The sequence below is a fragment of the Mesorhizobium sp. B2-7-3 genome (genome assembly GCF_006440715.1).
Taxonomy (GTDB): Bacteria; Pseudomonadota; Alphaproteobacteria; order Rhizobiales; family Rhizobiaceae; genus Mesorhizobium; species Mesorhizobium australicum.
The window spans coordinates 109864-221208 of the sequence record NZ_VFTY01000009.1 but is presented as its reverse complement, the minus strand read 5'-3'; the positions used below and the strand labels follow the sequence as shown (position 1 = coordinate 221208).

General features: G+C 64.3%; 111 protein-coding genes and 1 pseudogene. 62 read left to right on the top strand and 50 right to left on the bottom strand.

Annotated features, from left to right (window positions below; genetic code table 11):
* Window positions 1–224: 224 nt before the first annotated feature.
* Window positions 225–863, top strand: coding sequence for a GcrA cell cycle regulator (locus FJW04_RS21265; protein ID WP_140716491.1), 639 nt, complete (start codon window positions 225–227; stop codon window positions 861–863).
* A gap of 117 nt (window positions 864–980) precedes the next feature.
* On the opposite strand, the gene FJW04_RS21260 is transcribed toward FJW04_RS21265, so the two are convergent.
* The gene (locus tag FJW04_RS21260) at window positions 981–1337 is read right to left on the bottom strand and encodes a DUF982 domain-containing protein (protein ID WP_140716489.1); all 357 of its coding nucleotides are present in this window, start codon (window positions 1335–1337) and stop codon (window positions 981–983) included.
* Between the two features lie 39 nt (window positions 1338–1376).
* Window positions 1377–1658 carry a DUF982 domain-containing protein gene (locus FJW04_RS21255; protein WP_140716487.1) on the bottom strand — a complete coding sequence of 94 codons (282 nt, stop codon included), beginning with the start codon at window positions 1656–1658 and terminating at the stop codon, window positions 1377–1379.
* A 93-nt stretch (window positions 1659–1751) separates the two neighbouring features.
* On the opposite strand from FJW04_RS21255, the gene FJW04_RS21250 reads away from it, so the two are divergent.
* Genes FJW04_RS21250 through FJW04_RS21240 form a run of 3 tightly spaced genes read left to right on the top strand, consistent with a single transcriptional unit; the run spans window position 1752 to window position 3290 of the window.
* The gene (locus FJW04_RS21250) at window positions 1752–2366 is read left to right on the top strand and encodes a DUF1376 domain-containing protein (RefSeq protein WP_140716485.1); all 615 of its coding nucleotides are present in this window, start codon (window positions 1752–1754) and stop codon (window positions 2364–2366) included.
* Window positions 2287–2658, top strand: coding sequence for a hypothetical protein (locus FJW04_RS21245; RefSeq protein WP_140663511.1), 372 nt, complete (start codon window positions 2287–2289; stop codon window positions 2656–2658). The genes FJW04_RS21250 and FJW04_RS21245 overlap by 80 nt, the downstream gene beginning before the upstream one ends.
* 38 nt (window positions 2659–2696) lie before the next feature.
* Complete coding sequence (locus FJW04_RS21240; protein ID WP_140716483.1) at window positions 2697–3290, top strand: DUF6456 domain-containing protein; 594 nt, start codon at window positions 2697–2699, stop codon at window positions 3288–3290.
* A 110-nt stretch (window positions 3291–3400) separates the two neighbouring features.
* On the opposite strand, the gene FJW04_RS21235 is transcribed toward FJW04_RS21240, so the two are convergent.
* From FJW04_RS21235 to FJW04_RS21220, 4 genes are all read right to left on the bottom strand, one after another.
* Complete coding sequence (locus tag FJW04_RS21235) at window positions 3401–3754, bottom strand: hypothetical protein (RefSeq protein ID WP_015316823.1); 354 nt, start codon at window positions 3752–3754, stop codon at window positions 3401–3403.
* Between the two features lie 252 nt (window positions 3755–4006).
* Entirely contained in the window at window positions 4007–6034 is a 2028-nt protein-coding gene (locus tag FJW04_RS21230; protein WP_140716481.1) for an acyltransferase family protein, read from the bottom strand.
* 268 nt (window positions 6035–6302) lie between these two features.
* A complete protein-coding gene (locus FJW04_RS21225) occupies window positions 6303–6605 on the bottom strand; it encodes a hypothetical protein (protein ID WP_015316825.1) in 303 nt (100 codons plus the stop codon).
* A gap of 514 nt (window positions 6606–7119) precedes the next feature.
* Entirely contained in the window at window positions 7120–7704 is a 585-nt protein-coding gene (locus FJW04_RS21220; RefSeq protein WP_140716479.1) for a TetR/AcrR family transcriptional regulator, read from the bottom strand.
* 103 nt (window positions 7705–7807) lie between these two features.
* On the opposite strand from FJW04_RS21220, the gene FJW04_RS21215 reads away from it, so the two are divergent.
* Together FJW04_RS21215 and FJW04_RS21210 are read left to right on the top strand one after the other, a co-directional pair.
* A complete protein-coding gene (locus tag FJW04_RS21215; RefSeq protein WP_140716477.1) occupies window positions 7808–8623 on the top strand; it encodes an oxidoreductase in 816 nt (271 codons plus the stop codon).
* A 27-nt stretch (window positions 8624–8650) separates the two neighbouring features.
* Window positions 8651–9652: an NADP-dependent oxidoreductase gene (locus FJW04_RS21210; protein ID WP_140716594.1), complete on the top strand. Its 1002-nt coding sequence runs from the start codon at window positions 8651–8653 to the stop codon at window positions 9650–9652.
* Window positions 9653–9698: 46 nt separating this feature from the next.
* Here the strand turns inward: FJW04_RS21210 and FJW04_RS21205 are convergent, their stop codons facing one another.
* The 8 genes from FJW04_RS21205 to FJW04_RS21170 all read right to left on the bottom strand — a co-directional run bounded on the left by FJW04_RS21205 (window position 9699) and on the right by FJW04_RS21170 (window position 16195).
* Complete coding sequence (locus FJW04_RS21205) at window positions 9699–10382, bottom strand: GntR family transcriptional regulator (protein ID WP_140716475.1); 684 nt, start codon at window positions 10380–10382, stop codon at window positions 9699–9701.
* A gap of 48 nt (window positions 10383–10430) precedes the next feature.
* Window positions 10431–10625 carry a hypothetical protein gene (locus tag FJW04_RS21200; protein WP_224596980.1) on the bottom strand — a complete coding sequence of 65 codons (195 nt, stop codon included), beginning with the start codon at window positions 10623–10625 and terminating at the stop codon, window positions 10431–10433.
* A gap of 190 nt (window positions 10626–10815) precedes the next feature.
* A complete protein-coding gene (locus tag FJW04_RS21195; RefSeq protein ID WP_140716473.1) occupies window positions 10816–11199 on the bottom strand; it encodes a hypothetical protein in 384 nt (127 codons plus the stop codon).
* A gap of 121 nt (window positions 11200–11320) precedes the next feature.
* On the bottom strand, window positions 11321–12352 hold the full coding sequence (locus FJW04_RS21190) for a hydroxyacid dehydrogenase (protein ID WP_140716471.1): 1032 nt from the start codon (window positions 12350–12352) through the stop codon (window positions 11321–11323).
* Window positions 12353–12707: 355 nt separating this feature from the next.
* Complete coding sequence (locus FJW04_RS21185) at window positions 12708–12935, bottom strand: hypothetical protein (RefSeq protein ID WP_246673941.1); 228 nt, start codon at window positions 12933–12935, stop codon at window positions 12708–12710.
* 31 nt (window positions 12936–12966) lie between these two features.
* Entirely contained in the window at window positions 12967–13170 is a 204-nt protein-coding gene (locus FJW04_RS21180) for a hypothetical protein (protein WP_140617918.1), read from the bottom strand.
* Between the two features lie 197 nt (window positions 13171–13367).
* On the bottom strand, window positions 13368–14576 hold the full coding sequence (locus tag FJW04_RS21175) for an NAD(P)/FAD-dependent oxidoreductase (RefSeq protein ID WP_181173017.1): 1209 nt from the start codon (window positions 14574–14576) through the stop codon (window positions 13368–13370).
* 95 nt (window positions 14577–14671) lie between these two features.
* Window positions 14672–16195, bottom strand: a complete 1524-nt coding sequence (locus tag FJW04_RS21170; protein ID WP_140716469.1) for a formyl transferase — start codon at window positions 16193–16195, stop codon at window positions 14672–14674.
* Window positions 16196–16478: 283 nt separating this feature from the next.
* Between FJW04_RS21170 and FJW04_RS21165 the strand changes: the two genes are divergently transcribed.
* Both FJW04_RS21165 and FJW04_RS21160 read left to right on the top strand, forming a co-directional pair.
* Entirely contained in the window at window positions 16479–18611 is a 2133-nt protein-coding gene (locus FJW04_RS21165) for a Wzz/FepE/Etk N-terminal domain-containing protein (RefSeq protein WP_140716467.1), read from the top strand.
* A gap of 1 nt (window position 18612) precedes the next feature.
* Window positions 18613–19959 carry a VpsF family polysaccharide biosynthesis protein gene (locus FJW04_RS21160; RefSeq protein WP_181173016.1) on the top strand — a complete coding sequence of 449 codons (1347 nt, stop codon included), beginning with the start codon at window positions 18613–18615 and terminating at the stop codon, window positions 19957–19959.
* A 45-nt stretch (window positions 19960–20004) separates the two neighbouring features.
* On the opposite strand, the gene FJW04_RS21155 is transcribed toward FJW04_RS21160, so the two are convergent.
* On the bottom strand, window positions 20005–21273 hold the full coding sequence (locus FJW04_RS21155; protein ID WP_140716465.1) for a cellulase family glycosylhydrolase: 1269 nt from the start codon (window positions 21271–21273) through the stop codon (window positions 20005–20007).
* Window positions 21270–22439: a DUF1972 domain-containing protein gene (locus FJW04_RS21150; protein WP_140716463.1), complete on the bottom strand. Its 1170-nt coding sequence runs from the start codon at window positions 22437–22439 to the stop codon at window positions 21270–21272. The genes FJW04_RS21155 and FJW04_RS21150 overlap by 4 nt, the downstream gene beginning before the upstream one ends.
* A gap of 440 nt (window positions 22440–22879) precedes the next feature.
* On the opposite strand from FJW04_RS21150, the gene FJW04_RS21145 reads away from it, so the two are divergent.
* The 11 genes from FJW04_RS21145 (at window position 22880) to FJW04_RS21095 (ending at window position 35042) form a co-directional block, all read left to right on the top strand.
* Entirely contained in the window at window positions 22880–24049 is a 1170-nt protein-coding gene (locus FJW04_RS21145; protein ID WP_140716461.1) for a glycosyltransferase family 4 protein, read from the top strand.
* Window positions 24046–25347, top strand: a complete 1302-nt coding sequence (locus tag FJW04_RS21140; protein ID WP_015316841.1) for a hypothetical protein — start codon at window positions 24046–24048, stop codon at window positions 25345–25347. Before FJW04_RS21145 ends, FJW04_RS21140 begins: the two co-directional genes overlap by 4 nt.
* Before the next feature lie 9 nt (window positions 25348–25356).
* Window positions 25357–26577: a GNAT family N-acetyltransferase gene (locus FJW04_RS21135; RefSeq protein ID WP_140716459.1), complete on the top strand. Its 1221-nt coding sequence runs from the start codon at window positions 25357–25359 to the stop codon at window positions 26575–26577.
* Between the two features lie 109 nt (window positions 26578–26686).
* Window positions 26687–27835, top strand: a complete 1149-nt coding sequence (locus tag FJW04_RS21130; RefSeq protein ID WP_246673940.1) for a GNAT family N-acetyltransferase — start codon at window positions 26687–26689, stop codon at window positions 27833–27835.
* 112 nt (window positions 27836–27947) lie between these two features.
* Window positions 27948–28172: a hypothetical protein gene (locus FJW04_RS21125; protein WP_015316844.1), complete on the top strand. Its 225-nt coding sequence runs from the start codon at window positions 27948–27950 to the stop codon at window positions 28170–28172.
* A gap of 94 nt (window positions 28173–28266) precedes the next feature.
* Window positions 28267–30774 carry a DNA ligase D gene (ligD, locus tag FJW04_RS21120; RefSeq protein WP_140716455.1) on the top strand — a complete coding sequence of 836 codons (2508 nt, stop codon included), beginning with the start codon at window positions 28267–28269 and terminating at the stop codon, window positions 30772–30774.
* 122 nt (window positions 30775–30896) lie between these two features.
* Window positions 30897–31184 (top strand): GIY-YIG nuclease family protein, encoded by a 288-nt coding sequence (locus FJW04_RS21115; RefSeq protein ID WP_140716453.1) that lies wholly within the window; start codon window positions 30897–30899, stop codon window positions 31182–31184.
* A gap of 322 nt (window positions 31185–31506) precedes the next feature.
* On the top strand, window positions 31507–32412 hold the full coding sequence (locus FJW04_RS21110) for a Ku protein (protein WP_015316846.1): 906 nt from the start codon (window positions 31507–31509) through the stop codon (window positions 32410–32412).
* Complete coding sequence (locus tag FJW04_RS21105; protein WP_140716451.1) at window positions 32409–33545, top strand: tetratricopeptide repeat protein; 1137 nt, start codon at window positions 32409–32411, stop codon at window positions 33543–33545. The genes FJW04_RS21110 and FJW04_RS21105 overlap by 4 nt, the downstream gene beginning before the upstream one ends.
* A gap of 50 nt (window positions 33546–33595) precedes the next feature.
* The gene (locus tag FJW04_RS21100; RefSeq protein WP_140716449.1) at window positions 33596–34240 is read left to right on the top strand and encodes an alpha/beta family hydrolase; all 645 of its coding nucleotides are present in this window, start codon (window positions 33596–33598) and stop codon (window positions 34238–34240) included.
* Between the two features lie 4 nt (window positions 34241–34244).
* Window positions 34245–35042 carry an exodeoxyribonuclease III gene (locus FJW04_RS21095; protein ID WP_140716447.1) on the top strand — a complete coding sequence of 266 codons (798 nt, stop codon included), beginning with the start codon at window positions 34245–34247 and terminating at the stop codon, window positions 35040–35042.
* A gap of 108 nt (window positions 35043–35150) precedes the next feature.
* Here the strand turns inward: FJW04_RS21095 and FJW04_RS21090 are convergent, their stop codons facing one another.
* Window positions 35151–35243, bottom strand: coding sequence for a lasso RiPP family leader peptide-containing protein (locus tag FJW04_RS21090; RefSeq protein ID WP_140617931.1), 93 nt, complete (start codon window positions 35241–35243; stop codon window positions 35151–35153).
* Window positions 35244–35486: 243 nt separating this feature from the next.
* On the opposite strand from FJW04_RS21090, the gene FJW04_RS21085 reads away from it, so the two are divergent.
* The gene (locus FJW04_RS21085; protein WP_140716445.1) at window positions 35487–37043 is read left to right on the top strand and encodes a WD40 repeat domain-containing protein; all 1557 of its coding nucleotides are present in this window, start codon (window positions 35487–35489) and stop codon (window positions 37041–37043) included.
* A 685-nt stretch (window positions 37044–37728) separates the two neighbouring features.
* On the opposite strand, the gene FJW04_RS21080 is transcribed toward FJW04_RS21085, so the two are convergent.
* Window positions 37729–38469: a sulfotransferase family protein gene (locus FJW04_RS21080; protein ID WP_140716443.1), complete on the bottom strand. Its 741-nt coding sequence runs from the start codon at window positions 38467–38469 to the stop codon at window positions 37729–37731.
* Between the two features lie 211 nt (window positions 38470–38680).
* Here FJW04_RS21080 and FJW04_RS21075 point away from each other — a divergent pair, with 211 nt between their 5' ends.
* Window positions 38681–38926 (top strand): hypothetical protein, encoded by a 246-nt coding sequence (locus tag FJW04_RS21075; RefSeq protein WP_015316854.1) that lies wholly within the window; start codon window positions 38681–38683, stop codon window positions 38924–38926.
* Window positions 38927–39403: 477 nt separating this feature from the next.
* Window positions 39404–39703: a DUF1236 domain-containing protein gene (locus FJW04_RS21070; protein WP_015316855.1), complete on the top strand. Its 300-nt coding sequence runs from the start codon at window positions 39404–39406 to the stop codon at window positions 39701–39703.
* Window positions 39704–39788: 85 nt separating this feature from the next.
* Here FJW04_RS21070 and yghU read toward each other — a convergent pair whose 3' ends face one another.
* Window positions 39789–40655 (bottom strand): glutathione-dependent disulfide-bond oxidoreductase, encoded by an 867-nt coding sequence (gene yghU, locus FJW04_RS21065; RefSeq protein WP_140617934.1) that lies wholly within the window; start codon window positions 40653–40655, stop codon window positions 39789–39791.
* Between the two features lie 247 nt (window positions 40656–40902).
* On the opposite strand from yghU, the gene FJW04_RS21060 reads away from it, so the two are divergent.
* Together FJW04_RS21060 and FJW04_RS21055 are read left to right on the top strand one after the other, a co-directional pair.
* The gene (locus FJW04_RS21060; RefSeq protein ID WP_023775064.1) at window positions 40903–41808 is read left to right on the top strand and encodes a S1C family serine protease; all 906 of its coding nucleotides are present in this window, start codon (window positions 40903–40905) and stop codon (window positions 41806–41808) included.
* A 22-nt stretch (window positions 41809–41830) separates the two neighbouring features.
* Window positions 41831–42787, top strand: a complete 957-nt coding sequence (locus FJW04_RS21055) for a LysR family transcriptional regulator (protein ID WP_140716441.1) — start codon at window positions 41831–41833, stop codon at window positions 42785–42787.
* Window positions 42788–42812: 25 nt separating this feature from the next.
* On the opposite strand, the gene FJW04_RS21050 is transcribed toward FJW04_RS21055, so the two are convergent.
* On the bottom strand, window positions 42813–43541 hold the full coding sequence (locus FJW04_RS21050) for an SDR family oxidoreductase (RefSeq protein ID WP_140716439.1): 729 nt from the start codon (window positions 43539–43541) through the stop codon (window positions 42813–42815).
* Between the two features lie 153 nt (window positions 43542–43694).
* A complete protein-coding gene (locus FJW04_RS21045) occupies window positions 43695–44150 on the bottom strand; it encodes a MarR family winged helix-turn-helix transcriptional regulator (protein WP_015316860.1) in 456 nt (151 codons plus the stop codon).
* 65 nt (window positions 44151–44215) lie between these two features.
* Between FJW04_RS21045 and FJW04_RS21040 the strand changes: the two genes are divergently transcribed.
* Window positions 44216–44689: a cupin domain-containing protein gene (locus tag FJW04_RS21040; protein ID WP_140716437.1), complete on the top strand. Its 474-nt coding sequence runs from the start codon at window positions 44216–44218 to the stop codon at window positions 44687–44689.
* 24 nt (window positions 44690–44713) lie between these two features.
* On the opposite strand, the gene FJW04_RS21035 is transcribed toward FJW04_RS21040, so the two are convergent.
* Entirely contained in the window at window positions 44714–45325 is a 612-nt protein-coding gene (locus tag FJW04_RS21035; RefSeq protein ID WP_140716435.1) for a hypothetical protein, read from the bottom strand.
* A gap of 244 nt (window positions 45326–45569) precedes the next feature.
* Between FJW04_RS21035 and FJW04_RS21030 the strand changes: the two genes are divergently transcribed.
* Entirely contained in the window at window positions 45570–46169 is a 600-nt protein-coding gene (locus FJW04_RS21030) for a YdeI/OmpD-associated family protein (protein ID WP_140617939.1), read from the top strand.
* Here FJW04_RS21030 and FJW04_RS21025 read toward each other — a convergent pair.
* Window positions 46148–47125: a LysR family transcriptional regulator gene (locus FJW04_RS21025; protein ID WP_140716433.1), complete on the bottom strand. Its 978-nt coding sequence runs from the start codon at window positions 47123–47125 to the stop codon at window positions 46148–46150. The genes FJW04_RS21030 and FJW04_RS21025 overlap by 22 nt on opposite strands.
* A gap of 125 nt (window positions 47126–47250) precedes the next feature.
* Between FJW04_RS21025 and FJW04_RS21020 the strand changes: the two genes are divergently transcribed.
* From FJW04_RS21020 to FJW04_RS30440, 4 genes and pseudogenes are all read left to right on the top strand, one after another.
* Window positions 47251–47730 (top strand): carboxymuconolactone decarboxylase family protein, encoded by a 480-nt coding sequence (locus FJW04_RS21020; protein ID WP_015316865.1) that lies wholly within the window; start codon window positions 47251–47253, stop codon window positions 47728–47730.
* Window positions 47731–47790: 60 nt separating this feature from the next.
* Window positions 47791–48543, top strand: coding sequence for an SDR family oxidoreductase (locus tag FJW04_RS21015; protein ID WP_140716431.1), 753 nt, complete (start codon window positions 47791–47793; stop codon window positions 48541–48543).
* Window positions 48544–48586: 43 nt separating this feature from the next.
* The gene (locus tag FJW04_RS21010) at window positions 48587–49015 is read left to right on the top strand and encodes a cupin domain-containing protein (protein WP_140663463.1); all 429 of its coding nucleotides are present in this window, start codon (window positions 48587–48589) and stop codon (window positions 49013–49015) included.
* Window positions 49016–49083: 68 nt separating this feature from the next.
* A pseudogene (locus tag FJW04_RS30440) lies at window positions 49084–49268 on the top strand (hypothetical protein); the annotation flags it as partial.
* 82 nt (window positions 49269–49350) lie between these two features.
* Here FJW04_RS30440 and FJW04_RS21000 read toward each other — a convergent pair.
* Together FJW04_RS21000 and FJW04_RS20995 are read right to left on the bottom strand one after the other, a co-directional pair.
* Window positions 49351–49839, bottom strand: a complete 489-nt coding sequence (locus FJW04_RS21000; RefSeq protein WP_015316869.1) for an Rrf2 family transcriptional regulator — start codon at window positions 49837–49839, stop codon at window positions 49351–49353.
* A 116-nt stretch (window positions 49840–49955) separates the two neighbouring features.
* Window positions 49956–50585, bottom strand: a complete 630-nt coding sequence (locus FJW04_RS20995) for a glutathione S-transferase family protein (RefSeq protein WP_140716429.1) — start codon at window positions 50583–50585, stop codon at window positions 49956–49958.
* Between the two features lie 176 nt (window positions 50586–50761).
* Here FJW04_RS20995 and FJW04_RS20990 point away from each other — a divergent pair, with 176 nt between their 5' ends.
* Both FJW04_RS20990 and FJW04_RS30020 read left to right on the top strand, forming a co-directional pair.
* Complete coding sequence (locus tag FJW04_RS20990; RefSeq protein WP_140716427.1) at window positions 50762–51460, top strand: SDR family NAD(P)-dependent oxidoreductase; 699 nt, start codon at window positions 50762–50764, stop codon at window positions 51458–51460.
* A gap of 24 nt (window positions 51461–51484) precedes the next feature.
* Window positions 51485–51628: a hypothetical protein gene (locus tag FJW04_RS30020; RefSeq protein WP_181173014.1), complete on the top strand. Its 144-nt coding sequence runs from the start codon at window positions 51485–51487 to the stop codon at window positions 51626–51628.
* Between the two features lie 26 nt (window positions 51629–51654).
* On the opposite strand, the gene FJW04_RS20985 is transcribed toward FJW04_RS30020, so the two are convergent.
* Together FJW04_RS20985 and FJW04_RS20980 are read right to left on the bottom strand one after the other, a co-directional pair.
* On the bottom strand, window positions 51655–51942 hold the full coding sequence (locus tag FJW04_RS20985; protein WP_140716425.1) for a hypothetical protein: 288 nt from the start codon (window positions 51940–51942) through the stop codon (window positions 51655–51657).
* Between the two features lie 155 nt (window positions 51943–52097).
* Entirely contained in the window at window positions 52098–52412 is a 315-nt protein-coding gene (locus tag FJW04_RS20980; protein WP_140663456.1) for an EthD family reductase, read from the bottom strand.
* 276 nt (window positions 52413–52688) lie between these two features.
* On the opposite strand from FJW04_RS20980, the gene FJW04_RS20975 reads away from it, so the two are divergent.
* Window positions 52689–54311: an ABC-F family ATP-binding cassette domain-containing protein gene (locus FJW04_RS20975; RefSeq protein WP_140716423.1), complete on the top strand. Its 1623-nt coding sequence runs from the start codon at window positions 52689–52691 to the stop codon at window positions 54309–54311.
* Window positions 54312–54379: 68 nt separating this feature from the next.
* Here the strand turns inward: FJW04_RS20975 and FJW04_RS20970 are convergent, their stop codons facing one another.
* Window positions 54380–54820, bottom strand: coding sequence for a hypothetical protein (locus FJW04_RS20970; RefSeq protein WP_140663452.1), 441 nt, complete (start codon window positions 54818–54820; stop codon window positions 54380–54382).
* Window positions 54821–55044: 224 nt separating this feature from the next.
* Here FJW04_RS20970 and FJW04_RS20965 point away from each other — a divergent pair, with 224 nt between their 5' ends.
* Complete coding sequence (locus FJW04_RS20965) at window positions 55045–55410, top strand: hypothetical protein (protein ID WP_140716421.1); 366 nt, start codon at window positions 55045–55047, stop codon at window positions 55408–55410.
* Window positions 55411–55466: 56 nt separating this feature from the next.
* On the opposite strand, the gene FJW04_RS20960 is transcribed toward FJW04_RS20965, so the two are convergent.
* Complete coding sequence (locus FJW04_RS20960) at window positions 55467–56177, bottom strand: hypothetical protein (RefSeq protein ID WP_140716419.1); 711 nt, start codon at window positions 56175–56177, stop codon at window positions 55467–55469.
* 615 nt (window positions 56178–56792) lie between these two features.
* On the opposite strand from FJW04_RS20960, the gene FJW04_RS20955 reads away from it, so the two are divergent.
* From FJW04_RS20955 to FJW04_RS20945, 3 genes are all read left to right on the top strand, one after another.
* The gene (locus FJW04_RS20955; protein WP_140716417.1) at window positions 56793–57767 is read left to right on the top strand and encodes a GlxA family transcriptional regulator; all 975 of its coding nucleotides are present in this window, start codon (window positions 56793–56795) and stop codon (window positions 57765–57767) included.
* A 131-nt stretch (window positions 57768–57898) separates the two neighbouring features.
* Window positions 57899–59227: an aspartate aminotransferase family protein gene (locus FJW04_RS20950; RefSeq protein ID WP_140716415.1), complete on the top strand. Its 1329-nt coding sequence runs from the start codon at window positions 57899–57901 to the stop codon at window positions 59225–59227.
* Between the two features lie 120 nt (window positions 59228–59347).
* Window positions 59348–60505 carry an FAD-dependent oxidoreductase gene (locus FJW04_RS20945; protein ID WP_140716413.1) on the top strand — a complete coding sequence of 386 codons (1158 nt, stop codon included), beginning with the start codon at window positions 59348–59350 and terminating at the stop codon, window positions 60503–60505.
* 173 nt (window positions 60506–60678) lie between these two features.
* On the opposite strand, the gene FJW04_RS20940 is transcribed toward FJW04_RS20945, so the two are convergent.
* The 6 genes from FJW04_RS20940 to FJW04_RS20915 all read right to left on the bottom strand — a co-directional run bounded on the left by FJW04_RS20940 (window position 60679) and on the right by FJW04_RS20915 (window position 67919).
* Window positions 60679–61842: an ABC transporter ATP-binding protein gene (locus FJW04_RS20940; RefSeq protein WP_140716411.1), complete on the bottom strand. Its 1164-nt coding sequence runs from the start codon at window positions 61840–61842 to the stop codon at window positions 60679–60681.
* Complete coding sequence (locus FJW04_RS20935) at window positions 61835–62977, bottom strand: ABC transporter substrate-binding protein (RefSeq protein WP_140617953.1); 1143 nt, start codon at window positions 62975–62977, stop codon at window positions 61835–61837. Before FJW04_RS20935 ends, FJW04_RS20940 begins: the two co-directional genes overlap by 8 nt.
* On the bottom strand, window positions 62974–63816 hold the full coding sequence (locus FJW04_RS20930) for an ABC transporter permease (RefSeq protein WP_140617954.1): 843 nt from the start codon (window positions 63814–63816) through the stop codon (window positions 62974–62976). The genes FJW04_RS20935 and FJW04_RS20930 overlap by 4 nt, the downstream gene beginning before the upstream one ends.
* A 13-nt stretch (window positions 63817–63829) precedes the next feature.
* Entirely contained in the window at window positions 63830–64708 is an 879-nt protein-coding gene (locus FJW04_RS20925; RefSeq protein WP_140617955.1) for an ABC transporter permease, read from the bottom strand.
* A gap of 203 nt (window positions 64709–64911) precedes the next feature.
* Entirely contained in the window at window positions 64912–66804 is a 1893-nt protein-coding gene (gene htpG, locus FJW04_RS20920; RefSeq protein WP_140716409.1) for a molecular chaperone HtpG, read from the bottom strand.
* A gap of 230 nt (window positions 66805–67034) precedes the next feature.
* Complete coding sequence (locus tag FJW04_RS20915) at window positions 67035–67919, bottom strand: hypothetical protein (RefSeq protein WP_140716407.1); 885 nt, start codon at window positions 67917–67919, stop codon at window positions 67035–67037.
* A gap of 163 nt (window positions 67920–68082) precedes the next feature.
* On the opposite strand from FJW04_RS20915, the gene FJW04_RS20910 reads away from it, so the two are divergent.
* Entirely contained in the window at window positions 68083–70092 is a 2010-nt protein-coding gene (locus tag FJW04_RS20910) for an ABC transporter ATP-binding protein/permease (RefSeq protein WP_041163784.1), read from the top strand.
* Window positions 70093–70138: 46 nt separating this feature from the next.
* Here the strand turns inward: FJW04_RS20910 and FJW04_RS20905 are convergent, their stop codons facing one another.
* Both FJW04_RS20905 and FJW04_RS20900 read right to left on the bottom strand, forming a co-directional pair.
* Window positions 70139–70861: a haloacid dehalogenase type II gene (locus FJW04_RS20905; protein WP_140716405.1), complete on the bottom strand. Its 723-nt coding sequence runs from the start codon at window positions 70859–70861 to the stop codon at window positions 70139–70141.
* 50 nt (window positions 70862–70911) lie between these two features.
* A complete protein-coding gene (locus FJW04_RS20900; RefSeq protein WP_140716403.1) occupies window positions 70912–71847 on the bottom strand; it encodes a DMT family transporter in 936 nt (311 codons plus the stop codon).
* 205 nt (window positions 71848–72052) lie between these two features.
* Here FJW04_RS20900 and FJW04_RS20895 point away from each other — a divergent pair, with 205 nt between their 5' ends.
* Window positions 72053–72943 carry a LysR family transcriptional regulator gene (locus FJW04_RS20895; protein ID WP_140716400.1) on the top strand — a complete coding sequence of 297 codons (891 nt, stop codon included), beginning with the start codon at window positions 72053–72055 and terminating at the stop codon, window positions 72941–72943.
* Between the two features lie 66 nt (window positions 72944–73009).
* Here FJW04_RS20895 and FJW04_RS20890 read toward each other — a convergent pair whose 3' ends face one another.
* The 3 genes from FJW04_RS20890 to FJW04_RS20880 form a co-directional block, all read right to left on the bottom strand.
* On the bottom strand, window positions 73010–73360 hold the full coding sequence (locus tag FJW04_RS20890) for a DUF2200 domain-containing protein (RefSeq protein ID WP_140716398.1): 351 nt from the start codon (window positions 73358–73360) through the stop codon (window positions 73010–73012).
* Between the two features lie 104 nt (window positions 73361–73464).
* Window positions 73465–75123: an acyl-CoA synthetase gene (locus FJW04_RS20885; RefSeq protein WP_140716396.1), complete on the bottom strand. Its 1659-nt coding sequence runs from the start codon at window positions 75121–75123 to the stop codon at window positions 73465–73467.
* Between the two features lie 157 nt (window positions 75124–75280).
* Entirely contained in the window at window positions 75281–76174 is an 894-nt protein-coding gene (locus FJW04_RS20880) for a LysR family transcriptional regulator (RefSeq protein ID WP_140716394.1), read from the bottom strand.
* Between the two features lie 103 nt (window positions 76175–76277).
* On the opposite strand from FJW04_RS20880, the gene FJW04_RS20875 reads away from it, so the two are divergent.
* Window positions 76278–77033, top strand: coding sequence for an SDR family oxidoreductase (locus FJW04_RS20875; protein ID WP_140716392.1), 756 nt, complete (start codon window positions 76278–76280; stop codon window positions 77031–77033).
* An 87-nt stretch (window positions 77034–77120) separates the two neighbouring features.
* Window positions 77121–77333, top strand: a complete 213-nt coding sequence (locus FJW04_RS20870) for a 4-oxalocrotonate tautomerase family protein (protein ID WP_140716390.1) — start codon at window positions 77121–77123, stop codon at window positions 77331–77333.
* A gap of 77 nt (window positions 77334–77410) precedes the next feature.
* Here FJW04_RS20870 and FJW04_RS20865 read toward each other — a convergent pair whose 3' ends face one another.
* Window positions 77411–77878 carry a DUF6428 family protein gene (locus FJW04_RS20865; protein WP_224622535.1) on the bottom strand — a complete coding sequence of 156 codons (468 nt, stop codon included), beginning with the start codon at window positions 77876–77878 and terminating at the stop codon, window positions 77411–77413.
* A 105-nt stretch (window positions 77879–77983) separates the two neighbouring features.
* Here FJW04_RS20865 and FJW04_RS20860 point away from each other — a divergent pair, with 105 nt between their 5' ends.
* Genes FJW04_RS20860 through arsK form a run of 4 tightly spaced genes read left to right on the top strand, consistent with a single transcriptional unit; the run spans window position 77984 to window position 80688 of the window.
* The gene (locus tag FJW04_RS20860; RefSeq protein WP_140716386.1) at window positions 77984–78337 is read left to right on the top strand and encodes a metalloregulator ArsR/SmtB family transcription factor; all 354 of its coding nucleotides are present in this window, start codon (window positions 77984–77986) and stop codon (window positions 78335–78337) included.
* Complete coding sequence (locus FJW04_RS20855; RefSeq protein ID WP_140716384.1) at window positions 78334–79071, top strand: MIP/aquaporin family protein; 738 nt, start codon at window positions 78334–78336, stop codon at window positions 79069–79071. Before FJW04_RS20860 ends, FJW04_RS20855 begins: the two co-directional genes overlap by 4 nt.
* Window positions 79068–79481, top strand: coding sequence for an arsenate reductase (glutaredoxin) (arsC, locus tag FJW04_RS20850; protein ID WP_140617965.1), 414 nt, complete (start codon window positions 79068–79070; stop codon window positions 79479–79481). Before FJW04_RS20855 ends, arsC begins: the two co-directional genes overlap by 4 nt.
* Entirely contained in the window at window positions 79462–80688 is a 1227-nt protein-coding gene (arsK, locus tag FJW04_RS20845) for an arsenite efflux MFS transporter ArsK (RefSeq protein WP_140716382.1), read from the top strand. The genes arsC and arsK overlap by 20 nt, the downstream gene beginning before the upstream one ends.
* Before the next feature lie 161 nt (window positions 80689–80849).
* Here the strand turns inward: arsK and FJW04_RS20840 are convergent, their stop codons facing one another.
* Both FJW04_RS20840 and FJW04_RS20835 read right to left on the bottom strand, forming a co-directional pair.
* Complete coding sequence (locus FJW04_RS20840) at window positions 80850–81665, bottom strand: oxidoreductase (protein ID WP_140716380.1); 816 nt, start codon at window positions 81663–81665, stop codon at window positions 80850–80852.
* Window positions 81666–81716: 51 nt separating this feature from the next.
* Window positions 81717–82013, bottom strand: coding sequence for a YciI family protein (locus FJW04_RS20835; protein ID WP_140716377.1), 297 nt, complete (start codon window positions 82011–82013; stop codon window positions 81717–81719).
* Window positions 82014–82127: 114 nt separating this feature from the next.
* Between FJW04_RS20835 and FJW04_RS20830 the strand changes: the two genes are divergently transcribed.
* The gene (locus FJW04_RS20830; protein WP_015316902.1) at window positions 82128–82580 is read left to right on the top strand and encodes a helix-turn-helix domain-containing protein; all 453 of its coding nucleotides are present in this window, start codon (window positions 82128–82130) and stop codon (window positions 82578–82580) included.
* A 69-nt stretch (window positions 82581–82649) separates the two neighbouring features.
* Here the strand turns inward: FJW04_RS20830 and FJW04_RS20825 are convergent, their stop codons facing one another.
* Complete coding sequence (locus FJW04_RS20825) at window positions 82650–83561, bottom strand: transcriptional regulator GcvA (RefSeq protein WP_015316903.1); 912 nt, start codon at window positions 83559–83561, stop codon at window positions 82650–82652.
* A gap of 216 nt (window positions 83562–83777) precedes the next feature.
* Between FJW04_RS20825 and FJW04_RS20820 the strand changes: the two genes are divergently transcribed.
* From FJW04_RS20820 to FJW04_RS20810, 3 genes are all read left to right on the top strand, one after another.
* A complete protein-coding gene (locus FJW04_RS20820; protein ID WP_140663408.1) occupies window positions 83778–83975 on the top strand; it encodes a DUF1127 domain-containing protein in 198 nt (65 codons plus the stop codon).
* Complete coding sequence (locus tag FJW04_RS20815) at window positions 83972–84868, top strand: NmrA family NAD(P)-binding protein (RefSeq protein ID WP_140716375.1); 897 nt, start codon at window positions 83972–83974, stop codon at window positions 84866–84868. Before FJW04_RS20820 ends, FJW04_RS20815 begins: the two co-directional genes overlap by 4 nt.
* Before the next feature lie 86 nt (window positions 84869–84954).
* The gene (locus tag FJW04_RS20810) at window positions 84955–86055 is read left to right on the top strand and encodes a KamA family radical SAM protein (RefSeq protein ID WP_181173012.1); all 1101 of its coding nucleotides are present in this window, start codon (window positions 84955–84957) and stop codon (window positions 86053–86055) included.
* Window positions 86056–86063: 8 nt separating this feature from the next.
* Here FJW04_RS20810 and FJW04_RS20805 read toward each other — a convergent pair whose 3' ends face one another.
* The 3 genes from FJW04_RS20805 to FJW04_RS20795 are packed head-to-tail and all read right to left on the bottom strand — an operon-like array spanning window position 86064 to window position 91329.
* Window positions 86064–86708, bottom strand: a complete 645-nt coding sequence (locus FJW04_RS20805) for a 4'-phosphopantetheinyl transferase superfamily protein (protein WP_140716371.1) — start codon at window positions 86706–86708, stop codon at window positions 86064–86066.
* On the bottom strand, window positions 86705–87181 hold the full coding sequence (locus FJW04_RS20800; protein WP_140663404.1) for a GNAT family N-acetyltransferase: 477 nt from the start codon (window positions 87179–87181) through the stop codon (window positions 86705–86707). The genes FJW04_RS20805 and FJW04_RS20800 overlap by 4 nt, the downstream gene beginning before the upstream one ends.
* A gap of 29 nt (window positions 87182–87210) precedes the next feature.
* Entirely contained in the window at window positions 87211–91329 is a 4119-nt protein-coding gene (locus tag FJW04_RS20795) for a Pls/PosA family non-ribosomal peptide synthetase (RefSeq protein WP_181173011.1), read from the bottom strand.
* 643 nt (window positions 91330–91972) lie between these two features.
* Here FJW04_RS20795 and FJW04_RS20790 point away from each other — a divergent pair.
* From FJW04_RS20790 to minE, 12 genes are all read left to right on the top strand, one after another.
* Complete coding sequence (locus tag FJW04_RS20790; protein ID WP_140716367.1) at window positions 91973–92218, top strand: DUF680 domain-containing protein; 246 nt, start codon at window positions 91973–91975, stop codon at window positions 92216–92218.
* Window positions 92219–92348: 130 nt separating this feature from the next.
* Window positions 92349–93320 (top strand): MBL fold metallo-hydrolase, encoded by a 972-nt coding sequence (locus tag FJW04_RS20785; RefSeq protein WP_140716365.1) that lies wholly within the window; start codon window positions 92349–92351, stop codon window positions 93318–93320.
* 31 nt (window positions 93321–93351) lie between these two features.
* On the top strand, window positions 93352–93831 hold the full coding sequence (locus tag FJW04_RS20780) for a tetratricopeptide repeat protein (protein WP_140716363.1): 480 nt from the start codon (window positions 93352–93354) through the stop codon (window positions 93829–93831).
* Window positions 93832–94097: 266 nt separating this feature from the next.
* A complete protein-coding gene (locus FJW04_RS20775; protein WP_140716361.1) occupies window positions 94098–94619 on the top strand; it encodes a DoxX family protein in 522 nt (173 codons plus the stop codon).
* 106 nt (window positions 94620–94725) lie between these two features.
* Window positions 94726–95325: a BA14K family protein gene (locus FJW04_RS20770; protein WP_140716359.1), complete on the top strand. Its 600-nt coding sequence runs from the start codon at window positions 94726–94728 to the stop codon at window positions 95323–95325.
* A gap of 120 nt (window positions 95326–95445) precedes the next feature.
* Window positions 95446–95769: a DUF2934 domain-containing protein gene (locus FJW04_RS20765; RefSeq protein WP_140716357.1), complete on the top strand. Its 324-nt coding sequence runs from the start codon at window positions 95446–95448 to the stop codon at window positions 95767–95769.
* Window positions 95770–95965: 196 nt separating this feature from the next.
* Window positions 95966–96253 (top strand): hypothetical protein, encoded by a 288-nt coding sequence (locus FJW04_RS20760; protein WP_015316916.1) that lies wholly within the window; start codon window positions 95966–95968, stop codon window positions 96251–96253.
* Window positions 96254–96628: 375 nt separating this feature from the next.
* Window positions 96629–102379, top strand: coding sequence for a HAMP domain-containing protein (locus tag FJW04_RS20750; protein ID WP_246671925.1), 5751 nt, complete (start codon window positions 96629–96631; stop codon window positions 102377–102379).
* Window positions 102380–102381: 2 nt separating this feature from the next.
* Window positions 102382–104439, top strand: a complete 2058-nt coding sequence (locus FJW04_RS20745) for a response regulator (RefSeq protein ID WP_140716353.1) — start codon at window positions 102382–102384, stop codon at window positions 104437–104439.
* Window positions 104440–104600: 161 nt separating this feature from the next.
* On the top strand, window positions 104601–105464 hold the full coding sequence (gene minC, locus FJW04_RS20740; RefSeq protein WP_140716351.1) for a septum site-determining protein MinC: 864 nt from the start codon (window positions 104601–104603) through the stop codon (window positions 105462–105464).
* A 167-nt stretch (window positions 105465–105631) separates the two neighbouring features.
* Entirely contained in the window at window positions 105632–106447 is an 816-nt protein-coding gene (gene minD / locus FJW04_RS20735; protein WP_015316922.1) for a septum site-determining protein MinD, read from the top strand.
* A complete protein-coding gene (minE, locus tag FJW04_RS20730) occupies window positions 106444–106716 on the top strand; it encodes a cell division topological specificity factor MinE (protein ID WP_023774842.1) in 273 nt (90 codons plus the stop codon). The genes minD and minE overlap by 4 nt, the downstream gene beginning before the upstream one ends.
* Window positions 106717–106800: 84 nt before the next feature.
* On the opposite strand, the gene FJW04_RS20725 is transcribed toward minE, so the two are convergent.
* Window positions 106801–107469 (bottom strand): sulfotransferase family protein, encoded by a 669-nt coding sequence (locus FJW04_RS20725; RefSeq protein WP_246673938.1) that lies wholly within the window; start codon window positions 107467–107469, stop codon window positions 106801–106803.
* A gap of 205 nt (window positions 107470–107674) precedes the next feature.
* Between FJW04_RS20725 and FJW04_RS20720 the strand changes: the two genes are divergently transcribed.
* Entirely contained in the window at window positions 107675–109135 is a 1461-nt protein-coding gene (locus FJW04_RS20720) for a hypothetical protein (protein ID WP_140663385.1), read from the top strand.
* A gap of 75 nt (window positions 109136–109210) precedes the next feature.
* Here the strand turns inward: FJW04_RS20720 and FJW04_RS20715 are convergent, their stop codons facing one another.
* Together FJW04_RS20715 and FJW04_RS20710 are read right to left on the bottom strand one after the other, a co-directional pair.
* Complete coding sequence (locus FJW04_RS20715; protein ID WP_140617984.1) at window positions 109211–110452, bottom strand: ATP-binding protein; 1242 nt, start codon at window positions 110450–110452, stop codon at window positions 109211–109213.
* Window positions 110449–111177 carry a response regulator transcription factor gene (locus FJW04_RS20710; RefSeq protein ID WP_140617985.1) on the bottom strand — a complete coding sequence of 243 codons (729 nt, stop codon included), beginning with the start codon at window positions 111175–111177 and terminating at the stop codon, window positions 110449–110451. Before FJW04_RS20710 ends, FJW04_RS20715 begins: the two co-directional genes overlap by 4 nt.
* Window positions 111178–111345: the final 168 nt, after the last annotated feature.

Below are 111345 nucleotides of genomic sequence, written 5' to 3'. Positions count from 1 at the left end.
ACGGGCAGGGCTGGTTCGGCCCCCCGATAGCGACCTGGCGCGGGCGCGGCTTGCGCGCCTCGCCGCAGGTCGCCCGGCGAGGCTGAGAGCCGGCTCGTCCACAGCAATCCCAGCGGCCGACAGGCCGACCAGGCCCGACAGCGCCCATGACGGCCGCGGGCAAACCCCACGCTTGCCTGACGGCGCCGTCCACGGCGGCCGCTGGCCGCGCAATGGAGACGGACATGGCAAGCTACAGTGACAGCGAATTGCAGGCGATTGCCGCCTGGCTCGGGGATGGGCTTTCGGCCTCCAGGATCGCGGCGGCGTTCAGCGCACAGCGCGGCAGCCCAGTATCGCGCAACGCCATTATCGGCATCGTCCATCGCAACGCCATGCTAGGCGCGATCGGCTTCGCCAAAGGCAAGGGCCCGCCGGCGGCCGGCACGGCGATGGCGAAGGCGGCGAGCCGACCCGCCAAGGCGAAACCCCCGGCGAGCCGTGCCGGCGCCATCCCGCAGCCGGGGAGCACACCGGCCGTGCGGCCGAAGCAGGCCCCTTCGCCCGTCCGGCCACGGCTTTTCCGACGCGAGGCGGGCGTGCTGATCGCTGATGGGCAAACCTACCGCTTCAAGGTGCCGGCGTCGCCGCGCGGTCCTATCGCCCGGCAGCCGCATGGCGTGGCCATGCGCTTCATCGATTGCCTGTTCACCCGCTGCCGTGCTCCGCTCGACCTAGCGCCGGAGGAAGATGCTAAAAATGGTCAGCCCGGCGGACGGCCCAGCCAGGACATGCTGTGCTGCGGCATGCGCACCACGGCGTTGAAAAGCTACTGCGGCTACCATCAGGCGCGCTTTCACCGCCCTGTTTGCGAAGCCGGGTGAAGCTCGGTCCCTTCTCCCCGTTGAATGGAGGAAAAGGCGCTTCTCACGCCGCCGTCACCAGTTTCGATCGCCGCCAATATCGGGAGAATTACCGTGAACGCCTATCGCGCCGCACCGCTATTTCGGCATCTGGCGCCCTTGTCTAGGCGGCTGCGCCGCCCGTCGCTCCAGCATCGTCGCCGGGCCGCCGCCGGCAACCAGAATGCCGGCAACCCGGGCAAAGCCGGTGAACACTTTCATCGCATCGGATTGCGAGATCTGCGCCGCGATGGCGGCGCTGCAGGCGTTGAGGGCGCTGCGATAGACGTGGCCCCGCCGCTCGATCGGCCAGCGCTGCAGGAAATCGGCGGCCTCGCTGACAGTCTCGATCTCCTCGACGTGGCCGTCCAGGGAGACTTTGAGCGGCACTCCGGTCTTCATCGTACCCACGGCATTCACCTTCGGTGCGGGCGCGGCTTCCGAGCCGACGCTCATAAACGCACAAGGCCTGCCGCCGGTTGCATCGCGGCCGTCTCAGGGGCTCGCCGCCGCGTCGAGCCACTCATGCGCGCGGCTTCTTGGCTTGGCCACCAATATGCCTTGTTGCCTGGCCGCCTCGCGGAAGGTCTCGAAGGCGGGGCGCGGACAGCAAGTGCCCTCGACCGCGAGCCGGACGAGCCGCGCCGCCTCGAGATAGCCCGGCGCGGTTTTGTCGGGCCATTGGTGACGAAGCGCTGTCGCCGCATCGGCCACCGAGCCGACCAGCATGGTCTTGTTGTCGCAGAAACGCAGGGTCACCGGCATGAAAGCCGTCATGGGCAATCCTCCCCTTGGGCATGGACGCGTCACAACGTCCGGACCGGCGGCGGGTTCCATTAGCGCGGCTGTAAGAACGAGGTGGTGCACGGCATGAGCGAACGGCCCTTCATGCAGCTCTACGTCTCCGATTTCGTCGGCGACACGCTGCAACTCTCGACCGAGCAGATCGGCGCCTACATGCTGCTGCTGATGGCGATGTGGAATGCCGGGGGAAGCCTGCCCGATGATGACGCCAGGCTGGCGCGCGTGGCGCGCCTGCCGTTGAAGCGATGGCGCGCGATCAGTGCCGAACTGCTCGCCTTCTTCGAGCGCGAGGGCGACGAGATCGGACACAAGAGACTGACGAAGGAGCTGCGCAAGGCGCGGCTCAAGAGCGAGGCGAGAGCGGCCGCCGGCGCGCGCGGCGGAGCCGCCACCGCCTTGAAAACAAAGGCGCATACCCAAGCAAATGCCGATGTTTTGACGCGGCATTCTCCAGAGTCCAGAAACCAGATGGAAAAAGCTTCGGCTTTTTCAGCGCGCGAAGGGCGCGAAAGACCGGGCCGGCTCAAAAAGCCGCCGGGCTGGACCAGGCCGAAAACCCACGGGGACGCCGCCAACGCCATCATCGAGGAGATCCGCGGATATGACCACGGTCGAACTGCAGCAGGCAACGAAGGCGCTGGCGGCAATGTTCTCCTGCTTCCCGCAATCCGCCCTGACTGACGTCGAGATGCAACTGCGCGGCTACCTCGGCGCGATCAGGGATGCCGAGCTGGGCGACCTGCAGGCCGCCATCCAGCGCTTCGTGCGCGGCGAGGTGAGGAGCGGCAACGCGCAGTTCTGCCCTTCGAGCGCGCAGCTCTGCATCGAAGTGCGCGAGCGGCGGGTGATGCGGGAGTTGCTGGCGCGGAGGGGCGCCGGCCTGGTTTCCTCGCCTGTGCGAAGCGGCGGGCAGGTGGCCCGGCGAAGCCCGGACGGAGAGGGGGACGCCCTCGGCCATGCCAGAGCCGACTGAGAATTGGCCACCACTCGAACACAACCAAGGAGCCACCCATGCCCAAAAAAACCAAGGCCGCCAGGCCGCAAGCGCCGAAACTGCCGAGAGGCGAGGCCGAGCAGGTGCGCATCCGTCGCGAGGTCGGCCATGATTTCGCGCTGAAGGACGATGCCTTCGGCCGCAAGCGGCTGACACCGGGCACGGCCGAGGCGCGGCGCGTCTACGAGGTGTCGAATGACGGCCACACTTCCACCGGCGGCATCGTGCGGGTGCGCAATGTCGACCCGCTGCTGGGCATCACCTCGCTGACCCGCCAACAGCGCGAGGCCGGCATGCGCTACCGCGAGCACTTCCGGTGCAGCCAGCAGGCCGATATCAAGCCGATGCGCTGGACGGAGCGCGTCGACGGCGGCCGCATCGGCGGCGGCATCGCCGACAGCGTGCTCAACGCCGGCCGCGCGCACGCCGCCGCAACACGGGCCCTCGGGCATTGGGATGTGGCGGCAATCGTGCATAAGGTCGTGTGCCTGGAACAGCCGGTGAAGACCGTGGCCGAACAGGATGGCGAAGGCCGCGACGTGGTGACGAAGCTGTTGAAGGTAGGGCTCGACCTGCTGGCCGTGCACTATGGGATGATGATGGGGCGTTAGGGTTGTTCAACCCCGACGATGCGGGCGCGCCGGCAGATGCTGGTGTTTTACGCAAGCCGGACGGTAATATTGATCCGGCCGGCTAACGCCGGCCGGATAAAATCCCAAGGTCAGTAGCCGCAGACCCGCACTCTCTCGATTACACGGTGGTGATGGCGCCAATGCTTCACCAACTCGGTGTGGCAGCGCCGATGGTACATGCCGTAATAGCGCGGCCGGTAGCCGTCGTCGTACACGCCATAACGATAGTGGTGACGGCGGTAATAGGCACCATCGTCGGAGTAGCCACCGTAATAGTCGCTATCGTCGGAGTAGTGACGGTAATAGTCGCGATGTCTGGGAACGTAGTAGTCGTCATCATAGCCGTTCCCGATGCCGAGCGTGATACTGGCGGCATTTGCCGGAGCGATCACCGCCATCGCCGAAGCGGCCGCGATCACGGATGCAAGCAAGAGCTTTTTCATGACAACCTCCTTCTTAAGGTGCGCCTAATAAACGCTGCAGCCGCGGCCCTGTTCCCATAAATCGGTGGATCGATCGTTCGAGCTGTTTGCCGGGGCGCGAAAGGACCTGTCCGGCGATGCCGCCCTGGCCGTACCTGTCAGCATGCTGGGGGGCGTTTTGAACCTTGGCCGCCGCTGTCCATTTCCCCTGGATGCAACGGGGGCCGAGTAAGCGGGCGCCTCTTCTTTCTTCCGCAGGAGAAAGGAAACCCTCTAGAACAGCGCCTTTTCCAGCGGTCCTGCCAATGTCTCGGCAAAGGCCGTCGCCAGATGATGCCTGTCGCGGAAGGCGAGCTTGCCGTCGATGAAGACGTGGCATTCGGTCGGGCCGCAGAAGCGGTCGGTGAGGTCGACATAGAGCGTGTCGGGGATGCTTTTCACCACCGCGCGCTCGGCGGCGGCCACGTCGTCATTGGCGGCCTCGGCCCTCGGCGTGTCGCACAGCGACGGCGCCTCGCGCCACCACAGCGCGCGGGCGACGCAGGCGTTCGCGAAGCTGTCGCCGATCGGCGTGTCGCGGATGACGGCGGCCTCGACGCCGGCCTGGCTGAAGGCCTCCAAGGTGGAGCGCAGGCCAGCCTGCCAGCGAGCTATCTCGGCCTTGCGGCTGGCGGCGGACATGTCGCGTGTCAGATTGCCGATCGAGAACTCCGAGATCACCACCAGGCGCGGCTTGCTGCGGATAATGTCTGAAATCGCCTGTTCGCGCCAGGCGTCGCATTCGGTGTAGTCGCGCTTGAGCACGGCGTTGAAGGTCGACAGCCGTGAAGCGCGGCACGAGGATTTGAGGTAGGTGATCACTTTGGTGTCGTTGCGTTTTGCTGCCTCGACCAGCGGCGTCGACCAGTGGTCGGCATGCGAATCGCCGAACAGCACGATGGTGTGGGCGGCGTCGGCCGGCCCGAAGGTGCAAGGTTTCGGCTCCACCTTGTGAAAATCGAGCAGGCAGTCCTTGTCGACGGCGCGCGCGATGGACGGCTGTTCGGCGGCCTCTTCGATGCCGCGCTGGGTGGGGTCGATGTTGCGCGTGGCCAGATGCGCGTTGGCGTAGGCCGCAGCCACGCCGGCGGCGGTCAGCACGAGGGCCGGGGCGAGGGCAAGCCCGGGGAAAAGCCGAAGCAGTCCTGCGGCCGGGCTGGCGTCGAAGCGAAAGGCTCTGGCTGTCGCCGCCAGCCAGTCGCCGCGCCGCGCGGGGTTTTCGATCAGCCGGTAGGTGGCCGCCGACAGCGCCAGCGCCAGCACGGCGCAGCCGATGCGCTGCGGCACGCCGAGGTCGGGCTGCAACATGGTGGCATAGACGATGACGGGCCAATGCCAGAGATAGAGCGAATAGGAGAGCGTGCCGACCCACTGCAAGGGCGGCAGCGAGAGCATGGCGGCGGGCGCCAAGGCCCGCCAGCGAGTCCTGGCCGGGGCATCGCCCTGCTCGCCGGCGCCGTTCAACAGCACCAGCACGGAGCCGGCAACCGGCAGCAGCGCGTACCAGCCGGGGAAGGGCAGGTCTTCGCTCAAACAGAGATAGGCGACGGCGATCAGCGCCAAGCCCAGCCATCCCTGTGCCGCCCGCAGCCAGGACTGATGCCGCCACAAGATTGGCGCGGCAAAGGTCGCCAGGCCGCCGGCGGCGAATTCCCAGGCCCGCAGCGGCGAGAAATAGAAAGCCCAGGCCGGCGAGAGACTGGTGAGCCAGAGACAAGCCGCGAAGGAGGCGAGGCCGACGGTACCGATCACGAGCACCGTCATGCGCCGGCCCCGATGCAGCCAGGCGGCGAAGACAAGCAGTGCCGGCCAGACGAGATAGAACTGCTCCTCCACCGACAGCGACCAGAAGTGGATGAAGGGGTTGCTCAAGGCATCGGCGGCGAAATAGTCGAACGACCAGCGCAGCAGCCACAGATTGATGGTGTAGGCCGCGGCATACATGGCGCCGCGCGAATAGAGCGCCTGTTCCTGCGGCGCCATGATGAAGGTGCCGACGGCGAGCGTGACCAGGATGACGAAGATGGCGGCCGGCAGAAGGCGCCGTGCGCGCCTGGCATAGAAGCGCCAGAGGTCGAGCCGGCCGGTCTCGGTGATCTCCTGCATCAGATGCGTGGTGATCAGCCAGCCGGAAATGACAAAGAAGATGTCGACCCCGGCAAAGCCGCCAGGCAGCGCCGTGAGGCCGAAATGGTAGGCGACGACGCCGCCAACCGCCAGCGCGCGCAAGCCCTGTATGTCAGGCCGAAACGATGCCGCCACGACAGCTCCTTCGTTTGCGCCCAGCCGTCACCTGTCCGGCCGGGTAGCCGATATTGCAATGCAGCATATATTTCGCAGTGCAACATGGCCAGAGCAAGGACGCTGTTTTTTCCTCTTCTTGAAAAAAGCGGGAAATGTGTTGATCGAGGCAAAAACTCGTGGGGTCAGGCACTTGGAGTGGGGGCCGAATGAGTAGCGGCAGGGCAAAGCACGGCGGTCACGAAAACAGCCCCGCGAACGGGGCTGTTTTCACGGCTGCGGCGCGTTATCAACTGCCGCCGTTCAATTTCACGCTGCTGCAGAACTCCGGATGCGTGTTGGTCGGGTTGGCGTTCTTGGCCTCGTCGGCGCAGGCGGTCTTCATGGCGGTCTGGTCCTCGGGCGTGAGGGCCTTCCAGGCTTTGACGAAGTCATCATTGCCGACCATCTTCTTCATGCCTGAGTCCGTGTAGAACGGCTTCATCTTGGCAGGATCGTCGAGAGCGGATGTTCCCGTGCTGCCTCCCGCGAGAGCCGAACCGGTGGCCATCGAAAGCGCCATCGCGCCAAGACAGATCATCTTGATGTTCATGACTGGATCCTTCCCTGTTGCTTTGTGATCGTCGAAGCAACGATCAAGGTTATAACGAAACAGTTTGTCCGAAAGTTCCGGTTTTATCAGACCAAAATTCCCTCATTCAGCCAAAATGTGTTCTGTCTAACCTTTGAAATATTTGCGGTATTTGGAACGCGAGCCACGGCTCCAGGCGACTGCTTGGTTTTGAGCAATCTTCCCCGCTGCTGCTCATCGCCGCTGACGCTGGACGACCAGGCTTCAGGTCGTCTGGACAACTTCGCGGCTCGCGGATGGTTCCGGGTTCCGGCAGGACGGCCTTGTCGCCGCACAAAAAAGGCCTCGCGGGCGCAGCCAGCGAGGCATTGATTGGAGGGACTTGTCATCGCCTCAGGAAGCGATTGCGCAGCAACGAGGCCGGCTTGCGGAAAGTTTCAGCGCCCAGCGACCGTCAAGCGCCTCTGCTACGAAAGCCAAGGTCAGCTTGCCGGCACCTTGCAGACTTCGTCTGAGCCTACAACTTCGCTCGAACCTAGGAGGAAGCCTCGCTATCCCGCTGGATCAGCGTGCGCGCCGCGTCTGCCCCTGCCGCCAGGATGCGTTCCGAGAGTTCCGTTCCGTCCACGGCGCGGGCCATCTGAAGGGCGCCGATAAGGGTCGCAAAGATGCCCAGCGCAACGCTTTCCCGATTCCGGGTCCGCGGCGGCAGTTCCGCCGCCACTTGGCGCACCTGGGTCAGCAAGCGCTCGGTATAGAGTTGACGTGTTTCGGAAGGCTCGCGTGCGATCTCCGGCAGCAATGCGGCGGACGCGCAGCCCTGTCCCGGATTGTCCCGGTGTGCCGTCGACAGATAAGCGTCGATGGCCATATCCAGGCCGCCGGCAGCCAAAGCTTCGCGGATCTGGTCCGACTGATCCTCCAAGGCCGCTGCCACGGTTTCACGGACAAGCGCCGCCTTTGATTGAAAGTGCGGATAGAAGGCCCCGTTGGTCAGGCCGGCGTCTTTCATGATGGTTGCGAGCCCGGACGCGGCGATACCGTCACCGCGAAAACGGTTGGCGGCAACCTCCATGATCCGGCTGCGCGAGGCGCCCTTCCGGCCTTTTTCATAGCGCATGGCTGCGATTCCTTTCTTCTATTGCATTATGAGCGTAATATGATATTACGAGCATAATTCTAACGAGGCGAAAAAGCTAGCCCTCATGATTTTGGAGCACCAAATGAACAGGAATTCGGGAAAGACCGCGCTCGTCACGGGAGCCTCCTCGGGCATCGGCCGCGCCAGCGCGGAAGCGCTGGCGCGAGCGGGATTTACCGTGTTCGGCACAAGCCGCCGCAAGCTCGGCGACGGCCCGAACGGAGTAACCATGCTGGTTTGCGATGTGACCGACGACAAGGCCATCGATGCACTCGTTTCAACCATACACGCGCAGACCGGCCGCATCGATCTGCTGGTCAACAATGCCGGCGTCGGCATGTTTGGAGGAGCCGAAGAATCCTCGATCTCGCAGGTGCAGGCGCTGTTCGACGTCAATCTGTTCGGCGTCATGCGCGTGACCAATGCGGTGTTGCCGTCGATGCGGCGGCAGGGCGTAGGACGCATCATAAATATCGGCTCGATCCTGGGATTGGTACCCGCGCCATATTCGGCGCATTACTCCGCGGTCAAGCACGCGCTCGAAGGTTATTCGGAATCGCTCGATCATGAGATTCGTGCTTTCAATATTCGCGTCTCGGTCATCGAGCCGGCATTCGTGCGCACCGTCTTCGACCAGAATGGAATAGAACCGGATTCCGTGCTGAAGGAATACGATCGGGCGCGAGCCGGCTTCAAGGCGTTGCTTGCCGATGTGATGCCCAAAGCCGATCGGCCGGAAGTGGTGGCGGATGTGGTCGTCAAAGCGGCGACCGCCAGCCAGCCGCGCCGGCGCTACACCGCGGGCAAGGCGGCCCGGCAGGTCAGCCTGCTGCGTCGCTTCGCGCCCGCCGGGATGTTCGACAAGACCTTGCGCAAGCAGTTCCGCTTGCCTGCCTGAGCAAACGATTTTCAGAAAGTGACCATGATGAAAGCCTTTGTCGTCGACAAATATCAGAAGAAGGGCGCCCTGCGGCTGGCCGAAATGCCAGAGCCGGATCCGCGGGACGATGATGTCCTGGTCGAGATCTATGCCGCCGCCGTGAACCTCCTGGATGCCAAAGTCCGGGACGGAGAGTTCAAACCCATCCTGCCCTATCGCCCGCCCTTCATTCTGGGCCACGACGTGGCAGGAATCGTCGTGCGGGTCGGATCGAAAGTCCGCGGCTTCAAGCCAGGCGACGAAGTCTATGCCCGGCCGCGCGATGGCCGGATCGGGACATTCGCGCAATCCATAGCCATGAACGAAGCCGACGTGGCCCTGAAGCCAAAAAACCTCAGCATGGAAGAGGCCGCCTCGATCCCGCTCGTCGGCCTGACTGCCTGGCAGGTGCTGGTCGAGAAAGCCAAACTGAGGAAGGGGCAGAAAGTCTTCATCCAGGCCGGTTCCGGCGGGGTGGGGACCTTCGCCATCCAGCTGGCGAAGCATCTCGGCGCGACGGTCGCGACAACAGCGAGCGCGGCGAGCACCGATCTGGTCAAAAGTCTCGGCGCCGATATCGTCGTCGATTACAAGAAGGACGATTTCGAAAACGTCCTGCAGGGCTACGACGTTATCCTGAACAGCCAGGACGCCAAGACGCTCGAAAAATCGCTGCGCGTTCTGAAGCCGGGCGGCAAGCTGATCTCCATCTCCGGTCCCCCGGATTCCGATTTTGCCAGGAAACAAGGCCTCAATATCGTCCTGAGGCTGATCGTGGGCCTGCTCAGCCGTGGCATACGCCGCAAGGCAAAACGCGCCGGTGTCGACTATTCGTTCCTGTTCATGTGGGCGCAGGGCGACCAGCTGGGCAAGATCACGTCGCTCATCGAATCCGGCGCCGTACGCCCCGTCGTCGATCGGGTCTTCCCATTCGAACAGACCAACGAAGCATTGGCCTATGTCGGGACCGGACGGGCAAAAGGCAAGGTCGTCATCAAGGTCAGATAGAACGGCGCAGCAGCGGCGCGTCACCTGTCCCCGGCGCTGCCCATCATCATCCTTGGCCGGCGTCGCGGCCCCCCGGTCCCATCTCGACCTCCCTGAGATAAAACGCCTTGCTCGGCTGCAGGTGATCGACACAGAGCTGCGCCAGCACCCAATTGTCGCTGCGCTTCAGCGCCTCGATCATCATCAGATGATGCTGGCGCGAGATTTCGAGCTTGTCCCGGTCGGCCAGCGAATTCGCCCGTACCGGCAGGCTGAGGCGCATATAGTGCTCGATCGAGGACACGAGATAGGCGTTGCCGCAGGCCGAGAACATGGTGAGGTGGAAGCGGTCGTTGGCCTCATGGATGCCTCTGAGGTAGCCGGCGTCGACATGGGTGCTGTAGACGCGGTGGATCTCGATCAGCTCGGCGATCAGCGCCTCGCTCGCCGGCAGCCGGATCATCAGCGCGGCCTGGCGCTGCAGCATCTCGCGCACCTCGTAGATCTGGCGGACTTCCTCGGGGGCGAGCCGGCGCACCGTGGCGCCCTTGTTGCGCTCGCGCGTGGCGACGCCAAGCCTTTCCAGCTGGTAGAGGGCCTGGCGGATGGTGTGGCGCGAGACCGGGAAGCGGGCCAGCAGCACGTCCTCGACCAGCCGCGTGCCGGGCGCCAGCCGGCCAAAGATGATGTCTTCCTCCAGCGCATGGACGATATCGGCTTCCTTGCCGCCATAGTCGACCGTGTTGAGCATCGCGATCCTCTTGCTGGCCCGGCCAAATCGTCATTGGCCCAGACCACTCTAGCGTTCGCGCGCGAGGCTGGCCACAAGCTGGTCGAGGCTGACGACGCCGCACATCCGCATCGCGTGGCGCAGGCTGATCCTGCCGACTTGCTGGCGCATGATGACCGGCAGGCAGGCCTGCCCCGCTCCGGTCAGCACGAAGGCCTGGCCGACCAGGACCGGTTCGGAGAAGGGCGCCCACTGCACGGCCACGAATGGGACCTTCGGCCAATATCGCTGCTGGACAGGGAAAGGCCCGCCACCGACGCGACTCGTGACGGGCCTTCCGAGTACGCCGGGCTTCCCACCGCCCGGCCATTTGCAAAACCAGCCGGCGGCGCGATCGTTCCATCAGGAAGCGCGGGCATCTCTGGGAGACGGGCTCACGGACCTTTGCGGGTCACTATTTGTGGATGAGCCATTCTATCAAGCCGGTCTCGACCAGCTCGCAGCCGGTAAACTCGTGAACCAGGCTTTTGGCCAGATCGCGCCATTGACACTCGGGCACGTTCGCTTCGGAGACCAGATCTCGAAACACAGCGCGCAGAATGTCAGCATCGAACGCTGAGACGGCAAAGGGAACCGGGTCTGTAGCTTCCCAGGCTCGACTGTTGCCATCGCGCTGGCGTTGGCGAAGGCGTTTCAGAAGCTCGCGCGATTGCGCGATCGCGCGCCTGGAATGGTCCATTTCGCGGCGAAAGGCGATGTTTCCAGCAATGGAACGATGTCGTAGCAGGAAGCTGGCTTCGATAGCTGCCCGCGCCACGTCTATATGGCTTCCAACCATCGCTACCTCCCTGAGGTTGTTTTTTACGCCTCCGAAGGTGCATCTCAAAGGGGATTCAACGTACGGTTTGGTACAAAACCTCGTCGATGCGGTCGAGCAATGCTCACACCGGCGCGGTTGCTCAATTCCTGTCGGACGGCTTCGAGCGCATCCTCGACACCGTCTCGCGCTCGGCGCGTTTGGAGCGCAGCGGCGGCAGGCCACGGTCGATCAGGTCCATGTCCTCCAGCACCATGTCGCCCATGCGTTTGAAGGCGATGTCGAGGGCGCCGGCGCGATGGGCGGAGCGCAGGAAGCCGGGCAGCGCGCGCACGGGATGTTCGACTGCCAGCGGCTCCTCGGGAAAGACATCGCTGGCGGCAAGGATGTGGCCGCTCTTCACAGCCGCCATCAAGGCGGGGAAATCGACCACGCCGGCACGGCTGAGCAGGATGAAGGCGGCTCCCTTGCGCATCCTGCCAAAAGCATCGGCGCCCAGAAACCCCTGGTTCTCGGAGGTTACCGAGGCGACGACGAAGACGAAGTCGCTTGATGACAGCACCTCGTCCAGCGAGGCCGGCTCGACGCCGTTTTCCCTCAGGATCGACGGCGGCAGCCAGGGGTCGAACACCTTCGTGTGGGTGCGGAAGCCCGACAGCAGGCGGTTGAGGGCGCGGCCGAGATCGCCGAAGCCGATGATGCCGACATCGGCTCCCGAAAGCAGCCGCGCCGTCTGGTTGCCGTCGCCGCCCCACAGTTCCTCGCCTTTGCGGAAAGCAAGATCGGCATCGACGATGCCGCGGGCAAGGTTGAGCGCCATGGCCAGGCCGAGCTCGGCTACCGGCTCGGCGAAGACCTGGCCCGTCGTGACGACATGGATACCCCGTGCGAACAGTGTTTCGTAGGGCATGTTGTCGAGGAGGTTGCTCTCGACATTGAAGACGCAGCGCAGCGCCTTCATCGCTTCAAGCGTCCGCGGGGAGATCGGCGGCTGGCCGACGATGTAGCGGGCCTCGGCCAGCACCTGGGCCGGCAGCCGCGCCACGCCGTCGGGCGTCGTCTCGACGATGCGATAATGCGCCTTGAGGCGCGCCAGCTGCGGCGGCGTGAAGATCAGTTCGAGCGTGCGCGGCTCGGGCGCGCTGATCACCAGCGGCAAGGCGGTGTCTGACATTGGCAAGGTCCTCCCACGCGCCTTGTGGCGCTTTCTCGATCCTAAATCTATCCCGTGCCGGCGGATTTGAAAGCACGGTAGACCAATTCACCCGGCGCGGGGCGTTTCGAACAATCACCACGGCCGTCCTGGTACGATTGACATTGGCGGCGAAGCCGGTCTTCTCTGCGGTTTCCAACAAGGGGAGATGGCTGGTGAAGAAATACGAGAAGCCAACCTGGCAGAAGCGCGAACGGCTTTCGGCCGTCACTGCTCTCGCTGGACCTTCAGGGTTACCGACCTGAACGCATTCGCCTGCTGAAACAAGGGCGCGATCGACCGATCGCGCCTTTTGCCTTTGCGAACGAGCAGGCCGTCACCCACGCCGCTTCGGCGGTGCGGGCTTCTGTCGCTCGCCGCTTGGCTCGGCGGACAGTCGCTGCTTGCGAAGGCGCTCGGTCTTTGCGTCGCGGGCCTGCCGTTCGGCGTCGAGGATGAGCCGCGACTCGCGATCGGCTCTCTCAAGCTTATGCTTGTCGACCGATCGGGCCACTTTGTCCTCCGGCAGCGTATCGCATTCCATGAAACCAACGCCGTTCGGCAAGGTTCCGTTGGGTGGGAGCTTTGAGATCGCGTCAGGATTCTGCGTGGTCCGATCGCTCGGCGCGATGACCGGTCTGCCAACTGGTGAGTTGGCGCTCGGCCTCCGATATGGTCACGCTCATCAAGCCGTCAAATTCGGCCATGGCTTCCATATGCCCATGATCAATGATGGATTTGCGAAGAATGCGCATTGCCAGAATAGCATCCTGCAACGCGCGGTCGATATTCTTGACCATGACAGGATCTCCTGCGGGAATAACCTGTCGGCAAGCCGCTTGTTCCCACCGAACGGCACTGGATCTGCTTTTTGAGCGCGATGTCGCTGTCCCGGTGAAGCGCTCCAGCGGTTTCCTTCTCCGGGAGGGGTGGAGGCAGGTTAGAGGTACGGCCCTCAGGACAGAACCACGATGACGATAGAGGGTGGAAAGCCCCCTCACGCCATGCCCGGCTCCCGCCGCATTCCCAAATGGCGCACCTTGCGGCCGATGATCATCAGCCTGCGTGCCGTGTTGTTGCGCAGGCGCCGCGCGCGCCATTCCAGCCCGGTTTCGGTGGTGATCCGCCTGGCGTAGACGCTCACACGCATGCCGGCCTCATCGGAGGCCAGCTTGACCGGATCGTCATAGAAAGCGGCGATCTTGTCCGCCGCCATGCCTGGCGTTTCCAGCCAGCGTGGAATGTGAACGGAATGGAGCTGATCGACGTCGATCATGACCCGCCCTATGCCGACGCCCGGCGTCGGGCATGTCGTCCAGAACGCGTCACCGATGAAGACGACCCCGTCGCGGCGATGGCCTTGCGTCGTGGTCAGGTTGATCTGCCGGACCTCGACGGGACTTGAGACAGCGAAGTTGCCGCATTGCGCCGATATTTCAGGCATCAATTCGCAAAGCATTTTCTGCGGATTGGCCCGAAAGTCCCTCGTCCATTGTTCGGCCACGGTGCGATAGACGAACATGTTGGCCCGCATCTTGTCGCCGAGAGGAAAGACGGTGATGTAGGCGACGCGGTCGCTGGCCCGCCTGCCGTAGCAGGTGACGGCCTGGTAGACGCATTCGCGCGGCGGAATGGCGAGGTCGAAACCCATCGACAGCGAATGAGCTTTCGATTGCTCGACCCGCTCGACGCCGATGGCGCGCCGCACCGCTTCGCTATGACCGGTGGCGACCACCAGCAGGCGAGCCGTGATGACCCTGCCGTCGTTCAGCACGAGGCGCTGCCGATCCGGTCCGGTCGAGACCTGGGCGACCTTGCCGACCGTTATCGGCACTTGCGGGGGAAGGGCATCGCGCAGCCCGTTGATCAAGGCGGCATAGGAAAATGCGTATTCGGGCCTGCGCTCACGCGAGAACAGCTGGCCAAGGCGGAAGACATGAATGTCGTCAAACGGCGTGACGTGCCGCATGATCGTTTTGTCGAGGCCGAGCTTCTCGAACAGCCGTATCTGATCGGTACCGATTTTTTCGGCCCGGAACTCGTCGTGATGAACGCGGTGCGGATCGATCAGTGCCACCTTGCGGCCGGCATTTGCCAACACCGTTGCCAGCGTGGTGCCGGCCATTCCGGCGCCAACGATCGCCACGTCGACTTCGATGGGGTCAGCGTCGGCGGGGGTGATATCGCTGCCCTTCATGCTGGTCATCTTCCGTCTCCACAATCTGTGGTGGAAAATATCTTCCGGACCATAATCAACCTCAAGCAACCAACGCGGGTAGCCGGTAGTAACAAACGTTTAGGTTAACCACGGCCACCTCTTTTCCAGCGCGGCGCGATCGCCGAGCCGTCGATGAACTCCAGACCGCCCGCCTCGTTTAGCGTGTGCAGCTTACGCCCACTCCATAGCGCGCCGGGGGTTAAGATCGTCTCGACACGCTGCTCCATGCCGTTCAAATCAAGGTGAGTGACGCGTGCGATGCCAAGGGCGCCGCCGTAGCTCCTGCGGCAGTCCTGTACTGGACGCAGCAACTGGCCGTCGCGTTCGACCATGCGTCCGGCCGGCCGCGCCGAGGCGATGTCGATCAGCACCGGATTCCTGGGATGCGGCGTCCAGGGGCCGCGAAAGTCCGGCGCCGACCACAGATGCAGCGCGTCCGAGAAGGCGCCGCCGCCGTCCCGGGCGCTGCCTTCACCGTCCCGGACGGTGGCGAACAGCCACCACGAGCCGCCATGCTCGACCAAGGTGGCGTCGCTGGCGACGATGTCGGACACCAGCGTCGCTTCCTTGACCCATCCGCCCGGGAAGGCCGTGGCGCGGTAGAGATCCACCGTCCGGTTGGCGCAGCTTTCGGGAACCATCCAAACCTCGCCGTCACGCTCGAAGACGAAGGGGTAGGAGAGGTGGTAGGGCAGATCGAGGACCGGCTCCGGACGGCCGATCGGCCCCGACGGACCAAACGGCACGGCGGAAATGATGGCTCGGCCCAGGCGGTGGATATAGTCCTCGACGAACAGGGTTACCTGTCCCTGATGAAGGATCGGGAACGGATCGGCGTAGAAGCGGCTGCCGTCGTCGGGCAGTTCTCGCCAGCCAGAGGCCGGATGCGCGCGCAGGTCGAACAGATCCCGCCCGCCAGCCTCGCGCCAGCCGACCTTCCAGTGCGGGGCGTTGTAGCAGAGATGGTAGATCTTCTGGACGACGCGGCGCGCCAATGCCTTGCCCGCCCTGACGCCGAGCTTGCCGGCCGAGGGCAGCGATGGCGGCCCCCTGCCGTCCTCCGGCTCGGGCAGGGCGGGCAGGGCGCCCCGCGCCGCGCCCGTCACCGCCGCCAGGATCAGGCTTGCCGTGCGCGCCAGCATGTCCTGGAACGAGGCGAGCGCGATGCCGCCATATTCGGTGCCCAGGCGTCCTTCGGCGATGACGGCGCCGTTCTCCTCGATGCAGGCCCGCGGGGTCCGGCCGTCGAGCACCGACGCCAGCAGGGCCGCTTCGCCGCCGGCGCCGTCATAGGTCACATGCCAGACGCGTGTTCCTTCCATTCGCACATCGCCGCAGAGGTCGAGCACGAGGTCGGGCGCGGCGGCGGGCTGCGTGCGGTAGGGTGCCAGCGCCGACAACGGCAGGCGCTTGGCCAGTCCGTCCGCGGGCAAGCCATGGATGACCGTTTCAAGCTGGAACAGTGCCGCGACGCTGCCTGGAATGCCGCTCCCGGCTGGGCGTGCGTCGACGCTGACCGCGACCTCGGCGAGCGCGGCCAGGCGCTGCAGCAGCAGCAGGTGAAAAGCACGGAGGCAGTCGCTGTCCAGGCGCAGGCTCACCTGCATGTCGCACCCCTAGAATTCTGATGTTCGGTATTGGCCGGTGTTCGATTTTTAGGCACGATCGGTGGGCGACGGTCGGACTGGAGGAAGATGTTGCTCCATTTCCATTCGTTTCCCGCTCGCTTGCGCCCTGTCAACACGGCCCATGCCTCTGTTACGCAAACTCCGTGCCAAAAATCAGAAGAGCTCCCAACATAATTAACAGTGTTTTAACACTTGGAGTAATAGCTAAGCTTAAGCCGCAATTTAAGCTTTTGGGGCACATGGAGTGTTGTCGGAGCGACCTTTGCAATCATCCCTGCTCTCGTTGCCGCAACAACACGCTCCAGAGGTGATGCAATATGCGCCGGAGCCACCGCCGGCCGCGTCCTATCCGTCCTCGACCGTCGAGCTGGGTGACCTGAAGCGCATTCTGGTGCGCCGCCGTTTCCTGATCCTCGCCACCGCCGCGCTGCTGACCCTCGGGGCGCTGCTCTATGGACTGTTCACGCCGGCGCTTTACAGCTCGGTGGCGGAGATCATCGTCGATCCGCAGGATCTGCAGGTGGTCACCAACGACGTCAATCCGAGCCGCGTTCCGCCTGATGGCGGCATCACCATGGTGGAAAGCCAGGTTGCCGTCGTCCAGTCGAGCGGCGTGCTGCTCAGGGCAATCGCGGCGACCAACCTGACCGAGGACCCGGAATTCAACGGGCAGGGCGGGTTGTTGAGCCGCCTGCTCGGCGGCGTGCTGGGCTCGGGCTCGGCCGAAACCGACAAGGCGGGCAAGACGCTCGATGCGCTGCGCCGGCGGCTTGCGGTCAAGCGGGCCGACAAGGTGCTGGTCCTCGACGTGATCGTTACCGCCAAGAGCGCCGACAAGGCGGCGAAGCTCGCCAATGCCATCGCGCAGGCCTACCTGGCGGATCAGGCGAGCGCGCGCGCGAAGATGGCCACGGATGCTTCCGACTCGATCACGGCGCGGCTGGACGAGCAGCGCAAGCGCGTCCAGCGGGCCGAGAATGCGGTCGAGGCCTACAGGTCGGCCAACAACATGGTGATGGCCGCCGGCAATCTGGTCAGTGACCAGGAACTGACCGAGATCAACACGCAGCTCGCCGCCGCGCAGAGCCGCACCGCGACGCTGAAGGCGCAGGTCGACCAGTTGCGCCGGTCCGGCGGCGCGCCGGACGCGACCTCGGAAGCGATGCGCTCGGCGGTGATTTCGAGCCTGCGGGCGCAGGAGGCGACACTTGTCGACCAGGTTTCGCAGCTCGGCACGGAGCTCGGGCCGCGCCATCCTTCGATGATGGCGGCCCAGCAGCAATTGCGCGACACGCGCGCGCTCATCGCGCGCGAACTCGGTCGTATCGCCGCCGCCGCCGAAACCGACTACGAGCGCGCGCTGGCCAACCAACAGGCGCTGGAAGCGAAGGTCGCGGGCATGAAGAGCAAGTCGCTCGACACCGACCAGGCCTCGGTCAAGCTGCGCGAACTGCAACGCGATCTCGAGGCGGTGCGCTCCGTCTATGCCACCTATCTGCAGCGGGCGCAGGAAACGCGCGAGCAGGTCAATGTCGACAGCACCAATGCGCGCATCATCTCCGACGCCATGCCGGCCCTGAAGAAGAGCTGGCCGCCGCTGTTGCTGCTGGTATTCGGCGCGTTCTTCGGCGGGCTGGGGCTCGGCACCGGCATGGCGCTGATCGCGGAATATTCATCGCCGACGGTGCTTTCCAGCGCGCAGATGCAATCGGCCATCGACGCGCCCGTGGTGGGCGTGCTGCCGGCAAAATCAGCGCGCCGCCGCTGGTGGCCTTTCGGCGGCGCCGCCGCGCCGGCCGGACAGAAGATGGACGCCGTCGCCGGCCTGGCGTTGAGACGCCTGTTCTCCTCCAGCCGGCGTCCGCCGAACTGGCCACTGGTACCGTCGATCCTGGTGACGTCGGCGCCAGAGGACGCCGCGCAGCGGGGCCGGGTGGCGCGCCTGCTGGCCAACGCGGCGGCTGCCAGGGGCAGCCGTGTCCTGTTCATCGACACCAACAATACCGGCGGCAGCCAGAAGGAGCCGCAGCCAGGTCTCCTCGACGTGCTGCGCGGCGAATACGCCTTCGAAGCGCTCAGCCAATACGCGCCCGGCAGCAACGTCGCGCTTCTGGGCAAGGGTCGGCCGAAGGCTGCTTTTTCCGAGGCGCAGGGCGTCTATTTCACACAGCATATGCTGGCCCAGGCGAGCCGCAATTTCGAACTCGTCGTCGTCGATGGCGGCGCGCTGGCCGACAATCTCAACGCCTCACCGCTGGTCGCCATGGTCGACGAGATCGTGCTCGTCGCCACGCTGAACGCGACGCCGATGCGCGACGTCACGGCGGCCTCGCAAGCCATTTCGGTCATGGGGCGGTTGCCGACCGGCGCCTTGCTGGTCGACGAGGCGGCCTGACATGGCTGCCATCCGGGGCGCCGCCCGGTCCGCCACCCCGGCGGCCGGCTGGGCTGGCCAGGGTCAAGCCCCGACCGCGCCCCGCACCGGCAATTCCGTCGACTGGGTGACCGGCTACGGCCTGGTCGCGGTGGTGGCGCTGCTGTTCAGCATTTCGGGCGGCATGCTGTGGCTGGTGGGCTACAATTACGACGGCCTGACGGGCAATCCGGCGACCAAGATCCATCCTTCCACCTATCTGCTCGTGCTGATGTTTGCCTGGCGCGCCTGCACGTTCGGCAACCCGGTCGGCTATACGCTGGCCATCGCCGACAGGCGGCCGGCCAGCGCGCTGCTGGCCGTCATGTCGATCATGCTGCTGGTCGTCGTCATCGTCAGGCAGCGCCCCGGCATGGCCGGCATGATCGACACGTTCGTGGCGGCGGCGCTGCTGGTGATGATGCTGGCCGAGGCCGACGAAAAGACGTTCGCCCGCATGCAAACCGTGGTGCACGCGGTGATGACGGTCAACGCGCTGCTGGCGCTGTTCGAGTTCGCCACCAAGACGCTGGTCTTTCCCTACCGGCTCGACGGCGAGGTGTTCATGAACGACCTGCGCTCGACGGCGCTCCAGGGCCATCCTCTGTCTAACGCCACGATCACCTCGATCTATGTGCTGGCGCTGCTCTCCGGTTCGAAATCCCTGTCCATGCCGCTGCGGCTCGGGCTGATCGGCCTGCAATGCGCGGCGCTGGTCGCATTTGGCGGGCGCTCGGCGATGGTGACGACGATCGCGCTCGGCGGCATCTATCTGCTTTTCAGTGGCGTGGCTTATCTGCGGCGAGGACGCATCAGCCTGCCGGGTGCCGCCCTTGCCGTCATGCTCGCCTCGCTGCTGCCGGTCGTGGTGGTCATGCTGTTCTCCTACGGCTTCTTCGACGCGCTGCTGGAGCGCTTCGTGTCCGACAGCGGCAGCGCCAATGCCCGCGTCGAAATGTTCGAGTTGTTCAAGCATTTCGAACTGCGCGACTTGATCGTGGGGCCCGACATCGATCTCATCGAAAGCCTGCGCCGCATCAACGGCCTCGAACAGGGTATCGAGAACCCGATCATCCGCCTGCTCCTCTATCAGGGCGCCTTCTTCACCCTGCTGTTGTTTTTCGGCTTCGCGCTGTTCATGCACGAAGTGGCACGCCGCTGCCATCCCGGCATCTGGCTGCCGATGCTGGGCTGGCTGATCCTGCTCAACACCTCCGAAAGCCTGGCGTCCAAGACGACGCTGATGACCAAGTTCGTGGTGATCGCGCTGGCGCTTTACAGGCCGGTGAAGGTGGCGGGGCGTCCGGGCGCACAAGGGGTGCCGAGGTAGCGCTGCTCTACGGCGACAAGGAACTCGGCCGCATTTGGAAGGCGGTTATTCCGGCATCCTTAACCCGAGTGCATCCACCATCGCCGGGTCGAGCGAGCGGGTTTTGTCGTCCATCATGCCCATGCCGTCGAACAGGTCCCAGAAGGCCCAGGGGAAGCCGGATGCCTCGGCGCTCTGCCTGAGATCGGCGATGTAGCGGGCGCGGTCGGGATTGGGGGCGGCGACGTAGCGGGCGTCGGTGCGCAGCGCGCCGAATTCGCCCATGATGACGCGCGTCGGGGCGATGCCGTGGCTGTCGGCCCAATCGCGCGCCTGGCCGATATATTTGTCGACGAACCAGCGATCTGGCCTGGCGTCGAAATAGACCTTCAGCACGCGTTCGGTTTCGGCATAGGCGGCCTGCTTGTCCGCTTCCGAGGTTTCGGTGTCCCCGGCCATGCGGGCCCTGACCGAGGCCAGCGTCCGTTCGAGCGAACCGGCGGAGGCTGGCCATGGCACGTTGTTGAGCGCGCGGTAGACCGGCTCGCGCATCCAGGGTGCGCCCTGATGGCTGAACAGATAGGGTTCGTAGAAATGGAAGGTGAACAGGATCGGCTCGAAGGCCGCCAGCGGTTCCGGATCGAGCGCGGCAAGCCCGCTCACCATCGAGCCGCAGCCGCCGGTGACGACCAACGGCAACGTCTGGGATGACGCCCTGGCCGCCGTCAGGAGGGCCGCCTGGACGTTCGACCAGACGTTGGAGGAGCAGGATTGCGGCGGTTCGTTGACCGGTTCCAGCGCCACCACGCCCGACGGGAACCGCTGCAGCCTGTTGGCAAGCGTGCCGACCAGCGCGCGATAGGCTTCGAATTCGGGCGCGGCCGTGCTGGAGACCATGCGGTCGGGATTCCAGTAATGTGTGGCGCCGTTGGCCTGCACGTTGACGATGATGCCGAGATCCGCATCGATGACTGCCGCGACGGCATCGTCCAGCATCGCCAGCAATTTTGTGCGCGTGGCGGCATCGGCGGCCAGGAACGGGCCGGGATCGACCGGCAGGCGGACGAAGTCGAGCCCGGTCCGGCGCAGCCGGCGAAGGTCGTCCGGTGTCGGCACCGGCCGCTGCGACTGGAAGGGCGGCCAGTCATAGTCGGTGCGCGGCGCGGGAAACTCACGCGTCAGCGCGAACCAGGGCCAGGCGTTGACGCCGCGGCGAAAACGCCGTTCGCCGGTGGCGGCCAGCGCGGGCGATGCGGACGAGAGTGCTGCCGTTGCGGGCACCAGCGCCGTCGACAGCGCGGTCCTCAGCAGCCGCCGTCGCGACCAGCCCGTCATACGGCGCCGGGCGAGGGACGGTCGACCGGCTGGGCTGCGGCGGCGCTCACGCCCAGAAGCCGGTAGGCTTCGGTTTCATAGGCAAGCAGGACATCGTCCCAGCGGAAAGCTTCGTTGGCGCGGGCTCTCGCGGCCGCGCCGCAGGTCCTGACCAACGCGTCATCCTCCATCGCCTGCCGCATCCGCTCGGCGCAACTCTGCCGGTCGGTGAAATAGATGGCGGCCGCGCCGGCGGTCCATCTGTTATAGGGGTTGTCGTGGGCGATCACCATGTTGCCGGCGGCCAACGCCTCGACCAGCGACGGGTTGGTGCCGCCGACGGTGTGGCCATGCAGATAGGCGCGCGCGTGAAAACGCAGCGCCTTCACCGCCGCCTGGTCGTAGATGGCGCCGGGCAGCACCACCGAGGCGTTCGCCGCCTTGCGGACGGCGACATGGTAAGGGATATCGGGGGAAAGCGTGCCCAGGACCACCAGCTTCATGTCGCGCTTCTGGCTGCAGAAGGCTTCGACCATGGGCAGAATGTTGTTGTCGGGCTCGATACGCGCGATCGAGATCAGGTAGGCGCCAGGCTCAAGGCCGAGCGCGCGCACCGGCGCCTCCGGTGCCGATGTCACCGGGTCGGCGCCATAGGTGATGGTGGCGATGGCGCTGCGCGGCCGGCGCGTCGCCAGGTGATCCGCGATCACCGGATGGTCGGCGACCAGGCGGTGCGAGGCCCAGGCGCCGATCCATTCGTTTAGCCAGAACCATGTGCGCGCAGCCATACCCCATTTTGGCCGGCGCCACTCGATGCCGTCCATGTTGGTGATGATCTTGCGCCGCATCAGCCTCAGCCAGGTCAGGAAGACCGCGCCATTATAGCCGAGCACCAGGCAGATGCCGGGCCGCCGGGCAGCGTCGAGCACGCATTGCCAGTCGAATTCCAGCGTCGCGCGGGGACCTTTCGAGGCGACCTGGACATGGATGAGATCGATGCCGTTCCAGGTGTCGACACGCACCCTTTGGTCGACCCGCTCGACCTCCTCCTGGCAATAGACGCCGACCTTCCAGCCGCGCCCGGCAAGAAACAGCGCCAGCCTCTCGGCGAAGGTTTCAAAGCCACCATGGGCCGCTGGAATGCCGCGCGTCCCGAGGATCAGGATGGTGGGCATTTCAGGTTTCATGGCTGCTGGCGCTTTCAAGTCCGCTCGATTCCGCAATGCGCGGCCGTCCCTCTGGAAACACAGCCCAGCGAATACCCGTGCCAGACTCAGTTCCAGCCATCATCGCACCGGGGTGTAAAATATTTCTTCCAGCGGCCGGAGTTGTTTCACTATCGGTCAACTATCCCAGCGTATGTGTATCGAAACAAGGCAATGCCGCGACCGGGCGACCTGCAGACGGAGAAATCAGGGCCGGCATGATCCTTGCTCATGGACTTCTGTGCGCCACACCGGCGGAGGACGTGCAGCATTTGGTATGGTGATCCGGGTTCTACATCCGCTCGTCACCATGCCGGCAACAAGTGAAGTCCAAAGGGGTGTTGGGCTTGAAGTCTCCAGTCGCCTGTTCTGTCAGGCGGCGGGATCGTCAAACTACCCCTGGCAGAAAGATGCATGGGAATATGCGGATTGCATGCGTCCATCAGGGCTATGAACTCTATGGTTCCGATCGCAGCTTCGCGGAGAGCGTCGCCGCGTTGCGCGCCGCGTTTCCTTCAGCCGATATCGAGGTCGTCCTGCCGCGCAGCGGACCGATCGTGCGGATCCTCGAACCGCATGCGACCCGGATCGTCTTCGAGCCGCTCTGGGTGCTGAGGCGCCAGGCGATTGCGCGCCTTGCCACCATCGAGATGGCGCGGCTGCCGGTCGCGGTGCTGAGGGCCTGGCGGCGGCTCCGGGATTGCGATCTCACCTATGTCAACACCTCGATCGTGGCCGACTATGCGCTTGCCGCGCGCCTGCTGCCGCACAAGGCCGTGCTGCACATCCACGAAATTCCCGAAGGCGCCATGCGCAGGATCCTAGTCGGCCTGATGCACTGGAGCCATGCCGATCTCATCTTCAACTCGCGCGCCACACGCGCCGCGTTCGGCGAGCCCAGATACGCGCGCTCCCATGTGGTCTATAACGGCGTTGCCGGCCCGGCCGCGGCCGAAGCGACGACCTATGACGGCAAGCGGCCGCTCAAGGTGCTGCTGCTTGGCCGCATCAACAGGATCAAGGGCCAGGAAGTGCTTTTGGAGGCGATCGCCTCGTTGCCGGCGGAACTCAAGTCGAGGATCGAGGTGCGGCTGGTCGGCGGCGCCTTCGAAAGTACCGAGCGCGAACGCGCGCTCGCCGAACTGGTCGGCAGCATGGGGCTCGGCGGACGCGTCAGCGTGCTGCCCTTCATCCCCGATCCCTCCGAGCATTATCGCTGGGCCGATATCGTCACCGTGCCCTCGCGGCGTCCCGAATCGCTCGGCCGCGTCGCCATCGAGGCGATGGCCTACGGCCGGCCGCCGCTGGTGTCGGCGATCGGCGGGCTGGTCGAGGTGGTGAGCGACGGTGAGACCGGCTGGCATGTTCCGCCCGGCGATGCCGCCGCCCTTGCAGCCAAACTCGAGGAGATCATCCTGCGGCCCGAGGCCTGGCGCTCCTTTGTCGCTGCCGGGCGGGCGCGCTACGAGGCGGTCTTCAGCGAACCGGTCGCGGCGGCGGCGATCGCGGCGATAGCCGCCGACAAGCTGAAGACACCCATAGCGAGGCCGGGGCGGGCGGCAACCGCCCGCCAGGCGGAGACACGGCCGTGAAACTTCCTGGCCATCTGGTGCGGCGTCTCGTGCTGATGATCGGCGGCGAGGCGATGCAGAGCGGCTTCCACTTCGCCCTCAACATCGCGCTGCTGCACATGCTTTCGGCGCAAGGCTACGGCCTCTTTGCCATCGGCATGGTGATGGGCGGCGTCGGCCTGTCCTACATCAGGTCGCTCACCGCCGTTCCGGCCTCGATATGGATGGGCAAGAGCACCAACAGCGCCGGCGTCGATGCCTATGACGTTGCCTTCGGGACGGCGGCGCTGGTCGTTGCCTTGCTGATGGCCGTCGGCACGGCGATCGTGATGCGTCTCTTGGGCGACCCCAGCGGAATTGCCGCGGGCTGTTTCGTCGGCGCATGGTCGCTGCGCAGCCACATGCGCACGGCCTTCTTCGCGCGCCGCCAGCAGGTGATCGTTTCCGTCAGCGATGCCGCCTTCACGATCGCCGGCACGGTCATGGCCGGCCTGGCGATCTGGCTGGCCAAGGACGCGCTGCAGACTGTGTTCTATGCGCTCGCGGCGGCCAATGTGTTTGGCATCTTCGTCCTGGTCAGGCTGGCGCGCCGCACGATGCGCATCAGCTTCCGCATGCCGACACGGCGGCGCTATGCGAGGCTGTGGTCCCAGCTCTGCTGGTCGGCATTCAGCGCCACCACCACCAACATCCAGGGGCAATGCCTGGCGCTGCTGGTCGCGGGCATTGCCGGGCCGGCCGCCTATGCGCCGCTGGCGGCGGTGCTGGTGCTGTTCGCGCCGCTGCGCATCAGCAGTCTTGCCTTTGTGAACATGACGCAGCCCGAACTCGCCAAGCTGATGCGCAACAACGAAACGCGCCGTGTCTGGGCGCAGGCAAAGCTGTGGGCCGTTGTCATGGGGCTTGGCGCGGTTGTCTATGGATGCGCCATCTTGTTCGTCCTGCCGATGATAAAGTCCCAGGCTCTCCAGGACGCGTCGGTGGGATTCATCGGGTTTTTCGTCATCGCGAATTTCGTCCCGATCATGCTCTACATCATGCCCCGCATCGTGCTCGAGATAATGGGTGACTTCCGCATCGTCGCGTTCATAACCCTGGGCGGCGCCATCGTCGGGCTGGCGTTGATCGCCATCCTGCTGTCGATCGCCTCCCCGCCATGGGCGCTGCTGGGTTCGGCGGTGTCCGAGATCTTCGTGCTCGTGGCATCATGGTATTTCGTGCATCACCGCATGTGGAACATCGAACACCCGGACCAGCAGCGCGACAGCCGCCTGGGCTCCTGGCGACGGGCGGTTTCGTTCGCCGCGGTCAAGCGATAGGAGAAGGATGTGACAGGCCACGCAGTGCAAATTGCCGCGATGACCGACTTGCCTGGCGGGCAGGTCTCGCATCCCACCTCCGTCGCGGCGAACGACGCCTATACGGCAAAACTGCACACCAGCCTCGAGGCGGTCAGGCCACTCTGGCTGCGCCTCCAGGAAAGCGGTGTGTGCACCGGCCACCAGAATTACGCCTGGGCGGAAGGGATCGCCACGCGGCTGCTGCCGGAAGGCGCCGAACTCCTCATCGTCGAGGTGGGCGACGCCACGACCGGCGAACCCAGGATGCTGGTGCCGCTGATGCGGCGCAGGGCCTTCCATCATTGGGTGGTCGAATGGTTGAGCTGTGGCGTCTGCGACTATTCGGCACCGCTGCTGGCCGATGCCAGCCCGTGGACGCGGCAATCCGCGCAGGCTGCGTGGGCGGCGGTGCGCTCGGCGCTGCCGCCGGCGGACCGCGTCCACATCGTGGGGATTCCCCGACAGATCCAGGGCGTCGCCAATCCGCTGGCCTTGCTGTCGGCCACACGCGATTCCATCCAGACCACTTTCGGCCTCGCCATCGACGGCGATCCCGAAACAGTGCTCAAGCGTCTCTGCAGGCCATCCTTCGTCAAGGAATTCGGCAAGGACTGGCGCCGCCTCGAACGGCTTGGCAGCGTGGAACTGGTCGAGGCCGGGGCGCCGGCCGAGGTTGACCGTATCTTCGGCGAACTGGTGCGGATGCGGCTCGACCGCTTTCGCGAGCTTGGTCGCTTCGATCTGCTGACCCAGGAGAACATCGTCGAATTTTACCGGAACGCGGCTGTTCAGGGCCTGTTGGACGGTTCGGTGCGGCTTTTCGGGCTGCTCGTCGGCGAGGCTCTGATCGCGGTTCAATATCTGCTCGTGCATCAAGGGACTGTTCATGCTCTGCTGATAGCAATGGACCAGGGCGTCGTGCCCAATGTCTCGCCGGGGCTTGCAATCATGGGCAGGTTGATCGGCTGGGCGCGCGAACGAGGCTTTGGATATTTCGACCTGTCGGTCGGCAACCAGAGCTACAAGGAACATATGGGCGCCAAGGGTTCGGTATTGGTCGAACTCTGCCATGGGTTCACGATGCGGGGCAGTGTGGCGACCACCGCCATCGAGTTCCGCAGGCGGGTCGAGGCTTTCGTACGCTCCAGCCCAAGGCTGCTCAACGCGGTCCAGGGAACAATGCGGGGTTTTCGGCGCTTGCGTGGATAATGCCCATGCGCCCCAGAACGAATGGGAGAGGCATGTGGCAAGCCAGGCAGTGCGGTTGGTCGCGACAGCGAATGCACCGGTTCAACCGATTTCGCCGGTTAGAGCAGGCATGGGCGCCACCGCGCGCTATACGGCGCGGCTGCACACGAGCTTCGACACCGTAAGGCAGCTCTGGCAGCGTCTTGAGGAGACTGGTTTGTGCACCGGCCACCAGGGCCTTGCCTGGGTGGAAGGGATCGCCGGGCGGCTGATGCCCAAAAGCGCCGAGCTGCTCGTCGTCGAGGTCAATGATGCCGCCACGGGCGTGCATGTCATGCTGCTGCCGCTGATGCGGCGCCGGGCGCTCGGCCACTCCGTGATCGAATGGCTGAGCTGCGGCGTGTGCGATTATTCGGCGCCGCTGCTGGCCGATGCCAGGCCTTGGACCAGGCAAAACGCCGACGCCGCCTGGGCCGCGGTCCGCGCCGTGCTGCCGCCCGCCGACCGCATCCATATTGCGGGGATTCCGCGGGAAATCCACGGCGTGGCCAATCCGCTGGCGCTGCTTTCGGCGGCGCGCGACTCCATTCAGATCGCCTCGGGTCTGGTCATGGATGGCGAGCCGGAGACGCTGGTCAAGCGTATCTGCAAATCCTCCTTCACCAAGAATTTCAACAAGCACTGCCGCCGCTTCGAACAACTCGGAGGCCTCGCACTGGTCGAAGCCGAGACGCCTGAGATGATCGAGGAGCAGTTCGGCAGACTGCTCGACCTCAGGCTCAACCGCTTTCGCGAACTCGGGCGCTTCGACCTTTTGACGCAGGCGCCGATCGTGGAGTTCTACCGCAACGCCGCCCTGCAGGGGCTTTCCGACGGCTCGGTGCGGCTGTTCGGGCTGCGCGTCGGCCAGGCCTATCTCGCTGTCATGTACGTGCTGGTCATGAAGGGCACCTTGCACGCCCTGCTGCTCGGGATCGACCAGGACGCGGTGGCCAACGTCGCGCCGGGCCTGACGATGATCGGCAAGCTGATGGTGTGGGCACGGGCGCAAGGGCTCGGCTATTTCGACCTCTCGGTCGGCGGACAGGGATACAAGCAGCATATCGGCGCCTCGAACTCGGTGCTGGCCGAACTGTGCGAGGCGATGACGCTGAAGGGCAGGGGCTCGACCGCCTATATCAGGCTGCGCTGCAAGGCCGAGCTGTTTGTGCGCTCCAAGCCGCGGCTTTACAAGGCCGTGCAGGGCGTGATGCGCCGTTTGCGGCGGTTGAAGACCTGAAGGACGCCGCCCGCGAAATTGACAGGCGCGCGCGTCTCCGCCATCCTTGGGGCCAGTCGCCAGGCGGCCAAGAGCGGCCGAGTTCCGTGTCAGGCGACCGAGGGCGAAGCGCATGTCCACTGCCGTGAACGGCCAGAACTCCAAGCGCGCCGCGGTGCGCAAGGCACTTGACCGCCACAAGGTCTATGTCACCGCGCAGCGTTTCTCAGGCGGCACCTACAGTGCGCGCGTGCTGGTCGACGGCGAGGCCTACTGGGTGGATGAGTTCCGGCTGAGCCAGTTGCAGCAGGGTTTGTCGCCGGCCGAGCTGGAGCTGACGCCGGCGACGGACGACTGAGACCACGTGATAAATCGCGAGCGGTGCCAGGGTAGCGCCCCACGGCGCGAAGGAACAAGGCGGTTGTTGGTTTCCGCCAGGCTCGGCTTTTGACATGCCGCCCGCCAAGCTCGGATCCTATCGCGCCAAGCGCGAATTCTCGAAGACGCCGGAGCCGGCCGGCGGGCTGATGACGGGGGGCGGCAACCGCTTCGTCATCCATAAGCATCACGCCACGGCGGACCACTACGATCTGCGCCTGCAGGTCGGCGATGTCTTGAAAAGCTGGGCGGTGCCGCGCGGGCCCTCGCTCAACCCAGCCGACAAAAGGCTGGCGGTGGAGACCGAGGACCATCCGCTCGAATACATCGATTTCGAGGGCGTCATTCCCGAAGGCGAATATGGCGGCGGGCCGATGATCGTCTGGGACACCGGCAGCTGGGCGCCGATGGACGATGTCGACAAAAGCCTGCGCACCGGCGCCTTCAAGTTCCGGCTGGCCGGCGAAAAGCTCAATGGCGGCTGGATGTTGACCCGGCTGAAGCCAAAGCCCGGCGAAGACGAGAACAAGAAGAACTGGCTGCTGTTCAAGGAGCGCGACCTCGCCGCCGACACGGGGCTGAATATCCTTGAAGCGCGGCCGGAAAGCGTGAAATCCGGCTTGCGCATCGAGGAGCTGGCAGCGCCACCTAAGCCGGCCGCGAAGTCCGCGCCAAAGCCCGGTTCGCTGAAGCCGGGCGACCTGCCGGGCGCGGCCAAGGCGCCAGCGCTGAGCCGCATCGAGCCGCAACTGGCGAGCCAGGTGCCGAAGCCGCCGGGCGGCGAAGGCCTTGCCGAGAATACGAACGAGCCCTGGCTGCACGAGATCAAATTCGACGGTTACCGCACCATGGCGCATATCTCCGACGGGGAGGTGCGGCTGATCACGCGCGGCGGCATCGACTGGACGAGACGCTATGGCGACTTGCCACATGCGTTCGCCAACCTGCCGTGCCGCGAGGCGACCGTCGACGGCGAGATCGTCGTGCTCGATGCCAAGGGCATTTCCCGCTTTGCGCTGTTGCAGGACGCGCTGGCAGCGGGCGCCGGCAGCAAGCTGCATTTCTACGCCTTCGACCTGCTGCATCTCGACGGCTGGGACCTGATGAAGGTGCCGCTCATCCGGCGCAAGGCGCTGTTGGCCGAACTGCTTGGCGGGCTTGGCGCCAACTCCGCGATCCAGTTCTCCGACCATGTCGAAGGTTCTGGGCAAGCGCTTTACGACCAGGTGACGGAACTCGGCCTGGAGGGCGTGGTCTCCAAGCGCGCCACCGCGATCTATCAGAGCGGCCGCACCAAGAGCTGGACCAAGACCAAGGCACTCGAAAAGGACGATTTCGTCATCGCCGGCTACACCATTTCGGACGCGGCCGAGGGGCTGGCCGCGCTCGGCATGGCCGAGTGGGTGGACGGCGAACTGCACTATCGCGGCAAGGTCGGCACCGGCTTCGATGCCGGGACCGCGGCCGACCTGCTGGCCCGGCTTGGGCCGCTCACATCCGGCGCCACGCCGCCGGAAGGCGTGCCGCGTGAAATCATGCGCGAGATGCATTGGGTCAAGCCGCTGTTTTCGGCGCGCATCCACTACGCCAATCGAACCGCGGACAATTCGTTGCGCCACGGTGTGTTCCGGGGCCTCAGGGATGTCGGCCTGTCGACGCCGGTCTCCTCGACGCGCAAGCGCCTGATCGCCGAAACCGATCTCGCCACCATCTGGGTGACAAACCCGACGCGGCGGCTGTTCGGCAAGACCGGCCCGACCAAGCTCGACATCGCCGTCTATTACGCGCTGGTCGGCGACTTCATGCTGCCGCACATCCTTGGCCGCCCGGTGTCGCTGGTGCGCTGCCCGACCGGCCTGCCCAAGGACTGCTTCTTCCAGCGTCATGCGTTCACCGGCATGCCGCCTTCGGTGGTGACGTTCCAGGCGACCAATTCCGAGGGCGAGACCAAGTCCTATCTCTCGGTCGAGGGCGCGAAAGGATACCTGGCGCTGGCGCAGTTCGGCGTCGTCGAGTTCCACACCTGGGGCACGCATCGCTCGAGCCTCGACAAGCCCGACCAGATCGTCCTCGACCTCGACCCGGGCGAGGGGATTTCCTGGCGCGAGGTGGTGGAGGCCGCCGTGCACATCAAGGGCGAGCTGGAGGGGCTTGGCCTGGTGCCGTTCGCAAAAACCTCCGGCGGCAGCGGTATCCACATCACCGTGCCGGTGACGCAAAAGCAGAACTGGAAGAAGCTGCATCAGGCAACCAGCGCCATATCAACGCATCTAGCGGCCACCGCGCCCGACACCTTCACCACCACAATGGGCAAGGAAAACCGCAAGCGGCGCATCTTCATCGACTATCACCGCAACGCGCGTGGCCACACCTCGGCCGCGCCCTATTCGCTGCGCGCCCGCACCAACCTGCCGGCCTCGACACCGGTGAGCTGGGCCGATCTGGAGGCGATCGATGCACCGCAGGATTTAAATTATGCGTCGCTGCCGGGGTTGCTGGAGACGTCGGGCGATCCGTGGGCTGAGATCGACGACTTCGCCAGGGATCTGCCGGTGGTCTCGGGAAAGGTAAACGGGCTTTGAGGCGCCCTTCGACGACCAGGGCTCCTGAACCTCGTCATCCTAGGGCGAAGCAGGAGCGAAGCTCCGTCGCGAAGACCCTAGGATCCATGCCGCGACCGTTGTTGTAGAATGCACCTGTTCAGATGACCGGATACGTCTACATGACCGCGAGCCAGAAGCGTGGCACAATCTATATCGGTGGCACCAATGACCTCGGTCGCCGTATGCCAGAACACAAGTCGGGCCAAGGCTCGCGTTTCACCAGCCAATACGGCGTGCAACGGCTGGTCTGGTATGAGGAATATTTCGACATTACCGATGCAATCCAGCGCGAGAAGTCACTTAAGCGCTGGCCGCGCCTATGGAAAGTTGAACTGATCGAGAAGGCCAATCCAGACTGGTTCGAACTCTTTCGCGGGACTGGATGGTGAGCTTTCCTTCACCGCGGCAACGCTTGTAGGTCACGGCATGGATCCTAGGGTCTGCGCGCGTCGCTTCGCTCCTTGCTACGCCCTAGGATGACGAAGCGTGGAGCGTTCGCTGTGGTCGCCGGCGTGTCGGCTCAAACGCCATCGACGCTTTCGACAATTTGAATTATCTTGTCGCCGGTCCTCTCGCAGCCCCGGCTGGAAGATTTCGTCAGGGATTTGTCGGTATTGTGCGGGGTCGGTGTAGGATTTGCGCAGCCTTGTTCGTCCTTCGGACGAAGCGCTGCGAAGTAACAGTCAGTGCATGGCCGCGTAGGAGTTCATCATGGCGCCCAGGGCAAGTTGGAAGGGTTACCTCAAGCTCAGTCTCGTCAGCTGTCCGGTGCGGCTATACCCCGCCACCAGCGCCAGCGAGCGCATCTCGTTCAACCAGCTGCACAAGAAGACCCACAACCGCATCAACATGAAGCCGGTCGACCCTGAACTGGGGCTCGTCGAGCGGGCGGATCTGGTCAAGGGCTACGAGTACGAGGACAAGCAGTACATCATCATCGACGATGCCGACCTCGACGCGGTGCGCATCGAATCCAACCACACGATGAACATCGAGGCTTTCGTCGACGAGGACGAGGTCGACGTCATCTACCAGGACGCGCCCTATTACATGGCGCCGGACGGGGCGATGGCGGAAGAGACTTTCGCCGTGCTGCGCGAAGCGATGCGCAAGTCCGGCAAGCTCGCCATCGCCCGGCTGGTGCTGTCCAGCCGCGAGCGCGTGGTGACGATCGGCGCGCGCGAGAACGGGATGTTCGTGTGCACGTTGAGGAACCCGAACGAAGTGCGTGGCACGGCTGAATATTTCGGCAACATTCCGGCCGGCAAACCTGACCCGGAAATGCTGCAGCTTGCCGAAGCGCTGATCAAGCAGAAGGAAACCACCTTCGATCCGAAGAATTACGAGGACCGCTACGAGGTCGCGCTGATGACGATGATCCGCGAGAAGCTGAAGGGCCACAAGCCGATCATCGCGGCGGCACCGGAGCGCGGCAACGTCATCAACCTGATGGATGCGCTGAAGGCCAGCCTGTCTCAGTCGAAGCCGCCGGCCAAGTCGAAGAGCAAGGCCGACGAGCCCGCCAAGCCCGCCGCGAAGAAGGCGGCCGCGGGTGGTGCGCCTGAAAATCCGCTCAAGGCCAACCTGCTCAAGGCGGTCGGCAAGAGCAAGAAATGACGGCTCCGGCCGTTCCGGGCGCTGTCTTCGGCACGATCGGCGCACTGGCGGCGTTTCCGCTCAGGCTTGCCGCACGCGAGGTGGAGCGCCAGCACGGCCAACTCAGGCGCGGCGTCACCCGCCGCACCACGCATGTCGTGTTCGGACGCGCATTGTTGGTCAAGGCGGGACTGACCAAGGCCGGACCAACCAAAAATAGCGATATAGAGATCGAACGCCGCCTCGGCGCCGAGCGCGCGGCCGGGCGCATTCTCATGAGCGAGAACGGTTTCCTGCGGCTGCTCGGGCTGATGAAGGCGCCCGAGGCGTCTTCGCTGTCGCGCCAATCGCTGATCGATCAGTCAAGGCTGTCCGGCGCCGATCTCGACAGGCTCAGCCTGTTCGATGCCTTGGAGCATGATGGCGAGCCCTATTCCTTCCGCGACCTGATCCTGGCGCGCAAATATGCGGGGCTGATCGCCGGGGGCGCGACATGGGGCGCGATCGCGCGCTCCGTCCACCGCTCCGGCCCGGTGGCTTCGCTCACCGCCAAGTCGCTCAATGTCGGCTCGCAGCACGGCCGCCCCGACGCCATCTACCTCGAAGGCGGCCAGAGCGAGCTCGACGGGCAGCTGCTGTTCGATCTCGGCGCTGCGGCACAAGGCGACGACACGCTGGAAGATTTGTTCGCCGAGGCGGAAGCCGCCGAGGAGGGCGGGGATCATGACGGGGCCGCCGCACTCTACCAGCGCTGCCTCGCCATCGATCCCACCGACGCCATCGCCGCCTTCAACCGCGCCAACTGTTTGCGCGGGTCCGGGCGCGTGGCGGAAGCCGCGCATGATTATGCCAGGGCGATCAAGCTCGATCCGGCCTTCGTCGAAGCCTGGTTCAACCTGGCCGGGCTGATGAGCGAGCAAGGGCGCGACGCTTCGGCGCGAAGGCATTTGCAGAAGGCGATCGCGCTCGACAAGACTTATGCCGACCCGGTGTTCAATCTGGCGCGGCTGGAGTTTGACGCCGGCAATCTGCTCGAGGCGCGGCGGCTGTGGTCTCGTTATCTGGAACTCGACTCCAAGTCCGAGTGGGCCGGGGTCGCCGCCAAAGGCGTGCAGTTCGTGGATATGGAGCTGGCGCAGAAGTCGGCGGGCTGAAATGTTTGCGCTTGAACACCGGGAACTCGGCCTTCATGAGGAAGACACCCATGACCAGCTTCCTCTTTGACGGCCACGATACCGCTCCCGTCACCATCCTGCTTGCCCATGGCGCCGGCGCTTCAATGGACTCTCCCTCCATGACAGCCACCGCAAAGGCGCTGGCCGCCGCTGGCTTCCAGGTCGTGCGCTTCGAGTTCCACTATATGGCCGCGCGCCGCTACGGCCAGCGCAAGCCGCCACCGCGTGCCGAAACGGTGAACCCGGAATACATCAAGGCGATCGCCGACCTCAGGGCGAAGGGTATAACGGGCAAGCTCATCATCGGCGGCAAGTCGATGGGTGGGCGCGTCGCCTCGATGATCGCCGACGAGATGTTTTCCAAGGGCGAGATCTTAGGATTGATCTGCCTCGGCTATCCCTTCCATCCGCCTGGCAAGCCCGAGCAATTGCGGACAAAACATCTCACCGGGCTGAAGACGCCGACGCTGATCTTCCAAGGCACACGCGACGAGTTCGGCACCAAGGACGAGGTTGCGACCTACAACCTTTCCGATGCAATCGAAGTGATCTGGCGGGAGGACGGCGACCATGATTTGAAGCCGCGCAAGAGCATTTCGGGTTTCTCGACCGCGGATCATCTGACGACGCTGGCGGAGACGGTGAAGGCTTGGATGGGCAGGATCGCGCCCTGATCCAATGAAGATCGCCAGCTTCAACATCAACAACATCAACAGCAGGCTGGACAACCTGCTGTCGTGGCTCGGCTCCGCAAAACCCGATGTGGTCTGCCTGCAGGAACTGAAGGCGCGCGACACGCAGTTTCCGCGCACCGCGCTTGCCGATGCCGGCTATGGCGCGGTGTGGAAAGGCGAGCCGACCTGGAACGGCGTCGCCATACTCGCGCGCGGTGCCGAGCCGGTGCTGACCCGCGATGTGTTGCCCGGCGACGATGCCGACCGGCAGAGCCGCTACATCGAGGCTGCGGTCAACGGCATCGTCATCGCCTGCCTTTATGCGCCCAACGGCAACCCGCAACCGGGGCCGAAATTCACCTACAAGCTCGCCTGGCACGCAAGGCTCGAAGCGCATGCCGAACAGCTCATCGACACCGGCCTGCCGGTAGTGCTGGCCGGCGACTACAACATCGTGCCCGAACCGCGCGACATCTACGCCACACGCTCCTATGACGACAACGCGCTGGTGCAGCCGGAAAGCCGCGCCGCCTTCGCCGCGCTGCTCGAACAAGGCTGGACCGATGCGTTGCGCAAGAAATACCCGAAGGAAACGCTCTACACCTTCTGGGATTACCGCCGGAACCGCTGGCCACGCAACGCGGGCCTGCGGCTCGACCACATCCTGTTGTCGAAGACGCTGGTGCGCAAGCTCAGGGCCGCCGGCATCGATCGTGACGTGCGCGGGCAAGATGGCGCCAGCGACCACGCGCCGGTCTGGGTGGAATTGGGGGTGAAGGCCGTCGCGACAGTCGTCGCGTAAACCACGCGACGGCAACGCTGTCACGGCCTCAAGAAAGACAGAGCATCCCTGCCTGCCGATCGGACAGTGCCCCCAACATTATTGGCGGATATGTTCCGGGTACTGAAATCAGCCCGGCAGTATCGGCGCCGAGGGCCCGGCCGTGACCGACTTCAGATTACCCTTCTTGACCAGGACGGGTCGTTCATAAATCTTCTTCATAGTGCAAGCTCTCCACTATATCCCGTCGCGATAGTGACACATTACGGTCATCTGTCAATGTTGTGAGGGCGATAGTCGAGGTTATCCCGCCGAAGCATCGCGGACTCTGGGCTCCAGGAGGCCGGGTGCCCTGGCGCAAATCCGAATCCTGCGATCGGTATACATCAGGGCAGGAAGCAAGCGGCGCTTTGCGGCATCCACCGGCGCTGATAATCTTGTCCAAATCGGCGGGCGGAGGGCGCGATGAACAGGTTGGCTGACAAGGTGCTGGCGCTTGTCCTGGCCGTGGTCGCGGCTGCCTGCCTGGCCCAGGTCTATCCGCTGATCGACATCCTGGCCGGGCGTGGCCTTGCCGGGCTCGACGTTGCCATGCTGCGGCCGGCGGCATATTCGGCGGCGGCACTTGCCTGTTTCATCGGTGCGTTGCTGTTCCTGGCGGGTCAATTGCCCGGCCGGCCCGTGCACGCGGCCGGGGTGCCGCTGTTCGGCAGGGACGCCGAATTGGAGCCGGCGGGCCGCGCACGCCTGCGCCGGACTTTCCTGGTGCTGCCAGTGGTTGTCTTGCTGGCGCTGCTTGGCGACGGGTTGGGCTCGTGGCGGCCGCATGAGGGTGGCGAGCATGTCGCCAGCGCGCCGCCCATGGAATCCGTGCCAAAGCCGGAATCGCCGTCGCCGGTTGCTCGGACACCGCCCTTGCCGCCGGCCCTGCCGTCCGAGCAGGCGGCCACGCCGCCAGCCGCTGCAAACCCGCCGGCTTTGCCGGTGCAACCAGCTCCGCCGGTGGCCGAGCCTGCTGTTCCGCCGGCGTCTACGGCCCCGATGCCGCCGGAGGTCGCGGTCATTCCGCCGCCGACGGTGGCGCCGTTGCCGCCGTCGCCGCCGGCGGCACCAACGCAGCCCGACGGCCATCGCGATGCGGTCGTCTGGCTGGCGGTGGCGCCGGATGGGCGTTCGATCATGAGCGCCAGCACCGACCACACGATCAAGCTCTGGGACATGGGCGGCAAGCACCTGATGCGCAATCTCGGCGTTCACAAGGACATGGCGCGCACCGCGCTCTACATGCCCGACGGCACCAGCGCGCTGACGGCCGGCGACGATGGTGAGATCGTGCAGCGAAAACTCGCCGACGGCGCGGTGCTGCACGTCTTCCAATCCGGCCAGAACGGTGGCGTCAACAAGCTGGCGATCAGCCCGGACGGCAGGCGCGCCGTCAGCGGGCAGGACACCGGCAACGTCATCATCTGGGACCTCGTCAACGGGTCCGTGCTGCATGTGCTGACCGGTCACGACTGGTCGATCAACGCGGTCGCCGTCTCGCCCGATGGCAAGCAGGCCCTCTCGGGCAGTATCGACGGGACGCTGAAGCTCTGGGACATCGAAAGCGGCAAGCAGTTGCGCAGCTGGCACGGCCATGAGCAAGGCACCTATGGCGCCGTCTTCACCGCCGACGGGCATCATCTGATCACCGGTAGCGGCGACCTGACGATCAAGGTCTGGGACGTCGACAGCGGCCGCGAGGTGAAGCGCTTCGAGGGCCACGAGGGCACGGTCTACGCGCTGGTGCTATCGGCCGACGGCAAACGCCTGCTGTCGGGATCACTCGACGGCACCGCAAGGCTGTGGGACATGGCGAGTGGGAATCAGATCGCCATGTTCGACAGCCAGACCGGACCGATCTACGCCGTCGCCTTCGCCGCCGATGGCACGGTGCTGACCGGCGGCTCCGACCGCACCATCAGGGATTGGCCAGCGGCCGGTGGTGACGGCGTCGTGCTGTTTGCAGGGGCGCCGGGGTGAATGCCTGGAGACGCTGGGCCGGGCATGGACGCTGGCCAAGTAACCGTGCGCTTGCCATGGTCGACGCGGACGGGGGGGCGCATTGTTGGGGTGTGCTCGGCGCCCGCGCCAACCAGGGCGGCTCGTACCGCCGCAACAACACCATCGCACATCGCCCAAACCTCGGAAACTTCCGCGAAAGCGGAATAGGCAGCGGCTGCAAGACCCGGCATTCTAGCCGGGCATGATCGGCCAACCCCAGGCGGCTGGCGAGGCGGTAACGCAGTATGGCAAAGTGCTGGTCCATGGATTGACCGGGGACGTTGCGTTGCTATCTGACTCGATGGGCTGCGGCCTGCGGATCGAACTGATCGGTTTTCCTTGTAGGACCAAGGTCTTGTTTCGTGCGCCCGAAAGTCCGAGAGGCCCCGTTCGGTTCCGGCAATGTCCATTGGACGTTCCGCTATTTTATCCAATCGAGATATGATCACCCGGCCTCGCCGCCAGGTTCAAGAATGGTAGCCTGCTCGGACAGGCATGGGCTGGTGACCGCCCGGCAGGGGAAGACAAGCGCAAAAGTTCCGGCGAGAGCCGCTGCCAGCCAGCCTACCCGCGTGAAAGCGGGTAGCTCTTGAGGTCGTTTGTTTCGGAGCGAAAAACTTGACCGCTCCATGCAGGCAAGGGATCGAACTGCCTGGGCTTGCCGTTACCCCAGCCACCACCACAATGCCGCGATCACCGCCGCGATGGCGGCCATCGTCAGCCCCAGCATGATGTAGGAGCCTTTGATGATGTCGCGGATGATCTTCTTGATCGTTTCGCGGTCGTTCAGGTTGGGGAAGGTTTCGTTTGGCTGGGCGACGTCGAGGAAATGGCAGAGCGGCCCCCAGCCTTCGCTGACGTTGAACACCAGCAGCTTTTCCGGCGGCACGGCTGCTTTCACTTCGTCGACATAGCTGGCGTAGCGGGCAACCGCCTTGTCGCGGTCACCCATGACGCCGGCCAATGTGCGGCCCCAGATGAGCTTGCGCGACATGTCGCCGAACTTGCGGCCGAACGGTGTGAGCCATTCCAGGATCTTGAACTGCCACAGGTTCTCGGTGAAGTAGATCGTGTCGATGGTGCTTTCATACCAGGCCTCAGCGCCGCGTGGGTGTAGTGTCAGGAGCACCTTGGCGTCGGGGTAGGCAGCCATCAATTCCTTCCAGACGCAGCAGCCTGGATTGTCGACGGTGGCCGTATAGTTTGCGAACACGCGGTTCCAGTCGTGCTGGGTGCCGGGCGGGCTGTTGGCCACCGCGCGCCAGAAATCAAGATGGCCCTTATTGGCCTTGTTCATGATCACTTCCTGCATGTGATAGCAGGGCAGGCCGAGCCTGTTAAGCGCTGCAAAGGTCGACCATGTGCCGGTGCGGCCGAAACCGGCGCCGATAAGCTTGAGCGTCATTTCCAATCCCCACCGGACTTCTTTTCCCTGATATCGCGGTCCGTGAGCATCAAACTGCTCCTGCCGGGGCCGCCCCGCAACAAACTTCTACATGGATGCCTAGGCGGACGCCATACTTGCGTAGTTGCTAAAATAATGAAAGCCTGTGCGCGGGTGTGGAGATGGGCAGGGAGTCGCCGGACCGGAATCGGTTCGGCGATCTTGATGGTCGATGTATTTTGGGTCTTTTCTCGTCGGGATGTCGGCGACCACGATCGTTGTCGCAGTGTGGACCTATATTGCTACCGGTTCGTTCTGGGTGGCGCTTGGCTGGACAGTGGTGGTCCTGGTCGTCCTGCAGGTCGGCTATTTCGTGCTCGTCGTGGGGCTGATCTACAGGCGCGCGCAAAACGTCGCGATGAGCCCGGATGCAGTCAACCCGGTGCCGCCGCTCCATCGGGACGGCGTCCGATTCTGACGAAGAGCTCCCGCTCCGGTATCGAGCGTTGCGCACCTTCCGCCAAATCGCGGCGGCCGGTGGAACGAAGCTGTGATGCGTGCGTTTTTCCTGCCTCGATCGGTGAGGCGCCACCTCCACCGGTCCGTTGAAGGCCCGTTCTGCTCCCGGCAGGGCGGGCCTTTTTTGGAGGCCCGGTAGAGCATTTGGAACGACACTCTTCGCTATACGTTAGTTGTTCCTAAGGAGCGGGTAATCCGAGAAAGAGGCGACATTGCTTGCGCTGCAACGCGCGATGCTTTTGCTATTTCCGCAAATTAGAAGAAGTTTCTTCAGAAAAGCAAAGCATACCATTGCTTATCTTCACATGTGTGCATAATAAAATGTGGCATGTTTCTGGTTGCGCGCCACATTTATTTCACAAACAAGGATGGAACCTCCCAGTTGCGTGAGAGTTTCCCCTGAGGCGGAGCGAAATACCCAATCATGGAGGTTGTTATGAAGCATTATCTTACGAGCGCCGCGGCTGCCATCGTCCTGCTGGGCGGCGTCGGAGCGGCCCTGGCGGACACGATCGTGGTCCAGCCGGAACAGGAGACGGTGGTTCGCGAATACATCAAGAAGGAGCCGCTGGCGTCGGTGAACCTGCTGGGCGTCGAGCTCAAGCTCGGCTCGTCCGTGCCGGACAAAGTCGAACTGCGCGAAGTCCCCAATGTCAAGTATCGCGTCGCGGTGATCAACGATCAGACCGTGCTGGTCGACCCGGACACCCGTCAGATCGTGGAAGTTCTTCACTGATCCGTCTCATGCATCAAGCAAAAAGCCCATCACCGATTTGATCCGGTGATGGGCTTTTGTTTGTCGCCCGCCAGTTCTCCAGAATTTACTCGGCGGCCAGCTTGTCCTGCGTCCTGGTGTCGAAGTCGCTGGCGTCATGGCGTTCGTGCAGTTGCATGGACGGTTCGCCAAAGGCGCGGTTGACCATGCGGCCACGCTGGACAGCGGGCCGTTCGTCGATCGCCTTTGCCCAGCGCTGAACGTGCTTGTAATCCTGAACCGACAGGAATTCGGCGGAATCATTGTACATCCGGCCGAGCGCCAGCCCGCCATACCAGGGCCAGACCGCCATGTCGGCGACCGAATAATCCTTGCCACCGAGATACTCGACCTCGGCCAGCCGGCGGTCGAGTACGTCCATCTGCCGCTTCACCTCCATCGAGAAGCGGTCGATGGCGTATTCGAACTTCTCCGGCGCATAGGCGTAGAAATGGCCAAAACCGCCGCCGAGATACGGCGCAGAACCCATCTGCCAAAACAGCCAGGACAGCACTTCCGCCCGGTCCGGCTGTTCGGTGGGCAGGAATTCACCGAATTTTTCGGCGAGATAGACCAGGATCGAGCCGGATTCGAAGACGCGCAACGGGGTCTTGCCGCTTCGATCCATCAGGGCGGGGATCTTGGAATTGGGATTGACCTCGACAAAGCCGCTGCCGAACTGGTCGCCATCGTTGATCCGGATCAGCCAGGCGTCGTATTCGGCGCCCTTGTGGCCAAGCGCCAGAAGCTCCTCCAGCATCACCGTCACCTTGACGCCGTTCGGCGTCGCCAGCGAATAAAGCTGCAGCGGGTGCTTGCCGACGGGCAGGTCCTTGTCATGCGTCGGACCGGCGATCGGCCGGTTGATGCTGGCAAAGGTGCCGCCATTGGCCTTGTTCCAGGTCCATACTTTCGGCGGGGTGTATTCGGTCATTGCGCGGCCTTGTGTTGTGGGAAGGATGGATAGGCGTTTATAGGTAGGGCTGTGGAGGGGGAAGTTCAACTTGTGTTGAACTATGTTTAATCCTGGGCCGCCGCATTGCCCTGCCGGGCGTCCGAACCTCGAAAGGCCAAGTGATTGGCTTCGTGGTCCATGGCCACCGTTCTCACCCCTTGCGCCTTCTCCCGCGTGGCATACCTATACAACAAGCCGCCAGGCATTCGTATCGCAGGACAAAATCATGACCATCAATCCCAATCCGCGCTCCGTGGTTGCCGTGCGGGCGACCGTTCCGGAGGATGCCTTCACGGCCGGGGCCCTCGGCACGCTCAGGGAAGGCAGCGGCGTCGTCATCCGCGATGACGGGCTGGTGCTGACCATCGGCTATCTCATCACCGAGGCGGAAGAGGTCTGGCTGACCTCGCATGACGGCCGTGTCATTCCCGCGCATGCGCTGGCCTACGACCAGGAATCAGGCTTTGGCCTCGTCCAGGCGCTGGCGCCGACCGGCCTGCCGGCCGTGGCGCTGGGCGATGCCGGCAAGGCCAGGATCGGCGACGCGGTGGTGCTTGCCGACGGCATCGGTCGGGCAGTCGAGGCCAAGATCGTCACCAAGCAGGAATTCGCCGGCTATTGGGAGTATCTGCTGGACGAGGCGATCTTCATCGCGCCGGCGCATCCGTCCTGGGGCGGCGCGCCCTTGTTCAGCGCCGAGGGCGCACTGCTCGGCATCGGTTCGCTGCGCCTGCAGATGAGCCGCGCCGGCGAGGTGGCCGATATCAACATGGTGGTGCCGATCGACCTGTTGCCGCCGATCCTCGACGATCTGCTGACGCGTGGCCAGGTGGCCAAGCCGCCGCGCCCGTGGCTCGGAGCGCTGTCGGCCGAAAGCGACGGCAAGGTGGTGGTGATGAGCGTGACCGAGGGCGGCCCGGCCGCCAAGGCCGGCCTGCGCGAAGGGGACGTCATCTCCGAGGTCCGTGACGGCGCGGTCGACGGGCTCGCCGATTTCTATCGCAAGCTGTGGGAAAGCGGTTCGGCCGGTGCCGAGATCCCGATGCGGGTGGTGCGCGACGGCCGCGAAACGTGGCTGCGTGTGAAATCCGCCGACCGCGGCAGTTTCCTGAAAAAGCCGCAGCTGCAGTAGGCCGGGCGATTTCGGCCAGTCGATGCATCCAAGACTGCTCAAGACCTTCCTCGCGGTGGCGCGCTGCCGTACCGTTACGCGCGCCGCCGAGACGGTTCATCTCGCCCAGTCGAGTGTGAGCGACCAGGTCCAGTCGCTGGAGGCCGAGCTTGGCGCTGTCTTGTTCACGCGCTCGAAGTCGGGCCTGGAACTGACGCCGGCGGGACTGGTGTTGAAGCCTGTCGCCGAGGAATTGCTGCGGCTCGATGCCGAAGCGCGGGCGGCGGTGCTCGCTGTGGCGGGACAGACCAGCGGAGCGCTGACCATCGGCGCACTGGAGACGATCGCCTCGGCCCGGCTGGCGCCCTGGCTGCCGGGGTTCCAGGCCAGTTATCCTGATATCGCCGTGCGCATGAAAGTGACTGATAGCGGCGCGCTGCTGCGCCTGCTGGAGGAGGGCGACATCGATGTCGCCCTCTGTTTCGAGCGCCGCGATATGTCCAACGGCGGCGCCGATCAGCGCTTCGCCAGGCGCACGATTTTGGCCGAACCGCTGGCGCTGGTCACCGCGCCGGGGCAGAAGCCGGTTCCGTGCGACCTGGCCGTCCTTGCCGCGCTGCGCTTCGTGGCAACGGAGCCTGGATGCATCTACCGGCACATGTTCGACACCGCCTTTGCCGAGGCGGGCACTGGTACGCCTGAACTTGCCGCCGAAGTCGGCAGCATCGGTGCCATTGCCCGGCTGGTGGCGGCCGGCGCGGGGCTGGGCCTCATTCCACGTCTGGCCGTCAGCGACGCGCTCAAACGTCGTGAGCTGATCGAACTGCCTTGGCCTGGCCCGGAACAGGCGGCGCCGCTGACGATGATCTGGCGGCGCCGGCGCGTCCAGCCGCCGGCATTGCGCCGCCTGCTTACCGCCGCGAGCGACATGCAGGCGCCGGCATCCCCGAAAGCCAGTTCAGACGCTGAATCCGCAAGCCGCTCCAAAGTTTTGCTTTGAAAGCGTTTTCGTAGAGCCGTCTGTTTTAGACGAGACGATGTCCGCCCTCGACGTGGAGCGTCGTGCCGGTGGCAAAGCCATTGCCGATGAGGAAGGCAATCGCGTCGGCGATGTCCTCGGGCTGGCCGATCCTGCCGACCGGCAGCCGCTCGGCCATCGCCACAAGCGTCTCTGCCTTCCTGTCGCCCGCCACTTGCGCCCAAATGTCGGTATCGACCCAGCCGGGCGACACCGCGTTGACGCGGAGCGGCGCGAGTTCTATCGCCAACGCCCGCACCAGCCCTTCGAGCGCGGCATTGACGGCGGCGACGACCGAGCCGCGCGCGGCCGGCCGGTAGGCGGCGATGCCGGAGACGAAGGTCATCGATCCAGCCATTGCCAACCGTGGCGCACCATGCTTGGCAAGCAGCAGCGGGCCGAAGAGCTTGCTGTCGACCACGCGTTGCGCCGCCTCAAGACCGAGCTCCGGCAGCAGCCGGTAGGCGCCTTCGATGTCGGCGGCGGTGCTGACGATATGGTCGAGGCCGCCGATCCCGGCGAACAACGCCCCGACCTGGTCTTCCCGCGTAATGTCGACAGTGGCCATCCCCAGCCCTGCGGGATTGCCCAGCGCCTCACGCGCCTGCCGCAGCCTGTTCTCGCCGCGCCCGGCGATGATGACTTCGGCCCCGGCTGCCAGGCAGCGCCTTGCAAGCGCGAGGCCCATGCCGGATCCGCCGCCGACGATCAGGATTCTCTGGTTCGAAATGCTCATTCCGCTCTGCCTTCGTTGGTTGGACAAGGGCAGGGAATTGGCAGCTCGATGCGGTGAGGGGAAACGGAAGAAACCGATGGTGCTATCGGAGATGCCGATTGGTCCGACGCCGTGCGGTTTGGAAACCCGATTGCCTCGATGGCCGGAGCTTGGTCAACGGGCCAGCGGGCTATCCCAGACTGCGAACAAGAGCGCCTTAAGTTCGGCGAAGCGCTTCGGCCCAAGTTCGGTGCGCCAGTCCTCCTCGATGTCGCGCAATATGTCGACCATTTTCCAGAAAGCGGCGTGGCCGCGCTCGGTGGACCGCACCACGCGCGCGCTGCCTTCGCCGTCGGAGCGGACGAGATAACCGTAGCCTTCCAGACTGGTGAGCAGCTGGTTGATGGCCTGCTTGCTCATGCCGGCACGCTCGGCGATCGTGCCGGGCCGCGCGCCGTCCGGGCCGGGAAACTGCAGCACGGCCATATGCGGCAGACGCAGTTCGTCGAAGCCGGCGGCATTGAGCTCCCTGATCAGCCGGCGCTGGATCGCCTGGGCTGGCACGCGCAGCAGGGCGCCGATCAAAAGATCCTCGGTCTTGGTCTGCAGAACTTCGGTGGAGGTGGCCATTGACGATCCGGTAAATTGAGTTTACTGATGACTAGTAAATGTAATTTACCGGAGGGGTTTGCGCAATGTCATCCATGAATCCTGAGGTCAACCCAGCCGATGAAACCATCGGCACCGAGGGGCTGTCGGTCCGTTTCCTGGTGTCGGGCGAAAGTTCGAACGGCAGCGTCGCCGCTTTCGAACTGATGGTGCCAAGCGCGCAGCGCTTGCCCGCGCCGGCGCACAGCCACGACCATTACGAGGAAACGATCTACGGCATTGACGGGGTTTTGACCTGGACCGTGAACGGCAAGCCGATCGAGGTTGGGCCGGGGGAGGCGCTGTGCATTCCACGCGGCGCCGTCCACCGCTTCGACAATAACGGCACCCGGGATGCCAAGACGCTGTGCGTCATCACGCCGGCGGCAATTGGTCCGGACTATTTCCGCGAGGCATTCGGTCTGCTTAACGCCGCTGCCGGCGGGCCGCCCGACAAAGCTGCGATGATGGAGATCATGCGCCGTCACGGCCTGACGCCGGCAATGCCGCCACCGGCCTGATGCCGGCCGAAGCCCAGCGAGCCATTATTCCTGGCAAGCAGCGAAGGCGTCGCCCGAGTTCCAGTCCCGGAATGCGATGGTCTTGCCTTCCGCCGACACGGTCTTGTGCTTCGTGCTGCCGTCCGGCTGCTGCTTCGAGCTGGTGCCCTTGCCGGTCAGCACATTGTAGTCACAGGCGCTGGCGGCATTCTCCTGCAGGTAATCATCGGAATCGTAGGCGAAGCCGGCAACGATGAAGGCGCCGTTGCGGTAGGCGACGGTCAGAGTCTGGTTGGTGCGCTCGCTGCCGATCTCCGGCGCCGGCAGATGGAATTTGATCGACCCGTTGGGCAGCATTGTCAGCTCCGGCTCGGCGTTGGAGTTCTCGTAGCCCGGTCGGTCGTAGCCGTTCCACTCGCCACCGATCTGTTCGCGCACGATCTCGACAGGCTTGAGGTAATTGTGCTCCTTGTCCCCGAGGAAGAAATGGATGTCCATCGGGTCGGTCGGGCCGGTCTCGACCACCATGGCAAGGTCGGGAGCGCCGTCGCCGTTGAAGTCGCCGGTCAGCGCGGTGATGATCTTGCGGGTTTCGATCGGTTCGGCCAGCGCCACGCCCGGCAGCAACAAGGCAAGGCCGAAGAGCAGAGATTTCATTGCGGCATATCCCCCCGCGTGGCATTTGTGGTCCTATAGCACGGTGGGGAAGCGTCGTGCTCCTCCATCTGGTCGGGCGCGCTTCAGCCGCAACGCGGCAATCCATGGTGTGTTTCCAACTTCATGACAGCGTCTCCACTGCTGACGGGAATTGGGTGTGATGCCATGATGCCGGGCCGCAGGATGACGGAGGCAAGATGACAGGGGCCCCAGCGACAACAATTCTGAACCGGCAGGCCCGCTGATGGCTCCGGTCAAGGTCGATCCCGAAAAGGTCAGGGAATTTCCCGACGCGGCCCGTTTCCATACCTGGCTCGGCCAGCACCACGCCACGGAAACCGAAGTGTGGATCAAGGTTCACAAGGTAGGCTCGGGACTGAAGTCGATCACACCGAAGGAAGCCATCGACGTCGCGCTGTGCTTCGGCTGGATCGACGCCGTGCGCAAGGGGCTGGACGAGAACAGTTTCCTGCAGCGCTACACGCCGCGCGGCAAAAAAAGCATCTGGAGCAAGATCAACATCGACAATGTCGCGCGGCTCATCGAGGAGGGCCGCATGACCGAGCACGGGCTGAAACAGGTCGAGGCGGCCAAGGCCGACGGGCGCTGGGCACGTGCCTATGGCAGCGGCAAGGAGATGAAAATCCCCGATGATTTGCAAGCGGCGATCGATGCCGAGCCGGCGGCCAAGGCGATGTTGGAAAAGCTCAGCGCACAGAACCGCTTCTCGCTCGCCTTCCGCACCCACAACATGAAGACCGAAGCCGGGCGCAAGAAGAAGATCGAAGCCTTCGTGGCGATGCTGAAGCGCGGCGAGACGATCTATCCGCAGGGAAAGAAATAGCAGCCTTCAGACGCGGTAGTGTGGGTCAAGGGTCCGGGAATTGTCCGCACGGGCGCCGACGACGCCATCAAGACATCGCCGCGGACGGCCTGGATAAGAAAGTCGAGCACCGTTGTCACACGCAGCGGGATATTCCGGCGGGACGGGTAGACGACATTGATCGGCAGGCGCGTCGGCGGAAAATTCGGCATCAGCTTGACCAGCCTGCCCGCTTCGATGTCCGATCCGGCGAGGATGTGGGAAAGCACTGCAAGCCCGGCTCCCGCCAGGGTCGCGCGATGGACGGCCATCGAATTGTTGGCGACGAGGCGGGGCTCAATCCGCAGAACCACTTCCTCCGCTCCGCTGGAGAACGACCACGACCGGCCGTCCCCGCCACGGCTGTAGCAAATGCAGGAGTGATCCTTGATGTCTTGCGGCGTTCGCGGTGTGTCGCGTCCCTCGATGTAGGCTGGCGAGGCCACGAGAAAGGCTGTTGTCCAGCCGATCCGGCGGCAGATCAGGCTGCTGTCACAGACCGGCCCGAGGCGTACCTCTAGATCGATCGCATTCGCGACCACGTCCGACGGTTCATCCCGAAGGAGCAGTTCGACCTGAAGTGCCGGATGGCGCTCCAACAGCCCTGCCAGACGGTCGCTGAGGAAGAAGCCGAGGGGCGTCGGCAGGCTGAGCCTAACCTTTCCGGATATGGCTGCCGCTTCGGCGCCGCTGGCTTCGCCGAGCGCTTCGACCGCTTCGATGACGCGCAGCGCCATCGGCAGCATCCGTTCACCCTCCGCCGTCAAGGCGAGCGCGCTCGTCGTGCGGTGCAGGAGGCGCGTCTTGAGATGCGATTCCAGCGCGGAGACCTGCCGGGATACAGCCGGCTGCGTCAGATTGAGGTCGATGGCGGCCGCTGAGAAGGATTTTGTCTGCGCCACCCGCAGGAACGTTCGCAATGCCGATACGACGTCCATCCTCGCCCTCATACTTTTCGACATAAGCCTTATGTTCGCATCGTAGGCGGGTGGCGCTTTACTGTCCAGTCATTATGGATATTAATTGTCCTTAAGGACACAAGATATCCAAAAAAGGAAAAACCATGACGCAGCGCCTGAACGCCGCCCAGCAATCGCCTGAACTCTTCAAGAAGCTCCTCGATTTCAGCATGGCCGAGACACATGGCGCGATCGAAGAGAAGCTCCGCGATCTGGTCCACGTCAGGGCATCCCAGATCAATGGCTGCGCCTTCTGCCTCGACATGCACGTCAAGGAAGCAAAGATCCACGGCGAGAGCGAGCTGCGGCTGTACCATCTCGCCGTCTGGCGCGAATCGATCCTATTCATTCCCCGAGAACGTGCCGCCCTTGCCTGGACCGAAGCCGTCACCAAACTCCCCGAAGGCGGTATCCCGGACGAGCTCTATGAACGCGTGCGCGGGCAGCTTTCGGAGAAGGAAATCTCCGACCTCACCTTCTCGATCATGGCCATCAACGCCTGGAACCGTGTCAGCGTCGCCTTCAAGACCGTGCCCGGCTCCGCGGACAAGCTCTACGGCCTCGACAAGGCCGGCCTGAACTGACCTCTCCTCTCCCTCAACGAAACCAGCAACGACGCGGCGCGGCCGCGAACGGAGACTATCATGAAAATCGTCATCATCGGGGGCACCGGGCTTATCGGCTCCAAGACGGTCGAACGGCTGCGCAAGCAGGGCTGCGAGGTGGTTGCCGCCGCCCCGAATACCGGCGTCAACACCATCACGGGCGAAGGCCTGGAGGTGGCGCTGGCTGGCGCCGAGGTCGTCATCGACCTCGCCAATTCACCTTCGTTCGAGGACCAGCCCGCCATGGATTTCTTCACCACTTCAGGCCGCAACCTGCTCGCCGCGGGCAAAGTTGCCGGGGTCAGGCACCACATCGCGCTCTCGGTTGTCGGGACCGAACGCCTGCAGGACTGCGGCTATTTTCGCGCCAAGCTCGTCCAGGAAGAGCTGATCAAGGCCTCCGGCATCCTCTACACCATCGTTCATTCGACGCAGTTCATGGAATTCCTGGCCAGCATCGCCAAGTCCGGCACGGTCGGCGAGGCCGTGCACCTGTCGCCGGCCTATGTGCAGCCTATCGCATCGGACGACGTCGCCGATGCGATGGCCGGGATCGCGCTCGGCGCGCCGATCAACGGCATGATCGAGATTTCCGGTCCGGAGCGTGCGCGCATGAGCGAACTCGTCGCCCGCTACCTCAAGGCTGTCGGCGATCCCCGCGAGGTCGTGGCTGATCCGGAGGCGCTCTACTTCGGCGCGAGGCTGAACGACACTTCGCTCGTCTCCGACAACAATCCGCGCCTTGGCCGCATCACCTTCGAACAATGGTTCGCCACCGCGGCGCGGAAATGACCGCCAGGATGCGCTGTAGCTCAACACACAAAGGAGTTTTCGAATGATCAAGTCAATCGCCATCGCGCTCGCCCTGACGGCGGCACTGGCCGGCCCGGTTGGAGCCAAGGAGGCCCATCGCGCCGGCGAGAAGGCCGCCAAGGTCACCCTCGTCTATGAGCATGAACTGCCGAATGCCCCCGGCAAGAGCATCAAGGGCATCCTCGTCGAATATGGCCCGGGCGGCTATTCGGAGGCGCATACGCATCCAAGCTCCGCCTTCATCTATGCCACCGTTCTGGAAGGCTCCATCCGCAGCCAGGTCAACGACGACCCGGTCAAGGTCTACAAGGCCGGCGAGAGCTTTTCGGAGATGCCGGGTGATCGCCACAGTGTTAGCGAAAACGGCAGCGAGACGAAGCCCGCGAAGCTGCTGGCGGTGTTCGTGGTCGATAGCGCCCAGAAGGAATTGACCTATCCGGCCAAGAAATAGGGGCGCAAGGCCGGTCGCCCTTCCTGGCGTCCGGCCCTGCCGCCAGCCAAAATACTGTCGGTGAGCCCATGTTCGGCGATCATCATTTCTGGCTCTGGTCTTGATCAACCTTCTCGGGCTTGCCGGCATCGTCGTCTGGTATTTCCAGGGCCGTGGGCGTCCCATGGCACGCCTGAGGCCGCGAGAAGCGCGCCTGCTCCAGGACCTGGTGGTCGCCGCCATCTATCTCGGCGTGGCGCTGTCGATAACGGGCGCCCGGAACGATGCGGGCATGGCTAGCCGCCTGCATGCCGGCGACGGGAGACCGGCCGCCCGCGACGGTCATGCGGCCACGTTCATCCGGCGCGCTCTAGCACCCATTCGAAGCTGTTTTTCCAAAGCTCCGCGGGGATGTCGAGCGCCAACGCTTCGGTGAGGTCGGAAAGCCTGACGGCGCGCAATTTTGCGCGCCAGGCCTCATCGGCCTCCCACATGATGCGCGCCACCGGGCAAGGATTGCTTTCGCAATAGCCCTGGGGACGACACGGATTGTTCTCGCGGATATTGTTGCAGACAAACGTCCGCGCCTTGCCCTCAACCGCCTCCACGATGTCGAGGAAGGTCAGCTCTGCCGGCGTCCGCGCCAACCGGTATCCACCCGACGGCCCCAGCGTCGTGTGCACCAGTCCCGCCTGCGACAGGCTTTGCAGTGCCTTGGAGAGATATTCCTTGGGAAGGCCGTGGAACTCGGCAAGCGCTTTTGTGGAGAGATACCGCCCCTCGGGCAGACCGGCGAGAATGGCGCAGCAGTGCAGTGCCCATTCGACTTGGCTTTTCAGGATCATCCACGGGTTCCCGGGCCGGTACCGACCGACCTATTAAGGATAAAAAGTATCCCTATTCCACCGCGGTGTAAACAGAGACGGATTCTGGCGGGAGCCAGATCCGTCAGCGCATGCGCTCAGGCTCCGGAATGCGGATCGATACCGTAGGGATGGACGGGGTAGCCGGGTCCGATGGCATCGCGCACGCGCTCCGTCCATGCGGCGAACGCCGGATAGTCCACGAGCGAAAAGCCGCAATCCCCGGCGCGATGGCTGTAGGCATAGACGGCGATGTCGGCGACGGTGAAGTCGCTGCCGGCGAGGAACGGCGTCTCGCCAAGGCTGCGGTCCAGGGCGGCGAGCGTACGGGCTCCGGCTTCGCGTTTTCCGGCAACCATGGCCTGGTTGCGCTCGAGCCGTCCCGTCAAGGTCCAGAAGCGCAGCGAGCCGATGACGGGCTCGACATTGTACTGTTCGAAGAACAGCCATTGCATGACCTTGGCACGCCGATAGCGGTCCGACGGCAGGAAGGGCGTGCCTTCGGCGAGGTAGGTGAGGATCGCATTGGATTCGGCAATAGCGCTGCCGTCTTGGAGTTGAAGTACGGGAACGGCGCCTGCCGGGTTGAGCGCCAGGAAGGCATCGGTATGGCTCTCGCCCGCGAAAATCGAGACGGGATGACTGTCGTAGGGAATCTCAAGCAATCCGAGCAGGACCCGGACCTTCCAGCCGTTCTGCGATGGCAGATAATCGTGGAGCGTGAGCATGACCGGTCCTCATGATGGATCAACGATCGCATGGCGCAGCGCCGGCCGACACCCAATTCCTGCGCAAACCAATCCATGCAATCGATCGCACAATGACTGCGATCTCCGCCGCCTAATAATTCATTCCCTCCGTGCCATCTTCGCTTCGATGATCGGCAGCCACAAAGGCATGACAGATGAACACCCATTCCGACAAAGTCGCCCTCGTCACAGGTGCTAATCGCGGCATCGGTCAGGAAACCGGCCGGCAATTGGCCAAGCTCGGCTTCACCGTACTGCTCGGCGTGCGCGATATCGCCAAGGGCGAGGCGGCGGCCAAGGCGCTCGATGGCCATGTCGAGGTCATCGCGCTCGATGTCGCCGCGCCTGACGCGGCTCAGACGGCAGCCGAAGAGGTGCAGCGGCGGTTCGGCCGGCTCGACGTGCTGATCAACAATGCCGCCATCCATTACGACACCGGCTCGCGCGCCTCGCGGCCCGACTGGACCGTCATCCGCGAGGCGTTCGAGACCAACGTCTTCGGCGCCTGGCGAGCGGCCGCCGCCTTCGCGCCGCTGCTCGGGGCGGGCGGCCATGGCCGACTGGTCAATGTGTCGTCCGAAGGCGGTTCGCTAGCCTCGATGGGGGCGGGGACGCCGGCCTATTCGACCTCGAAGGCGAGGCTCAACGCGCTGACGCGCGTGCTGGCGGCGGAGCTGCGCGGCTCCGGCGTGCTGGTCAATGCCGTCTGCCCTGGCTGGGTCGCCACCGACATGGGGGGACCGGGCGGACGCCCGGTCGCGCAAGGGGCGGCCGGCATCGTGTGGGCCGCGACCTTGCCGGACGACGGCCCGACCGGCGGCTTTTTTCGCGATGGCAGGAGACTGCCGTGGTGACGGCGGGACTGCCGTGGTGACGCCGTGCAGAATTCCTCGACCGCGTTCTACCCGGACTCCACCCAGATCCGTCATCAGAACTTTGCCGCCATCCAGCAAGGGCAAGACATGCTGCGCGAGGGCGGACCGCTCGCGGCATTGCCGTGGAAAAAGCCGACCTTTTCGTGACGGTCTTCAAGGGTGATGACTGCTCGTCACTGGTTGAGGTCGACCGGTGTCACACCGAGGAGCTTCAGGGCGTTGGCGTAGGTCCGGATGCCTTGCGCCTGCTTGCTTTCGGCACAGAACCGGTTCGCCTTGTCCTGCAGTGCCGTTGCCTGCGCGATCTGGCTCGCACTGGCACCCGGCCTGGCCCTGGTCTGGATGGCGCCGTCGAGTTGAAGACCGAGCCGGCTGCAATATTCGCTTCGGGTGACCGCCGCCTCCGCACCCGACTGTGCAACCGCGAGCATGGCCAGCGAAATGCCTGCGAGGGCACTCATCAATCTGGTCGAATGTCGTTGCATCGCAGGCAGCATCCCTTTGCATTGGTGGCTACCGCTGTCCGGTTGCCACGAACATGTTATACCCGACGATGTTTTCCTCAGTTTTTCCCGGATGTTGAATCTTGTTTCTGGAGTGTTTCTGGCGGTCGGGATCACACCTCGTCGGCGTCGAACAACAGCATCGTCAGATCGTCGTCGCCCGGAGCCAGTATCCGCCGGTCGGCGGCGCAGGCGACGCCGACTTCCGAGGCGAAGGCAGCGCGGATGTCTTCGAGGCTGTCGAAATACAATGTTCCCACCAGATAAGGCATCTCGCCCGCCGAGAGCTTGACGATGGGCCGCCTGCTCACATCGTAGCGCCGCAGCCCGGGAAGCTTCTTGGCAAGCGGTATGTGAACGTCGAAATAGTGGCGGTCGAAGGCGGCCGGATCGGCCGGGGTTTTGTAGATCACGAGCATCTTGGCCATTGCCATGGTCCTGTCCTGTTGGCGTTTCTGGTCTGGCCGTGCAGGCCACCGCGCCAAAGTCGTTCGAGAAGGGCGGATTTCGACCGCCCGCCGATTTTTCATGAACGCCGGCAGGCAGGAGCAGCCATGCAAACCGCCGATTTCCGCCAGTTGAGGAAATCGGCGCCTCGTGCTCCGCCAGGCATCTGCGGCGCTTCTGCCTCTTCCCCTGGCATCTTCATTCGCGTAAGGGCGCGGGCAAATCCTCCAATCTCCTTTGAGCCTCCCCGGATCACCATGATCAGACTTGAAAACATCGGCAAGCAGAACGGCCGTCAGCTTGTCTTCATCGAGGCGTCGGCCACGCTGCAGAAGGGCGAGAAGATCGGCCTCGTCGGGCCGAACGGCGCCGGCAAGACGACCTTGTTTCGCATGATCACCGGCCAGGAGCAGCCTGACGAGGGCCAGGTGCAGGTCGATCGTGGCGTAACCATCGGCTATTTCAGCCAGGATGTCGGCGACATGGCGGGCCACAGCGCGGTCGCGGAAGTGATGAACGGTGCTGGGCCGGTGAGCGACGTGGCGGCCGAAATGGCGGAACTCGAGGCTGCGATGGCCGACCCCGACCAGGCCGACCGGATGGATGAGATCATCGAAAAGTATGGCGAGGCGCAGCATCGCTTCGAGGAACTCGACGGTTATGCGCTGGACGGGCGCGCCCGCGAGGTGCTGGACGGTCTGGGCTTCAGCCAGGAGATGATGGACGGCGACGTCGGCAAGCTCTCGGGCGGCTGGAAGATGCGCGTGGCGCTGGCCCGCATCCTGCTGATGCGGCCCGACGCCATGCTGCTCGACGAACCGTCGAACCATCTCGACCTGGAAAGCCTGATCTGGCTTGAGCAGTTCCTGAAAGGCTATGACGGCGCGCTGCTGATGACCTCGCACGACCGCGAGTTCATGAACCGCATCGTTAACAAGATCGTCGAGATCGATGCGGGATCGCTCACCGCCTATTCCGGCAATTACGAATTCTACCAGCAGCAGCGGGCGATCGCCGACAAGCAGCAGCAGGCTCAGTTCGAACGTCAGCAGGCGATGCTGGCCAAGGAGATCGCCTTCATCGAGCGCTTCAAGGCGCGTGCCTCGCATGCCGCGCAGGTGCAGAGCCGGGTGAAGAAGCTAGACAAAATCGACCGGGTCGAGCCGCCAAAGCGCCGCCAGGTGGTGAATTTCGAGTTCCAGCCAGCGCCGCGCTGTGGCGAGGACGTCGTCACCTTGAAGAACGTGCACAAGGCCTATGGCAGCCGCACCATCTATGAAGGGCTCGACTTCCAGGTCCGCCGCCGCGAGCGTTGGTGCATCATGGGCGTCAATGGCGCGGGAAAATCGACGCTGCTGAAGCTGGTGGCCGGTGCTTCCGATCCCGATACCGGTACGGTGGCGCGGGGACCGAGTGTGAAAATGGGCTATTTCGCCCAGCACGCCATGGAGTTGCTCGAAGGCGAGCGCACCGTGTTCCAGACGCTGGCGGATAATTTTCCGCAGGCCGGCCAGGCGCCGCTTCGGGCACTTGCCGGCTGTTTCGGCTTTTCCGGCGACGAGATCGAGAAGAAATGCCGGGTGCTGTCAGGCGGCGAGAAGGCAAGGCTGGTGATGGCGCTGATGCTGTTCGACCCGCCCAACCTCCTGGTGCTGGACGAACCGACCAACCATCTGGACATCACCACCAAGCAGATGCTGATCGAGGCGCTGTCGCAGTATGAAGGCACGATGCTGTTCGTCTCGCACGACCGGCATTTCCTGGCCGCGCTGTCGAACCGCGTGCTCGAACTGACGCCGGAAGGCATCCACACCTATGGTGGCGGCTATACGGAATATGTCGAGCGCACTGGACAGGAAGCGCCGGGGTTGAGGAGCTGATTTCCAGTTTCAAAATGTGCGCCGGAGCGCGTCGCACGGTCATGGCGACGCGCTTCACGCCACGAGGCTTATCTCAGCGAGATGGCGAGCCCGCTCAGGTCGGCGTTGACCTGCAGGCCTACCTGTCGGCCCGTGAGTTCAAGCTGGGCGCCCTTGTCGTTGGTCATCACGATCACCTGGGCGCCTTTGCCGAGCGTGCCGCCGCCGCCGGCGGCGCCGTATACGCCAGTCACGTCCCGGACGCGCTTGATGTGGCGCACGGTGCCCTGGAAATAGGTCTTGGAGACCCCGAAGGCGAGGCCGCCCGAGACGCCGCCGATCGAGATCGGGTATTTGCGGCCATGGAAAGTCAGCGTGCCCTCGCCACCGGAGCCGCCGACAAAGAAGGCCGCCTTGTAGACGGAGAAGCGGATTTTACCGCTGTCGGCATGCGCGGCGCTGGCCAGGCTGACGCCCGCAGCGGCGATCGCGGCAATGGCGATTGAACGAAATCCGGACGAAATAGTCATGATGGGGAACTCCTGAAGATGGCCGCCTTGCCCGCCGGCAAGAATGTCAGCGTCGTATCAAGTTACAAATGAACAGTCTCGCCCATCATTGGTTCCAAGCCGCGGTCCAAATCTGGCGACGGGCGGGGCCCCAGGAACGAGGCCGGGCTCTCTGGTCGCAACGCTCCCCTTGTGAGATGAAGGCGTCCATGTACTCTCCACCGTGGTTGGCGAAGGGATTCTGGATGAAAACTGCGGTGGGGCTCGCAATGTCCGCATTGGCCGCGACGATGGCCGGATGCGCGACCTCTCCAGTCGACTACGGAGCCTCGCTTTCGCAGCAGGACCAGAAATGGGCGTCGCCGCAATGCCAGCAAGCTCGAGCGGCGGCTTCGGACTACGCGGTCCGCGAAAAAACGCATCCGGGTTGGGAATTCGTCGCACTAGGCCCGTATGGATTGGGGATCATAGCGGCCACCAAGGAGCACGAGCAGAAGCAGCGAAAGCTGCTCGCCCGCGACGTCCATCTGCAATGTTCGAGCCTTCCCCTGCCCAAGGAATTGCAGGGCGATATCGGCGCTGCCGGCCCCGGTAAGGCGCAATATCCGTAGACGGGAATGGGGCGCGAGCGCGATCCTCGCCGGAAAATCGTTTTCCTGGGGTTGCTCTACCGCAGCAATCCTTCCGCCTCAAACGTGTCCCAGCCCTCGAGCTTTGGCGCATCGTCTTTTCCCGAATTCCTGGTCTTGCGGGCGTTGCCCGTCCGCTTGCCTGCTCGCGTCAGCGCGGCCTTGCCAGCTCCGCGCCTCCTGTTTTCGGATGTTTCCCGCGCGTCCTCCTCCCGCCAGGCGGTCGCCAGGTCACGATCAAGAACGTCCTCGATGTGGCGTGGATCGAAGACATGGAAGGTCACGGCCTTGGATCGCCCGCGCATCTTTACGGTGCGCGTGCCGATGCTTTTCAGGCGACCATCCCTGAGCCACTTGTGCCGCTCGCGCGACGAGATGGTGAGAATGTCCTCCGCTTCTCGCGGAAGCACGGCCAGCGCTTCGATCCCCTCCAGCATCCTGGAGATGGTCGCCGAGGCGGCCCGGAACGCATCCGCGTCGGCTTGCAGCATGCGCAAGACGATGCGGCCGGTCTCGGCCTTGGCAAATTTCCTCACTGTCCAGGGCAGCCTGGCTCGTACTTCGCGTTCGATCCCTTTCAGGCGCAAGGAGGAGCCAAGCGTCGCCGACGGCGGCAGCGGCCATTCGGCAACCATTGACGCGGTGCTCGCGCCTTGCTCGGCCCTCCGGTCAGGGGTGGTCGCAATCGCCGCTGCGATGCCACCTAGGACCTTCCGCAGGGAACCGCGCCGCTTGGCTGCAGGTTTCATATTTCATCTTCGCTCGTCAGGTGCCTGCCGTGCAACGATCGTTCGCACAACAGACAACCGAAATCAGGCTCGATCAGTTCCCCCTGGCATGGGACCCGGCGGGTGTTCGGCTTCATCGGCGGGGCAGTTGGATTCGCCGCCCGATGGACACGCTTCATTCGGGTTCGCCAAACCACCGCGCCGCGGCCTTGGCAACTCCCTCCAGGTCCGGATCAGCGTCGGTGGCCCTGGGGCTGCCACCGCAGCCAATAAGCCAGCGCGCGCGAAGTGTCTCGCCGCCGGCGCGGACGGTCGTGCTCATCCGACTGCTCGAAGTCCTCGACTCCGAGGCCGCGCCTGATCTCGGCGCTGATCGCGCTTGCCCGCGCGGCGAGAAGGGTTGCGATCGCCTTCATGTCGGACGCGACGGGCGCTTGAGCAGCGTCCGATGTTCGTCGCGGGGATCTCGTGCACGAAGCCGAAGACCAGAACTTTCCCGGCGAAAGGAATTCGCTGGCGAAAGGAGTTGGGCTTGCCAAACCAACTCTGCCTTTTCCGACACGGGCTATATAAGGGGGTGGCGATTGATGCGCAGCAGGGTGCAATCAGAGGGGACGAGGACGGTTCCGAACAACAATGGCCAGGCGTTTTGCGTTTCTCCTCGTTCGCGACTTCACGCTGTCGCCGCTATCGTTGTTCATCGACACGCTGCGGCTGGCGGGCGATGAGGGCGACCGCAGCCGCAGGATAGAGTTCGACTGGGAGATCGTCGGCGAACGCGGCCTGCCGATCCGGGCAAGTTGCGGCGTCGAATTGCTGCCGACCGGGGGGATCGGCAACCCCGAGGATTTCGATAACGTGGTCGTGGTCGGCGGCCTGCTCGACACAAACCGCAGCCTGAGTTCCGAGAAGGAGGCGTTTCTTTTGCGTGCCGCCGGCAAGGGAGTGCCGCTGACGGCGCTCTGCACGGGAAGCTTCGTGCTGGCGCGCTACGGGTTGCTCGACGGCTACAGCGCTGCCGTCAGCTGGTTCCACATCAAGGATTTCCGCAGCCGGTTCCCGGAGGTCAACGCCCATGCCGACAGCCTTTTTACCGTCGACCGGGGCCGCGCGACATGCGCGGGCGGCACGGGTGCCGCCGACCTCGCGGGCCATTTCGTGTCCCAGTTCATCGGCCAGAAGGCGGCCGAGAAGGCCGCCAAGATCCTGGTGCTCGACCGGATCAGGAGCAGCCGCGACGTGCAGCCCGTCGGCGACCTGTTTCCGGCGGCGTCGAGCCGGGCGGTGAAGCGGGCCTTGCTGTTGATGGAGAGCAACCTGCAGGAGACGCTGTCGGTGGCCGAGATCGCAAGCCGCCTGAACTGCTCGCGGCGCCAGCTCGAACGGCTCTTCGGGTTGGAACTGGGCATAGGCCCGATGGCGGCATATCTGACGCTCAGGGTGCATCATGCGAAGTCGCTGCTGGAAGGCAGCGACTTGCAGATCGGCGACATCGCCTACCGCTGCGGCTTCACCAATGCCGGCCATTTCAGCCGTGTGTTCCGCCAGCAGACCGGCATCACGCCAACCCACCTCAGGCATCCGAACCGGGCAATGGCGGCGGGAGGCTAATGGTCGGTGACGGCCTTGGTCGTGTCGCATACCCCGCCTGGCCGATTGCGTCGGTGCAGAAGCTGGCCATAGCATTGCGACAAGCGGCGGTGCCGCTGCTGCCTTGACGGTCAAATTCGCCAGCGAGAGCCATGCCGCATTATCCTGACGCCATGCCTGGATCAAAGAGCCTCTTCGAGCGCGCCAAGAGGGTGATGCCGGGCGGCAATACGCGCACCACCGTCTTTGTCGATCCGTTTCCGATCTATGCCGCGCGAGGCGAGGGGTGCAGGGTCTGGGATGTCGACGGCAACGTCTACTATGACTGCATCAACAATTTCACCTCGATGATCCATGGCTACACGCATCCCGACGTCGCTGCCGCCGTGGTCGAGCAACTGCCGTTCGGCACGGCCTTCGGCGCCCCGACGCTCAGCGAGATTGAGCTTGCCGAGCTTCTCGTCGACCGGCTGCCCTCCGTCGACCGGATCCGCTTCACCAACTCCGGCACGGAGGGGGTGATGATGGCCATCAAGGCCGCGCGCGCCTTCACCGGGCGGCCGAAGATCGTCAAGATCGAAGGCGCCTACCATGGGTCGTATGATTTCGCCGAGGTGAGCCTGGACAGTTCCCCGTCCAATTGGGGCGACATGCCAAGCTCGACGCCTTACGCAAAGGGAACGCCGCGCGGGGTGCTGGACGATGTGATTGCCGTGCCCTTCAACGATGTCGAGGCGCTTCGCGCCGTCTTCGCCGCCCAGGGCGACAGCATAGCAGGCGTGCTGATCGACCCGATGCCCAATCGTGCCGGCCTCATCCCGGCACGCCGGGACTATCTGCACGCAATGGTCGAGATCGCCCGGGCGGCCGGGGCCCTGATTGTCTTCGACGAAGTCATCTCGTTTCGCCTTGGCTGGTCGGGCGCGCAGGGGTTGTGGGGCATCGAGCCCGACCTGACCGCGCTCGGAAAGATCATCGGCGGCGGCTTCCCCGTGGGCGCCGTTGGCGGGCGCGCCGATGTCATGGCGGTGTTCGATCCGACCAGGGGCAAGCCCGCTCTTCCCCATGGCGGCACGTTCACCGCCAATCCGGTGACCATGCGGGCCGGGCTCGCCTCGATGCGGGCGCTGACGAAGGAGAGCTTTGCCCATCTCGATACACTGGGCGCATTCCTGCGCGAAGGGGTGTCCGCCTCGTTCGACAGGCATGGCCTTGCCGGCCAATGCGTGGGCCTCGGTTCGCTGTTCAAGGTTCATTTTACCTCGCATCCGGTTACCGACTATAGATCCGTCTATCCGGGCCAGGCCGAGCACCGGAGGTTCGATACATTCCACAAGGGCTTGCTCAGCCGCGGCGTCCTGTCTGCCAGCTACGGCCTGTTCGCGCTCTCGACGCCAATGACACAGGCGGACGCGCGCAGCATTCTGCATGCGATCGACGACACCCTGGGCGAGATCGCAGCGCAGCGTGGATCAGGATGACGTTTGGTCGATTCGCCTCCCTATCTCTTTGTCGAAGCATGAGCTCTGGACAAACGGAAAGCGTTAGTCCGAGAAAACCGGTTCCCACGTCTGGGATCATGCCTGAAAGCAGGTGACAATATGACAGCTTCCCTCCATGTCGCGGTGATCGGTGCGGGCACGCTGGGCCTATGCACGGCGCTCAACCTCCTCGAACAGGGCGCGCGCGTGACGGTGCTGGAAGCGCAGTCGATCGCTTCGGGTTCGAGCGGCAGGTCGGTCGGCGTTGTCGGGTCGCAATTTACCGATCCGTTCGAGATCATGCTTCGCGTTCAATCGTTCCGCCGGTTTCGCCAGTGGGAGGGGCAGGGGCTTCAATTCAACCACATCGGCTATCTTCGGCTCGCGCGCACGCCCGCGCAGATGGAGCTGTTCGCGAAATCAGTCGAGATTCAGGGCGGGGCCGGCTTGAAGTCGCGCCTGATCCGTGCGAACGAACTCAGGGACCTTGTTCCCCACCTTAGCCCCGACGGGCTCGAAGGCGGTTTGTTCGGACCCGACAACGGCTTTCTCGATCCCTATGACATGTGCAATTTCCTGGCGCGGATCATCCGTGAAAAGGGCGGCGACATTCGCCAGTACCGCAAGGTGCTCGGGATGGGAAGGCGGCCAGGCGGCTACAAGCTGGAGACCAATGGCGATCCGGTCGAATGCGATGCCGTGGTCAACGCAGGCGGCGCCTGGGCGCCGCGGGTCGCCGAGCTCTTCGGCCAGCGCCTGCACATATGGCCCGAGCGCCATGAGGCGGTCGTCATCCATCTGGACAGGCCGCTCGACTATACGATGCCGATGGTCATGGACCTCGTGGACGGCGAGGGCAGCGGCCTTAATTTCCGCCACGACAAGCCAGGCGCGCTGATTGCCGAGATCCACAAGGTGACGTCCATCGCTCCCGAGGATCCGGACAATTACAACGACCAGTGCGAGGAGCAATCGAAGGTCCACCTGGCCGAACTGCTGCTGGAACGGCTGCCCGATCTGCCGGGCGCGCGGCTTGGCCGTGGCTGGGCCGGCCTTTATCCTGTCACGGCCGATCATCGGCCGCTCGTCGGACCGATCGATGCCTCGGAACCGGCATTGGTCACCGCCGCCGGCGCCGGAGGCTATGGCATCCAGCTGGCGCCGGTGATCGGGCAGATCGCGGCGGATTGGGTTCTTCAAGGCGCGCCGGCTTCAGTGCCCGGAGCCGGGAGCCTTGCACCCACGGCCGAGCGCAACATCCGCAAAGTCGATCACTGACCGGTGCGAGTTGAAACCAGACCGGCGCTGCCGGAATTGCGCAAAACAAGCGTTTAGAGCCCCGATGGGGATCTGCAGACCCCACGCCTTCAGGCGGCTGGGATCTGGGCTGTTGCGCGAGACGGCACGGGCGCATCAAATGGTGGCTGAACCGCACCAAGCGCCCGCGACCTTCAGGAAATCCGCTTCCCGGCCCCGTCCAGCAGCACGCAGCCGTCCGGGGCAAAACCCAACTCGATCGTCTCGCCTTCGCGAAGCACGCGGCCAGTGATCGGTGTATTGGCGCGGAGGCTGGTCTTGCCGCCGATGTCGATCTCGTAGATCGCGCTGCCGCCCAGATAGGAGGCCGAGATCACGCGGCCGGACAGCCGATTGGCGCTCGTTCCAGCACCGACCGAAAATTTCTGCGGCCGCACCACGACGGTGACCTTGCTGCCGTCGGCAAGCGGCCTTGGACAAGCCACGCTGACCGTCTGGCTGGTGCCAAGCACCACCGTTGCCGTTCCTTGGCCGGACCGGCTCACGGTCCCTGCAAGCATGTTGGCCTTGCCGAGGAAGTCGGCGACGAAGGCTGTCGCCGGCGCCTCGTAGACCTCCTCCGGAGTGCCGATCTGCTCCACCGCGCCCGCGTTCATCACCACGATGCGATCCGACATGGAAAGGGCTTCTTCCTGGTCGTGCGTGACGAAGATGGCGGTGATGCCGGTTTCCTTCTGGATCTTCTTGATCTCGACGCGCATCTCCTCGCGCATGTTGGCGTCCAGCGCCGACAACGGCTCATCCAGCAGCAGCACCTGCGGCTCGAAGACGATGGCGCGGGCGAGCGCGATGCGCTGCTGCTGCCCGCCTGACAGTTGCGACGGCAGCTTCTTCTCGCTGCCCGGCAGCCGCACCATTTCGAGCGCCTTGCCGACCTTGCGCACGATCTCGGGCTTCGGCACGTTGCGGTACTTCAGGCCGAAGGCGACGTTGTCGAATACGTTCTTGTGCGGGAACAGCGCGTAGCTCTGGAAGACCAGCCCGATGTTGCGCTTGTAGATCGGGACGTCGTCGACCCGCCGCCCGTCGATCATGATCTGGCCGCCCGAAATATCGACCAGGCCGGCGATGGAGCGCAGGATCGTGGTCTTGCCGCAACCCGAGGGCCCGAGCAGGGTGACGAAGCTGCCCTTGCGGATCGACAGCGAGAAATCGCGCACCGCGACGAACTTGCCGTAGGCGATGTCGATGTCGCGGAACTCGACCGCCGGGCTGTTCGCCTCGGCGGCCGCGCTCGCGCCGGCCGCCCCGGCCTGGACAGGCCGGGGATGGAGTGTCGTGTCCTGGCTGTCAGGCACCCTTCGAGATCCTGTTCCACTGCTTGGTCCAGGCGTCCTCGTTGGTCGCCCAATAGGTCGGATCGGCGAAGGTCAGCGACTTCATCGTGCCCGTCTTGTCGAATGCCGGCAGTTTCTCGATCTTCTCGGTCAGCTTGACCTTGTTCGGATCGAGCGACGGCGGATAGCTCTGGCCCTCGGCCACCGCGATCGAGGTCGCCGGGTCGAGCATGAAGTTAATGAGCTCCTCGCACTCGGCCATGGGCGAGCCCTTGAGGATCAGCATGTCCTCCATCCAGGCGTAGGAGCCGGCCGGATCGAGATAGCCGATAGGATGGCCCTGGTCCTGCAGCGCGGCGACGCGGCCCGACCAGGCATCGGTCACCACGATCTCACCCTTGGAAAGCAGGTCCATCAGCTCCGCGCCGGAACTCCAGAACTTCTTGGCGAGGTCGCGCGTCTCGCGCACCTTGGCCCAGATGGCGTCCATGTCCTTGAGGTTGTTGGGGTCCTGCCCGGTGGCGAGCGCCGCATACCAGACGCGCGTCGTCATGTCGGAATAGCCGCCGACCTTGCCAGCGTATTTCTTGTCGAGCAGGAGCCCGGCGCCCTTTTCCTTGGCTTCCTCCGGCGAGATCACCTTGGTGTTGTAGGCGATGCCGGTGGTGCCGTAGTCGTAGGGCACGGCCGATAGCTTTGGCGTCAGCTTGCGGAACGGCTCGATCATCGGCTGCAGCACGTTCGCCATGTTGGGAATGTTGGCCTCGTTGATTTCCGAGGTCAGGCCGGCGTTCACGTACTTGATGTAGTAGTTCACGCCGGAGGAATGGATGACCTGGTAGTCGCCGGGCTTGGCGGTCTTGATCTTGGTGATGATCTCGTCCTCGTCGCCGAACGTGCCCTGGACCACCTTGATCTTGGTCTTGGTCGTGTAGGGCTGGAAGGCGAACTTGTCGATCGCGTCCTGCACCGTGCCGCCCCAGCCGTCGAAGCGAACCTCCTGGACCGCGGCGAGCGCCCGGCCCATCCAGGGCATCGAAAGGCCCGCCGATGCTGCCGCTGCTGCGGTCAGCGTCAGGAACGTGCGGCGGCTCAGGTCGCCATTGGCGTATCGATCGTGCAGCCGTTCCAGCCGCTTGGTGGTGGTGAGTTTCATTGTATTTCCTCCTTTGGTTCGCCACGTCTTCTCAGTTTTGTCAGGCTTTGCAGGATCAGGCCACCGATCAGCGGGATGCCGACGGTCACCAGGATCATCACGGTGCCGAGCGCGTTGATCTCCGGGCTGATCGAAATCTTGAGCATGGAAAGGATCTGGGTCGGCATGGTCTCGACGCCGGCCGGCCGCCAGAACAGGCTGGCCGAGGTGTTGTCGAACGAAATGGTGAAGGCGAGCAGGGCGCCGCCGACAACGGCCGGGATGAGCAGCGGCAGCGTGATCTCGCGGAAGGACGAGAAGCGAGAGGCGCCAAGCGACAGTGCCGCCTCCTCGTAGACGCGGCGGATGCCGATCATGCGCGCCTGGGCGATCAGCACCACATAGGGCACGGCGAGCAGGATATGGCCAAGCACCAGGAGCAGCATGGTCCTCGGCTGGTCGACGGCCTTGATCAGCACCAGCAGGCCGACGCCGAGGATGGTTTCCGGCACCAATGCCGGCAGGATCACCAGCGTGCTCAGCGCCTGCTTGCCGCGAAATTCGAAGCGGACCAAGGCAAACGCCGTGGTGACGCCGATGGCGGTGGTGACGATGGCGGTGACCAATGCGATCCACAAGGATGTTCGAAAGGCAGCCAGCACCGCCTCGTTGGCCATCAGCTTGCCGTACCATTGCAGGCTGAAGCCGGTCATCGGGAAGCCGCCGAACATCGAGGCGTTGAACGACAGGACCACTGTCGCCACGATCGGAGCGAACATGAAGATGTAGACGCAGACCGTGACAAAGCCGGTCAGCCGCCAGGCCCATCTGCCTTCCTGCCTGCGCCGTGTTCCTCTCATCCTGCAAGCCCCGTCATCCGCCAAGCCCTTTGACGATCTGCGACATGCCCATGTAGCGCGTATAGACGGCGGCGAAGAAGCCGAGCACGATGAACAGCACGATCGAAAGCGTGGCCCCCATCGGCCAGTTCAATTCGCCCATGATGGTGTCGTAGATCAGGTTGCCGAACAGAGCGTCGCGGCCCGAGCCGAGAAGCTGCGGCGTGACATAGCTGCCGGCGGCCAGCACGAAGCAGAGCAGCAGGCCCGCAGCCAGGCCGGGAAGCGACAGCGGTAGCGTGACCTCGCGGAACGCCTGCGCGCTCGTGCAGCCCATCGAGCGGGCCGCCGAAATCAACGTCCGATCAATGCTCTCCAGGCTGACATAGACGTTGAGGATCATGTAGGGCAGCAGGAAGTGCAGCATGCCCAGGATGACCGCGCCTTCGTTGTAGAGCATCTGCAGCGGCTCATGGATGATGCCCATTTTGAGCAGCGCGACGTTGATGACGCCCTGTTCGCCCAGGATGTTGATCCAGGAGAAGGTGCGGATGGTGAAGCTGATCCAGAACGGCACGATCAGCAAAAGCAGCAACAGCCATTTGTGCTTGAAGGTCGTGGCCCAGATGAAATAGGCAGGGAAGTAGCCGAGCACGCCGCACAGCAGCGCCGTCATGGCTCCGACCCTCAAGGTCTTCAGGAGGAATCCGTGATAGTAGCTGTCGGTGAGGAATTCGTGCCAGTTCGCCGTCGTCAGTGCGCTCGTTTCCACGCCCGCGGTGACAAAAGTGAAGAAGGTATAGCCGGCCATCACGGCGATCGGCAGCACCAGGAAAAAGATCAGCAGCAAGAGCACCGGCGCGACCAGCATCCAGGCCAGCCGTGGATCATACAATGTCCATCGTCGTTTCATGAGCACCCGGTGCGCTCTCTTTGAAGCGCCTGTTTTGTTCCCGGGCCAAGATTGAGGGATTGCAGGCGCGATGTCCACAGTCGGCGATTGAGCCAGCGGACTTCAGTGTCGCCGGGTGCGAGAGATGCCGAAATTTGTCGGGAGACGGGGTCGCCACGCAACCCCGTTCGACCACACGTCGGGAACGGCTGGCCGGCGTCTCCTCAGCCCTTGGAAATACCGCGCGCGATCAGCCGGGCGAGGCGCTCCGAAAACGCCCTTGCGTCGGCCGGCTTGTCGCCGTCGAGGACGCGCGCCTCGTCGTAGAGAAGGTGGGCGGCATCCTCCTTGAAGGCCTGCTCGTCTTCGCCGAGGCTGGCGAGCGCCAGGACGCGCTGGTGGCGGGGGTTGATCTCGAGGATCGGTTTGGCTGTCTTGTCGAGGCGGCCGGCGGCGTTCAGCAGCCGCTCGAACTGGCGGTCGGGACCGTGTTCGGGCGCCACCAGGCAGACCGCGCTTTCGGTCAGGCGGTCGGAGGCCTTCACGTCCGACACGGCATCGCCAAGCGCCGCCTTGACGAAGGCCAAGAAGCCATCGACCTCGGGCGTCGCCGCCGCATCCGGCTTGTTCGCCTCGTCGAGCAGCGGGATCTCGGACAGTTCGGCCACGCCCTGCGTCACCGACTTGAACGGCTTGCCGTCGAATTCGGGCGCCATCGACGTCCAGAAACTGTCGACCGGGTCGGTGAGCAGCAGCACCTCGATGCCGCGTGCCTTGAAACCTTCGAGCTGCGGCGAGGCTTCGAGCCGTGCACGGTCGTCGCCGGCCATGAAGAAGATCGCCTTCTGGCCTTCCTTCATCGCCGAGACGTAGTCGGCAAGGCCGCGCCAGCCTTCGCCGGAGGCGGTTGAGCGGAAGCGGGCGAGCTTCAAGAGCTGCTCGCGCCGCTCATGGTCCTCGTAGAGCCCTTCCTTGAGGACGACGCCGAAGTTTTCCCAGATCTTCGCATAGGCCTCGGTCTCGTTCTCCGCCAGCTTGGCGAGATCGCCAAGCACGCGGTTGGTCAGGCCCTTGCGGATCGCGGCAAGCAGCGGGCTTTCCTGGATCATCTCGCGCGAGACGTTGAGCGGCAGGTCGGCGGAATCGACCAGCCCGCGCATGAAGCGCAGGTAGCGCGGCAACAGATCGGCATCGTCGGTGATGAAGACGCGGCGCACATAGAGCTTCATGCGGCCCTTCCGGTCCTGGTCGAAGAGATCGAAGGGACGCGAGCCGGGCACGAAGGCCAGCACGCTATATTCCTGCCGGCCCTCGGCGCGGAAATGGATGGTGGCGGCCGGCTCGTCATACTGGCCGGAGACGCCGCGGTAAAAGTCGGTGTATTCCTCGGGCTTGATCTCGCTCTTCGGCCTGACCCAAAGGGCCGTGCCATCGGCAATGTCGCGCGCCTCGGCACCGGGCCTCTCGATGAGCGTGATCGGCACCGGCACATGGCCCGACTGCGACTTGGCCAGTTGCTCGAGCCGATAGGATCCGGTGTAGGACACGGCGTCGTCCATCAGATGCAGCACGACGCGGGTGCCGCGCTTGGGGGCGGCTTCGAGCGGGGCGGGCGCGATCTCGTAGGAACCCTTGCCGTCGGACGACCAGCGCCAGGCTTCTTCGCTTCCCGCCAGGCGGCTGATGACGTCGACACGGGTCGCGACCATGAAGGCGGAGTAGAAGCCGACGCCGAACTGGCCGATGAGCTGCGTGTCCTCGCTCGAATTGCCGGCGCCGACGCGCTCGATGAAAGCGCGCGTGCCCGAGCGCGCGATCGTGCCCAGCGCCTCCGTCATGTCGTCGCGGCTCATGCCGATGCCGTTGTCCTCGACGGTGATCAGCTTGCCGTCGGGATCGGCTGAAATCGAGATGCGGGGCTTCGGATCGTCGGCCAGCAATTCGGGGCGACTGACGGCCTCGAAGCGCAGCTTCTCGCAGGCGTCGGCGGCGTTGGAAATCAGTTCGCGCAGGAAGACGTCCTTATCGGAATAGACCGAATGCACCATCATGTGCAGCAGCCGCGAAACATCCGCCTCGAATGCCTTGGTTTCCGTCGCTTTCGTGTCTGTCGTCATTCCGGCTTTCCACGCTTTCCTCCGCCCGCCGCGCCATGCGCGATCAGGACTTCCTTTCACCAATTTTCAACTGTGCTGGCAACTGCCGTCAGCAAGGCCAGCGCGCCGACAATATCGTGATGGGATGCTGGGGCCGCAAGGGGGTGGAAACGGTGCTGACGACGAAACAGCCAATCTCCCCCGCGAAGGGGGAGATTGGCAGCGTCGGCGCCGCCCCGGTCCTGCGCGCCCTACTTCCCCGCCATCTGGTCGGCAAGCGCCTGCGCCTGGGCAAGCAGCGCGGGGAAGGCGGGGTTGTCGCGCAGGTTCTTGCCCATGCAGGCGCGGAAGTCGCTGTCGCCTTTTGCCCAGGCGGCGTCGGCGGCATCGGATGTATTTTCGTCGCTGTCGTCGGTGGCCTGCTTGACCAGTTTCTGCGCGGCGGCGTCGGCCGCGGTCCAGACCGCGTCGCAGGCCGCGATCCTTGGGACGGGTGGTGCCGCGGGCGCCTCGGCGATCATGACGCTGTTGCCCTTGACCAGCGTGACGACGATTTCCTGGTCGTAGTTCGGTCCGACGTCCTGTGCCCAGCCGCCGAGGCGGGCGATCGCCATGTCGGCGCCGTCGGGCGTCTTCAGGGTGAAGTCGAGCGTGCCGGTGAAAGCGGCGTCGCTGCCGATCGCCTGGGTGTAGAACGCATCGAGCTTCAGCGCCGCGTCGAAGCTGGTGGGCAGTTTGAGATCGGCGTCCGTCTCCGCCGCACGCGATTGCAGCCAGCGCTCGACCAGCCCGCGTGTCGACGCGACGATGCTGGGGCCGTCCTCGGTGCCGTGACGCAGCCCGTCCAGCATGCCGAAGCCGACATCGGAGGAACTGAGGCTTTCGATATTGATCCTGCCGGCCGCCGGAAAACCCTTGACCGTGAAAGGTCCAAGAAGCGTCGAAAGGCGCTGTTCGAGATCGGCGCGGGCCTTCTCATTGGCCGCATCGAGCGTTTCCATGGGAGCGTTCGCGCTTTCCATCGCGGCGATGGCCGCGATCGCCTTGTCGCGCGCGGCGATGTAGTCGTCCTCCGGCGAAGCCGCATACGCCGCACCGCTCGCCAGCGCGAACACCAAAGTCCAGACCAGACGCATCGTGAAAACCTCCGTTTTACAAGCTCTTCGCGTGGCTTGGTGGCGATTGTGCGGCGGTGAAGTCATGGCGAGGCGTGGCGTATATCGGGGCACCAGGACAGCCCTGGCAAGGTCGCAAGCCCTCATGATGAAACCTTCCGATACCCAGGCCGTTATGGCCGTTGTGGCAGACATCAAACCCAAACAGAGGCCGGCCGGCGGCGCCAAGCCAAACGGTGCCAGGAAGCCCCGCCGGGAGAAGGTACCCGATGTCGAGGCCGCATCCGAGGTCGTCGGCGAGGCGGCGCCGCCGCCAGCGGCGGTGGAACCTGATCCGCAGCTGAGCCCCGAACAGGCCGAACAGGCGCGCAAGAAATACCTGCTGAAGCGCTTCTGGATCAGCGCGCGCGGCTATTGGAGCCGGCGGGGCGACAAGCTCGCCTGGCCATGCACGATCGCGCTCCTGATCCTGATCTGCGTCAATGTCGGCTTCCAGTACGGGATCAATGTCTGGAACCGCTCGATCTTCGACGCCATCGAGCAGCGCAATGCGCCGACCGTCTATTTCCTGAGCGCCGTGTTCGTGCCGCTGGTGCTTGGAAGCGTCAGCCTTGTCGTTGCGCAGGTCTATCTGCGCATGACGATCCAGCGCCGCTGGCGCTCCTGGCTCACTACATCCATCATCGGCCGCTGGCTCACCAACGGCCGCTACTACCAGCTCAATCTCGTCAGCGGCGATCACCAGAACCCGGAAGCCCGCATCGCCGACGATTTGCGGATCGCCACCGAATCGCCTGTTGATTTCGTCTCCGGCGTGCTCAACGCGTTCCTGGCGGCCTCGACCTTCATCGTCGTCTTGTGGACCATCGGCGGCGCGCTGACGCTGCCGATCGGCTCCTCGACCGTCACCATTCCGGGCTTTCTCGTCATCACCGCGGTCATCTATGCCGGCATCACCTCCACCTCGATGGTGGTCATCGGCCGGCATTTCGTCGAACTCTCCGAGCAGAAGAACCAGGCGGAAGCGGAATTTCGCTACACGCTGATGCGCGTGCGCGAAAACGGCGAGAGCATCGCCCTGCTCGGCGGCGAGGAGGAGGAGCGCAGCGGCATCGACAGGACCTTCGCCGGCGTGCTGGGGAAGTGGGCGATGCTTGCTGGCCAGCACATGCGCACGGCGCTGGTCTCGCAGGGATCGAGCCTGTTCGCGCCGGTGGTGCCGGTGCTTTTGTGCGCGCCAAAATTCCTCGACGGCTCGATGTCGCTTGGGCAGGTCATGCAGGCGGCATCCGCCTTTGCCATCGTGCAGGGCGCGTTCGGATGGCTGGTCGACAATTACCCGCGCCTGGCCGACTGGAACGCCTCGGCACGGCGCATCGCCTCGCTGATGATGTCGCTGGATGGGCTCGAGCGCGCGGAAGAGAGCGACGCGCTCGGACGCATCAATCGCGGCGAGACCAAGGACGACACGATGCTCAACCTCAACAATCTGTCCGTGTCGCTCGATGACGGAACCGCCGTGGTCAAGGAAACCGAGGTGGTGATCCAGCCGGGCGAGCGGCTGCTGGTGGCCGGCGAATCCGGTTCGGGCAAGAGCACGCTGGTGCGGGCGATAGCGGGCTTGTGGCCGTGGGGCGGCGGCAGCGTCGATTTCCACCCGGGCAAGCGCATGTTCATGCTGCCGCAGCGCCCCTACATCCCCTCGGGCACGCTGCGCCGGGCCGCTGCCTATCCAGGCGCCGCCGAGGATTGGACGATCCCGCAGATCAGGGCTGCCCTCGACAAGGTTGGGCTCGGTCATCTTGGCGACCGGATCGAGGAAGACGCGCCGTGGGACCAGACCCTGTCGGGCGGCGAGAAGCAGCGCCTGGCCTTCGCGCGGCTGCTCCTGCACGCGCCCGATATCATCGTGCTGGACGAGGCGACGGCGGCACTCGACGAGAAGAGCCAGGACAGGATGATGGAGACCATCATCCACGAATTGCCTAATGTGACCATCTTGAGCGTGGCGCACCGCGCCGAGCTGGAGGCCTTCCACAGCCGCAAGATCACGCTCGAGCGGCGCAAGGGTGGCGCCAAGCTGGTCAGCGATATCGACCTCGCCCCGCGCAAACGCAGGGGCTTGCTCGGCCGCGCCCTGTGGGGTTCCGGCACTTCCGCCGAAAAGCGCGGCGCCGCCCGTAAAAAGAGTTGATGACGCTCAGGCGAGTTCTGGTTTCAGCTCAAGGGATGGCCTTCTATCAGCCGCCCAATTCTTCCTGATGCGCCTTGGCGAGGTCGGCCATGCTGTCGAAGCGGAAGTCCACCTTCGGCATCTGGCCGGGATGCATCGTGGCGCCGAAACCCTGATCGGCATGCCGGCGGTGGATCCAGCACGATTTAAGGCCCAGGCGGTTGGTCACGGCATGGTCATGAAACAGGCTTTCGGCCGTGTGCAGGACTTGCTTGTCGCCGATCCCGAGCGTCGCCAGTTTTTCCAGCATATAGTCGAAATTCCGGGGCGACGGCTTGTAGGAGCCGATGTCCTCCGCCGTGTAGATCGCATCGAAATCGACGCCGAGCTTCCTGTTGCTGAAGGAGAAGCTCGTATTGTCGACGTTGGAGAGGATGACGAGCTTGTAGTGCTGCTTGAGGTATTGCAGGGCGGCGGCGGTATCGGCAAAGGCCGGCCAGTCCTTCACGCTTTGGCCATAGGCGATGCATTCCTCCGGCGTGGTCACGACGCCCCATTCCTCGGCGAGCCGCTTGTAGACGACAGCCAGAAGGTCGCAGTAGCGCTTTTGCGGCGTCCAGTCCTGCTGGCTGGATTCGTGCCTGGCATGCGCCTGCAGGATCTCGTCGCGGCCGAGGCCGCGGCCAACCCGCCCGGTCAGCGGCTTCAGGGCGTCGATCATGCCGGATTCCCAATCGATTAGCGTGCCGTAGCAATCGAAGGTCAAGGCCTTGAAATCAGTCAGCTTCATGGTTCACTCCCTTGAGTTGGATAATTGGCTGGCGTTTGCGTGGATCGCGATCAATCGGCCGGCTGCCCGGCTGGGCGCAAACCTGCCTCGCCCTTCGATGTGGTGCCACGCGACGATGTCAGCCAGACGCCGAACAGCGTAACCGCGAGGCCGAGGACCATCGCCGCCGAAAGCGGCTCGCCGAAGAGCAGCCAGGCCCAAAGCATCGTCACCGGCGGGCTGAGATAGATCACGCTGCTGACCTGCGCGGCGCTGTGGAGGCGCAGGCTCGCATAATAGACGCCGTAGCAGAAGAAGGTCGAAAACAGCACCAGCCAGGCGATGCCGAACTCGAACCGGCCATCAAGGGGCGGCATCAGCCCGCCTTTCCATTCGGCGCAAACGGCAAAAAACAGCGCCGCCGTCAGGCATTGGATGCACAGGCTCTGGTGGATGGGCATGTTGATCGTCCCCATCCGCTTCTGCAGCACGGTCGCCAGGGCGAAGACCATCATGGAAGCGATCGTGACCACGTACGCCCAGGCCGGCGCGGTGCCGAGACTGAGGCTGTTCAGCGAAACGATCAGCACGCCCAACACGCCGAGAGCCGTTCCGGTCCACTGCCTCGATGTCAGCCGGTGGCCGAGAACGGGCTGCGATAGTGCCGCGATGGTGAGGGGGACGAGGTCCGAGATCAGCGCGACCAGGCCGGTCGGCACGCGCTGGCCGATGGCAAGCGCGAAGCCGCCGAGATAGAGGAACATCATCGCAACGCCGAACGCCATTTGCTGGAGCAGCGCCTGGACGCCGATGCGCGGCCCGACCATGAGCGCGAAGGGCAGGAGGACCAGCCCTGACATCAGGGTTCGCCAGAACAGCACCAGCATGACGTCGGCGCTCTCGCTGGCGTGACGGATGCCGACAAAGCCCGAGCTCCAGCTTACGACCAGGGCTGCCGCCAGAAGCGGCCAGGCCAGGCGACGGGACGGAGGTTTCGGGAGCGTCATGCAGTCTCTTCGTCGAAGCGGGTTCGCCAGCGGATCACGGCCGATCTCGAATGCGGGATTTATGGCGGCGCGCAAGCGCCTTTGCACATGACAAATTTCGATATATCCATGAAATAGGCGCGAGATGTGGCATATATGATTGACCTCAAAGCCCGTTCTCTGCCGAAACCTTGAAGCGCTGCTTTCGTTTCAAACGAGGATTGTCATGACTGGAGTGATGAGCCGCCGCCTGGATGTCGATGCCTTGCGGGCGATGGTGGCGATCGAGAAACATGGCGGCGTTACCCGGGCGGCCGAGATGCTCGGCCTGTCGCAATCGGCCGTCAGCCACAAGATCAGGCGGCTGGAAGCGAGTCTCGGCTGCGAAATCCTCAGTCGCAAGGCGAATGCGCCGATGTTCACCAGTTCAGGGCAGGATCTGCTGGGCTATGCCAGGCGCATCCTGGGCATCCATGACGAGGCGATCCTGAGCCTGTCGAAGAGCACGCTGCAAGGCAAGATCGCTTTGGGGATGACCGAGGATACGACCTGCACGGACCTTTCGCGCATCCTTGGCCGATTTCGTCGGCTATACCCCGAGGTGAGCGTGCGCACGCAGGTGCGCATGAGCCTGGCCTTGCAGAAGCTGTTGGGCGAGGGCGCGCTCGACGCGGCCATCATCCAGGTGTTCCAGCACGACGTCCGCCCCACCGATGTCCCGCTGTTCCGCGAGACCCTGCATTGGGTGAAGTCGCCCGAGCTGACCCTTGGGAAAGGCGACCCGGTGCCGTTCCTGTCCTTCGACGAGAACTGCTTCTATCGCCGTTGGGGCCTCGATCTCGGCCAGGACGAGGGAACGGTGTTCGAGATCGTGTTCGAATGTTCGAGCGCGGCCGGCATCATCGCCGGCGTGACCTCCGGCCTCGGCGTGGCGCTGCTCAGCCAGCGCCATCTGCGGCCCGGCATGGAGATCGTCGACAAGTCGTTCCCCAAGCCTCCGGACCTCGCCTACGTCATTCGCCGCGCCCGCAACGTCCGCAATCCCGCGCTGGAGACGCTGGTGCGGGAGATAGAGGCTGAGGTGAAGCGCCACGGGACCCTGCAGATCGCGGTGTGAGGAGGCGTGATTAGCGTTGGCGCCCGTGCGCCCGGTCGATGATATCGCGCGCTCGAGCCTCTCGCCTCATTTCCGGAGTATCTTCTCCATCGCTTTCCCCTTCGCAAGCTCGTCGATCAGCTTATCGAGGTAGCGAATTTCCTTCATCCGTGGATCCTCAATATCTTCCACGCGGACGCCGCAGACCACCCCTGTAATCAAATTCCGCAAAGGATTCAGTCGAGGGGCCTGACCAAAGAAATCCTCGAAGCTGGTTTTCTTCTCCAGTTCGGCGTCGAGTTCTTTCTCGGTGTAGCCCGTCAGCCAGCGGATGATCTTATCGACCTCGGCTCTGGTGCGTCCTTTCCTTTGCGCCTTGGCGACATAGTGCGGATAGACGCTGGCAAAGCTTGTGGAATAGATTCGATGCTCCGTCATGACGTGCCCTTACCGGTGGCGCCTATCGCCCGCACTCAACTTTGCCTCCAATGCGCAGGTCTCAGCAATTGGCGCAGGACCGACTCCAATCTTCCCGCCGCCCTTCACCCGTTCCTTTTCTCCACCTCAGCCTTGCGCAACAAGAACCGTTGGATCTTGCCGCTAGGGGTCTTCGGCAATTCCCCGACGAAGTCGATCTCGCGCGGATAGGCATGGGCCGAGAGGCGTTTGCGGACATGCTGCGCCAATTCTTCGGCGAGTTCCGGGCTGCCCTCGTAGGCGGGCGCCAGGATGACGAAGGCCTTGACGATCTCGGTGCGCTGCGGGTCGGGTACGCCGACCACCGCCGCCTCGTTGACGGCGGGATGTTCGATCAGCGCGCTTTCGACGTCGAAGGGGCCGATGCGGTAGCCTGACGAGGTGATGACGTCGTCGGCGCGGCCGATGAAGGAGACCGAGCCGTCCGGCTCGTATTCCACCGTGTCGCCGGTGCGGTAGTAGCCGCCCGATATGGCCGGCGTTTCGGCCTGGTGGTAGCCGTCGAACCAGCGCAACGGCGAGTTGGCGATGTCGACGGCGAGGATGCCGGGCTGGTTGGAGCCGAGCTCGTTGCCGGCCTCGTCCAGCACCACCATGCGATAGCCCGGCATGGCAAAGCCCGCCGAGCCGGCGCGGACAGGGTGCGCCAGGCCGTGATGGTTGTTGACCATCATGCCGTTCTCGGTCTGGCCGTAATGGTCGTGGATGGGCGCGGCGAGATGGGCGTCGAACCAGCGGATCACTTCCGGGTTGAGCGGCTCGCCGGCGCTGCTCACCACACGCAGCCGGCCTTTTGCACGCGCGGCGGCGTCGGGACCTTCGGCGAGCAGCAGGCGGAAGGCGGTGGGCGAGCCGGCAAGGCTGGTGACGCCAAGCCGCTCGATGACATCATAGGTGTTTTTGGCGGTGAAGGCGCCCTCGTTGAAGGTCGTGGCGATGCCGAGCAGCAGGGGTCCCGTGATGGCGTAGTAGAGGCCATAGGCCCAGCCCGGATCGGCGATGTTCCAGAAGATGTCGTCTGGGCGCAGGCCGATCGCGTCGCGCATATAGGCGCCGAAGGCGAGCAGCGCGTTGAGCGGCACCGGCACGCCCTTCGGCAGGCCGGTGGTGCCCGAGGTCGACATCATCATGAACAGGTCTTCGCCCTTGCGCATCACCGGGTCGCAGTTGGGTGAGGCGGCGGCAAGCGCGGCACGGAAATCGATGTCGCCCGGGGACAGGGCGTCGCCAGCACCGAGGATGGTGGCGATTTGCGGAGGGTTCGCGACCTCGTCGAGCTTGCCGCGATTGGCCGGATTGGTCATCACCAGCCTGGCGCCGCTGTAGCCGAGCCGGTGTTCGATCGCCTTCGGGCCGAAGGCAGTGAACAGCGGCTGGTAGACCGCGCCGATGCGCCAGGCGCCGAGGATCAGCGCCACCAGTTCGGGGATGCGCGGCAGCATGCCGGCCACGACATCGCCCGGGCCGACGCCCAATTCCTTCAGCAGAGTGCCGACGCGGCCGGACATGTCGGCGAGATCCTCGAAGCTGAATTCGCTGAGTTCGCCGCCGGCAGAGATGGCGCGCAGCGCCAGGCGGTTTCCGCCGGTGTGCCGGCCGCAGCATTCGACATAGGCGTTGATGCCGGTCGCGGGGTCGCCCTGCAGTCTGGCGATCTCATCCTCGATACGAAAGCTTGCAACGGCATCGTCATAGCGCGGCAAGCCGGCTTGCGTCTTGGTCATGAAAATCCTCCCTGGCGGTGCGCCATCTCCCCATGGCACGCGCTGTCGCGGCGACATTGACATCAGATGGCGCCGATGGGCAACGGCGAGTGCCTGTTCCTTTGTATTGACGCAACTCCGGACGAAAAACCGCTACACACTTTTCCCGGAATTGCGCTTACAGGTTCGCCTCGGCGAAGATGCGTGCCGCCCAGTCGAGAAAGACGCGCAGGCGCGGCGAAAGCTGCCGGTTCTGCGGATAGAGCGCCGACAGCGGTGTCGGCGAGGGCGGATACTCGGCCAGCACCTCGACCAGTGTTCCCTCTGCCAAATCCTTCTCGAAGCGATAGCGCGGCGCCTGGATGAGGCCGAGGCCAAGCCGGGCGAGGTCGGCGGCGGTGTCGGAATTGTTAGCGGCGACGCGGCCGGGCAGCCTGACCTCGCGCGTCTTGCCGCCGACGGTGAATTCGAAGGGCAGCACTTCGCCGGTGCGGGAGGAGACGAAGCCGATCGCCTGATGGCCGTCCAGCGCATCGGGGGAGGCCGGCGTGCCGTGGCGAGAGAGATAGGCGGGGCTGGCGCAGGTCATCTCGCGGATCATGCCAAGCCGGCGCATGATCATGCCGCTGTCAGGCGGCTCGCCGACGCGGATGACGCAGTCGACACCCTCGCGCACCAAGTCGACCAGCCGGTCGCTCTGGCCGATCTGCAGGTCGATCCTGGCATAGCGGGCGAGGAATTCCGGCAGGCGCGGCAACAGGAAGGTGCGTGTGAGCAGCGTGCTGGCGTCGATGCGCAGCAGGCCGAAGGGTTCGGCATTGCGGAAGGCGGCCTCGGCATCCTCGATCTCGGCCAGGATGGACAGGCAGCGCCGGTAATAGGCCTCGCCGTCCTGCGTGGCGTTCACCTGGCGCGTCGTGCGCTCGAGCAGCCTTGCGCCGAGATGGTCTTCCAGCCGCCGGACCGCTTCCGTCGCGGTCGAGCGCGGCAGGCCGAGATCGGCGGCGGCAGCGGTGAAGCTGCGCCGCTCCAGCACGCGAACGAAGAGCCGCATCGTGTCCAGGCGATCCATGGTCTTTGTTCGCAGTTTCCGAATAGTGATGTCAAGACAAGGCTGATTATCCGGAAGTTGGTTCGGCCTATATCCGTCTCACCAACAAGAAGGAGAGACTTCCATGACTTCAGGCCAAACGAGCACGGGCCAAACTAAAGCGGCGATCGTGACCGGCGCCTCCAAGGGCATCGGCGCGGCGATCGCGCGGAGGCTGGCCCGCGACGGCATCGCCGTCGTCGTCAATTACGCGCGGGGACAGGCCGAGGCCGAGGCGCTGGTGCGCGCCATCGAAGCCGATGGCGGCAAGGCGATCGCCGTGCAAGCCGATATCGCGGTTCCGGCCGGTATCGCCAGCCTCTTCGACGCCGGCGAGAAGGCGTTCGGAGGCATCGATATACTGGTCAACAATGCCGGCATCATGAAGCTTTCGCCGATCGCGCAGGCCGATGATGCCTTCTTCGACACCCAGGTCGCGATCAATCTCGGCGGCGTGTTCCGTGGCATGCGCGAAGGCGCAAAACGCATTCGCGATGGCGGCCGCATCGTCAATTTTTCGAGCAGCGTGGTCGGCCTCCACCAGCCGGGTTACGGCGTCTATGCCGCCACCAAGGCGGCGGTCGAGGCGATGACGCACATCTTGGCCAAGGAGCTTGGCGCGCGCGGCATCACCGTCAACGCGGTGGCGCCCGGACCGGTCGAGACGGCGCTGTTCACCGATGGCAAGAGCGCGGCGCAGATCGAGGCCACGGCCAAGATGATCCCGCTCGGCAGGCTCGGCCAGCCCGACGACATTGCCGGCGTGGTCTCGTTCCTGGCCGGGCCGGACAGTGCCTGGGTCAACGGGCAAATCATGCGCGCCAATGGCGGCGTGATCTGAAGGAGGCTGGCCGCTGCTGCTGTGGCGGCCCGCCTCCCGTTCCATTTCGAAGCCTAGCCCAAACGATTGAGAAGACAAGGAAAGACCATGCCATTCGCCAACATCAAGATGCCGCAGGCGGCGCTCTCCAAGGCACAGAAAGAAGACCTCATCCATCGCACGACCGCCATGTTCGTCGACTTTTTCGGTGAGGGCGTGCGGCCCTACACGATGGTGCTTGTGGAGGAAGTCGCCGATGGCGGCTATGGCCGTGCCGACGAAGTGTTCGTGATGCCGGACGCTTTTCGCGCCAAGGACTAAGGTTGCCGATGTCCGGCCGGCCTGCACATGGCTCACGCCCGCGCTTCCGGTACTCACATGCTCAAAAGCACCCTCCGTTAGCCGCAGCATGGCCCGGCGGAGGGGCCACAGCAGGCCTTGGCCTTCTTTTCCTCCTCCAGCCAGCGGTCGCGCGGCTTGCAACTCGCTGGCCGTGGCGCAAGCGCGACATGCACCGCGCCGTCGGCCAGCCGGGGCAGGGCGGCCCGGTAGAGCTGCATCGGGCGCACGCCGTCGCTGACCTCGAAGGTCAGCTTGGCCGCCTGGTCGAGACCGACATGCTCGGTCACTTTCCGGATGATCGCCGCGAATTTTCCAGCCGGCATATGGGTGCGGTCCTCATTGACGTCCCATAGCTGCACGAAGATCTCCGACCATGATTCCGGATTCCCGCCGCAGTCGAGCGCGTCGAAGCGGCCGGCCTTGACCTCGGTGACATGGTAGCCCGGCAACACCGGCCCGCCTTCATGGAAAAACACCAGTGGCTTTTCCCTGTGATCCGCCAGAAAGCCCAGCAAGCCGGCCATGGTGATGTCCCGCGGGTCGGCCGTGATCACGGGATCAAATTCCCGATTGTCAGAGGCGAGCATGTGCGATAATCCTTGCTTCAATATTCATAGGATTGTTGAAATATGAATGAACGTCAAGCCCTGTTGGCCTTCGCGGCGCTGTCGCAGGAAACACGGCTGCGCGTGCTGCGCCATCTGGTGATCGCCGGCCCCGACGGCATCGCCGCCGGGGCGATAGCCGAGAAGGTCGAGGTTTCGGCGTCCAACGTCAGCTTCCACCTCAAGGAGCTTGAACGCGCGGGGCTGGTGAGCGTGCGCCGCGATTCCCGCTCCATGGTCTACAGCGCCGAGTATGACATGCTGAGCGGTCTTATCCGCTTCTTGATGGAGGATTGTTGCTCCGGCCGGCCGGAAATCTGCGCGCCGGCGGTGTTGCCGGGCTGCTGTGCGGCCGACACGCGGGAGCCTGCCCGATGAGTGGCGACCACCCTGTGCCTGGCGCGTCCTCCATCCGGGACACGGCCGGTTTTGATTTGCCGCGCCGGCTCACGGCGGAAGCTCTCGGCACGGGCTTGCTGGTGGCCACGGTGGTCGGCTCCGGCATCATGGCGCAGTCGCTGACGACCGATCGCGCGCTGGCGCTGCTTGGCAACACCTTGCCGACGGGGGCAATCCTCGTGGTGCTCATCACCATACTGGGGCCGGTCTCGGGCGCCCATTTCAATCCGGCCGTTTCAATGGTCCTGGCGCTGTCGCGCCGGCTGCCGGCGAGCGACTGCGCCTGGTATGTGCTCGCCCAACTCTCGGGCGGCGTCGCCGGCACGGTCGGCGCGCACCTGATGTTCGGGCTTTCGCCGCTCGCCTTGTCGACGCATGACCGAACGGGACCCGCGCTCTGGCTTTCGGAAGGGATCGCGACCTTCGGGTTGCTGGCGGTCATTCTCGCCGGCCTGCGTTTCGAGCGCTCGGCCATCCCCTGGCTGGTCGGCCTCTATATCACCGCCGCCTACTGGTTCACCGCATCGACATCGTTCGCCAACCCAGCGGTCGCGGCCGCACGGTCACTGACGGACAGTTTTTCCGGAATCAGTCCGGCAAGCCTGCCGGGCTTCATCGCCGCCGAACTGGCCGGCGCGGGCATTGCCCTGGCGCTGACGACATGGCTGCTGCAGCCGCACGTTCAACCGTTCCCCATCGAGGCCAGCCCATGACGATCACCATCTACCACAATCCGGACTGCGGCACCTCGCGCAACACGCTCGCCATGATCAGGGCGAGCGGCGAGGAGCCGACCATCGTCGAATATCTGAAACATCCGCCGCCACGTGCGCGGCTGGAGCAGTTGATAGCGACGCTCGAAATTCCCGTGCGCGCCCTGCTGCGTGAAAAGGGCACCCCCTATGCCGAACTGGGCCTGGCCGATCCAAAATGGTCCGACGGCCAACTGCTCGATGCCATGCTCGAGCATCCGATCCTGATCAACCGGCCGATCGTCGAAACGCCGAGAGGGACACGGCTGTGCCGTCCGTCCGAGCTTGTGCTGGATCTGCTCGACCACCCGGTGAGCCGGTTCACCAAGGAAGACGGCGAGGTGGTGAGCCATGACCGCGGTGGGCAATGATGGAAGCCTTGCAAAAGCCGAAACCGCGGAGCGTGCGCCGATAGCGGCTGTCGCCGCGCTCGGGATCACCCAGATTATCGGCTACGGCACGCTCTATTACAGTTTCAGCATCCTTGCCGGCGACATGGCGAAGGATATGGGCTGGCCAACCGAATGGATATTTGGCGCGCTATCGGCCGCGCTGCTGGCCGGCGGGCTGACCGCACCCTTGCTCGGCGGCTGGATCGACCGTTTTGGCGCGGGACGGATCATGACCGCCGGCTCGGCCGTTGCTGCCGCTGCGCTTGCCGCCTGTGCCTATGCGCCCAACGGTCCAGCCTTCGTCGCCGCGCTGATTGCCCTGGAGGCAGCATCGAACCTTGTCCAATACGGCGCGGCCTGCGCGCTGCTGGTCCAGATCCGGCCGCGTGCCGCGCAGCGCAGCATAACCTATCTCACCCTCATCGCCGGTTTCGCATCGACCGTCTTCTGGCCGATCACATCGGCGCTGCATGGGCATTTGCCTTGGCGAGACATCTACCTCGTCTTTGCCGGGCTGAACCTGCTGGTCTGCCTGCCGCTGCACGCCTGGCTCTCGCAGGGGCTGGCCAGGAGCAGGCGCGCGGCAAACGAGCCGCCACGGCACGTCGCGGGATCGCTGCCGGCCCCGGCGCGGCCGCTCGGCTTTGCCTTGATGGTTGTCGCTTTCTCGCTCCAGAACCTGGTCAGCGCCGCCGTGCTGGTCCATATGGTGCCGCTGCTGTCCGGGCTCGGTCTGGGTGCCGCCGCCGCCATCGTTGGAACGCTGTTCGGGCCGTCGCAGGTGCTCAGCCGTTTCATCAATATGGTCTTCGGGATCAACCTGCCGCCGCTGCGGCTCGCCATCATCTCAGCCGTGCTGATGACGGCGGGCGTGGTCATCCTGCTTGGCACCGCGCCTTCGATCGCCGGCGCGATGGCGTTCGCCGTCGTCTTCGGAATGGGCAACGGGCTGTTCAGCATCGTCACCGGGGCACTGCCACTGATGCTGTTCGGCAGCGAAGGCTATGGCCGGCTGCAGGGACGCGCCATGTCCGCCCGCCTGATCGTCTCGGCGGTCGCGCCGTTCGCCCTGGCATTGGCGATGGCCCATATCGGCATTTCCTGGTCGCTGGGCCTGATGGCGCTTGTTGGCTGTCTGGCTCTGCTGGTGCTGGCGGCAATCGCGAAAGTGTCGAGCGCCACCTGAAACCGGGCAGGAATGCCCAGAGGCGGTTTGGCGCCACTCCGCCGGCTCAATTTCCCCTCTCGGAACCGTCGTGGATCGGCTTGTGATGCCTCAAATCGTCCGGCCGCAGCAGCGTCTGGCGTTTCAAAACCGGCTCGCCGAACAGTGGCTACGCGCCTTTGTCACGACGGCAGGTTCATCTGTTTTCGGAGGCTTTTGTCGAAGGCATGCGCGGGAACAAACCGTCGCAGCAGGTATAGGCGACGCGCCTGCTTGCTGGCGGGATAGCGCAGCTTCGGCGATGTCGCGGTGGCCGCGGTGACGACCGCCTGGCCGACGACCTCGGGAGCATCGCCGGTTTCGATCGCCCTGTTCCAGACCGCGGTTGCCGTTGCCCGCGCCTGGTCATAGACACTCATCATCCTGTCCGGCTTCGTCGCATTGTGATCGAGAGCCGTACGGGTGAAGGCCGGTTCGACCAGCAGGACGCGAATACCGAAGGGGCGGACCTCATGGTCCAGCGACTCGGAGTAGCCCTCGACGGCATGTTTCGTGGATGTGTAGAGCGCGCTGAACGGGCTGGGGACAAAGCCGACAACCGAGCTGATGTTGACGATCCGGCCGCCGCCCTGACGTCGCATGATCGGCAGCACCTCGTTTGTGACGCGGATGAGACCGAAGACGTTGACGTCGAAAAGGGTCTTTGCCTGTTCAACGGACGATTCTTCCGCACCCGCGATCAGTGCATTGCCAGCATTGTTGACCAGCAGGTCGATGCGCCCGACCTGGCTTATCACTTGCGACACCATGCTTGCGACGGAGTCCGCGTCGGTCACGTCGCAGCTCAGCATCGTGATCCCGGGCGGTGACCCGGTCGCGGCTTTCCGGCTCGTGCCGAAGACGCGGTAGCCGGCCGATTGAAGGGCTTTGGCTGTCGCAAGCCCGATGCCGCCCGCTGCTCCGGTGACGACGGCGACGCCGCGATTTTTGTTGTTCATTTCAATATCCTTCGAGATGCATGATCATGACGGTTTGTGCCGACGGACTTGTCAGCCGTGTACGCTCAGATGAAGCATGGGGTGATGTTCGTAATGGCCGGCGCCATTTCTCACGATGGGGTCTTGTGAGGTTATCGCCTGGATGTCCTGGTCGTCGGCGATCCGGTATAGTGACAAGCCATAGCCGCCGCCTGGATCCATCACCGGACCATGGGCGACGACCAGTCCGCGGTCGAGCAACTCGTCCAAGAAGGCGCCATGCTGCCTCATCCATTCCCGCTCGTCGCCGGTCATGGATGCAAGAAAGTCGGCACGGGGCGGGATGTACTTGCACAGATAGAATTTCATTTGGGACTCCCAGCGGCGCGATGACCGGCCGTCACCATCATTTTTCGGTGGAACGGCCTCGCGAGATCAGATACTATCAAATTAATAGTAAGTCACTATCAAAATGGTATCGACGTGAAGAATCTTTCCAACCAGCCCTGTTTGATCGCCCGCAGCCTCGGCACGATGGGTGACACGTGGAGCATGCTGATCATGCGCGATGCCCATGCGGGGCTCAGCCGTTTCGACGAATTTCGCAAGAACCTCGGCATCGCTCCGACGATGCTGACCAGCCGGTTGGCGACCTTGACTCAGGAAGGGCTGCTGGAGAAACGGCGATATTCGGAGCGGCCGCCACGGGATGAATATGTGCTGACCGAGGCCGGTCGGGATTTGCTTCCGGTGCTGTTCTCGCTCGCCGCCTGGGGCAGCAAGCACCGGGGCGGTGGCAATTTCACCCGGTTCTTCGACGCCGAGACAGGAACCGAAATCGACCCAGTCAGCATCGATCGCGGGACCGGGGCGCCGATCGGCAGTCGTCCCATACAGATCGTGACGCCCAAGCTGCCTGACGGCCCGTCGGACTGACTGGATGCGCCGGAGCGAACGGCGATAGCTGGCCGGCAAGAGAGGGAATTCAGGTGGGCCTTCCTCGGATCAGCCGCTCTTCTTCGCACCAATCCAGTCGGCGGCCACTTCGGCGAACAGCCAGTCACGGAACGCCCTGATCTTTTTCTGGCGCAGCGCGCCTTCGGGATAGACGACGTAGTAGCTGGCCGCCGATTTCAGCGCGAGATCGAAGGGCCGGACCAGCCGGCCTGCCGCGAGGTCGGCCGAGACCAGCGCGCTGCGGCCGAGCAGCACGCCTTCGCCATGCACGGCGGCCTCGACGGCGAAGGTGGCGGAATCGAAGCGCACGCCGCGTGTGGGGTCGATGCCTTCGACACCGGCCTGCTCAAGCCATGTCGCCCAGTCGATGCGAAAGGCGTCGTGGATCAGTTTGTGGTGCCTGAGGTCCGCTGGCAGATGCAGCGGATGCTCGCCTTGCAGCAGTTCCGGGCTGCAGACGGGGAAAACCTCCTCGTCGGCGAGGAATTCCGCCGTCACCCCGCTATAGCCGCCGCGGCCGTAGCGGATGGATATGTCGATGCCGTCGCTGACGAAATCGGCCAGCACGCCCGAAGTCGCCAGCCGCACGTCGATATCGGGATTGGCGCGATGGAAACGATGCAGCCTCGGCACCAGCCAGCGGCCGGCGAAACCGTCGGACGTGCTGACATTGAGGATGCGCGTCGAGCGGTCGGGCGTGGCGGCGATGGTGGCGGCGGCGATCTGGTCGAGCGCCTTGCCGACCTCCGCCGCATAGGCCGCGCCGACGCCCGTGAGGCGCACGGAGCGTGTGCCGCGATCGAAGAGCTGGATGCCCAGCCTGTCCTCGATGTTGCGGATGGCGCGGCTGACCGCGCCATGGGTGAGGTTGAGCTCCTCCGCGGCCTTGGAGAAACTCAAATGCCTGGCCGCCGCGTCGAAGGCGGGCAAAGCGGTGAGGGGCGGCAGTCTGCGCGGCATCGGATCGACCTGTGAGTGTTACTCACAAATCCTGCACAAAGAGTCGTTTGTCGTCCAGCCCTCAATGGCCCAATATTCAGGCGTACCAAGCATCCACACCGGCTTTCCGGTTCATCGATGCGCTGAATTGACCAGACAAATGTGAGCAATCGTCATGCTCGCCCCACTCGGGCGACATAGGCAGGCTTGCGCCCAGTGAAACACAGGAGACGGATTATGACCTTGACCCTTCGACCCATCGGCGCCGCGATGAGCGGCCTTGCCATGCGAAGCGCGGCAGCGTTCGAGCGCCGCCGCACGTTGCGCCGGATCTCCCGGCTTTCCGATCGCCGTTTGCATGACATCGGCCTCGAACGCGACTGGGACGGTTCGATCCTTGCTAACGGAATTCTGGCCAATGGGAGGACGATATGACCAGCACCCTGATCATCGGCGCGACCGGACTGCTCGGCAGCGAGATGGCCAAGGCCAGCGCGCGCAATGGCGACAGCCTCCATGTTCTGGTCCGGCAGGCAACGTCGGCCAATGAAGCGCGGATGCGCCCGCTGAAGGATCTCGGCGCCACGGTGCATGTCGGCGATCTCGACGACTATGACAGCCTCGTGCGCGCCGTCGGCAAGGTCGACCGCGTCATCAGCTCGGTGCATGTGGGGTCGGCCAGCGAGATGACGCTGGTGCGCGCCATCAGGGATGCCGGTATCTCCCGCTATGTGCCGTCCGCCGGTTTCGGCCTCGACTTTGCCGCCGCCGCACCCGGCTCGATCGAACCGCTCGACATCAAGCGGGCCGTCTTCGACGCGGTCCGGGAGGCCGACCTGCCCTATACGGTGATCTACACCAACGGCTTCTTCTCGACCTGGGTGGCGACGCTGGGCGACCTGACGCGCTTCGGCTCGTCGCCGCTGCCGCCCGACGAGGTGACGCTCTATGGCGAGGGCAACGTTCCGGCGACCTTCGTCAGCGAGAAGGATATCGCTGCGGTCACCATGCGCGCACTGGAGGATGCCAATGCTGTTCGCAGCGAGATACGGATCGCGCAAAACAAGATCACCCAAGGTGAAATGATCGAGCTGTGGCGGCAAGTGAGCGGCCGTTCGCCCCGCGTCAAGCAGATGAGCGCCGAGGAGCTGGAGGCGCTGATCGCGGCGGTTCCCGGCCTTGGATTGCTGCGCGCATTCTGGATCCGCGGCGAGACCGCGCTCGAGACGGCCACCCCGGAAGCCGGGACGCTTTATCCGGAGCTGAGGTTCGAGACGATTGAAAGCGCTTTTGTGGCGATGGCTGGCGCGGGTGGGCACAGGTTGTGAAGGCGGCGGATATGGTTGGCGTTGCGACAGCGGTTGACCGCGCTGTCCATCCGGCCGATAGGTCCGCGCAAACAGCCGAGACGCCGATGCCCAATCTCAAAGATGCGACCCGCGCCGCCGACACCGCCTGGCAGGACGATGTCCGCGCCGGCGTGCGCCATGTGCGCGACCTCGCTTCCCTGCCGCTCTCGCCGGCCGAGCGCGAAGCCGCGCAAGCCGCCGCGGCGCTTCACAAGGTGCGGGCGCCAAAGGCCTATCTCGACTTGATCGACTGGAACGATCCCGCCGATCCGATCCGGGCGCAGGTGATCCCGTCGCCTGGGGAATTGGACAAGACTGAGGGTGAGCTTGGCGACCCGATCGCCGATCACGAATTCAGCCCGGTGCCGCGGCTGACGCATCGCCATGCCGATAGGGTGCTTTTGTTCCCGACCTATCAATGCGCGGTCTATTGCCGGTTCTGCTTCCGCAAGGAATCGCTGACGTCGATCGGTCGTGGTTATACGCGCGAGGCGCTGGAGCCGGCGCTGGCCTATATATCGGAGCATCCCGAAATCCGCGAAGTGATCCTGACCGGCGGCGATCCGCTGTCGCTGCCCGACAAGGCACTGGCCGAGATCCGAGCGCGCATCGAGGACATCGCCCATGTGCGATTGCTGCGCCTCCACACGCGCGTGCCGGTGGCACTGCCGTCGCGCATCACGCCAGGGCTGGTCGCGGCGCTGCAGGGCCGGCTTATGGTGACGGTGGTCACCCACTTCAACCACGCGCGCGAGATCACCGACGCCACCGAAGTGGCCTGCCGCGCCTTGCGACAGGCCGGCTTCGTGATGCTCAACCAGAGCGTTCTGCTGAAGGGCGTCAACGATACGGTCGAAGCGCTGGAAGAGCTCTGCCGCGAGCTGATGTACCGGCTGGGGATAAAACCCTACTACCTCCACCATGGCGATCTCGCACGCGGCATGGCACACAGGCGCACCACGATCGCGCAGGGGCAGGCGCTGGTGGAAGCGCTGCGCCCGCGCCTGTCGGGCATCTGCAACCCTGTCTATGTGCTCGACCTGCCCGACGGGGGAGGGAAAGTGCCGCTTGGACCTTGCCATGTCGAGGAACAGGACGGGCAGCGCTGGCGCATACGTGGGCTGGATGGTGCGGTGAGGGCCTATCGAGAGGTGGTTGGCGAATAGGCCAACGCCTATCTGGCAACAAACGCCAGCACGACCACGCGCGGGGCGATACAGTGTGCGAGGCTGACCTTGCGGCCCGTCCTCGTTGTCGCGTGGCCGGTTTCGAGGTCCACGGCGATATCCTCATAGCCCAGCACCTCGCGATCCAGCGGATAGGCGGCCTTGTAGACCGCTTCCTTGGCGGCGAAAAGGATGCGGCCGGCAAGCTGCCGGTCGGCGGCGTCGATCCGGTCTTCGGGAATTGCCACGAGCGAGAAAATCTCATCGGGCAGGGGCAGCGCCGGCTCGGCGTCGATGCCGAGCGAGGCGATGCGGCCAACAGGCGCGACCGCCGCCACGGCCATGTCGTCGTCATGCGCGAGCGAGCCCGTTATCCCGTCCGGCCATGCGGGTGCACCGGACGGCGTGCGCAAGAGGGCGAAACCGTCGAAGCCGGCATCCGTCAGCAGTCGGTGCGCGAGCAATCGCGCCGCGCCGCTGGCCCGCCGCATGGACGGCTGGCGAGCGGGGATGGAGCGTGCTTCCGCCGGCAACAGATGGGTCTCGTCGCCTTCGCGGATGATCCGGCAACCGGTGCGGACCCCGGCAGGAGCCATGGCGGCCATGGCGCGCGCCATGGCGATTTCCTCGGGCGGATCGGCGGGCGGCGTCATCGGTCGCCGGTGGGCAGAATGAGATCCGCGATCATTTCGCCGTCCTCGTCGAGCCCCTGTTCGACGAAACCGGCACTGCGATAGAGCTGCCGTGCCGCCTCGTTCTCCGGTTCGTAGCAGATCGACACGTGCCTGATGTGGCCGAGCCCGTCGATTTCCTCCAGCACTTCACGCAACGCGGCCTTGCCGTAACCCCGGCCTTGCGAGGCACGGTCGATCATGAAGCGGTAGATGCGCGCCTCGTCATCGTCCCGCGGCGCCTCGTACATCAGGAACCCGACGATTTGGTCGCCTGCCATGACGGCGCGTGGCCGCGCGTCACGATCGGATCTGGCCTCACGCAGGGAGGCTGCATTGCTGGCGACGAAATCCATCTGCTCCGGCGCCAGCTGCAATGCGGTGACCAAAGCGCGATTGGCTGGGGTCACCGGGCCGATCCGGATGTCCGCGGTGCTTCCGGATCGCTCTGCCATGTGGCCTCCGACGATATCGGGATCGAGCGTCAGGACGACGCCCTGGAGCCGTCTTCCATGACCGGCTCGACGAACCGGTGCAGCTTGGCCGGATTGCCGCGCCAGATCGAGTTGGGCTCCAACTCCTCGCCCTTCATCACGAAGGAATCGGCATCGACCATCGATCCTTTGCCCATCACCACGCCGTAATGGACAAAGGCGGAAGGTCCGAGCGTGCAGCCATCGCCGATACGGATGAAGTCGGACTTGAACGCACCTTCTTCCAGCGAGTGGGCCTGGATGACGCAGCCTTCATTGAGCGTGACGTCATCGCCGATCACCACGAGGGAACGCTCGGTCAGGTTGGCGCCGCCGTCATAGACGCGCTTGCCCACCTTGACCCCAAGCATGCGCAGGATCATCGGCCGGAACGGGGTGCCGGCGAACAGGCGCACAACAGGCGAATCCGCGAGCTTCCAGTGGCGCTCGTGGCGCCAGAATGTGACGTCGTAGATCGTCGTTATCTGCGGCTTCAGCTTGCGAAAACCGAGGCTTGCCCGCTCGACGAAGATGTAGAACGGAATGGTGATCGCCGAGGTCAAAAGCACCGCCACGAAGAGGGCGATCTCAGCCCATTCGGTGTAGTAGTTCAGTGCCCGGTCCCAGATCGCAAGCGTGGCGAACAGCATGACCCATTGCGTTGCCATGAACAGGAGGATCGTCACCAGATTGTGACGGTTCTTGAGCGGGATGCGCTGGCGTCGGTCTTGCTCGTCGATGCCGGCGATGAGTTCCTTGTCGCGGTTCACCATGCGCGGGATTTCAAAGGGCGGCGAGCCCAGAAGGCCGACATTCTCGCGCAATGGTCCGTCGATGGGGACCATCACCTTGGTGCCGAGCAGGACGTTGTCGCCCGTGCGTCCATCCGGCGGATAGTAGATGTTGTTGCCGAGATAGTTGCGCTCGCCGATCCGGGTCGGCTCGAGCCGGAACGCGGAAGCGGACTTGTGCATGTTGATCATGAAAAGCCCGTCCGACACCATGGTCTGGGTGCCGATCTCGCACAGGAGCGGGTTTTCGTGCTGCTGGTTGGAGCCGAAATTGGAGCCCGTCTGCACCACCTTATTGAGGTTCCAGCCGATGGCGCTCATGTAATGGACGATGGCCGAGCTATCACCGAACAGCAGCCCGAGCACGCGGGAGTTGCTCGAGAACTCGGCAACCGTCTGCAGCCAGTAGCGGAAGCCATAAAGCGTGTAAGTACGGCCGGGTTTCAGGATCAGGCTGAACAGGCGCGGTACCACCGTGGCGGCGAAAAAGGCGGCGGCGATGTAGCCGAACAGTGTGACCGTGGTGCCGATCGCCACAATGCCGATGGTCTCCTGATAGTCGTCGCCGACATTCTCCCAATAGCTGTGGAACAAAAGCGGCAGCGGGGTGACGATGGCAAACAGGCCTATCAGCTGCACGGCCTCATAGAGGAAGCGCCGGATGCGGGGAGGATTGACGTTGCGCACCTTGCAATAGTCCGCCGTGGTCGGCACCGCGGGCGATCCATGCCAGTGTTCGCCGTCGGGGATGCTTTGCCCGTGCTGCAGCGAGGAGGAATGACCGAGCTGGCCGCCGTCGCCGATCGCGGTGTCGATGTCGAGCGTGCAGCCGACGCCGACGAAGGCGTCGCGGCCGATGGTCAGCGGCCCGGTGTGGATATAGCCGGCCTGGGCGCGATAGCCAAGGATCAATGATTCCTTGCGCAGGATCGTTCGGTCGCCGATCGAAATCAGGTCCGTGCACACCGGCACGGCCCGGGATTCGATGACCACGTTCTTGCCGATCCTGGTTCCCAGAAGCTGCAGGTAGAGGCTGTAGAGCGGGCTTCCGCGGAACAGCACGACGGGTGCCGTGCGGATCAAGGTTTTGACCACCCAGAAGCGATAGTAGCGCAGGCCCCAGATCGGGAACGCTTCCGCCTTCCAGCGGCCGACCAGCAGCCATTTGGCGGCAATGGCGAAGCCCGACATGCCGAAGAACACGCCGGCTGAGAGCACCACGCACCTGACATAAAGCTGCAGCGGGTCGTCGAGCGTGTCATAGACCCAGTTGAGGCCGTCATTGATCGCCCACAAGGCCACGTAGCTGTAGAGCGCGTAAAACAGCAACTGCGCCGCGCCGCAGGTCCAGTAGACGAAATTGGACGCCTGGCGGGTGAGAACGGGCTCGTTGGTGGCCGTCGTCATCTCTTCCGCCACGCTCAGGTGCTTGGCCAGGCGCGCCACCGTCGGATAGAGATAGATGTCGCGCATCGACGTCGTCGCCCATTCCTTGCGGGTGCGCACACGCGCGCAAAAATGCGCCATCAGCAACGAGTTGGCGCCGAGATCGTCGAAGAAATTGTCCTCGACGGACACATCGTCGAACTTCAGCACGGCGCATAGCGCGTCGGCCAGGAAACGCTCGTCGTCATTGCCGGGCGGCACCATGGCGCGATCGGCCGAGAGCCGGACGCTGGTTGGTTTGGGCAACTGGCGAAGGTCGACCTTGTTGGAGACCGTCATCGGGATCGCCGGCAGTTCCTCCAGATAGGAGGGCACCATGTAGTCGGGCAGACGTCGCTTCATCGTCTGGGCAATGTCGGCGCGCGAGAGAGCCGGCTGGCCGGCCTTGGGCGCGTAATAGGCAACGAGTTCGACGCGGCCGGGCTCGATCTCCCAGGTGGTGACGGCGGCCTGCGCGATCTCGGGCTGGTCGAGCAGCACGGCCTCGATCTCGCCGAGTTCAATGCGATAGCCGCGGATCTTCACTTGGGTATCGATGCGCCCGGCATACTCGATCTCGCCGGCGTCACTGATCCGGCCAAGGTCGCCGGTGCGGTAGATGCGCTTCGACGGGTTGTTCGGCAGGCCGAGGAAATCGGCGATGAACTTCTGTTCGGTCAGGTCCGGCCGGTTGAGATAGCCGGCCGCCAGCCCGATGCCGGCAATGCCGATCTCGCCCAGTTCGCCAGGTTCGGCGAGCCGCGGCAGCGAAGGGTCGAGAATGACGATCGAGTAGGTGGGCAGCGGCGCGCCGATCGTCACCGGCCGGTCCGGCGTCAGTACACCCATGGTTGCCGTGACGGTCGCCTCGGTCGGGCCATAGGTGTTGAGGATCTGCCGGCCGGGCTTCGACCAGCGCACCACCAGATTGTGCGGGCAGGCCTCGCCGCCGACCAGCAGCGTGCGCAGGCTGGGCACGTCCGATGTCATGGACGACAGAAGCGTCGGGCTGCAGGCCATGCAGGTGATGTCGTGATGGCGCAGGAAATCGGCGAGCTCTTCGCCCACGAGAGGCATCTGGCCTGGTGCCGGCACGACCGTCGCGCCGGCGACGAACGGCACCCAGATTTCCTCGGAGGAAAAGTCGAAGGCGATGGTCATGCCCTGATAGACGCGATCGCCCGGCCGGTAGCCGTAGGATGCGGCGGCGACGCGGATGAAGTTGACGAAGCTCTGGTGGCGGATGGCCACGCCCTTCGGCCTGCCGGTCGTGCCGGACGTATAGAGGATGTAACAGATGTCTTCTGCCGCAGTGGGGGCCGGCGTCTTGTGCGGCTTCAGCGGCGCGTCGGACTGGGCTGATATTTCGGCGGCGGCGCTGTCGATCAACAGGTGCGGAACCGGCAGCTGGTCGGCCCGCGAAGCGTAGGTGGCGATGGTGACGACCAGGCAGACGCTGGCGTCTTCGATGATGAGCGCCATGCGCTCTTGCGGAAAGGCGGTGGCCAGCGGCACGAAGGCGGCACCCGCCTTCACCACGGCGAGCAGGGCCACATAGGTTTCCGCGGACCGGTCGAGAATGAGCCCGACACGGTGACCCGGCCGCACGCCGCGCTTGACCAGCAGACGGGCGAACTGATTGGCGCGCTTGTCCAGCTCCCGATAGGTCCAGGCGCGGCCCTCGGAGATCACCGCCGGCAGCGTGGCGAATGTTTCGGCGAGTTGCTCGAACACCTTATCGAGCCGCTCGTCCGGCTGACCCGCCCGGGCAAAATCGGCGCCCGCCAGGACCTGGCCACGCGCTCCCAAGGCAATTCCCGCAAGTGCATCGACGCTGTCGGGGCTGGTCTCGGGTCCTGCGCCCGATCTTGCCGCTTCCCTGTCCAGTTCGGCGATATCGATACCGTGGTCCATTTCCAAACTTTCTCGTCCTGGCAAGCCGTTACAGGCACATCTCGGTCACGCCGCCGCGCCGGCGAGCATTGCCGGCTGTGCCGTCGCTGCAATTTGATCGTTGTTCATGGAGGGGGAATGACTGAAGCTTCCAGAACGGAAGATTCCGGAATTCAAACCGGCGATCGCCGGCCGCACCCTCTTTGGCCGGGCGGTTATCACGGAATCGACCGCCCCGTCTTCACAGTTTCGGGAGCATGGGCGTAGGGCGCAAGCGCGCGCATTGCCCGGGCGCTGCCGGCGGCGAGCGACATGCCGGGCAGGGCACCCATCGATCCGTTCGAACCTCGTTGCATTGCCGTACCCAATTCCGTGCGCCTGTGTCCGTGCGCCTGTGTCCGTGCGCTTGTGCGGCGGCTAGATTTCCGGCCGTTGAGGGATGCTTATGCCATCCGATCTTTTCGCCAGTTTTTCCGAACTGTTGAATCTTGTTTCTGAATTGTGTCTGGGCAGCCTTCCGTAGGGCCGCTTCCTGCAGTTTCAGCCCTTCCAGAAAAAATCTCATAGCGCCCAGGAATAAAGCGCGGCCCTTGCGGGTCTTCTCTGCAAGCGGGGCAATCTTGCGGTCCGCGACCCATAGAAAACGAAACAAGGATTTACCGAAATGACCAAGCTCGCTCTCAGCGTGGCTGCGATGTTGCTTGCCTCGACTTCTGCCTTTGCCGGCAGCGACCATTTCAACGCCAATGGCCCCAACCGGCCGGGCGCCGCCGTCGACACCAATGTCACCGCCTCGATCCCCTACACGGCACGTCCTCACGGCGTCGACACCAAGGTGACGACTGGGCCGAGCCGGCCGGCGACCAAATCCGATGCGGACGAACCCGGCCAGGGCATCTGGGGCAACTGAGTTCACGGGTCGGCGCCGGATCCCGGCGGCGCCGATCCGATCCGCGATCAGCGACGGAGGGCCAGGGCTTGGCGCTCCGTCATTCCATTCGACGTTTCGCCTTAGCCACCACTCAACAGAGGAGATCACCATGTTCAGCATGTCACGCCGCACAGTGCTTCGATCCGCCGCCGCCGCTGCCGCCTTCGGCCTTGCCGGCAAGCTGGAATTCACCCGTCCCGCTTTCGCGCAGACGCCGGTGGAACCCACCGTCGGTTCCTACAAATACACGGTCGGCGATATCGAGGTGACCGCCGTCTATGACGGCATCTGGAAGAAGCCGCACGACCCGGCCTTCATCAAGGATGTTTCGGTCGACGATACCAAGGCAGCGCTCGCCAAGGCGGGGCTGACGACCGACTTCATGCCCATTCCGCTCACCATAGCCGTGCTCAAGATGGGCGGCAGGCTGATCATGATGGATGCCGGCTCGGGCGTCGGCCAGTGGCAGGCCAACGCCACGCACCTGCCGGCCAACATGGCCGCCGCCGGCATCGACTACAAGGCGATCGACACCATCATGATCTCGCATTTCCACCCCGACCATGTCTGGGGCCTCATGGAGAAGGGCACCAACATGCCGGTGTTCCCCAATGCCGAGCTGATCGTCAACGCCACCGAATACAAGTGGTGGACCGACCCGAGCAGGCTGGCGAAGCTGCCCGAGGGCCGCAAGCCGGCGGGCAAGCGCATCGCGGAGAATTTCCCGAAATGGAAGAACTGGAAGCTGGTCGAGGACGGCGCCGAGGTCGCGCCCGGCATCCAGATCATCGCCGCCCCCGGCCACACGCCCGGCCATTCGGTGTACCTCGCCAATTCCGGCAAGGAACAACTGATGATCTCGGCCGACACCATGTATGTGCCGGCGCTTCTCGCACCGCATCCGGAATGGCAGGGCGCCTATGACCAGGACGGGCCGACGGCGATCGCCACGCGCCACAAGATCATCGACCGGGTGATCGCGGACAACATCCGCATTTCCGGTTCGCACTTCCCGTTCCCGGGCACCGGCGTCTTCGTCAAGGACGGCAATGCCTACGGCTTCACGCCTGTCGAAATCTGAGCGCGAGCTCCCAACCCAAGCGAGACAGACAATGAAACAATCCTTTTTGGGCAAGCACGCCCTGTTCGGCCTGCTCGGCGCCATTGCCGTGCTGACCGTGGTTCCCGTCGCAACCATCATCCCGGCCTATGCGGTCGACGACATCGAGGGCGCCGACGCGCCCGACCTCACCGCCGTCAAGGCCAAGATCGACGCAAAAGATTACAACGGCGCGCTGGCGGACCTGCGCGACCTCGCGCAGGACAACCAGCAGGCCGACGTCTACAATTTGCTCGGCTTCACGCTGCGCAAGACCGGCGACTTCACCACCGCGCTGACCTACTACAACAAGGCGCTGGAGCTGAAACCCGACCACAAGGCCGCCCGCGAATATCTGGGCGAGCTCTATGTCGAAACCGGCGACATGGCCAAGGCCGATGAGCAACTGGCCTCGCTGCAGAAACTGTGCCCGACCGGCTGCGACGAGCTTTCCGACCTGCGGAAAGCCATCGATACCAAGGTGACGAAGTAAGTTCTCCCCCCCGGATTGCCCCCACTTGCGAAGGGCAATTCAGGGCATCCGACCTCTCCCCGAGGGGAGGGTGGACACGAAGCGGCCGGATGAGGGGGGCTTGCGCCAACCCCGATGGATCGCAAAGTTCGGGCGCTCGTGGCTGGCGCCCATTGCCGGAGCCGGCGCCTCTCCCTCGAGCCGGCTCCGGCCCTTTCAAGCATCACATTCGGCAGGCGCTGTCCTCGCGCGGCGCATGCACGGTGTCAAAATATCGGAGGCTGACCATGACCCTGAACGAACGCGCCGCGAAGCTGCACGCCCTCGTCACCAAACTCTATGTCAGGGATCTGCCCCTGCTTGTCGGGCGCCTGCTCATGTCCTTCATCTTCCTGCATGAGGGGGTGACACTGGCCACCCATTTCGACGGCGCCGCCAAGGCGATGGCCGCGCAAGGCGTCGGTCTGCCGCTGTTTGTCGCCACCATCGCGTTGCAACTGGGGGCAGGGCTCTCGGTGGCAACGGGCGTGCTGACGCGGCTGGGGGCGATTGGCCTCGGCCTCTTCTGCCTGGCAACGGCCACACTGTTCCACACCAACTTCGCCAGCCAGAGCGAGCTGCTGAATTTCGAAAAGGATCTGGCGATCGCCGGCGGCATGTTCGTTCTGGCCGTCGCCGGCGCCGGCCGGATCTCGCTGGATTGGCTGCTGGCCCGTACCCTGCAGCAGCGCCAGCGCGATAGGGAAAGGGTGGCGTCGCTGCTGGCGGTCGAGAACCAGTTTCCCCCAGAGGTGAGGCTGCCGGTCTGAGGAGGAGCTGAGCCCGCGCGACCCGTTCAAACGCCTGCGACACGTACTTTGCTGGAACCAGCCTTGATGCTCCGCATTCTATAAGCAGGGGCTGAAGGAGCGTGACGTGAAAGCGATTTTGGCATTGGTCGGCGGCTTTGTCTTGACCCTTGCGGTCTTCGGCAGCGGGCTGGGCTTTGCCGCCTGGCTGCTCGCCGCCAAGCCCGCGCATGAGGCAAGGCCGACTGTCAGCGTGGCGGAACTGTGGACCAGGGACGCGCGGCCGGTGAACAAGGCGGCGCAAAATCTGCAACGCTTGCCAGCCGACCAGCCCGCGCCGCCCGATATCGCCGTCAAGGCGCAGGCACCCGATCCGGCCGCGACCGGATCGATCGCGCCGGCGGCTGGAGCCGACGCGCTGCCGGCGTCCCATGTCAGTTGGTGCGCGAACCGCTACCGCTCCTACAATCCGGACGACAACAGCTACATGTCTTATAGCGGGCAGCAGCGCCCCTGCGTCTCGCCCTATCTCGACGCCGGCGACGACCAGGACGCGCAGCCATCGGCAGCCGTCAGCTATGTCGAGGGCGGTGTCGCCCCTGCGGTCGCCACGACGGCGCTTTCCGCCGACCATGTCGATTCCTGCTTCAGCCGCTACCGCTCCTACAGGCCCGACGACAACAGCTATCAGCCATATTCCGGGGGACCCAGGCGCCAGTGCGAGTAGCCGCCGGTGCCATGCAGGCCTGGCTGAAGGGTTGCATCTTGTCATCCCGACGATCACGCAAATTTTTTGGATCGTTCGCACCGGCGCGGCGTTCATGCCTCACATGAGTGGAGGAATGACATGAGCGACGACCGCGACGACAAGATCAGGAACCGCGCCTACGAGATCTGGCAACGCGAAGGTGGCGGCGATGGTGACCATGAGCGGCACTGGAGCCGGGCCGAGATGGAGATCGACAGGGAAGCCGCCCTGCCGCTGACGGCGGATGACGCGCTGCCACAAACCGGCGAGATCGCGAGCTCCGACGTTCTGACGGTGGAGGAACTGGCGATCCGCGCGGGCATATCGGGCGAGGAGGCGCAGGAGCTGATCGACCGTCTCGGCACCGACCGCGCCGCGATCGAGCAAGCCGCGCGCAGCCTCAAGCCAAAGCGCGGGCGCTGAACGCGCGAGCCTTTCGAAACAACGCGTTGGTGCAACTCGATGACAAGATGATTCATCGAGCCACCGAGCGCAAAACCATGATCGCCCCGAAGCCGGCGCTCTCTTGGAGCGCTATCCCTGGTCATCTCCGACAATGTCGGAACCCTTGGCCGCCTCGGAGGTTCACCCTGTCCCCCATTGCAAAGGAGATGCACTCATGGACCACGCCAATCACGTAAGGCTCAGCCGCGCCGAACTGACCCCGGATACGCTTGAAGGCGCGACCATCTACGGCCCCAACGACGAGAAGATCGGCTCCGTCGACCATATGCATGGCAGCAGCCAGGTCGTCATCGACGTCGGCGGCTTCCTCGGCATCGGCGCCAAGCCGGTCGCCGTCGCCGCCAACGAACTCGATTTCATGCGCGACGAGGACGGCGACGTTCACGCCGTGACCAGCTGGACCAAGGACCAGCTGAAAGCCATGCCCGAACACCGCGACTGACAATAGGAAGGGCTCGGCGATCGTCGGGCCCTTCGTCCTTTCCTGAGGAGAGACCGATTATCAGGAAGCTGAAAGACGGAAAATATCGGCTTTATTCAAGGAAAAAGGACGAGAAGACGGGCAAGCGGCGGAATCTGGGCACGTTCGACAGCCGCGAAGCGGCGGAGAAGCACGAAAGGGAAGTGCAGTATTTCAAGCGGCATTGAAGGGATCGCTGTTGCATAGCGGTACACAGAGACCGAGGCCGCTGTAGGCCTGTCGGCCTCCTAGGGGGCCAGCAAAGCGGCGGACCTTTCAGCCGCGCTTGCAAGCCATATGGAACCAAATACGCGGCCACGCGTTAAGGGCTTCGGCCCGATCCGGCCGGGGGTTCGCGTGGAGGGGTTTTTGGGCGCATCTCGGTTACCAAAAGAACAACTGGACTCTCGACAAATCCTTAGCGCTCTCAAAGCTTTTCGAAACGGCGATTTCTCCGTCCGCATCGAAAACGTCTATGATGGGCTGAGTGGCGAGATTGCAGACACGTTCAATCAAATCGTCGAACTCAATGACCAGGTGACGCGGGAATTCGCGCGGCTCAGCCGGGTGGTCGGCAAGGACGGGCGCATCAGCGAGCGCGGCCATGTCAGGAACGCCAAAGGTAGCTGGGAATCGAGCGTCCGATCGGTCAACGACCTGATCGAGGACATGGTGCAACCGACCGCCGAGGTGGCCCGGGTCATCGGCGCCGTCGCCAAGGGCGATCTGTCCCAGACCATGATGGTGGAGATCGACGGCAGGCCGCTGCGCGGCGAATTCCTGCGGATCGGCAAGATCGTCAACACAATGGTCGAGCAACTCGCCTCGTTCACTTCGGAGGTGACGCGCGTGGCGCGCGAGGTCGGCACCGAGGGCAAGCTAGGCGGTCAGGCCCGGGTCAAGGGGGTGGCGGGCACCTGGAAGGATCTGACCGACAATGTGAACGCGATGGCGACCAACCTGACGAGCCAGGTGCGCAACATCGCGGAGGTGACCACCGCAGTCGCTTCGGGCGATTTGTCGAAGAAGATCACCGTCGACGTGAAGGGCGAGATCCTGGAGCTGAAGTCGACCATCAACACCATGGTCGACCAGCTCAACTCGTTTGCCGGCGAGGTGACGCGCGTCGCGCGCGAAGTCGGCACCGAAGGAAAGCTCGGCGGCCAAGCCCGCGTCGAGGGCGTCGGTGGCACCTGGAAGGACCTGACGGACAGCGTGAACCTGATGGCCGCCAATTTGACCGGCCAGGTCCGCAATATCGCCGATGTGACGACCGCGGTCGCGCTCGGCGACCTGTCGAAGAAGATCACCGTCGACGTGAAGGGAGAGATTTTGGAGCTGAAGTCCACCATCAATACGATGGTCGACCAGCTCAACTCATTTGCCGGCGAGGTGACGCGCGTTGCACGCGAGGTCGGCACGGAGGGAAAGCTCGGCGGGCAGGCGCAGGTGCGGGGTGTCGCCGGAACCTGGAAAGATTTGACCGATAACGTCAATTCAATGGCGGCCAACCTGACCGGCCAGGTGCGCAACATCGCCGAAGTGACCACCGCGGTGGCTCTTGGCGATCTGTCGAAGAAGATCACGGTCGACGTGAAGGGCGAGATCCTGGAGCTCAAGAACACCATCAACACGATGGTGGACCAGCTGAATTCCTTCGCCTCGGAAGTGACGCGCGTCGCGCGCGAAGTCGGCACCGAGGGAAAGCTCGGCGGTCAGGCGGAAGTCCGTGGCGTCGGAGGCACCTGGAAAGACCTGACCGACAACGTCAATCTGATGGCCGCCAATCTCACCGGCCAGGTGCGCAACATCGCCGATGTGACGACGGCCGTCGCGCGGGGTGATCTCTCCAAGAAGATCACGGTCGACGTGAAGGGCGAAATCCTCGAGCTCAAGAACACCGTCAACACGATGGTGGACCAGCTCAACTCATTCGCCTCCGAAGTCACGCGCGTTGCCCGCGAAGTGGGCTCGGAGGGAAAACTCGGCGGCCAGGCCCATGTCGAGGGGGTCGGCGGCACCTGGAAGGACCTGACCGACAACGTCAACGCCATGGCCGGCAACCTGACCGTGCAGTTGCGCGATGTCTCCAAGGTCGCGACCGCGATCGCGACCGGCGATCTCACCCAGAAAATCACCGTCGATGCGCTGGGAGAGATTCTGCAGATCAAGGACGTCATCAACACGATGGTGGACCAGCTGAACTCCTTCGCATCCGAGGTGACGCGCGTTGCCCGCGAAGTGGGATCGGACGGCAAGCTTGGCGGCCAGGCACAGGTCCGCGGTGTCGCCGGCACGTGGAAGGACCTGACGGATAACGTCAACGCCATGGCCGCCAATCTGACGGGCCAGGTCCGCAACATCGCGGAAGTGACGACCGCCGTTGCGCTGGGCGACCTGTCGAAAAAGATCACGGTCGACGTTCGCGGCGAAATTCTCGAGCTCAAGGACACCATCAACACGATGGTGGATCAGCTCAACTCTTTCGCCTCGGAAGTGACGCGTGTCGCGCGCGAAGTCGGCACCGAGGGGAAGCTTGGCGGCCAGGCACAGGTGCGCGGCGTCGCCGGCACCTGGAAGGACCTGACCGACAACGTCAATTCGATGGCCGAGAATCTGACCGGCCAGGTGCGCAACATCGCCGATGTGACGACCGCGGTGGCGCGAGGCGATCTGTCGAAGAAGATCACCGTCGACGTCAAGGGCGAGATCCTGGAGCTGAAGTCCACCATCAACACCATGGTCGACCAGCTCAACTCATTCGCGGGCGAGGTGACGCGTGTGGCGCGCGAAGTCGGCACCGAGGGCAAGCTCGGCGGCCAGGCACAGGTCGAGGGCGTGGCGGGCACCTGGAAGGACCTGACCGACAACGTCAACCTCATGGCGACCAACCTGACCAACCAGGTGCGCGGCATCGCCGATGTCGTCACCGCCGTGGCGCAGGGCAATCTCAAGCGCAAACTCGCCGTCGATGCCAAGGGCGAGATCGCGTCCCTGGCGGACACCATCAACGGCATGATCGAAACGCTGGCGACCTTCGCCGATCAGGTGACCAACGTCGCCCGCGAGGTCGGCATCGAGGGCAAGCTCGGCGGCCAGGCGAGGGTGCCTGGCGCCGCCGGCCTGTGGCGCGACCTGACCGACAACGTCAATCAGCTGGCGGCGAACCTGACCACCCAGGTGCGGGCCATCGCCGAGGTGTCGACCGCGGTCACCAAGGGCGATCTTACGCGTTCCATCAGCGTCCAGGCTTCCGGGGAGGTCGCGGCGCTCAAGGACAACATCAACGAGATGATCCGCAACCTGAAGGATCAGACGCTCAAGAATGCCGAGCAGGATTGGCTGAAGACCAACCTCGCGCGGTTCTCGCGCATGTTGCAGGGCGAGCGCGATCTGGCCACGGTGTCGCGCATGATCATATCGGAACTGGCGCCGCTGGTGAACGCGCAGTATGGCGTTTTCTACGTAACCAATCGCGACGAGGATGAGTCCTATCTGGAACTGGCAGCGTCCTACGCCGCCGAGGGCAAAGCCAAGATCCGCCAGCGTGTGGACTTTCGGGAAGGCCTGATCGGTCAAAGCGCGGCCGACAAACGGGCGATCATGCTCGACGAGGTTCCCTCGAGCTTCCTGCGCATCAGCTCGGGCCTCGGTGAAGCGCCGCCGGCCAGCGCCATCGTTCTGCCGGCATTGTTCGAGGAAGAGGTCAAGGCGGTCATCGAACTCGCTTCGTTCAGCCGCTTCAGCGACACGCATCGCCTGTTCCTCGAGCAATTGATGGAGTCAGTCGGTATCGTGCTCAACACGATCGCCGCGACCATGCGCACGGAAGGGCTTCTCAAGCAGTCACAGCTTCTGACGTCCGAACTGCAGTCGCGCCAGACCGAGCTCACCAAGAAACAGGAAGAGCTTCACGCCACCAACGAGGAATTGCAGGAGAAGGCGCAGCTTCTCGAGAACGAGAAAAAGCAGGTCGAGAACAAGAATCTCGAGATCGAAATGGCCAGACGGGCACTCGAGGAGAAGGCGGAACAGCTGGCGCTGACGTCCAAGTACAAGTCCGAATTCCTGGCCAATATGAGCCACGAGCTGAGAACGCCGCTGAACTCGCTGCTGATCCTGTCCAACCTGCTCGCGACCAACCAGCAGGGCAACCTGAACGACAAGCAGATCGAGTTCGCTCGCACGATCAACTCGGCGGGCACGGACCTGCTCAGTCTCATCAACGACATACTGGATCTTTCGAAAATCGAATCCGGCACGGTTTCGATCGAGCTCAACGACATGCCGCTCGCACATCTGCGCCAGCATATGGAGCGGACCTTCCGGCAGCTTGCGGCCGACAAGGGGCTTGGGTTTACGATCAAGATCGATCAGATCCTGCCCGAGACGATCCGTACGGACGAAAAACGGCTGCAGCAGATCGTCCTCAACCTTTTGTCCAACGCCTTCAAGTTTACCTCCCAAGGCGACGTGACGCTCAGCATCCATGCCGAGCGGACCGGCCGCGCAAACGGCGCGGCGGCACTGCCGCAAGCGCTGGCCATCGCCGTCACCGACACGGGCATCGGCATTCCGGAGGACAAGCAAAAGCTGATCTTCGAGGCGTTCCAACAAGCCGACGGCACGACCAGCCGCAAATACGGCGGCACTGGCCTCGGCCTCTCGATCAGCCGGGAAATCGCCCGCCTGCTCGGCGGCGAGTTGCGCGTCGAAAGCCAGCCTGGAACGGGATCGACCTTCACGCTTGTCATTCCCTTCGACGGCCCGCGCAGCAGCAGTCTTGCACCGCAGGTCGAGCTTTCGCCGGCCGCCGTTTCCGTTGCGGCCAGCAGCACGACAGGAACGCCGGAACTCGCCGACGACCGTGATGCGATCGATCCATCGGACAGGGTGGTGCTGATCGTGGAGGACGACCCCACTTTTGGCGGGCTGCTGCTTGGTCTTGCACGATCGGCCGGATTGAAAGGCGTGCTCTCCACCGCCGGCTCGGGAACGCTGGCGCTTACACGCAAGCTCATGCCTGATGCGATCACGTTGGATCTCGGCCTTTCGGACATTGATGGCTGGGTTCTCTTCGACCTTTTACGGCACGATCCGAAGACCAGGAACATACCCATCCACGTTATCTCCGGCGCCGAAGACATCGAGCTTCTCACGCGCCGAGGCGCCGCAAGCGTTTCCAGCAAGCCGGTGTCCGCCGGTGAACTTTCACGTGTCTTCGACGACATTCAGTCGAGGACACTCAGGACACAACGCAATGTGCTGGTCGCCGATCCGGATCCAGAGCGTCGCCTGGCGCTGGTGGAAGCCATTCGCGACGGCGTCACGTCGGTCACCGCCATCGGCCGTGTCGCGGCCAATGCCGACGGGGGTGGTATTGCCGGATATGATGCCGTCGTGTTCGGTTTTGGCCGTTCGGCCAAGGACAACGCCCAGATGCTCGATGAGATCATGTCGCAGTTCGGCGATTTTGTCCCGCGCCTGCTCTTCTTCACGCCCCATCCGGACGCCTTTCAACAGCAGATCGCCCTGCATCCGCCGCTCAGCGATGTTCCGCGTGCCGACAACTTTGCCCAGCTTGGCTTGTTGATGTCCGCAGCCCTTCCAGGCGACAGGCCCGACAAGGAAATCCTGGCTTCCGAACAACTCGACAACGCCGATCTGGCCGAGGCCAAGGTTCTGATCGTCGACGACGACATTCGCAACATCTATTCGCTGACCAGCGTGCTGGAAACTTACGGTATCGAGGTGCAGCATGCCGAGCGGGGGCGGGACGGCATAGCCATGCTTGAAGAGGCGCCGGACGTCGATGTCGCCCTGATCGACATCATGATGCCCGAGATGGACGGGTACGAGACAATGCGCCGGATCCGCTCCCAGCCGGAAATCGCGCACATTCCGCTGATTTCCGTCACGGCCAAGGCGATGAAAGGAGATCGCCAGAAATGTCTGGACGCCGGCGCGTCCGACTACATCGCCAAGCCCGTCGACCTCGACCTGCTCCTCGCCCTGCTGCGGGTTTGGGTCGGTCGCTCGCGCTCGCGAGCGGGGACATCGCGGGCAGACGGCGACGACCGCAATCTGATCGCGCCCCGGCGGATTTAGCAATGGCGGCGATGGAAGCAGAAAGCAGCGAACCGTTCGAAAAGCTGGGGCCGGTTCGCGTTCTCGCTGTCGACGACGACGCGCGAAATCTCCTTGCCATTGAGGAGGCACTTGACGGGGTCGGGCAGGTGATTTGCGCCCAGTCGGGCGACGAGGCGCTGCGCTTTCTGCTCAAGGACGACTTCGCCGTCATTCTGCTGGATGTGCTGATGCCCGGTCTCGACGGCTACGAAACCGCTTCGCTGATCCGGAGGCGCGAACGTTCGAACGCCACGCCGATCATCTTCCTGACCGCCATCAACAAGGAAGAAGCACATATGTTGCGCGGCTATGACGCCGGCGCGGTGGATTATCTGTTCAAGCCATTCGACCCGTCGATGCTGCGGTCCAAGGTCATGGTCTTCGTCGATCTCTATGAAAAGACGAGGGAAATCGAACGGAATGCGGCCAGGGAGCAACTGCTGCTTGAGCGAGCGCTGAAGGCGACCTCCGACAAGCTCGACGCCGAGCGGGCGCTGCGGCATTCCGAGGCCCGGCAGGAGACGATCCTCGCCTCGCTGCCGATCTGTTTTCACGCTCGCGCGGCCGCGGCGCCATTCGCCGCAAGCTATGTTTCCAAGGGGGTCGAGCGGTTGACGGGATTTTCTCCGAACCGGTTCATGGCGGATCCAGATTTCGGCATCAGCCGGGTCCATCCGGCTGATCGGGACGCGGTGACAAGATCGCTTTCGGCCGCCCACGAGACCGGCTCTTATGGGTGTGAGTTCCGCTGGCGATGCGCCAATGAGGAATATCGGGTATTCCTCGACCAGGGAGTGGTCGCCAGGAATGGCGCCGGGCTCGAACTGCTGGGCACCATGCAGGACATCACCGAGCAGCGCCATCTGGAAAGTCAATTGCTGCAATCGCAGCGGCTCGATGCGATCGGCAAGCTGACCGGCGGACTTGCCCACGATTTCAACAATCTGCTTGCGGCGATCCTCTCCGGGCTGAGCCTGCTCGAAAGGCAAGTGAGCCTCGACGGCAAGGCGGCCCAGGTTCTCGACATGACGCGCCGCTCCGCTTCCCAAGGCAAGGACCTCATCCAGCGCATGCTCGCCTTTTCAAGGCGCCAGGATCTGAAACCGGTTGCCGTGCGGATGTCGAGCCTGGGAGACACGATGACCGGCCTTGTGGCGCCGATCCTGGGCGGCCTGGTGCGCTTCGACTGGCATGTCGGTGACGACATATGGCCGGTGCATGCGGACCCGGCGCAGCTTGAGCTTGCTTTGATGAACCTGGTCTTCAATGCCCGCGACGCGATGCCTTCCGGCGGGACAATCTGCGTCAGGGCCCACAATCGCAGCGTCGGCCATTCCGGCCAGGGGCTTGCCGCGGGCGACTATGTCAGGCTTGCGGTCGAGGACACCGGGACAGGTATCGCCGCGGATGTCATCAGCAAGGTGATCGAGCCGTTCTTCACGACAAAGCCGATCGGGAAGGGCACGGGTCTGGGCCTCAGCACTGTCTATGGTTTCGCCAAGCAGTCGGGTGGCACGCTCAGGATTGACAGCGAGCTTGGCCACGGCACCACCATGGAGCTCTGGCTGCCCCGTTCACGCGAGGCGCAAGACGTTACCGCCAGGGATGAGCTCGTTTTCGAAGCCAGTGCCGCCAACAATGCCGGCACGGACCTCCCGACGGCGGTTGAGGATCAGTTGCCGACTGTTCTGCTCGTCGACGACAGTCAATCCCTGCGGGAGTTGACGGCGATGTCGCTGCGGCAATCGGGTTTCGACGTGACGGCGTTTTCCGGCGGCGCCCAGGCACTGGCCGCCATCGAAAAGGAACCGGACCGTTTCGACGTCATCGTAACCGACTTCGCCATGCCGCTCATTTCGGGCATCGACGTCATCCGCTTCGCCCGAAGCCTGCGCGCGGATTGGCCGGCACTCATCGTCACGGGCTACGCCGATGCCGAGAAGATCTCGGACCGCCCTCACGACGTGGCGTTGATCAGCAAGCCCTTCGAAGATGCTCACCTGGTAGCAGCCATTCGATCAGCTTCGCGCCGCCGCTGAAGGCCGTGGTTCGTGGGGAGCCGCACTTGTCGTCGATCCTTGGAGGGCGCTTAGCCGACCTCCCAATTTCTCGCACCAGCTGCCGAGTTGCCCTCTCCACGTTAACCATTCGTTAACCATTAACCCCCTAGCGTTTACCTCTCAGTAAGGATTCGCTGGCCGTGACCTTTGCCGCCCCCCTCGAAACAAAATCCATTCGTTTTCGCGCCCGTTCTTTCGTGGCCTTTACGCTCACGCCGGAGGCGCCGATTTCCGCCTGGCTGGAGGGGCTGGATCACTGGATCGGCAATTCGCCGGGGTATTTTGAGGGGCGGCCGGTGGTGCTCGATCTGAACGTGCTGAAGCCCGACGCGGGCGACATCGGGCTGCTGGTTGCTTCGCTCGGTGCACGGGGCATCCGGGTTTATGCCATCGAGCTTGAAGGGGCCTCGCTCGGGCTTGACCTGCCGCCGTTGCTTAGCGGCGCTAAGGAGGCCACCACGGATGGCCTGCTGTCGCAGCCCGGCCGCAAGGGCAAGGCGGAGGCGGCTGATGAAGCCGGCAAGCTGGAAACGGTGTTTTCGGATCGCGGCAAGGATGCCGGCAAGGCCGGCGAAGTCAAGGCAGGCGAGGGCAAGGCCGGCGAAGCCAGGGCCGAGGCGGGCAAGGGCAAGGCAGCCAAGGCCGCGGAAGCAGGCGCGATCGAAACGGTCCAGGCCGGCACGCTGATGGTCAAGTCGCCGATCCGCTCGGGTCAGTCGATCTTCCATCCGCATGGCGATGTCATCGTTTTGGGCTCGGTCGCGTCCGGCTCCGAAATCATCGCTGCGGGCTCTATCCATGTCTATGGCACCTTACGCGGTCGCGCCATCGCCGGCTCGCAGGGCAATCGCTCGGCACGCATCTTCTGCCGCAAGAACGAGGCGGAGCTGATTTCGATCGACGGCTGGTACACCACCGCCGAAGAGATGGAAGGCGTCTCGCGCGGCAAGGCCGTGCAGGCCTTCCTCGAAGGCGACATGCTCGCCGTCGTGCCGCTGAACTAGGGCGGCGCGATGCTGACGCCCGGCTTCACGGTTCCGGCCCGGACAAGCGCTGAGGCATCGCCGCGCGCAAGCCTCGGACCGGTTTGGGATGGCATGATGGCAGGCTCTGACAACAGCCGTGCGGCGCACGGCACAACAAACGACAACAGGCAACGGAGGCTTTTTCCATGGGCAAGGTAGTGGTCGTCACATCGGGCAAGGGGGGCGTCGGCAAGACCACCTCGACGGCCGCGCTGGGTGCCGCGGTCGCCAAGACCGGCAAGAAGGTGGCGCTGGTCGATTTCGACGTCGGCCTGCGCAATCTCGACCTGATCATGGGCGCCGAGCGGCGCGTCGTGTTCGACCTCGTCAACGTCATCCAGGGCCAGGCCAAGCTGTCGCAGGCGCTGATCCGCGACAAGCGCGTCGACACGCTGTTCCTGCTGCCGGCGTCGCAGACGCGGGACAAGGACGCGCTGACCGAGGACGGCGTCGGCGAGGTGATCGACAAGCTGCGCTCGGTCTTCGACTATGTCTTCTGCGACAGCCCGGCCGGCATCGAGCGCGGCGCGCAACTCGCCATGCGCTTTGCCGACGAGGCCGTCATCGTCACCAATCCGGAAGTGTCGTCGGTGCGCGATTCCGACCGCATCATCGGTCTGCTCGACGCCCGCACCATGCGTGCCGAACAGGGCGAGCAGATCGCCAAGCATGTGCTGGTCACGCGCTATGACGCGGCGCGCGCCGCGCGGGGAGAAATGCTCTCGATCGACGACGTGCTGGAAATCCTGTCGGTGCCGCTGCTCGGCATCATCCCGGAAAGCCAGGATGTGCTGCGCGCCTCCAACCTCGGTTCGCCGGTGACGCTGTCGGAACCGCTCAACAACGCCGCCAAGGCCTATCTCGAAGCGGCACGGCGGCTTGAAGGCGAAGACTTACCGGTGGTGGTTCCCTTCGAACGCAAGGGTTTCCTCGACCGTCTGCTCGGAAGGAGGGCCGCATGAGCATCCTCGACCTCTTCAAGCGGCGCACCAGCGCGCCGGTGGCGCGCGAGCGGCTGCAGGTGCTGCTCGCCTATGAGCGCCGCAGCCGTGGCCAGCCCGACCTCGTCTCCATTCTGCGCGAGGAAATCATGGCTGTGATCGCCAAGCATGTGCAGATCGACCAGGACTATCTCCAGGTGTCGATGGATCGGGGCGAGACCATGTCGACGCTGGAAATCGACATCCAGATCCCCAACAAGAGCGCCGTGCCGCTGGCCATGGCGGGGTAAAAACGGTGCGCCTTTTCCTCGCCCCGCTCCACAGGGGGCGAGGAACCCGGATTGCCGGGCCGGCACCGCCGGTTTTCGTCCAGATCAGTTCAGCGAAAATCTCGACCTGAAGCCCGCGGCGCTGTTGCGATTGGGATAATCCTGATCCGGTATCGCAACGCCCAGATGAGTGCACAGCGGTTCCCAGCCATCGCCAAGAGCGTGGACCAGCAGCCGCTCCGGTGGCACTTCGGCGTACACCGCACGGACATTGGCCTCGTAGCAGGCAATGGCATGCGCTCGATCGCCGGACCGGCCGCCGAACACCTGCCTGGCGATCAGGGCGAGGCCCAGCGATTCTTGATCGACGCTTTGCTCAAGTCCCGCCGCGATCGTTTTTTCAAAACTTTCCCACCAGCTTTCGGCCGAGCGGTAGGTCAGGATCACCCTGGCATTCGGATAGAATTCGATTAGTTCGCGCCAGTAGTACGCCGAAGGCCAGTCCAGGCAGGAGACATAGCCCGACAGCAGCTGGTTCCAGTCCGGCGCGGCACCTTGGGCCAGCGCACGCCACATCCGTTTCTGCTCCTCGTTGCCGATCACTTCATGCATGTGATGACAGGGGCCGTAGCCGAGAATGGCCAGCGCCTCACGCATCGAATCCGTGCCCGTTCGGCCAAAGCCGGTTCCGATCACCTTGATCGACATCTCCATCCCCTCCCGTTCGACCTGCAAGCCGTTTGCTGGCAGCATATCAGGCTGCACACCGAACATGCACGAGAAGCGTTGACATCGCCGCGAACGCTACGGTCTGTGCCAGCCCGGGACCCGGCACTGGCTGTCGCGGCGGTGCAAATCCCCAAATGTCTGAAATTTACATTTCCCTAGGGGGGCTTCCCCTGCGGAATAAGCGGATGTAAGGATACATATTAGCAGTTTGTTAAATATCTGGTTTTCTTTGCGTAAGAGGGAGTTCCGTATGAACTTCAAGAGCCTGATCAAGCGTGCTGAAGACGTAGACGACGCACTCCAGGAGTTGCAGGACGATCTGGCGGACGCCCTGGATGCCAGCCTCGACAGCGAATTCGAGGCACCGCCGCAGGGCGACGATATCCCCGATGACGCGTCAACCGTCTCGCCACCCCAAGCCGATGCGGCGCAAGCGGAGGGCGCGGACAATCCCGACGATGCGGGCAACACCGACACCGCCGAAACCACGCCACGACTGACGCCCCATGCCCAGACCCGGCTCGCGGCGTTGAACGCCTTCGAAGGAATGTTCCACGACGCCAGGGATTATCTGGATGAGATCAACGGCAAATTGTCGGAAATCTCGACCTCGCATCATCTGACGCGCGAATTCCTCAACATCCTCCACACCGACATTCTTCGCGCCAATGAGCTGGAGCTCGCAAATGCCGGCCTGATCGCCGAGCAAAGAGCGCTGTCGGAAAAGCTGCACGACACGGCGGCGAAGCTGCGCGAGCGTGACAGCACGTGCGAAGTGCTGCAGCAGCGCGAGACAGACCTGGTCCAGGACCGGGACGCGCTTCGCACAGCGCTCGCGGCGGCAAGGCTCGAGCTCGCCGAGATGGGCAATGCCAGCGCCAAACGCGACGCGGAATTCGGCGACATCGCCAACCGGCTGACGGCAAGGACGGTCGAGGCCAACAGGCGCTTGCGCGAGAGCAAGATGCTGCGGGAAAAACATGTCAGCCTGTCGGTCGAGCTCGACAAGGTGCTGAAGCGGGAGAGCCAGGCGCGCCACAGGCTGGACGAGCTTTCGGCAGTCCACGCCAGCGAAGCGGCGCGCCTTGCCGAACTGATGGCGGCGCTTGGCAAGAGCGAGAAAGAGGAGATCCGGCTGCAGAAGGCGCTCGAGGCCACACAGGCGAAGCTGGCGGAAAAGACCGAAACGGCCAGCCTGATGGAAGGCGACTGGGAAGCCGAACGGGCTCGCGGCCAGACGGAGATGCGCGGATTGCGGTCCGAGATCCAAGACCTGGAATCGCGGCTGGAACGGGCCTCGAACGAGAACAGTGCGGCCGCCGCCGAAATCGCCAGGCTCAAGACCGACCTGGACGACGCAGTGGCCGAAAAGAAAATCGCCGATGAAAGATTGTCCGCGCTCGCCGACGAGAACGAAGCCGACAAGCTGAGCCTTTCGAAAGCGAACGCCAATCTTTCGCAACTTGCGCTGCAACAGGCATCGGAGGACATACAACGGGATGTCCAGCGGCAGGAATGCGAGGATTTGCGGGCCGAAATCGCGTCGCTCAATGCCCGGATCAAGGAATTGCTGCCCTACGAGCGGCTCCACAAAGCCACCAACGGCAAATCGCGCGAGGGCGAGGTGGTGGAGATCGCTGCCGTGGTGGCCGAGAAAGCCCGTGCAACGGGCAGGCGTCCCATCCGCAGGAATCTGCGCGCCACGTCGTAACGCGCTTCGCAGGCCTCGTTGCTTGGCAGTCCCCGCATTGGGCTGCCTTTCGCGATGTGGACGGGCCTGACCCAATCACACCGCCGCGAACACCACCGTCTGCGCCAGCCCGCCGCCCTGGCGGTTCTCCAGCGTCACGGTGCCGCCGTAGCGCTCGATGATCTCCTTGGCGATGGCGAGGCCGAGGCCGGCGCCTGGAATGGATTGCTGGCGGCCGGGGTCGACGCGGAAGAAGGGCTCGAAGGCCTTGTTGATGAGGTCGGGCGGAATGCCCGGGCCGACGTCCGATATGGAGAGCACGGCGCGCCTGTCGGCGAGGTCGAGCGCGATCGTGCAGGCCTTGCCGTGGGTGGCGGCGTTGACGACCAGATTGCGCAGGGCGCGGCGCAGGCCGAGCGCGCCGGCGCGGACCGCAACCCTGTCCAGATGCCCGATCGAGACGGAATGGCCGAGCGTGACCATCTCGGCAGATATGTCGCGCACCATCTTTTCAAGGTCGAGCGGTTCGACGGCATCCTGGTTCACCTCCTCGCGCACCAGGCGGATGGCGCTGTCGGCGATGCGGTCGAGCTCGTCGAGGTCGTGCAGCCACTTGTCGCGCTCCTCGTCGAGGAATTCGGCGCGCAGCCGCATGCGCGTCATCGGCGTGCGCAGATCGTGGCCGGCGGCGGCCACCAGCCGCATGCGGCTTTCCATGGCGGTCTTCAGCCTGGACGAGAGCTGGTTCAGTGCGTGCGCCGTGGCCTTGACCTCGGCCGAGCCCACCTCCGGCACCGGCGCCAGCACGCCGTCCCTGCCGATCTTGGAGACGGTGGCCTCCAGCATTTCGAGCGGCCGGATCAGCACCGAGGTGAAATAGACAGAGACGGCGGTGGCGCCGGCCACGATCAGCGAGATCCAGCCGGCCAGAACCAGCCATTCGCGCCTGGGCGGGTCGATATGTGCTATTTCGAGGATCGCCCACCGGCTGTCGGGCAGGCGCATCGAGGCACGTTGGCTGGGTTCACCCGGTTTGTCGCTGACGATGGCCAGCACGTCGAAGCCGCGGCGGCGCAGCAGATCATTGAGCATCGCCGTCTCCTGCCGGTCCACCTTGCCATCCGCCGGCCGGTCGCTGAATTGCACTCGCAGCACATCCGGTATCGGCCCCGGCAGCAGCCGCACCACGAGTTCCATCTGCTGGGCAACCCATGGCACGACGAGTTCCGGCGGCGGCCCGCCGCCGCGCACGCTGAGGACCGCCGCCGTCGCCAGGCCGACGACGCCGACGATCGAGGCGACCAGCAACAGGATGAGGCGGCGGCGCAGCGAGTTCACGCCTGCGCCTCCACCGTCTCGACGCGCGCGGTCAACTGGTAGCCGCCATTGCGCACCGTCTTGAACAGCGGCCCGTCGCCGGTGTCGGTGAATTTGCGGCGCAGCCGGCTCATCAGCACGTCGACCGAGCGTTCGAGCGGGTCGCGTTCGCGGCCTTGTGTGAGATCAAGCAGCTGGTCGCGCGACAGCAGCCGGCCGGGGCGGTCGAGGAACACCTGCAACAGGTCGAATTCGGCGCCGGTGAGATCGACGGCCGCGCCCTGCGCATCCGTCACCTTGCGGGTGTCCGGCTCCAGCCTGTAGCTGGCGAAGCGGTAGGCGCGGGGCGGAGGCGCGGGCGCCGCTTCTTCCGGCGTCGAGCGCCTGAGCACGGCGCGGATGCGGGCGGTGAGCTCGCGGGGGTTGAACGGCTTGCCGAGATAGTCGTCGGCGCCGAGTTCCAGCCCGATGATGCGGTCGACATCCTCCTTCAGCGCCGTCAGCAGGATGACGGGAATATGCGGCTTGCGGTCGCGCAAGCCCCGGCAGATGTCGAGCCCCGAACCATCCGGCAGCATGACGTCGAGCACGGCCAGGTCGAACTGGCCAGTGGCCAGCTTCTGCTCGCATTCGCGCCTGTCGGCCGCCACCGAGACGCGAAAACCCTGGCCATCGAGATAGCGTCCGAGCAGTGTGCGGATTTCGCGGTCGTCGTCGACGACGAGGATATGGGGTTGTGACTGCATTATCGTGCCCTTGCCCATGATCCCGGGCTTGTCCTGATTATAGGGAGCGCGCGCGCAAGCGGCATGGAAAATTGCAACCCAATGTTTCTGGCCGGGGGATGGAAACATTCGGAAACAAATTGCCCTTTTGCGGAAACCTTCGGCAACATGCCGACGCGAAGCAGACAA

Coding starts and splice junctions, on each gene's coding strand:
- FJW04_RS21025 (WP_140716433.1), bottom strand. CDS start 47,125: ATGGACGTCGTATCGGCATTGCGAACGTTCCTGCGGGTGGCGCAGACA.
- FJW04_RS20880 (WP_140716394.1), bottom strand. CDS start 76,174: ATGGATCGCCTGGACACGATGCGGCTCTTCGTTCGCGTGCTGGAGCGG.
- FJW04_RS20710 (WP_140617985.1), bottom strand. CDS start 111,177: ATGCAGTCACAACCCCATATCCTCGTCGTCGACGACGACCGCGAAATC.
- FJW04_RS21080 (WP_140716443.1), bottom strand. CDS start 38,469: ATGACGCTCAAGCTTATCGGCGCCGGTTTCGGCCGCACCGGCACATGG.
- FJW04_RS20965 (WP_140716421.1), top strand. CDS start 55,045: ATGAAAACTGCGGTGGGGCTCGCAATGTCCGCATTGGCCGCGACGATG.
- FJW04_RS20875 (WP_140716392.1), top strand. CDS start 76,278: ATGACTTCAGGCCAAACGAGCACGGGCCAAACTAAAGCGGCGATCGTG.
- FJW04_RS20800 (WP_140663404.1), bottom strand. CDS start 87,181: ATGGCAGAGCGATCCGGAAGCACCGCGGACATCCGGATCGGCCCGGTG.
- minE (WP_023774842.1), top strand. CDS start 106,444: ATGAGCATCCTCGACCTCTTCAAGCGGCGCACCAGCGCGCCGGTGGCG.
- FJW04_RS20950 (WP_140716415.1), top strand. CDS start 57,899: ATGCCGCATTATCCTGACGCCATGCCTGGATCAAAGAGCCTCTTCGAG.
- minD (WP_015316922.1), top strand. CDS start 105,632: ATGGGCAAGGTAGTGGTCGTCACATCGGGCAAGGGGGGCGTCGGCAAG.
- FJW04_RS20995 (WP_140716429.1), bottom strand. CDS start 50,585: ATGCTCACGCTCCACGATTATCTGCCATCGCAGAACGGCTGGAAGGTC.
- FJW04_RS21075 (WP_015316854.1), top strand. CDS start 38,681: ATGTATTTTGGGTCTTTTCTCGTCGGGATGTCGGCGACCACGATCGTT.
- FJW04_RS20895 (WP_140716400.1), top strand. CDS start 72,053: ATGACTGGAGTGATGAGCCGCCGCCTGGATGTCGATGCCTTGCGGGCG.
- htpG (WP_140716409.1), bottom strand. CDS start 66,804: ATGACGACAGACACGAAAGCGACGGAAACCAAGGCATTCGAGGCGGAT.
- FJW04_RS20985 (WP_140716425.1), bottom strand. CDS start 51,942: ATGAGTGCCCTCGCAGGCATTTCGCTGGCCATGCTCGCGGTTGCACAG.
- FJW04_RS21010 (WP_140663463.1), top strand. CDS start 48,587: ATGATCAAGTCAATCGCCATCGCGCTCGCCCTGACGGCGGCACTGGCC.
- FJW04_RS21225 (WP_015316825.1), bottom strand. CDS start 6,605: ATGAACATCAAGATGATCTGTCTTGGCGCGATGGCGCTTTCGATGGCC.
- FJW04_RS21145 (WP_140716461.1), top strand. CDS start 22,880: ATGCGGATTGCATGCGTCCATCAGGGCTATGAACTCTATGGTTCCGAT.
- FJW04_RS21035 (WP_140716435.1), bottom strand. CDS start 45,325: ATGAAATCTCTGCTCTTCGGCCTTGCCTTGTTGCTGCCGGGCGTGGCG.
- FJW04_RS20765 (WP_140716357.1), top strand. CDS start 95,446: ATGAGCGACGACCGCGACGACAAGATCAGGAACCGCGCCTACGAGATC.
- FJW04_RS20790 (WP_140716367.1), top strand. CDS start 91,973: ATGACCAAGCTCGCTCTCAGCGTGGCTGCGATGTTGCTTGCCTCGACT.
- FJW04_RS20900 (WP_140716403.1), bottom strand. CDS start 71,847: ATGACGCTCCCGAAACCTCCGTCCCGTCGCCTGGCCTGGCCGCTTCTG.
- FJW04_RS20860 (WP_140716386.1), top strand. CDS start 77,984: ATGAATGAACGTCAAGCCCTGTTGGCCTTCGCGGCGCTGTCGCAGGAA.
- FJW04_RS21190 (WP_140716471.1), bottom strand. CDS start 12,352: ATGTCAGACACCGCCTTGCCGCTGGTGATCAGCGCGCCCGAGCCGCGC.
- FJW04_RS21105 (WP_140716451.1), top strand. CDS start 32,409: ATGACGGCTCCGGCCGTTCCGGGCGCTGTCTTCGGCACGATCGGCGCA.
- FJW04_RS21085 (WP_140716445.1), top strand. CDS start 35,487: ATGAACAGGTTGGCTGACAAGGTGCTGGCGCTTGTCCTGGCCGTGGTC.
- arsC (WP_140617965.1), top strand. CDS start 79,068: ATGACGATCACCATCTACCACAATCCGGACTGCGGCACCTCGCGCAAC.
- FJW04_RS21155 (WP_140716465.1), bottom strand. CDS start 21,273: ATGACGGGCTGGTCGCGACGGCGGCTGCTGAGGACCGCGCTGTCGACG.
- FJW04_RS20970 (WP_140663452.1), bottom strand. CDS start 54,820: ATGACTATTTCGTCCGGATTTCGTTCAATCGCCATTGCCGCGATCGCC.
- FJW04_RS21250 (WP_140716485.1), top strand. CDS start 1,752: ATGAGCGAACGGCCCTTCATGCAGCTCTACGTCTCCGATTTCGTCGGC.
- FJW04_RS21260 (WP_140716489.1), bottom strand. CDS start 1,337: ATGAGCGTCGGCTCGGAAGCCGCGCCCGCACCGAAGGTGAATGCCGTG.
- FJW04_RS21040 (WP_140716437.1), top strand. CDS start 44,216: ATGTCATCCATGAATCCTGAGGTCAACCCAGCCGATGAAACCATCGGC.
- FJW04_RS21220 (WP_140716479.1), bottom strand. CDS start 7,704: ATGCGCTATGAAAAAGGCCGGAAGGGCGCCTCGCGCAGCCGGATCATG.
- FJW04_RS20855 (WP_140716384.1), top strand. CDS start 78,334: ATGAGTGGCGACCACCCTGTGCCTGGCGCGTCCTCCATCCGGGACACG.
- FJW04_RS21030 (WP_140617939.1), top strand. CDS start 45,570: ATGGCTCCGGTCAAGGTCGATCCCGAAAAGGTCAGGGAATTTCCCGAC.
- FJW04_RS21175 (WP_181173017.1), bottom strand. CDS start 14,576: ATGACCAGCATGAAGGGCAGCGATATCACCCCCGCCGACGCTGACCCC.
- FJW04_RS20975 (WP_140716423.1), top strand. CDS start 52,689: ATGATCAGACTTGAAAACATCGGCAAGCAGAACGGCCGTCAGCTTGTC.
- FJW04_RS21160 (WP_181173016.1), top strand. CDS start 18,613: ATGGCTGCCATCCGGGGCGCCGCCCGGTCCGCCACCCCGGCGGCCGGC.
- FJW04_RS20885 (WP_140716396.1), bottom strand. CDS start 75,123: ATGACCAAGACGCAAGCCGGCTTGCCGCGCTATGACGATGCCGTTGCA.
- FJW04_RS20870 (WP_140716390.1), top strand. CDS start 77,121: ATGCCATTCGCCAACATCAAGATGCCGCAGGCGGCGCTCTCCAAGGCA.
- FJW04_RS20745 (WP_140716353.1), top strand. CDS start 102,382: ATGGCGGCGATGGAAGCAGAAAGCAGCGAACCGTTCGAAAAGCTGGGG.
- FJW04_RS20835 (WP_140716377.1), bottom strand. CDS start 82,013: ATGAAATTCTATCTGTGCAAGTACATCCCGCCCCGTGCCGACTTTCTT.
- FJW04_RS21210 (WP_140716594.1), top strand. CDS start 8,651: ATGAAAGCCTTTGTCGTCGACAAATATCAGAAGAAGGGCGCCCTGCGG.
- FJW04_RS21000 (WP_015316869.1), bottom strand. CDS start 49,839: ATGATCCTGAAAAGCCAAGTCGAATGGGCACTGCACTGCTGCGCCATT.
- FJW04_RS21125 (WP_015316844.1), top strand. CDS start 27,948: ATGTCCACTGCCGTGAACGGCCAGAACTCCAAGCGCGCCGCGGTGCGC.
- FJW04_RS21150 (WP_140716463.1), bottom strand. CDS start 22,439: ATGAAACCTGAAATGCCCACCATCCTGATCCTCGGGACGCGCGGCATT.
- FJW04_RS20935 (WP_140617953.1), bottom strand. CDS start 62,977: ATGAAACTCACCACCACCAAGCGGCTGGAACGGCTGCACGATCGATAC.
- yghU (WP_140617934.1), bottom strand. CDS start 40,655: ATGACCGAATACACCCCGCCGAAAGTATGGACCTGGAACAAGGCCAAT.
- ligD (WP_140716455.1), top strand. CDS start 28,267: ATGCCGCCCGCCAAGCTCGGATCCTATCGCGCCAAGCGCGAATTCTCG.
- FJW04_RS20760 (WP_015316916.1), top strand. CDS start 95,966: ATGGACCACGCCAATCACGTAAGGCTCAGCCGCGCCGAACTGACCCCG.
- FJW04_RS20925 (WP_140617955.1), bottom strand. CDS start 64,708: ATGAAACGACGATGGACATTGTATGATCCACGGCTGGCCTGGATGCTG.
- FJW04_RS21240 (WP_140716483.1), top strand. CDS start 2,697: ATGCCCAAAAAAACCAAGGCCGCCAGGCCGCAAGCGCCGAAACTGCCG.
- arsK (WP_140716382.1), top strand. CDS start 79,462: ATGACCGCGGTGGGCAATGATGGAAGCCTTGCAAAAGCCGAAACCGCG.
- FJW04_RS20955 (WP_140716417.1), top strand. CDS start 56,793: ATGGCCAGGCGTTTTGCGTTTCTCCTCGTTCGCGACTTCACGCTGTCG.
- FJW04_RS21015 (WP_140716431.1), top strand. CDS start 47,791: ATGAAAATCGTCATCATCGGGGGCACCGGGCTTATCGGCTCCAAGACG.
- FJW04_RS20945 (WP_140716413.1), top strand. CDS start 59,348: ATGACAGCTTCCCTCCATGTCGCGGTGATCGGTGCGGGCACGCTGGGC.
- FJW04_RS21110 (WP_015316846.1), top strand. CDS start 31,507: ATGGCGCCCAGGGCAAGTTGGAAGGGTTACCTCAAGCTCAGTCTCGTC.
- FJW04_RS20905 (WP_140716405.1), bottom strand. CDS start 70,861: ATGAAGCTGACTGATTTCAAGGCCTTGACCTTCGATTGCTACGGCACG.
- FJW04_RS20865 (WP_224622535.1), bottom strand. CDS start 77,878: ATGGCCGGCTTGCTGGGCTTTCTGGCGGATCACAGGGAAAAGCCACTG.
- FJW04_RS21095 (WP_140716447.1), top strand. CDS start 34,245: ATGAAGATCGCCAGCTTCAACATCAACAACATCAACAGCAGGCTGGAC.
- FJW04_RS20785 (WP_140716365.1), top strand. CDS start 92,349: ATGTTCAGCATGTCACGCCGCACAGTGCTTCGATCCGCCGCCGCCGCT.
- FJW04_RS21115 (WP_140716453.1), top strand. CDS start 30,897: ATGACCGGATACGTCTACATGACCGCGAGCCAGAAGCGTGGCACAATC.
- FJW04_RS21215 (WP_140716477.1), top strand. CDS start 7,808: ATGAACAGGAATTCGGGAAAGACCGCGCTCGTCACGGGAGCCTCCTCG.
- FJW04_RS20980 (WP_140663456.1), bottom strand. CDS start 52,412: ATGGCCAAGATGCTCGTGATCTACAAAACCCCGGCCGATCCGGCCGCC.
- FJW04_RS20775 (WP_140716361.1), top strand. CDS start 94,098: ATGACCCTGAACGAACGCGCCGCGAAGCTGCACGCCCTCGTCACCAAA.
- FJW04_RS20780 (WP_140716363.1), top strand. CDS start 93,352: ATGAAACAATCCTTTTTGGGCAAGCACGCCCTGTTCGGCCTGCTCGGC.
- FJW04_RS20990 (WP_140716427.1), top strand. CDS start 50,762: ATGAACACCCATTCCGACAAAGTCGCCCTCGTCACAGGTGCTAATCGC.
- FJW04_RS21195 (WP_140716473.1), bottom strand. CDS start 11,199: ATGGTTGGAAGCCATATAGACGTGGCGCGGGCAGCTATCGAAGCCAGC.
- FJW04_RS21130 (WP_246673940.1), top strand. CDS start 26,687: ATGGGCGCCACCGCGCGCTATACGGCGCGGCTGCACACGAGCTTCGAC.
- FJW04_RS21255 (WP_140716487.1), bottom strand. CDS start 1,658: ATGACGGCTTTCATGCCGGTGACCCTGCGTTTCTGCGACAACAAGACC.
- FJW04_RS21045 (WP_015316860.1), bottom strand. CDS start 44,150: ATGGCCACCTCCACCGAAGTTCTGCAGACCAAGACCGAGGATCTTTTG.
- FJW04_RS21205 (WP_140716475.1), bottom strand. CDS start 10,382: ATGCTCAACACGGTCGACTATGGCGGCAAGGAAGCCGATATCGTCCAT.
- FJW04_RS20825 (WP_015316903.1), bottom strand. CDS start 83,561: ATGCCGCGCAGACTGCCGCCCCTCACCGCTTTGCCCGCCTTCGACGCG.
- FJW04_RS21020 (WP_015316865.1), top strand. CDS start 47,251: ATGACGCAGCGCCTGAACGCCGCCCAGCAATCGCCTGAACTCTTCAAG.
- FJW04_RS20840 (WP_140716380.1), bottom strand. CDS start 81,665: ATGAACAACAAAAATCGCGGCGTCGCCGTCGTCACCGGAGCAGCGGGC.
- FJW04_RS20820 (WP_140663408.1), top strand. CDS start 83,778: ATGACCTTGACCCTTCGACCCATCGGCGCCGCGATGAGCGGCCTTGCC.
- FJW04_RS21265 (WP_140716491.1), top strand. CDS start 225: ATGGCAAGCTACAGTGACAGCGAATTGCAGGCGATTGCCGCCTGGCTC.
- FJW04_RS20890 (WP_140716398.1), bottom strand. CDS start 73,360: ATGACGGAGCATCGAATCTATTCCACAAGCTTTGCCAGCGTCTATCCG.
- FJW04_RS20815 (WP_140716375.1), top strand. CDS start 83,972: ATGACCAGCACCCTGATCATCGGCGCGACCGGACTGCTCGGCAGCGAG.
- FJW04_RS21245 (WP_140663511.1), top strand. CDS start 2,287: ATGACCACGGTCGAACTGCAGCAGGCAACGAAGGCGCTGGCGGCAATG.
- FJW04_RS21060 (WP_023775064.1), top strand. CDS start 40,903: ATGACCATCAATCCCAATCCGCGCTCCGTGGTTGCCGTGCGGGCGACC.
- FJW04_RS21235 (WP_015316823.1), bottom strand. CDS start 3,754: ATGAAAAAGCTCTTGCTTGCATCCGTGATCGCGGCCGCTTCGGCGATG.
- FJW04_RS20810 (WP_181173012.1), top strand. CDS start 84,955: ATGCCCAATCTCAAAGATGCGACCCGCGCCGCCGACACCGCCTGGCAG.
- FJW04_RS20915 (WP_140716407.1), bottom strand. CDS start 67,919: ATGCGTCTGGTCTGGACTTTGGTGTTCGCGCTGGCGAGCGGTGCGGCG.
- FJW04_RS20720 (WP_140663385.1), top strand. CDS start 107,675: ATGAACTTCAAGAGCCTGATCAAGCGTGCTGAAGACGTAGACGACGCA.
- FJW04_RS20930 (WP_140617954.1), bottom strand. CDS start 63,816: ATGAGAGGAACACGGCGCAGGCAGGAAGGCAGATGGGCCTGGCGGCTG.
- FJW04_RS20805 (WP_140716371.1), bottom strand. CDS start 86,708: ATGACGCCGCCCGCCGATCCGCCCGAGGAAATCGCCATGGCGCGCGCC.
- FJW04_RS20795 (WP_181173011.1), bottom strand. CDS start 91,329: ATGGACCACGGTATCGATATCGCCGAACTGGACAGGGAAGCGGCAAGA.
- FJW04_RS21170 (WP_140716469.1), bottom strand. CDS start 16,195: ATGCAGGTGAGCCTGCGCCTGGACAGCGACTGCCTCCGTGCTTTTCAC.
- FJW04_RS21050 (WP_140716439.1), bottom strand. CDS start 43,541: ATGAGCATTTCGAACCAGAGAATCCTGATCGTCGGCGGCGGATCCGGC.
- FJW04_RS21100 (WP_140716449.1), top strand. CDS start 33,596: ATGACCAGCTTCCTCTTTGACGGCCACGATACCGCTCCCGTCACCATC.
- FJW04_RS20725 (WP_246673938.1), bottom strand. CDS start 107,469: ATGTTCGGTGTGCAGCCTGATATGCTGCCAGCAAACGGCTTGCAGGTC.
- FJW04_RS21070 (WP_015316855.1), top strand. CDS start 39,404: ATGAAGCATTATCTTACGAGCGCCGCGGCTGCCATCGTCCTGCTGGGC.
- FJW04_RS21090 (WP_140617931.1), bottom strand. CDS start 35,243: ATGAAGAAGATTTATGAACGACCCGTCCTGGTCAAGAAGGGTAATCTG.
- FJW04_RS21055 (WP_140716441.1), top strand. CDS start 41,831: ATGCATCCAAGACTGCTCAAGACCTTCCTCGCGGTGGCGCGCTGCCGT.
- FJW04_RS20960 (WP_140716419.1), bottom strand. CDS start 56,177: ATGAAACCTGCAGCCAAGCGGCGCGGTTCCCTGCGGAAGGTCCTAGGT.
- FJW04_RS21180 (WP_140617918.1), bottom strand. CDS start 13,170: ATGGTCAAGAATATCGACCGCGCGTTGCAGGATGCTATTCTGGCAATG.